Source organism: Pigmentiphaga kullae (assembly GCF_004216695.1).
Classification (GTDB): Bacteria; Pseudomonadota; Gammaproteobacteria; order Burkholderiales; family Burkholderiaceae_B; genus Pigmentiphaga; species Pigmentiphaga kullae.
This window is the reverse complement of record NZ_SGXC01000001.1, coordinates 392,649-501,681: the sequence shown is the minus strand read 5'-3', so window position 1 is coordinate 501,681 and position 109,033 is coordinate 392,649. Positions and strand designations below refer to the sequence as shown.

At 68.1% G+C, this 109,033-nt stretch carries 113 protein-coding genes and 1 riboswitch (2 of these 114 only partly in view); of the genes, 55 read left to right on the top strand and 58 right to left on the bottom strand.

The window, feature by feature from the left end; all coding sequences use genetic code 11:
• The 3 genes in view from EV675_RS02480 to EV675_RS02470 are tightly spaced (at most 14 nt apart) and all read left to right on the top strand, a layout consistent with a single transcriptional unit that may run on beyond the window.
• Window positions 1–1,334, top strand: partial view of an acetate--CoA ligase family protein gene (locus EV675_RS02480; RefSeq protein ID WP_165404395.1) — the 3' portion only. Its footprint begins 814 nt before the window's first position; 1,334 of the gene's 2,148 nt are visible here — the last part of the coding sequence; the start codon falls outside the window, past its left edge; it ends in the stop codon at window positions 1,332–1,334.
• Window positions 1,331–1,921: a 2-hydroxychromene-2-carboxylate isomerase gene (locus tag EV675_RS02475; RefSeq protein WP_130355834.1), complete on the top strand. Its 591-nt coding sequence runs from the start codon at window positions 1,331–1,333 to the stop codon at window positions 1,919–1,921. Before EV675_RS02480 ends, EV675_RS02475 begins: the two co-directional genes overlap by 4 nt.
• A 14-nt stretch (window positions 1,922–1,935) precedes the next feature.
• Window positions 1,936–2,913, top strand: a complete 978-nt coding sequence (locus EV675_RS02470) for a Bug family tripartite tricarboxylate transporter substrate binding protein (RefSeq protein WP_130355833.1) — start codon at window positions 1,936–1,938, stop codon at window positions 2,911–2,913.
• Here the strand turns inward: EV675_RS02470 and EV675_RS02465 are convergent.
• From EV675_RS02465 to EV675_RS02425, 9 genes are all read right to left on the bottom strand, one after another.
• Window positions 2,910–3,806: a LysR substrate-binding domain-containing protein gene (locus EV675_RS02465; protein WP_130355832.1), complete on the bottom strand. Its 897-nt coding sequence runs from the start codon at window positions 3,804–3,806 to the stop codon at window positions 2,910–2,912. The two genes, EV675_RS02470 and EV675_RS02465, sit on opposite strands and share 4 nt — an antisense overlap.
• 29 nt (window positions 3,807–3,835) lie before the next feature.
• A complete protein-coding gene (locus EV675_RS02460; RefSeq protein ID WP_207221905.1) occupies window positions 3,836–4,828 on the bottom strand; it encodes an ABC transporter substrate-binding protein in 993 nt (330 codons plus the stop codon).
• A 5-nt stretch (window positions 4,829–4,833) separates the two neighbouring features.
• Entirely contained in the window at window positions 4,834–5,121 is a 288-nt protein-coding gene (locus EV675_RS02455) for a type II toxin-antitoxin system RelE/ParE family toxin (RefSeq protein ID WP_202865569.1), read from the bottom strand.
• Window positions 5,118–5,405 (bottom strand): CopG family ribbon-helix-helix protein, encoded by a 288-nt coding sequence (locus EV675_RS02450; RefSeq protein ID WP_124691626.1) that lies wholly within the window; start codon window positions 5,403–5,405, stop codon window positions 5,118–5,120. Before EV675_RS02450 ends, EV675_RS02455 begins: the two co-directional genes overlap by 4 nt.
• Before the next feature lie 85 nt (window positions 5,406–5,490).
• A complete protein-coding gene (locus EV675_RS02445) occupies window positions 5,491–6,258 on the bottom strand; it encodes an ABC transporter permease (protein WP_130355831.1) in 768 nt (255 codons plus the stop codon).
• On the bottom strand, window positions 6,255–7,010 hold the full coding sequence (locus EV675_RS02440) for an ABC transporter ATP-binding protein (RefSeq protein WP_242621312.1): 756 nt from the start codon (window positions 7,008–7,010) through the stop codon (window positions 6,255–6,257). The genes EV675_RS02445 and EV675_RS02440 overlap by 4 nt, the downstream gene beginning before the upstream one ends.
• Window positions 7,007–7,972 carry a tRNA 2-thiocytidine(32) synthetase TtcA gene (ttcA, locus tag EV675_RS02435; protein ID WP_423213214.1) on the bottom strand — a complete coding sequence of 322 codons (966 nt, stop codon included), beginning with the start codon at window positions 7,970–7,972 and terminating at the stop codon, window positions 7,007–7,009. Before ttcA ends, EV675_RS02440 begins: the two co-directional genes overlap by 4 nt.
• A gap of 10 nt (window positions 7,973–7,982) precedes the next feature.
• The gene (gene folB, locus EV675_RS02430) at window positions 7,983–8,354 is read right to left on the bottom strand and encodes a dihydroneopterin aldolase (RefSeq protein WP_130355828.1); all 372 of its coding nucleotides are present in this window, start codon (window positions 8,352–8,354) and stop codon (window positions 7,983–7,985) included.
• Between the two features lie 8 nt (window positions 8,355–8,362).
• On the bottom strand, window positions 8,363–9,175 hold the full coding sequence (locus EV675_RS02425) for an SDR family oxidoreductase (RefSeq protein ID WP_130355827.1): 813 nt from the start codon (window positions 9,173–9,175) through the stop codon (window positions 8,363–8,365).
• 81 nt (window positions 9,176–9,256) lie between these two features.
• Here EV675_RS02425 and EV675_RS02420 point away from each other — a divergent pair, with 81 nt between their 5' ends.
• Window positions 9,257–10,414 carry a class I SAM-dependent methyltransferase gene (locus EV675_RS02420; RefSeq protein WP_130355826.1) on the top strand — a complete coding sequence of 386 codons (1,158 nt, stop codon included), beginning with the start codon at window positions 9,257–9,259 and terminating at the stop codon, window positions 10,412–10,414.
• Window positions 10,415–10,443: 29 nt separating this feature from the next.
• On the opposite strand, the gene EV675_RS02415 is transcribed toward EV675_RS02420, so the two are convergent.
• The 3 genes from EV675_RS02415 to EV675_RS02405 are packed head-to-tail and all read right to left on the bottom strand — an operon-like array spanning window position 10,444 to window position 13,581.
• Window positions 10,444–11,307 (bottom strand): HpcH/HpaI aldolase/citrate lyase family protein, encoded by an 864-nt coding sequence (locus tag EV675_RS02415; RefSeq protein ID WP_130355825.1) that lies wholly within the window; start codon window positions 11,305–11,307, stop codon window positions 10,444–10,446.
• Window positions 11,308–11,332: 25 nt separating this feature from the next.
• Window positions 11,333–12,571, bottom strand: coding sequence for a CaiB/BaiF CoA transferase family protein (locus tag EV675_RS02410; RefSeq protein ID WP_242621311.1), 1,239 nt, complete (start codon window positions 12,569–12,571; stop codon window positions 11,333–11,335).
• The gene (locus EV675_RS02405) at window positions 12,571–13,581 is read right to left on the bottom strand and encodes a tripartite tricarboxylate transporter substrate binding protein (RefSeq protein WP_130355823.1); all 1,011 of its coding nucleotides are present in this window, start codon (window positions 13,579–13,581) and stop codon (window positions 12,571–12,573) included. Before EV675_RS02405 ends, EV675_RS02410 begins: the two co-directional genes overlap by 1 nt.
• A gap of 92 nt (window positions 13,582–13,673) precedes the next feature.
• Here EV675_RS02405 and EV675_RS02400 point away from each other — a divergent pair, with 92 nt between their 5' ends.
• Window positions 13,674–14,570: a LysR family transcriptional regulator gene (locus EV675_RS02400; protein WP_130355822.1), complete on the top strand. Its 897-nt coding sequence runs from the start codon at window positions 13,674–13,676 to the stop codon at window positions 14,568–14,570.
• Window positions 14,571–14,576: 6 nt separating this feature from the next.
• On the opposite strand, the gene EV675_RS02395 is transcribed toward EV675_RS02400, so the two are convergent.
• The 4 genes from EV675_RS02395 to EV675_RS02380 form a co-directional block, all read right to left on the bottom strand.
• Window positions 14,577–16,403 carry an ABC transporter ATP-binding protein/permease gene (locus EV675_RS02395; protein WP_242621417.1) on the bottom strand — a complete coding sequence of 609 codons (1,827 nt, stop codon included), beginning with the start codon at window positions 16,401–16,403 and terminating at the stop codon, window positions 14,577–14,579.
• A 67-nt stretch (window positions 16,404–16,470) separates the two neighbouring features.
• Entirely contained in the window at window positions 16,471–17,592 is a 1,122-nt protein-coding gene (locus EV675_RS02390; RefSeq protein WP_130355820.1) for a tRNA nucleotidyltransferase/poly(A) polymerase-related protein, read from the bottom strand.
• On the bottom strand, window positions 17,579–18,556 hold the full coding sequence (locus tag EV675_RS02385; protein WP_242621310.1) for a complex I NDUFA9 subunit family protein: 978 nt from the start codon (window positions 18,554–18,556) through the stop codon (window positions 17,579–17,581). The genes EV675_RS02390 and EV675_RS02385 overlap by 14 nt, the downstream gene beginning before the upstream one ends.
• A gap of 13 nt (window positions 18,557–18,569) precedes the next feature.
• Window positions 18,570–20,486 carry a lytic transglycosylase domain-containing protein gene (locus EV675_RS02380; protein ID WP_242621309.1) on the bottom strand — a complete coding sequence of 639 codons (1,917 nt, stop codon included), beginning with the start codon at window positions 20,484–20,486 and terminating at the stop codon, window positions 18,570–18,572.
• Window positions 20,487–20,535: 49 nt separating this feature from the next.
• Between EV675_RS02380 and EV675_RS02375 the strand changes: the two genes are divergently transcribed.
• Window positions 20,536–21,213, top strand: coding sequence for a 5-formyltetrahydrofolate cyclo-ligase (locus EV675_RS02375; RefSeq protein WP_130355819.1), 678 nt, complete (start codon window positions 20,536–20,538; stop codon window positions 21,211–21,213).
• A gap of 49 nt (window positions 21,214–21,262) precedes the next feature.
• On the opposite strand, the gene metF is transcribed toward EV675_RS02375, so the two are convergent.
• From metF to EV675_RS02355, 4 genes are all read right to left on the bottom strand, one after another.
• Complete coding sequence (metF, locus tag EV675_RS02370) at window positions 21,263–22,126, bottom strand: methylenetetrahydrofolate reductase [NAD(P)H] (protein ID WP_130355818.1); 864 nt, start codon at window positions 22,124–22,126, stop codon at window positions 21,263–21,265.
• Window positions 22,127–22,151: 25 nt separating this feature from the next.
• Entirely contained in the window at window positions 22,152–22,490 is a 339-nt protein-coding gene (locus EV675_RS02365) for a phage holin family protein (protein WP_130355817.1), read from the bottom strand.
• Window positions 22,491–22,556: 66 nt separating this feature from the next.
• Window positions 22,557–23,975 (bottom strand): adenosylhomocysteinase, encoded by a 1,419-nt coding sequence (ahcY, locus tag EV675_RS02360; RefSeq protein WP_130355816.1) that lies wholly within the window; start codon window positions 23,973–23,975, stop codon window positions 22,557–22,559.
• A 79-nt stretch (window positions 23,976–24,054) separates the two neighbouring features.
• Window positions 24,055–24,169: riboswitch (S-adenosyl-L-homocysteine riboswitch) on the bottom strand.
• A gap of 68 nt (window positions 24,170–24,237) precedes the next feature.
• Entirely contained in the window at window positions 24,238–25,155 is a 918-nt protein-coding gene (locus EV675_RS02355) for a LysR family transcriptional regulator (protein WP_165404394.1), read from the bottom strand.
• Between the two features lie 105 nt (window positions 25,156–25,260).
• Between EV675_RS02355 and EV675_RS02350 the strand changes: the two genes are divergently transcribed.
• Together EV675_RS02350 and EV675_RS02345 are read left to right on the top strand one after the other, a co-directional pair.
• Entirely contained in the window at window positions 25,261–26,286 is a 1,026-nt protein-coding gene (locus EV675_RS02350; RefSeq protein WP_242621308.1) for a Bug family tripartite tricarboxylate transporter substrate binding protein, read from the top strand.
• Window positions 26,287–26,289: 3 nt separating this feature from the next.
• Window positions 26,290–27,894 (top strand): sulfatase family protein, encoded by a 1,605-nt coding sequence (locus EV675_RS02345; RefSeq protein WP_130355814.1) that lies wholly within the window; start codon window positions 26,290–26,292, stop codon window positions 27,892–27,894.
• 4 nt (window positions 27,895–27,898) lie between these two features.
• On the opposite strand, the gene EV675_RS02340 is transcribed toward EV675_RS02345, so the two are convergent.
• The 4 genes from EV675_RS02340 to EV675_RS02325 form a co-directional block, all read right to left on the bottom strand.
• Window positions 27,899–28,681 (bottom strand): hypothetical protein, encoded by a 783-nt coding sequence (locus EV675_RS02340; RefSeq protein WP_130355813.1) that lies wholly within the window; start codon window positions 28,679–28,681, stop codon window positions 27,899–27,901.
• The gene (locus EV675_RS02335; protein WP_087838709.1) at window positions 28,678–29,169 is read right to left on the bottom strand and encodes a response regulator; all 492 of its coding nucleotides are present in this window, start codon (window positions 29,167–29,169) and stop codon (window positions 28,678–28,680) included. Before EV675_RS02335 ends, EV675_RS02340 begins: the two co-directional genes overlap by 4 nt.
• A 13-nt stretch (window positions 29,170–29,182) precedes the next feature.
• On the bottom strand, window positions 29,183–29,887 hold the full coding sequence (locus EV675_RS02330; RefSeq protein WP_165404393.1) for an EAL domain-containing protein: 705 nt from the start codon (window positions 29,885–29,887) through the stop codon (window positions 29,183–29,185).
• Between the two features lie 212 nt (window positions 29,888–30,099).
• A complete protein-coding gene (locus tag EV675_RS02325) occupies window positions 30,100–30,984 on the bottom strand; it encodes a LysR family transcriptional regulator (protein ID WP_130355812.1) in 885 nt (294 codons plus the stop codon).
• A 100-nt stretch (window positions 30,985–31,084) separates the two neighbouring features.
• Here EV675_RS02325 and EV675_RS02320 point away from each other — a divergent pair, with 100 nt between their 5' ends.
• The 4 genes from EV675_RS02320 to EV675_RS02305 are packed head-to-tail and all read left to right on the top strand — an operon-like array spanning window position 31,085 to window position 33,937.
• Window positions 31,085–32,104, top strand: coding sequence for a membrane dipeptidase (locus EV675_RS02320; protein ID WP_130355811.1), 1,020 nt, complete (start codon window positions 31,085–31,087; stop codon window positions 32,102–32,104).
• Window positions 32,104–32,454, top strand: coding sequence for a RidA family protein (locus EV675_RS02315; protein WP_130355810.1), 351 nt, complete (start codon window positions 32,104–32,106; stop codon window positions 32,452–32,454). Before EV675_RS02320 ends, EV675_RS02315 begins: the two co-directional genes overlap by 1 nt.
• Window positions 32,455–32,476: 22 nt before the next feature.
• Complete coding sequence (locus tag EV675_RS02310; protein ID WP_130355809.1) at window positions 32,477–33,442, top strand: Bug family tripartite tricarboxylate transporter substrate binding protein; 966 nt, start codon at window positions 32,477–32,479, stop codon at window positions 33,440–33,442.
• Between the two features lie 9 nt (window positions 33,443–33,451).
• Complete coding sequence (locus tag EV675_RS02305) at window positions 33,452–33,937, top strand: RidA family protein (protein ID WP_130355808.1); 486 nt, start codon at window positions 33,452–33,454, stop codon at window positions 33,935–33,937.
• Between the two features lie 12 nt (window positions 33,938–33,949).
• Here the strand turns inward: EV675_RS02305 and EV675_RS02300 are convergent, their stop codons facing one another.
• On the bottom strand, window positions 33,950–34,996 hold the full coding sequence (locus EV675_RS02300; RefSeq protein ID WP_130355807.1) for a glycosyltransferase family 4 protein: 1,047 nt from the start codon (window positions 34,994–34,996) through the stop codon (window positions 33,950–33,952).
• 97 nt (window positions 34,997–35,093) lie between these two features.
• Complete coding sequence (locus EV675_RS02295; protein WP_130355806.1) at window positions 35,094–35,309, bottom strand: DUF1289 domain-containing protein; 216 nt, start codon at window positions 35,307–35,309, stop codon at window positions 35,094–35,096.
• Window positions 35,310–35,458: 149 nt separating this feature from the next.
• Here EV675_RS02295 and EV675_RS02290 point away from each other — a divergent pair, with 149 nt between their 5' ends.
• On the top strand, window positions 35,459–36,463 hold the full coding sequence (locus tag EV675_RS02290) for an aldo/keto reductase (RefSeq protein WP_130355805.1): 1,005 nt from the start codon (window positions 35,459–35,461) through the stop codon (window positions 36,461–36,463).
• Here the strand turns inward: EV675_RS02290 and EV675_RS02285 are convergent.
• Window positions 36,426–37,418, bottom strand: coding sequence for a LysR family transcriptional regulator (locus EV675_RS02285; RefSeq protein WP_165404392.1), 993 nt, complete (start codon window positions 37,416–37,418; stop codon window positions 36,426–36,428). The two genes, EV675_RS02290 and EV675_RS02285, sit on opposite strands and share 38 nt — an antisense overlap.
• A 134-nt stretch (window positions 37,419–37,552) precedes the next feature.
• On the opposite strand from EV675_RS02285, the gene EV675_RS02280 reads away from it, so the two are divergent.
• The 5 genes from EV675_RS02280 (at window position 37,553) to EV675_RS02260 (ending at window position 42,529) form a co-directional block, all read left to right on the top strand.
• Window positions 37,553–38,080 (top strand): carboxymuconolactone decarboxylase family protein, encoded by a 528-nt coding sequence (locus EV675_RS02280; RefSeq protein WP_130355803.1) that lies wholly within the window; start codon window positions 37,553–37,555, stop codon window positions 38,078–38,080.
• Between the two features lie 41 nt (window positions 38,081–38,121).
• The gene (locus tag EV675_RS02275) at window positions 38,122–39,204 is read left to right on the top strand and encodes a 2-hydroxyacid dehydrogenase (protein ID WP_130355802.1); all 1,083 of its coding nucleotides are present in this window, start codon (window positions 38,122–38,124) and stop codon (window positions 39,202–39,204) included.
• Between the two features lie 58 nt (window positions 39,205–39,262).
• Window positions 39,263–40,237, top strand: a complete 975-nt coding sequence (locus EV675_RS02270; RefSeq protein ID WP_165404391.1) for a Bug family tripartite tricarboxylate transporter substrate binding protein — start codon at window positions 39,263–39,265, stop codon at window positions 40,235–40,237.
• A 239-nt stretch (window positions 40,238–40,476) separates the two neighbouring features.
• Window positions 40,477–41,454: a Bug family tripartite tricarboxylate transporter substrate binding protein gene (locus tag EV675_RS02265; protein WP_130355800.1), complete on the top strand. Its 978-nt coding sequence runs from the start codon at window positions 40,477–40,479 to the stop codon at window positions 41,452–41,454.
• Between the two features lie 82 nt (window positions 41,455–41,536).
• A complete protein-coding gene (locus EV675_RS02260; RefSeq protein WP_130355799.1) occupies window positions 41,537–42,529 on the top strand; it encodes a substrate-binding domain-containing protein in 993 nt (330 codons plus the stop codon).
• 16 nt (window positions 42,530–42,545) lie between these two features.
• On the opposite strand, the gene EV675_RS02255 is transcribed toward EV675_RS02260, so the two are convergent.
• The 3 genes from EV675_RS02255 to EV675_RS02245 form a co-directional block, all read right to left on the bottom strand.
• Window positions 42,546–43,358 carry an amidohydrolase family protein gene (locus EV675_RS02255; RefSeq protein WP_242621307.1) on the bottom strand — a complete coding sequence of 271 codons (813 nt, stop codon included), beginning with the start codon at window positions 43,356–43,358 and terminating at the stop codon, window positions 42,546–42,548.
• 12 nt (window positions 43,359–43,370) lie between these two features.
• Entirely contained in the window at window positions 43,371–44,342 is a 972-nt protein-coding gene (locus EV675_RS02250) for a Bug family tripartite tricarboxylate transporter substrate binding protein (protein ID WP_165404390.1), read from the bottom strand.
• A 114-nt stretch (window positions 44,343–44,456) separates the two neighbouring features.
• Window positions 44,457–45,371 (bottom strand): LysR family transcriptional regulator, encoded by a 915-nt coding sequence (locus EV675_RS02245; protein WP_130355797.1) that lies wholly within the window; start codon window positions 45,369–45,371, stop codon window positions 44,457–44,459.
• A 152-nt stretch (window positions 45,372–45,523) separates the two neighbouring features.
• Between EV675_RS02245 and EV675_RS02240 the strand changes: the two genes are divergently transcribed.
• Window positions 45,524–46,513: a Bug family tripartite tricarboxylate transporter substrate binding protein gene (locus EV675_RS02240; protein ID WP_130355796.1), complete on the top strand. Its 990-nt coding sequence runs from the start codon at window positions 45,524–45,526 to the stop codon at window positions 46,511–46,513.
• Window positions 46,471–47,415: an amidohydrolase family protein gene (locus EV675_RS02235; RefSeq protein ID WP_242621306.1), complete on the top strand. Its 945-nt coding sequence runs from the start codon at window positions 46,471–46,473 to the stop codon at window positions 47,413–47,415. The genes EV675_RS02240 and EV675_RS02235 overlap by 43 nt, the downstream gene beginning before the upstream one ends.
• A gap of 7 nt (window positions 47,416–47,422) precedes the next feature.
• On the opposite strand, the gene metK is transcribed toward EV675_RS02235, so the two are convergent.
• Entirely contained in the window at window positions 47,423–48,583 is a 1,161-nt protein-coding gene (gene metK, locus EV675_RS02230; RefSeq protein ID WP_130355795.1) for a methionine adenosyltransferase, read from the bottom strand.
• Between the two features lie 266 nt (window positions 48,584–48,849).
• On the opposite strand from metK, the gene EV675_RS02225 reads away from it, so the two are divergent.
• Window positions 48,850–49,695 carry a lysophospholipid acyltransferase family protein gene (locus tag EV675_RS02225; RefSeq protein WP_130357872.1) on the top strand — a complete coding sequence of 282 codons (846 nt, stop codon included), beginning with the start codon at window positions 48,850–48,852 and terminating at the stop codon, window positions 49,693–49,695.
• Between the two features lie 8 nt (window positions 49,696–49,703).
• Here the strand turns inward: EV675_RS02225 and EV675_RS02220 are convergent, their stop codons facing one another.
• From EV675_RS02220 to EV675_RS02210, 3 genes are read right to left on the bottom strand one after another with little or no spacing between them, the layout of a single operon-like run.
• Window positions 49,704–50,105 carry a cupin domain-containing protein gene (locus tag EV675_RS02220; protein WP_130355794.1) on the bottom strand — a complete coding sequence of 134 codons (402 nt, stop codon included), beginning with the start codon at window positions 50,103–50,105 and terminating at the stop codon, window positions 49,704–49,706.
• Complete coding sequence (locus EV675_RS02215; protein ID WP_130355793.1) at window positions 50,089–50,970, bottom strand: carbon-nitrogen hydrolase family protein; 882 nt, start codon at window positions 50,968–50,970, stop codon at window positions 50,089–50,091. The genes EV675_RS02220 and EV675_RS02215 overlap by 17 nt, the downstream gene beginning before the upstream one ends.
• Window positions 50,967–51,845 carry a beta-keto acid cleavage family enzyme gene (locus tag EV675_RS02210; RefSeq protein WP_423213206.1) on the bottom strand — a complete coding sequence of 293 codons (879 nt, stop codon included), beginning with the start codon at window positions 51,843–51,845 and terminating at the stop codon, window positions 50,967–50,969. Before EV675_RS02210 ends, EV675_RS02215 begins: the two co-directional genes overlap by 4 nt.
• 111 nt (window positions 51,846–51,956) lie before the next feature.
• On the opposite strand from EV675_RS02210, the gene EV675_RS02205 reads away from it, so the two are divergent.
• From EV675_RS02205 to EV675_RS02175, 7 genes are all read left to right on the top strand, one after another.
• Window positions 51,957–52,673 carry a TetR/AcrR family transcriptional regulator gene (locus tag EV675_RS02205; RefSeq protein ID WP_130355791.1) on the top strand — a complete coding sequence of 239 codons (717 nt, stop codon included), beginning with the start codon at window positions 51,957–51,959 and terminating at the stop codon, window positions 52,671–52,673.
• A gap of 205 nt (window positions 52,674–52,878) precedes the next feature.
• Window positions 52,879–53,844: a tripartite tricarboxylate transporter substrate binding protein gene (locus EV675_RS02200; protein ID WP_130355790.1), complete on the top strand. Its 966-nt coding sequence runs from the start codon at window positions 52,879–52,881 to the stop codon at window positions 53,842–53,844.
• A gap of 4 nt (window positions 53,845–53,848) precedes the next feature.
• Complete coding sequence (locus EV675_RS02195; RefSeq protein WP_130355789.1) at window positions 53,849–55,198, top strand: CapA family protein; 1,350 nt, start codon at window positions 53,849–53,851, stop codon at window positions 55,196–55,198.
• Window positions 55,198–55,992 carry an aspartate/glutamate racemase family protein gene (locus tag EV675_RS02190; protein WP_130355788.1) on the top strand — a complete coding sequence of 265 codons (795 nt, stop codon included), beginning with the start codon at window positions 55,198–55,200 and terminating at the stop codon, window positions 55,990–55,992. The genes EV675_RS02195 and EV675_RS02190 overlap by 1 nt, the downstream gene beginning before the upstream one ends.
• A gap of 28 nt (window positions 55,993–56,020) precedes the next feature.
• Complete coding sequence (locus tag EV675_RS02185; protein ID WP_130355787.1) at window positions 56,021–56,839, top strand: sugar phosphate isomerase/epimerase family protein; 819 nt, start codon at window positions 56,021–56,023, stop codon at window positions 56,837–56,839.
• A gap of 14 nt (window positions 56,840–56,853) precedes the next feature.
• On the top strand, window positions 56,854–57,150 hold the full coding sequence (locus tag EV675_RS02180) for a putative quinol monooxygenase (RefSeq protein ID WP_165404389.1): 297 nt from the start codon (window positions 56,854–56,856) through the stop codon (window positions 57,148–57,150).
• Window positions 57,151–57,188: 38 nt separating this feature from the next.
• On the top strand, window positions 57,189–58,160 hold the full coding sequence (locus EV675_RS02175) for a Bug family tripartite tricarboxylate transporter substrate binding protein (protein ID WP_130355785.1): 972 nt from the start codon (window positions 57,189–57,191) through the stop codon (window positions 58,158–58,160).
• Between the two features lie 22 nt (window positions 58,161–58,182).
• Here the strand turns inward: EV675_RS02175 and EV675_RS02170 are convergent, their stop codons facing one another.
• Window positions 58,183–59,829 carry a DEAD/DEAH box helicase gene (locus EV675_RS02170; protein ID WP_130355784.1) on the bottom strand — a complete coding sequence of 549 codons (1,647 nt, stop codon included), beginning with the start codon at window positions 59,827–59,829 and terminating at the stop codon, window positions 58,183–58,185.
• 88 nt (window positions 59,830–59,917) lie between these two features.
• On the opposite strand from EV675_RS02170, the gene dapF reads away from it, so the two are divergent.
• The 3 genes from dapF (at window position 59,918) to xerC (ending at window position 62,552) form a co-directional block, all read left to right on the top strand.
• A complete protein-coding gene (gene dapF / locus EV675_RS02165; protein WP_130355783.1) occupies window positions 59,918–60,793 on the top strand; it encodes a diaminopimelate epimerase in 876 nt (291 codons plus the stop codon).
• 65 nt (window positions 60,794–60,858) lie between these two features.
• The gene (locus EV675_RS02160; RefSeq protein WP_242621305.1) at window positions 60,859–61,527 is read left to right on the top strand and encodes a DUF484 family protein; all 669 of its coding nucleotides are present in this window, start codon (window positions 60,859–60,861) and stop codon (window positions 61,525–61,527) included.
• 65 nt (window positions 61,528–61,592) lie between these two features.
• The gene (xerC, locus tag EV675_RS02155; protein WP_130357871.1) at window positions 61,593–62,552 is read left to right on the top strand and encodes a tyrosine recombinase XerC; all 960 of its coding nucleotides are present in this window, start codon (window positions 61,593–61,595) and stop codon (window positions 62,550–62,552) included.
• A gap of 6 nt (window positions 62,553–62,558) precedes the next feature.
• On the opposite strand, the gene EV675_RS02150 is transcribed toward xerC, so the two are convergent.
• Window positions 62,559–63,509 carry a LysR family transcriptional regulator gene (locus tag EV675_RS02150; RefSeq protein ID WP_165404388.1) on the bottom strand — a complete coding sequence of 317 codons (951 nt, stop codon included), beginning with the start codon at window positions 63,507–63,509 and terminating at the stop codon, window positions 62,559–62,561.
• A 147-nt stretch (window positions 63,510–63,656) separates the two neighbouring features.
• On the opposite strand from EV675_RS02150, the gene EV675_RS02145 reads away from it, so the two are divergent.
• Both EV675_RS02145 and EV675_RS02140 read left to right on the top strand, forming a co-directional pair.
• Window positions 63,657–64,598: a Bug family tripartite tricarboxylate transporter substrate binding protein gene (locus tag EV675_RS02145; protein ID WP_165404387.1), complete on the top strand. Its 942-nt coding sequence runs from the start codon at window positions 63,657–63,659 to the stop codon at window positions 64,596–64,598.
• A 14-nt stretch (window positions 64,599–64,612) separates the two neighbouring features.
• Window positions 64,613–66,130: a sulfatase-like hydrolase/transferase gene (locus EV675_RS02140; RefSeq protein ID WP_242621304.1), complete on the top strand. Its 1,518-nt coding sequence runs from the start codon at window positions 64,613–64,615 to the stop codon at window positions 66,128–66,130.
• 16 nt (window positions 66,131–66,146) lie between these two features.
• On the opposite strand, the gene EV675_RS02135 is transcribed toward EV675_RS02140, so the two are convergent.
• Window positions 66,147–67,124, bottom strand: coding sequence for a Bug family tripartite tricarboxylate transporter substrate binding protein (locus tag EV675_RS02135; RefSeq protein ID WP_130355778.1), 978 nt, complete (start codon window positions 67,122–67,124; stop codon window positions 66,147–66,149).
• A gap of 58 nt (window positions 67,125–67,182) precedes the next feature.
• A complete protein-coding gene (locus tag EV675_RS02130) occupies window positions 67,183–68,298 on the bottom strand; it encodes an aromatic ring-hydroxylating dioxygenase subunit alpha (protein ID WP_130355777.1) in 1,116 nt (371 codons plus the stop codon).
• Between the two features lie 186 nt (window positions 68,299–68,484).
• On the opposite strand from EV675_RS02130, the gene EV675_RS02125 reads away from it, so the two are divergent.
• Window positions 68,485–69,255 carry an SDR family NAD(P)-dependent oxidoreductase gene (locus EV675_RS02125; protein ID WP_130355776.1) on the top strand — a complete coding sequence of 257 codons (771 nt, stop codon included), beginning with the start codon at window positions 68,485–68,487 and terminating at the stop codon, window positions 69,253–69,255.
• Between the two features lie 24 nt (window positions 69,256–69,279).
• On the opposite strand, the gene EV675_RS02120 is transcribed toward EV675_RS02125, so the two are convergent.
• Genes EV675_RS02120 through EV675_RS02100 form a run of 5 tightly spaced genes read right to left on the bottom strand, consistent with a single transcriptional unit; the run spans window position 69,280 to window position 73,576 of the window.
• A complete protein-coding gene (locus EV675_RS02120) occupies window positions 69,280–70,101 on the bottom strand; it encodes an IclR family transcriptional regulator domain-containing protein (protein ID WP_130355775.1) in 822 nt (273 codons plus the stop codon).
• Between the two features lie 56 nt (window positions 70,102–70,157).
• Window positions 70,158–71,666 carry a tripartite tricarboxylate transporter permease gene (locus EV675_RS02115; protein ID WP_130357870.1) on the bottom strand — a complete coding sequence of 503 codons (1,509 nt, stop codon included), beginning with the start codon at window positions 71,664–71,666 and terminating at the stop codon, window positions 70,158–70,160.
• Between the two features lie 2 nt (window positions 71,667–71,668).
• A complete protein-coding gene (locus tag EV675_RS02110; protein ID WP_130355774.1) occupies window positions 71,669–72,130 on the bottom strand; it encodes a tripartite tricarboxylate transporter TctB family protein in 462 nt (153 codons plus the stop codon).
• Between the two features lie 2 nt (window positions 72,131–72,132).
• Window positions 72,133–72,603: a Zn-ribbon domain-containing OB-fold protein gene (locus tag EV675_RS02105; RefSeq protein WP_130355773.1), complete on the bottom strand. Its 471-nt coding sequence runs from the start codon at window positions 72,601–72,603 to the stop codon at window positions 72,133–72,135.
• 19 nt (window positions 72,604–72,622) lie between these two features.
• Entirely contained in the window at window positions 72,623–73,576 is a 954-nt protein-coding gene (locus tag EV675_RS02100; protein ID WP_130355772.1) for a Bug family tripartite tricarboxylate transporter substrate binding protein, read from the bottom strand.
• Between the two features lie 390 nt (window positions 73,577–73,966).
• Here EV675_RS02100 and EV675_RS02095 point away from each other — a divergent pair, with 390 nt between their 5' ends.
• Window positions 73,967–74,464 (top strand): carboxymuconolactone decarboxylase family protein, encoded by a 498-nt coding sequence (locus tag EV675_RS02095; RefSeq protein ID WP_130355771.1) that lies wholly within the window; start codon window positions 73,967–73,969, stop codon window positions 74,462–74,464.
• Window positions 74,457–76,181: an FAD-binding protein gene (locus EV675_RS02090; protein WP_130355770.1), complete on the top strand. Its 1,725-nt coding sequence runs from the start codon at window positions 74,457–74,459 to the stop codon at window positions 76,179–76,181. The genes EV675_RS02095 and EV675_RS02090 overlap by 8 nt, the downstream gene beginning before the upstream one ends.
• A 53-nt stretch (window positions 76,182–76,234) precedes the next feature.
• Here EV675_RS02090 and EV675_RS02085 read toward each other — a convergent pair whose 3' ends face one another.
• Genes EV675_RS02085 through EV675_RS02075 form a run of 3 tightly spaced genes read right to left on the bottom strand, consistent with a single transcriptional unit; the run spans window position 76,235 to window position 80,330 of the window.
• Window positions 76,235–77,248 (bottom strand): aromatic ring-hydroxylating oxygenase subunit alpha, encoded by a 1,014-nt coding sequence (locus EV675_RS02085; protein WP_207221904.1) that lies wholly within the window; start codon window positions 77,246–77,248, stop codon window positions 76,235–76,237.
• A gap of 41 nt (window positions 77,249–77,289) precedes the next feature.
• A complete protein-coding gene (locus EV675_RS02080) occupies window positions 77,290–78,882 on the bottom strand; it encodes a GMC family oxidoreductase (RefSeq protein ID WP_130355768.1) in 1,593 nt (530 codons plus the stop codon).
• 26 nt (window positions 78,883–78,908) lie between these two features.
• On the bottom strand, window positions 78,909–80,330 hold the full coding sequence (locus EV675_RS02075; RefSeq protein ID WP_130355767.1) for an aldehyde dehydrogenase family protein: 1,422 nt from the start codon (window positions 80,328–80,330) through the stop codon (window positions 78,909–78,911).
• 161 nt (window positions 80,331–80,491) lie between these two features.
• Here EV675_RS02075 and EV675_RS02070 point away from each other — a divergent pair, with 161 nt between their 5' ends.
• The 5 genes from EV675_RS02070 (at window position 80,492) to EV675_RS02050 (ending at window position 85,601) form a co-directional block, all read left to right on the top strand.
• Complete coding sequence (locus EV675_RS02070; RefSeq protein WP_130355766.1) at window positions 80,492–81,250, top strand: SDR family NAD(P)-dependent oxidoreductase; 759 nt, start codon at window positions 80,492–80,494, stop codon at window positions 81,248–81,250.
• 57 nt (window positions 81,251–81,307) lie between these two features.
• Window positions 81,308–82,339, top strand: coding sequence for an aromatic ring-hydroxylating dioxygenase subunit alpha (locus EV675_RS02065; protein ID WP_130355765.1), 1,032 nt, complete (start codon window positions 81,308–81,310; stop codon window positions 82,337–82,339).
• Window positions 82,340–82,517: 178 nt separating this feature from the next.
• Entirely contained in the window at window positions 82,518–83,567 is a 1,050-nt protein-coding gene (locus EV675_RS02060) for a porin (RefSeq protein WP_165404386.1), read from the top strand.
• A 57-nt stretch (window positions 83,568–83,624) separates the two neighbouring features.
• Window positions 83,625–84,602 carry a Bug family tripartite tricarboxylate transporter substrate binding protein gene (locus tag EV675_RS02055; protein ID WP_130355763.1) on the top strand — a complete coding sequence of 326 codons (978 nt, stop codon included), beginning with the start codon at window positions 83,625–83,627 and terminating at the stop codon, window positions 84,600–84,602.
• A 30-nt stretch (window positions 84,603–84,632) separates the two neighbouring features.
• Window positions 84,633–85,601 (top strand): Bug family tripartite tricarboxylate transporter substrate binding protein, encoded by a 969-nt coding sequence (locus EV675_RS02050; RefSeq protein ID WP_165404385.1) that lies wholly within the window; start codon window positions 84,633–84,635, stop codon window positions 85,599–85,601.
• Window positions 85,602–85,625: 24 nt separating this feature from the next.
• Here the strand turns inward: EV675_RS02050 and EV675_RS02045 are convergent, their stop codons facing one another.
• From EV675_RS02045 to EV675_RS02010, 8 genes are all read right to left on the bottom strand, one after another.
• Window positions 85,626–86,600 carry a LysR family transcriptional regulator gene (locus tag EV675_RS02045; RefSeq protein ID WP_165404384.1) on the bottom strand — a complete coding sequence of 325 codons (975 nt, stop codon included), beginning with the start codon at window positions 86,598–86,600 and terminating at the stop codon, window positions 85,626–85,628.
• Window positions 86,601–86,632: 32 nt separating this feature from the next.
• A complete protein-coding gene (locus tag EV675_RS02040) occupies window positions 86,633–87,415 on the bottom strand; it encodes an SDR family NAD(P)-dependent oxidoreductase (protein ID WP_165404383.1) in 783 nt (260 codons plus the stop codon).
• Window positions 87,416–87,447: 32 nt separating this feature from the next.
• On the bottom strand, window positions 87,448–88,395 hold the full coding sequence (locus tag EV675_RS02035) for a fumarylacetoacetate hydrolase family protein (RefSeq protein WP_130355759.1): 948 nt from the start codon (window positions 88,393–88,395) through the stop codon (window positions 87,448–87,450).
• An 11-nt stretch (window positions 88,396–88,406) separates the two neighbouring features.
• Window positions 88,407–89,627, bottom strand: coding sequence for a VOC family protein (locus tag EV675_RS02030; protein WP_130355758.1), 1,221 nt, complete (start codon window positions 89,625–89,627; stop codon window positions 88,407–88,409).
• A 21-nt stretch (window positions 89,628–89,648) separates the two neighbouring features.
• Window positions 89,649–90,863: a CaiB/BaiF CoA transferase family protein gene (locus tag EV675_RS02025; RefSeq protein WP_130355757.1), complete on the bottom strand. Its 1,215-nt coding sequence runs from the start codon at window positions 90,861–90,863 to the stop codon at window positions 89,649–89,651.
• Complete coding sequence (locus EV675_RS02020) at window positions 90,860–92,131, bottom strand: CaiB/BaiF CoA transferase family protein (protein ID WP_165404382.1); 1,272 nt, start codon at window positions 92,129–92,131, stop codon at window positions 90,860–90,862. Before EV675_RS02020 ends, EV675_RS02025 begins: the two co-directional genes overlap by 4 nt.
• Window positions 92,128–93,390 carry a Rieske 2Fe-2S domain-containing protein gene (locus EV675_RS02015; RefSeq protein WP_242621303.1) on the bottom strand — a complete coding sequence of 421 codons (1,263 nt, stop codon included), beginning with the start codon at window positions 93,388–93,390 and terminating at the stop codon, window positions 92,128–92,130. Before EV675_RS02015 ends, EV675_RS02020 begins: the two co-directional genes overlap by 4 nt.
• An 82-nt stretch (window positions 93,391–93,472) precedes the next feature.
• Window positions 93,473–94,594 carry a thiolase family protein gene (locus tag EV675_RS02010; protein WP_130355754.1) on the bottom strand — a complete coding sequence of 374 codons (1,122 nt, stop codon included), beginning with the start codon at window positions 94,592–94,594 and terminating at the stop codon, window positions 93,473–93,475.
• A gap of 235 nt (window positions 94,595–94,829) precedes the next feature.
• On the opposite strand from EV675_RS02010, the gene EV675_RS02005 reads away from it, so the two are divergent.
• The 11 genes from EV675_RS02005 to hslU all read left to right on the top strand — a co-directional run bounded on the left by EV675_RS02005 (window position 94,830) and on the right by hslU (window position 105,017).
• Window positions 94,830–96,470: an FAD-dependent monooxygenase gene (locus EV675_RS02005; protein WP_130355753.1), complete on the top strand. Its 1,641-nt coding sequence runs from the start codon at window positions 94,830–94,832 to the stop codon at window positions 96,468–96,470.
• A gap of 15 nt (window positions 96,471–96,485) precedes the next feature.
• Window positions 96,486–97,598 carry a CaiB/BaiF CoA transferase family protein gene (locus EV675_RS02000; RefSeq protein ID WP_207221903.1) on the top strand — a complete coding sequence of 371 codons (1,113 nt, stop codon included), beginning with the start codon at window positions 96,486–96,488 and terminating at the stop codon, window positions 97,596–97,598.
• Window positions 97,599–97,625: 27 nt separating this feature from the next.
• Window positions 97,626–98,471: a fumarylacetoacetate hydrolase family protein gene (locus EV675_RS01995; RefSeq protein ID WP_130355751.1), complete on the top strand. Its 846-nt coding sequence runs from the start codon at window positions 97,626–97,628 to the stop codon at window positions 98,469–98,471.
• A gap of 83 nt (window positions 98,472–98,554) precedes the next feature.
• The gene (locus EV675_RS01990) at window positions 98,555–99,748 is read left to right on the top strand and encodes a class I SAM-dependent rRNA methyltransferase (protein WP_130355750.1); all 1,194 of its coding nucleotides are present in this window, start codon (window positions 98,555–98,557) and stop codon (window positions 99,746–99,748) included.
• 262 nt (window positions 99,749–100,010) lie between these two features.
• On the top strand, window positions 100,011–100,499 hold the full coding sequence (locus tag EV675_RS01985) for a Fur family transcriptional regulator (protein ID WP_130355749.1): 489 nt from the start codon (window positions 100,011–100,013) through the stop codon (window positions 100,497–100,499).
• 35 nt (window positions 100,500–100,534) lie between these two features.
• A complete protein-coding gene (locus EV675_RS01980) occupies window positions 100,535–101,659 on the top strand; it encodes a CobW family GTP-binding protein (RefSeq protein ID WP_130355748.1) in 1,125 nt (374 codons plus the stop codon).
• A gap of 230 nt (window positions 101,660–101,889) precedes the next feature.
• Window positions 101,890–102,315, top strand: a complete 426-nt coding sequence (dksA, locus tag EV675_RS01975; RefSeq protein ID WP_370282629.1) for an RNA polymerase-binding protein DksA — start codon at window positions 101,890–101,892, stop codon at window positions 102,313–102,315.
• Window positions 102,316–102,422: 107 nt separating this feature from the next.
• Window positions 102,423–102,653: a hypothetical protein gene (locus EV675_RS01970; protein ID WP_087838667.1), complete on the top strand. Its 231-nt coding sequence runs from the start codon at window positions 102,423–102,425 to the stop codon at window positions 102,651–102,653.
• A 3-nt stretch (window positions 102,654–102,656) separates the two neighbouring features.
• Complete coding sequence (locus EV675_RS01965) at window positions 102,657–103,037, top strand: type II toxin-antitoxin system death-on-curing family toxin (protein ID WP_130355747.1); 381 nt, start codon at window positions 102,657–102,659, stop codon at window positions 103,035–103,037.
• 121 nt (window positions 103,038–103,158) lie between these two features.
• Window positions 103,159–103,695, top strand: a complete 537-nt coding sequence (hslV, locus tag EV675_RS01960; protein ID WP_130355746.1) for an ATP-dependent protease subunit HslV — start codon at window positions 103,159–103,161, stop codon at window positions 103,693–103,695.
• Window positions 103,696–103,700: 5 nt separating this feature from the next.
• On the top strand, window positions 103,701–105,017 hold the full coding sequence (hslU, locus tag EV675_RS01955; RefSeq protein WP_130357869.1) for an ATP-dependent protease ATPase subunit HslU: 1,317 nt from the start codon (window positions 103,701–103,703) through the stop codon (window positions 105,015–105,017).
• Window positions 105,018–105,020: 3 nt separating this feature from the next.
• On the opposite strand, the gene EV675_RS01950 is transcribed toward hslU, so the two are convergent.
• Both EV675_RS01950 and cueR read right to left on the bottom strand, forming a co-directional pair.
• Window positions 105,021–105,314 carry a copper-binding protein gene (locus EV675_RS01950; RefSeq protein ID WP_124691566.1) on the bottom strand — a complete coding sequence of 98 codons (294 nt, stop codon included), beginning with the start codon at window positions 105,312–105,314 and terminating at the stop codon, window positions 105,021–105,023.
• 97 nt (window positions 105,315–105,411) lie between these two features.
• Complete coding sequence (gene cueR / locus EV675_RS01945; protein WP_130357868.1) at window positions 105,412–105,843, bottom strand: Cu(I)-responsive transcriptional regulator; 432 nt, start codon at window positions 105,841–105,843, stop codon at window positions 105,412–105,414.
• Window positions 105,844–106,260: 417 nt separating this feature from the next.
• Here cueR and argB point away from each other — a divergent pair, with 417 nt between their 5' ends.
• Window positions 106,261–107,190: an acetylglutamate kinase gene (gene argB, locus EV675_RS01940; protein WP_124691565.1), complete on the top strand. Its 930-nt coding sequence runs from the start codon at window positions 106,261–106,263 to the stop codon at window positions 107,188–107,190.
• 245 nt (window positions 107,191–107,435) lie between these two features.
• Here the strand turns inward: argB and EV675_RS29910 are convergent, their stop codons facing one another.
• Window positions 107,436–107,657, bottom strand: coding sequence for a hypothetical protein (locus EV675_RS29910; protein ID WP_242621446.1), 222 nt, complete (start codon window positions 107,655–107,657; stop codon window positions 107,436–107,438).
• Here EV675_RS29910 and EV675_RS01935 point away from each other — a divergent pair.
• Both EV675_RS01935 and slmA read left to right on the top strand, forming a co-directional pair.
• Window positions 107,551–108,237: a pyrimidine 5'-nucleotidase gene (locus tag EV675_RS01935; protein ID WP_242621416.1), complete on the top strand. Its 687-nt coding sequence runs from the start codon at window positions 107,551–107,553 to the stop codon at window positions 108,235–108,237. The two genes, EV675_RS29910 and EV675_RS01935, sit on opposite strands and share 107 nt — an antisense overlap.
• A 69-nt stretch (window positions 108,238–108,306) precedes the next feature.
• Entirely contained in the window at window positions 108,307–108,885 is a 579-nt protein-coding gene (slmA, locus tag EV675_RS01930) for a nucleoid occlusion factor SlmA (RefSeq protein ID WP_130355744.1), read from the top strand.
• Window positions 108,886–108,903: 18 nt separating this feature from the next.
• Here the strand turns inward: slmA and EV675_RS01925 are convergent, their stop codons facing one another.
• On the bottom strand, window positions 108,904–109,033 hold the end of the coding sequence (locus tag EV675_RS01925; RefSeq protein ID WP_165404381.1) for a VOC family protein. It continues 266 nt past the right edge of the window; the window shows 130 of its 396 coding nt (coding positions 267–396); its start codon lies off the right edge, out of view; it ends in the stop codon at window positions 108,904–108,906.

The following is a 109,033-nucleotide window of genomic DNA, read 5'->3' as shown; positions in this document are numbered from 1 at the left end:
ACACGGGCGCGCTGGCCGGCAACGACCGCGTGTTCGACAGCCTGTTCCGCCAGTATGGCGTGCATCGCGCCGATTCCATCGAATCCTTCTTCGATGCCGCCTACGCGGCGGGCAGCGGCAAGCGCATCACCGAAGGCCGGGTGGGAGTGTTCACCGTGTCGGGCGGTGTGGGCGTGCTGATGGCCGACGTCGCCGAGCAGGAAAAGCTCGACATGGCGCCACTGCCGCAGCCGGCGCAGGACGAGCTGCGCGCCATGCTGCCGCTGGCCGCCGTGCGCAATCCGGTGGACGGCACGGCGCAGATCTGGAGCGACATGGAACTGTTCCGGCGTTTCCTGCGCACGATGCTGCGCGAGGGGCGCTACGAGGCGGTGGTGTTCTTCCTGACGGCGATGCCGTATTCGCCGCCGCTGCAGCAGCCGCTGGCCGAGATCTTCGCCGACCTGCGCCGCGAATTTCCCGATCCGGCCCTGGTGCTGTCCATGCTGGCGCCGCAGGCGCTGCAGGACGAACTGGCCGACCACGGGTACCTGCTGATCGAGGATGCCTCGCGCGCGATCCGGGCGCTGTCCGCCCTGCGCGCGCTGTCGCAGCCCAGCCCGGGGCCGGCCGATCTGGCCAGCCTGCCGCACGTGCCGCATTTCCCGGCGCTGGAGGCGGCCAACGAGCACGCGGCCAAGGACGTCCTGGCCCGCGTGGGCATACCCGTGCCGCCCGAGCGGGCGGTGGCGGGCATCGACGACGCCTGCGCAGCCGCGTCGGAGCTGGGCTATCCCGTGGCGCTCAAGGTGTTGTCGCAGGACATCGTGCACAAGAGCGAGGCGGGCGGCGTGGCGCTGGACATCGCCGACGAGGCGGGGCTGCGCCAGGCCTGGGCCGCCATGCGCGAAAGCGTCGCACGGGCCGCGCCGCGGGCGCGCATCGAGGGCATGCTGGTCGCGCCCATGGCGCCCGCCGGCGTGGAAATGATCCTGGGCGTGCAGCGCGATCCGGTGTTCGGTCCGGTGGTGATGGTCGGGATGGGCGGCATCTACGCCGAACTGCTGGACGACGTATCGTTGCGCATCGCGCCGGTCGACGCCGAGGGGGCGATGAGCATGGTGCGCGGACTCAAGGCTTTCGCGCTGCTGGACGGCGCGCGCGGCCGGCCCCGCGCCGACCTGGACGCGCTGGTCCGCGCCATCGTACGCCTGTCGGTGTTCGCGCACCGGCACGCCGACCGCATCGAGTCCATCGACATCAATCCTTTCCGGGTGTTCGAGGCCGGCCGCGGCGCCGCCGCGCTCGATGCCGTGCTGCTGACCCGCGATCCGGAAGACGGAGGCCACGCGTGAAGACCCTGACCTTCTATTTCTCGCTGCTGTCGCCCTGGGTCTACATGGCCGGACCCAGGCTGCACGAATTGGCCGCCGAGACGGGCACCCGCATCGTCTACCGCCCCATCGATCTCTTGCGCGTGTTCCGGGAAACCGGCGGCGCGCCGCTGGCGGGCCTGCATCCCTCGCGCCGGGCCTACCGCGGCGTGGAGCGCACGCGCTGGGCCCGGCACCTGGGCATGCCCATCAATGACCAGCCGCGCCATCATCCGGTGGACGAGTCGCTGGCGGCGTGTTCCGTCCTGGCCGCCGAGCGCGCGGGGCTGCCCGTCTGGCCGCTGGCCCAGGCCATCCTGGCCGGGGTGTGGGTGCGCGATCTGGACATCTCCGACCCGGAGACGCTGGTCCGGATCGCCGACGAGGCCGGCTATCCCGGCCGCGAGCTGGTGGCCGGGGGGGACGCTCCGTCCTGCCGCGGCCTGTTCGAGGACCATACCCGGGAGGCGCTGGCCAACGGGATATTCGGCGTACCGAGCTTCGTCATCGACGGTGAACTGTTCTTCGGACAGGATCGCCTGGATTTCGTGCGGCGGGCGCTTGTCTGACCAAGGAACCCATCATGAATCCTGCAAGGAAACTATCCGCTTTCATCCTGCTCGCGGCGGGCCTGCTGGGCTGGCAAGGCGCCAGCGCCCAGGCCTACCCGGCCAAGCCCATCCAGTGGATATCGCCGTGGACGGCGGGCGGCGGCAACGACATCCTGTCGCGCGCGCTGGCCGAGCAACTGGCCAGCCGCCTGGGGCAGCCCGTGGTGGTGGAGAACCGGCCCGGCGCCACGGGCACCATCGGCACGTCCCAGGTCGCGCGGGCCGCGCCCGACGGCTATACGCTGACGCTGGCCAGCGCCGCCACGCATGCCACGGCCCCGGCCATCTACAGCAAGCTGACCTACGATCCGGTCAAGGATTTCACGCCCATCACGCTGGTGGCGACCGTGGCCAACGTGCTGGTCATCCATCCCTCGGTGCCGGCGCATAACCTGAAGGAACTGATCGCCTACGCCAAGGCCAACCCGAACAAGCTGAATTTCTCGTCGGTGGGCGCCGGTTCGATCCAGCACCTGTCGGGCGTGATGTTCAACCAGCTGGCCGGCGTGCAGACCGCCCACGTGCCGTACAAGGGCACGGCACCCGCGGTGGTGGACCTGCTGGCGGGCCGGGTGCAGATGGCTTTCGAGAGCCTGCCCACCATGCTGCCCCACATCCGCAGCGGCGCGCTGCGCGCCATCGGCGTGACCACGCCCAAGCGCTCGGCGGTGCTGCCCGAGCTGCCCACGCTGGCCGAGGCGGGACTGCCGGGCTTCGATGCTTCGCTGTGGTACGCAGTGATGGGGCCGGCCGGCATTCCCCAGCCGGTGGTCAAGGTCCTGCACGACACCGTGGTCGCCAGCCTGCAATCGCCGGAAGTCATGCGCCGCCTGTCCGAGCAGGGCGCGGAACTGGCGACCAGCTCGCCGCAGGAACTGGCCGAGTTCGTCCGCAAGGATACCGAGAAGTGGAGCGGCTTCATCAAGCGCGCCGGCGTGACGCTGGACTAGGACCTGCCTTCGACGTGGGCGCGCAGGTGGCGCAAGTAGGCGTTGACCGCCGGCGTCAGCCGGCGCCTGCCCAGCAGGCAGATTTCGAGCGCGGTCCGGCCCAGCAGCGGGTCGGACAGGGGCACGCCCACTACCTGGCCGCCTGTGCCCTGCTGGTGCAGGGACACCCCCAGCAGGATGGCGACGCCGCCCTGGTCGCGCACGAAGGCCTGCATCGCCGCGATGGAACTGGTGACCAGGGCCGGCGCCAGTTCCAGCTTGTCGACGCGGGCCACCGCGTCCAGCAGATGCCGGATGCCGGTGTCCGGCGGCGGCAGCGCCAGCGGATAGGCCAGCAGCTCGGCCATCGATACCGTCGATCGCCCGGCCAGCGGATGGCCGGGCCAGACCACCGCGCATAGCGGCGCCGGCAGGCGGACGGCGCATTCGATAGCGCTGGCCGCGCGCGGCGACAGCGCGATGCCGATGTCCGCCCGCCCCGCCTCGATGGCCGCCATGATCTGGTCGCTGCCGTCCATGGCGAGTTCGAAGGTAATGCCGGGGTACTGCCGCCGGAAGGTCGCGATGGTGGAGGCCGCCAGTTCGGCGGCGTAGCCTTCTATCGTGCGCAGCTTCACATGGCCCGTGCGCAGCCCTTTGAGCGCGTCGAGTTCCTCCAGGACCAGCTTGCGGTTCTGGCGCAGGCTCTCGACGTAGTTCAGGTAGACCTGGCCCGCGGGCGTCAGCGTCATGTTGCGGCTGTTGCGGTCGAACAGCTTGATCTGCAGCTCCGATTCCAGGCGGCCGACCTGACGGCTCACGACCGAGGGCGCGAGGTCCAGCCGCTCGGAGGCCTTGCGTATGCCGCCGCACAGTGCGACCTGGTAGAAGCAGTCGAGTTCGTCGCTATGCATGGCCGGTCCGCGCCGGAACGCCGCGCGGCTCAGGGCAGCACACGGACCTGGTCGACGATGTCGGTGGTGAACGCCGACCGGTAATCGACCTTGGGACTCAAGAGCTTCTCGCGCACCATGAAGTCGTAGGTCTTCTTCCAGCGCGCATCGGTCATGGTCAGCAGGCCCTGCGTCCGGGCATCGCCGCCGTCCACCAGCCGCGCGTCGCGCAGCGCCTTGACGCCGTAGTCCAGCAGGGCCTGCGTCATCTGCGGGTTGTCCTTCAGGATCAGCGCGTTGCCGGGGGCGGGGTTCTTCAGGTAGCTCTTCCAGCCCTCGGCGCTGGCCTCGACGAAGCGGCGGATCGCGTCTTTCTTCGCGTCCAGCCCCGTCTTGGTGGCGACGATGGTCTGCGCATAGGGAGGGTAGCCGTAGGCGCCCAGCAGGAACACGGTGGGCTTGAAGCGGCCCTGGGTCTCGATGGTGTAGGGCTCGGACGCCAGGTAGCCCTGCACGGCGGAGTTCTTGTCCACCAGGAAGGGCTGGACCGAGAAGGTGTAGGGCTTCTTCTGGGCCTCGGTGAAGCCGTACTTGGTCTTGAGCCAGGGCCAGTAGGTGGTCTCGCTGGCCTGGCCGATGTACAGGGTCTTGCCCTTGAGGTCGCCCAGGGTCTTGGGACCGGGGTGGGACACCAGGACGGTGGGCGACTGCTGGAAGGTGGTAGCCACGGTGACCAGCGGCAGGCCCTGTTCCACGGCCTTGTAGGTCTGCAGGTCGTCGCCCATGGCGACGTCGTACTGGCCGGCCAGCAGCAGTTGCAGCACGTTGATCTGCGGGCCGCCCATCTTGATGGCGACGTCCAGCCCGTGCTTCTTGTAGGTGCCTTCGGCCAGGGCCTGGTAGAAGCCGCCGTGCTCGGCCTGGGCGTACCAGTTCGAGCCGAAGACGAGCTTGTCGGCGGGCGCGGGGGACTGGGCGTGGGCCTGGAAGGCCAGGGCAAGGGGCAGGGCGGCCAGGAGGCTCGCCATGGGGGTATTTTTCATATGCCTCACTCCTTGGATGGTGGCCACTGCCGGGCTGCGTGCAGTACACGCAGTACACGTATTTTCTCGCCGGTCATGTCATAAACCAGCACATAGTGCCTGTGTACGACGAGTTCCCGGGTACCGGCGACACGGCCAGGCCGGCCCATGTCCGGGTGGTCGATCAGGCGGCCGGATTTTTCTTCAAACAGTTCGTCGAGGGCGAGTGCGGCGACAGGGTTGTCGGTCTCGATGTAGTCATAGATCGATTCACGGTCGCCAATGGCCTCGAATGTCCAATACAGTTGGATCATTCTGACTGTTCAAGCCGGCGGCGCGTGGCAGCCCGACGGGCTGCGAATCGGGTTTCGACCTCGGCGGCCGGTGCCAGACGGCCGCCATTCGCGGAGTCCTGCCCGGCTTTCACTTCGCGGCGGAACCAGGTGTCATGTTCGGCCGCTTCATGTTGTTGCTGCACGAATTCGCGCATGAAGTCGCGTAGAAGTTGGGCGCCGGTCCGGTCGCGAGCCTTGGCCGCGGTGGCGAAAGCGGTCTTCAGCGACTCATCGACCCTGAATGTAAAGGTTGCCTCGCTCATGGCGTTGCTCCCCGATGTGTTACATGATAAGTACAGGGTAGCACATGAGGCGTGGTGAAAACAGGACAGGCAGGTCCTGGATGGCTTACCGCATCTCGTGCCAGCCCCGCAGCACGACGCGCGACAACAGCGTCATCGCCGCGAACAGCACCACGCCGGCCAGGGTGATCAGCAGCAGCGCGGCGAACAGGCGGGGGATGTTGATCTGGTAGCCGGCTTGCAGGATCTGGTAGGCCAGGCCGGTTTGCGAGCCGCCGGTGCCGGCGACGAATTCGGCCACGACAGCGCCGATCAGGGCCAGGCCGCAGGCGATGCGCAGGCCGCCGAAGAAGGCTGGCAGGGCCGATGGCAGGCGCAGCCGCCACAGGATCTGCCAGCGGCTGGCCCGCTTGAGGCGGAAGAAGTCGAGCAGGCCGGGGTCGATGCTGCGCAGTCCCAGTACCGTGTTGCTGATGATGGGGAAGATCGCGACGATGGTGGCGCACAGGGTCAGCGCCACCACGGTGTGCTTGACCCAGATGATGATGAGCGGCGCGACCGCCACGATGGGGGTGACCTGGAGCAGCACCGCGTAGGGGAAGAGGCTCGCCTCGATGACGCGGCTCTGCACGAACAGGAAGGCCAGCAGCACGCCCAGCACGGTGGCCGCCAGCAGCGCGAGACCGGTGATCTCCAGCGTGACCCACAGCGAGCCGGACAGGAGGTCCCAGTCCCGCACCAGGGCCTGGGCCACGTCCACCGGCGCGGGTACCAGGTAGATGGGGACGTCGAACGCGCGCACCAGGGCCTGCCACAGACCGATCACGACCAGCGCGACCGCGACGGGGGCGCCCAGGCGCAGCCAGGCGTTCATTGCTGTCCCTCCAGCAGCGCCGCCTGCAAGCGGGCGGCCTGCATGGCGAAGGCCGGCGAGACACGGAAGGCGGCGTCGCGCTCGGGAGCCTCGATGGGAATGTCGGCCACGATGCGGCCGGGCCGGCGCGACAGGACGACGACGCGGCTCGACAGGTAGACGGCCTCGAAGATGCTGTGGGTCACGAACACCACGGTCAGGTTCTGGCGCGCGGCCAGGCCCAGCAGTTCATCGTCCAGGTGCTGGCGGGTGATGTCGTCCAGCGCGCCGAAGGGTTCGTCCATCAGCAGCAGGCTGGGCTGGGTCGCCAGCGCGCGGGCGATGGACACGCGCATGCGCATGCCGCCGGACAGCTCGCTGGGGCGCGCCGCGTCGAAGTCGGCCAGTCCCACCCGTTCCAGCGCTTCGCGCACCCGGCCGCGCCGGGCCTCCATGGGCAGCCGGCGCGGGCCGCGTTCGAGGTCCAGGGGCAGCCGCACGTTGGTGGCCACCGAGGCCCAGGGCATCAGGGTGGCGTCCTGGAACACGTAGGACAGGTCGTCGACCTGGCCGTTGCGGCGCAGGGTGCCGGCGGTGGGGGTGTCCAGTCCGGCGAAGATGCGCAGCAGGGTCGTCTTGCCGCACCCGGAGGGGCCCAGCAGCGTGACGAATTCGCCCGCGCGCACGGTCAGGTCGATCGGCGACAGCGCGTCCACGCCGTTGGGAAAGCGGCGGGCGACGCCTCGGGCCTCCAGGACCGGCGTGGCGTTCAATGCGCGGGGCCGTCGCGGAAGAAGCGCACGGTGCGTTCGGCCAGGGGTTCGTCGGCTTCGTCCCCGCATGGGCTGGCCGGGGAGGGCTGCGGATCGACGTGGTCGAAGGCCGTGTCGCCATCCGGGTCGGGCACGCCGGTGGGCCGCAGGTTGACGAAGTCGAACAGGCCGCGGTCGAGCAGGTGCGAGGGCGTCACGCGCGACAGCGCGTTGAAGATGTTCTCGATACGCCCGGGAAAGGCGCGTTCCCATTCGTCGATCAGGCGCCCGGCTTCCTTGCGCTTCAGGTTCTCCTGCGAGCCGCACAGGTTGCAGGGAATGATGGGGAAGCCCTTCCATTGCGCATAGGCGATCAGGTCGTCTTCCTTGATATAGGCCAGCGGCCGGATCACCGTGTGGCGGCCGTCGTCCGACACCAGCTTGGGCGGCATGCTCTTCAACTGCCCGCCGTAGAACATGTTCATGAAGAACGTGGCGAGGATGTCGTCGCGGTGGTGGCCCAGCGCGATCTTGGTCGCCTTCAGCTCGTCGGCGACACGGTACAGGATGCCGCGCCGCAGCCGCGAACACAGCGAGCACATCGTCTTGCCCTCGGGAATGACGCGGGTGACGATGGAATAGGTGTCCTGGGTCTCGATGTGGAAGGGCACGCCCAGTTCGGTCAGGTAACGCGGCAGCACGTCGTCGGGGAAGCCGGGCTGCTTCTGGTCGAGGTTGACGGCGACGATGTCGAAGTCGATGGGCGCCCGCTCGCGCAGCTTGAGCAGGATGTCGAGCATGCCGTAGGAATCCTTGCCCCCCGACAGGCACACCATCACGCGGTCGCCCGCCTCGATCATGTTGAAGTCGCCGATCGCGCGACCGGCTTCGCGCATCAGGCGCTTTTCCAGCTTGTTGCGCTCGCGTTCCAGCTTGAGCCGCGCGCGGCCCGCGTCGGCGGCCGGGGCGGCGGGGATGACGATGGAGTCCATCTCAGTTCCCCTGGCCGCGGCTGGCGGTGACCTCGATGCCCACGGCGGCACAATCGGCGAAGGCCTGCGGCTTGGCCACGCGCAGGCGGACGTTGCCGATCTCCGGGAACTGCTCCAGCAGGCGCTGGGCGAGCCGGTCGCACAGCGTCTCGATCAGGTTCACATGGGTGCGCGTGCACTCGTCGATGATGCATTCGCGCAGCCGCCGGTAGTCCAGCACTTCCTGGATGCCGTCGTGGGTGGGCTTGTCCACGTCGCGCAGGTCGATCTCGGCATCGACGTGCAGGGGCTGGGTGGCGCCGCGTTCGTGATCCAGTATGCCGATCTGCGCATCGATGGCCAGGCGGTTGAAGAAAATGCGGCGTGTGCCCATGGTTTTACTCAAGTCTGGCCGGCGGCGCCCGCCGGCGGGTTCATCATGCTGAAGTCGCGGTCGAAGCCGACCAGGTGCTGTCCGCCGTCGACCAGCAGCGTCGTGCCGGTGATGGAGCGGTTCTGCGCCGCGAACAGGACCGCCTGGGCGATGTCCTCGGGGCGGCTGGCATGGCCCAGCGGCGACATCGCATGGGTCTGCGCGAACTGCTGGGGCGTCTGCATATGGCTGATCATGGTCAGCCCGGGCGCCACGCCCACCACCCGCACCGCCGGCGCCAGCGCCTGGGCCAGCATGGTCGTGGCGGCTTCCAGGGCGGCCTTGCTCAGCGTGTAGGAGAAGAAGTCCGGGTTGTAGTTCCAGAGCTTCTGGTCCAGCAGGTTGACCACCGCCCCGCGGGCGTCCGGCCCGCGCCGCGCCACGTCCGCCGCCAGCGCGCGCGCCAGTACCACGGGCGCGACCAGGTTGGGCAGCAGGTGGGTCTGCAGCATCCGGGCGTCGAACGAGGCGACGTCGTCGTATTCGAAGGTGGAGGCATTGTTGACCAGCGCATCCACGCGGCCGAATCCGGCCTGGACGGCGGGGACCAGCGTTTCGGCGGCGGCCGGGTCGGCCAGGTCGCAGGCATGGGCCTCGGCGCGGGCGCCCAGGGCCCGCAGGGCGTCGCAGGTTTCCAGCGCGGCGTCGCGCGAGGTCGCATAGTGCACGGCCACGTCCCAGCCCGCGCGGGCGAAGGCCAGCGCGATTTCCCGGCCGATGCGGCGGGCGGCGCCGGTGACCAGGACGACGGGACGGGGGGAGGAAGGGCGCGCTTCGCGCATGGCGAGTCGGGTCCGGATGACGGCAAGACAGGGATTTTAGCAAGGAGGGGGCGCGGCACGCAGTCATGGGAAAATGGCGGCATGAGCAAGCTTCCCGATCTCGATCCCGCCGCCGGCGCCCATTCCCGCCTCGTCGCCCGCCATCTTCAGACGAAGATCCGCGCCGCAGGCGGCTGGCTGCCGTTCGACCGATGGATGGACGAGGCCCTGTACGCGCCCGGCCTGGGCTACTACGCCGCCGGCAGCGCCAAGCTGGCCGAGGGCGGGCGGCATCCGTCCGGGGACTTCGTGACCGCGCCCGAGCTCACGCCCCTGTTTGCGCAGACCCTGGCGCGGCAGGTGGCCGAAGTACTGGCGGCCTGCGGCGGCATGGAGGTGCTGGAGTTCGGCGCCGGCACCGGGGCGCTGGCGGCCGGGTTGCTGGCGGCGCTGGACGAGCTGGGCGTGCCGGCGCGCTATCGCATCGTCGAGGTCTCGGCCGACCTGCGCGAGCGCCAGCGGACGCGGCTGGCGGTCCATGGCGGCCGGGTCGAGTGGCTCGATGCCCTGCCGGCGTCCTTCGTGGGCTGCGTGGTGGCCAACGAAGTGCTCGATGCCATGCCCGTGCGCCTGTTCCACTGGACCGATGCCGGCCTGCTGGAGCGCGGCGTCGCCCTTCAGGGCGACGAAGGCTTCGCCTGGCAGGACCGCGCGGCGCCGGCCGACCTCGTCCAGGCGGTCGAAGCAAGAATGCCGCCGCTGCCGGGCTACGTGTCCGAGATCAACCCGCAGGGCGAGGCCTTCGTGCGCGGCATGGGGGCATGGCTGCAAGCGGGCGCCGCCCTGCTGATCGACTACGGTTTCTCGCGCGCCGAGTACTACCACCCGCAGCGCATGGAAGGCACGCTGATGTGCCATCTGCGGCACGTGGCGCATGCCGATCCGCTGGTCGCCGTGGGCGTGCAGGACATCACCGCCCACGTCGATTTCACGGCCATGGCCGAGGCGGCGGTTGCGGGCGGGCTGGAGGTGCTGGGCTATGCCTCGCAGGCCGGCTTCCTGATGAATGCGGGGCTGATGGAACTGTTGTCCCGCGTGGATCCGGCCGATGTGGCCGCCTATGCGCAGGCGGTGGCGCCGGTGCAGAAGCTGCTGTCGCCGGCCGAGATGGGCGAACTGTTCAAGGTGCTGGCGGTGGGCCGCGGCCTGGACCGGCCGTTGTCGGGCTTCGGCCGGGGCGACCGCAGCCACACGCTGTAGCCCGCGTGGCCGCCCCGGGGGCGGGGAGCCTAGCCGGCCAGCCCCAGGCGGCGCGCCGTTTCCATGATGGCGCGGGCCCGGCGGATGAAGGGCGCGTCCACCATGCGGCCGTCCACGGTGAAGGCGCCCAGGCCGTCGCGCGCCGCTTCCTGCTCGGCTTGCAGCACCCGCGCCGCGTGCCGGATTTCCTCGTCGGTGGGCCGGAAGGCCTCGTTGGCCGCCGCCACCTGGCTGGGATGGATGCAGCTCTTGCCCACGTAGCCCAGCCGCCGCGCCATGTGCGCCTCGGCCAGGTAGCCCGCGCGGTCGGCGATGTCGGCATAGGCGCCGTCGCAGGCCCAGACGCCCGCGCGGCCGGCGGCCAGCCGTATGGCCAGCAGGACGTGATGTACGGCGGCGGTGTCGCGCCGGTCCACGCCCAGGTCTTCGAACAGGTCGCCCAGCCCGACTTGCAGCCCCGCCACGCGCGGATGGGCGCCCGCCAGTTCCGCGGCCCGCGCCAGGGCCTCAGGCGTCTCGATGTTTACCAGGATGCCGATCGGCCGGACGATGCTCCGCGCCCGCTCGATCTCGTCCAGTCGCAGCGCCGTGGCCTGGATGGCGCGCGGGGATTCGGCCTTGGGCAGGTTGACCAGGTCCAGCGCCGGCAGCGCCACCGCGTCCAGGTCGGCGCGGAAATGCGGCGAGTCCCAGGCGTTGATCCGCACGACCATGCGCTTGCCGGCGCCGGCGGTCCGCTGCGCGAGGAAGGCTGCGACGGCGGCGCGCGCCTCGTCCTTGCGATCGGGTTGCACCGAGTCCTCCAGGTCGAAGGACAGCGCGTCGGCGTCGCCGGCCAGGGCCTTGGCGAAGAGTTCGGGGCGGGAGCCGGGAACGAAGAGTTTGCTGCGCATGGAGGTCTCTTGGCGGTGGGGACCTTCAGCGGTCCGCGTGTTCCTGGTGCACGGCGCCGTCCTGCGCCAGTTCGCGGTAGCGTCCGTCGTCCACGCCCAGCGCCGCCAGTATCTCGCGGTTGTGCTGGCCGATGGCCGGCGCCGGGGTGCGGATCGCGCCGGGCGTGCCGCTCATGCGGGGCACGACGTGATGCATGGGGAAGGCGCCCATGTCGGGGTCGGGGTAGTCGGCCAGGATCTCGCGGTCGACGAAGTGCGGGTCGTCCACGATCTGCGAGATGTCGTAGATGGGACCGATGGTGACCTGGGCCTGCTCGAAGAAGCGGACGTTTTCGGCCTGTGTGCGCCGCGCGATGAAGGCGCCGATGATGGCGTCGAGTTCCTCGGCATGGCGCACGCGGTCGGCGTTGGTGCGGTAGCGGGGATCGGCGACCAGGTCGGGCCGGCCGATGGAAACGAACAGGCGCTCGGCCATTTTCTGGGTCGAGGCCGACAGGCCCACGTACAGGCCGTCCTTGCACAGATAGGCGTTGCGCGGACCGGAGTTGGTCGAGCGGCTGCCGGTGCGTGGCTTGATGCGTCCGGTCAGGCGGTAGTTGGCGGCTTGCGGGCCGAGCACCGCGAACAGCGGGTCGAGCAGGGGCAGGTCGATCACCTGTCCCTGTCCGCCGTTGACCTCGACCTCGCGCAGCGCGATCAGCAGGCCCGCCACGCCGTACAGCCCGGCCACCGTGTCGGCCAGGTACATGGGCGGCAGCACGGGTTCGCGGTCGGCGAAACCGTTCATGGCGGCGAAGCCCGAGATGCCCTCGACCAGCGTGCCGAAACCGGGCCGGCCGCGATAGGGTCCGGTCTGGCCCCAGCCCGAGATGCGCACCACGACCAGGCGCGGATTGCGCGCCAGCAGTACGTCGGGCGCGAGGCCCATGGCCTCCAGCACGCCCGGCTTGAAGCTCTCGACCAGCACCGCCGCCGAGGCAGCCAGTTCCAGCAGCAGCTCGCGCGCCGCGGGCTGGCGCAGGTCCAGGCCCAGGCTTTTCTTGTTGCGCGCGTACAGCTTCCAGTTGGTGTCCACGTCCTGGGTGCGCCAGGCGCGCAGGGTGTCGCCGTCCGGACTTTCCACCTTGACCACGTCGGCGCCGAAGTCGGCCAGCACCTGGGTGAGCGTGTTGCCCGCCACCAGCCGCGACAGGTCCAGGATGCGTACGTTCGACAGCGGACCGCCCGCGCCGGGTTCATAACCGCGTTGCTTCAACGATGCCATCACTCCGCCTTGATGTTCGCCTGCTGGGCGATACGGCGCCATTGCTCGATGTCGCCCCGCAACTGGGCGCCGAACGCGTCCGGCGTCTTGGGGTCGGGCTCGGCGCCTTCGCGCAGCAGCAGGTCCTTGATCTCGTCCTGGCCCAGGATACGATTGATCTCGGTGTTCAGGCGAGCCACGACCGGGGCCGGCGTGCCAGCGGGCGCCAGGATGCCCCACCACAGCCCCGATTCGTAGCCCGGCGCGCCGTTGGCGGCCAGCGGCGCCAGCCCGGGCGCCACCGCCGAGGGCGTGGCGCTGGTCACGCCCAGCGCGCGCACCTTGCCCGCCTTCACGGAGGGCAGGATGGACGGGCCGCTGGCGATCAGCACCTGGATATGTCCGCCGATCAGGTCGTTGATGGCCGGCGCCATGCCCTTGTACGGGACGTGCGTCATCTGCACGCCCGCGACCTGGGCGTACTGGTGCGTGGCGAAGTGGTTGATGCTGCCTACCCCCGAGCTGGCGTAGTTCAGCTTGCCCGGCTGGCTTTTCGCCTGCGCGAGCAGCTCCTGCGGCGTCTTGACGGGCAGCTCGTTGTTCACCGTCAGGATCATCGGTCCTTTGGCCACCATGGCGACCGGCGTGAAGGCGTGCACCGGATCGAACGGCAGATTGGTCTGGATGGCGGCATTGGTGGTGTAGGTGGACGACACGAACAGCAGCGTGTAGCCGTCCGCCTGCGCGCGCGCCGCCAGCCCCGCGCCCACGCTGCCGCCCGCGCCGGCCTTGTTGTCCACCACCACCGGCTGGCCCAGCGCGTCGCCCAGGCGCTTGCCGATCGCGCGGGCGAACACGTCGTTGGAGCCGCCGGGCGGATTGGGCACGATCAGCGTGATCGGCCGGGCGGGAAAGGCTTCCAGGGCCAGCACCTGCGCCGGCCCGGCGCAGGCCAGTATCGCGGCCAGGCAGGCCGCGCGGCGGCCGGGACGGAAAAGGGGCTGGGCAGCGGCGGGCGGGACGGTCTTCACGGGTGTCTCCTGTCATGGTTATCCGACGGATTCTAGACACTCGATAAACTACGAAAAGCGATTTTTCGTGATGCGTCTGTTTAGGAAATCTAATGAAACTGGAATTCCTGCAAACCCTTTGCGCCGTCCTGCGCCGGGGCACCTTCGCGGCCGCCGCCGAGGAAGTGAACCTGACCCCGGGCGCGGTCAGCCAGCACATCAAGTACCTGGAGCAGCATTTCGGGCAGCCCTTGTTCGACCGCGCGGCGCGCCAGGCCCGTCCCACGCCGTTCGCGCACGAACTCGCGGCGCTGGTCCAGGGCACGCTGGAATCGCTGGAGGCCCTGCGCGCGCGGCGCCAGACGCGGGTGTCCGGCAAGGTCGCGCTGGGCACCATCGATTCCATCCAGGCCACGCTGCTGCCCATGGCGATGAAGGTGCTGCAATCGGACTATCCCGAACTGGACGTGCACCTGGCCCGGGGCCGCTCGGAGCGGCTGCTGGGCGAACTGCGGGACGGCGCCATCGACGCCGCGGTGCTGGTGCGGCCGCAGTCGGGCGGATCGAGCCGGTTGCACTGGCAGACGTTGATGCACGAGACCATGGTGCTGGTGGCCCCGCCCGACGCGCGGGGCGACACGGTCGAGCAATTGCTGCGCGGCTACGACTGGATACGCTTCGACAAGACTTCCACGGGTGGCCGCATTGCCGCGCAATACGTGCACCGCCTGCATCCGCGCATGAAAAGCCGTATCGATCTCCTGTCCAGCCATGCCATCATCGCGATGGTCTCGGCGGGGCTGGGAGTGTCCATCATTCCGCAGCCCTACGACCCGCTGCGCAAGGCCTACCGCTTCCGCGAGCTGTCGCTGGGGCGGGGCGGACCACGGCGGCAGATCGCCTTCGTGTGCCGCCGGGCGGATGTCGACAAGCCGGCGCTGGGCGTGCTCAGGGCGGCGTTCGAGCGGGTGGCGGCCCAGGCCAGGGACGCGGGCGCGGATGCGGCGTGAGCGGGCCTAGGCTGGGCGCGGCAGCGCCTCGTCGGCCGGCAGGTAGCGAGGCCCATCTCCCGCCGCATGGACGGGACGGTAGCGCAGGTGGCGGCCGTGCCAGCGGGCGACCGTGCTGCGGTGGGCGATGCTGACGATGGCCGCGCGCGGCAGCCGCTCGACCAGCAGGGCATACATGGCGGCCTCGGTTTCCTCGTCCAGCGCCGAGGTCGCCTCGTCCAGGAACAGGAAGTCGGGCCGCTGCAGGATGGCGCGGGCGAAGGCCAGGCGCTGCTGTTCGCCCGGCGACAGCCGCATCCCCCAGTTGTCGCGTCGTTGCAGCAGGCCGGCCAGGCGCTCCAGCCGGCAATCGCGCAGCAGCGCGGCCAGGGTGGCGTCGTCGTGGGTGCCGGGCGGCGAGGGATAGTCCAGCGCGGCGGCCAGCGTGCCGGCGGGAACGTAGCTGCGCTGCGGCAGGAACAGGATGCGCGCGGCGGCGGGGCGTTCGATGGTGCCCCGGCCGTAGGGCCAGATGCCGGCCATGGCGCGGAACAGGACGCTCTTGCCCGCGCCCGAGGGGCCTGTCACCAGCACCCGTTCGCCCGGCCGCAACGTCATCGAGAAAGGCTCGGTCAGCGTCCGCCCCCCGCCCTGGCCGGGCAGGGCCAGCACCAATGCGCTGGCGGCGATGGCGCCCGGCGCGCGGGTATCTTCGCGGTCGAACAGCGCGATGCCGCGCAGGCCATCGCGCGCCGCGTGCTCGGCTTCGGCCGCCCCCAGCGCGGACTGGAAGTCCAGCAGGCGGTTGGCGGCGGCCTGCCAGCCCACCAGCGAGGCATAGCCGTCCACGAACCACGACAGCGCGCCCTGGACCTGGCCGAAGGCCGAGGCGATCTGCATCAGTACGCCCAGCGTGATGGCGCCGGAGAAATAATGCGGGGCGGCCACGATCAGCGGAAAGACGATCGCCACCTGCCCATAGCCGGAGTTCACGAACACCAGCCGGCGCGTGTAGACCATCAGCCAGCGCCAGTTCTCGCGGATGTGGCCGAAAGACCCATGCAGCCCCGCACGCTCGGCGGGTTCGCCGCCGTACAGCGCGATGCCCTCGGCGTTCAGCCGCATCAGCGCGTAGCGAAAATCCGCCTCGGTCTGCTCCTGGCGGAAGCTCAGGCCGATCAGCGGCTTGCCTATCCTGTGGGTCAGCCAGGATCCGGCGGCGGCATACAGCACGGCGAACCACACCATGTAGCCAGGTATGGCGATGGTCCGGCCGCTTAGCGCGAAGACCAGCGGCCCCGATATGGTCCACAGCAGCGTGACGAAAGACAGCAGCGTCACCACCGAGTTCAGCAGCCCCAGCGACAGCGTCAGGCTGGTGCTGGCCAGGGTGCGCAGGTCCTCGGCCAGGCGCTGGTCGGGGTTGTCGGCGCCGTGCGACTGCTCCACCCGGTAGTACGCCTGCCCCGAGGTCCAGCGCCGCAGCCATTCCCCGGTCAGCCAGGTGCGCCAGCGCATCTCCAGCATCATGGTGTAGAACTGCTTCATGACGGCGATGACGATGAACGCCGCCGCGATTGCGCAGAAGTGCGCCAGTTGCAGTTTGAACGCCGCGAAGTCGCGCGCTTCCAGGGCGTTGTAGAAGACGCGGTTCCAGTTGGTCAGCCAGACGTTGGCGGCCACCAGGGCCAGGTTCAGGCCGACGACCAGGGCCAGCAGGCCGAGCGCCGCCTTGCGGTCGCCGGATATCCAGTAGGGCTTGAGCAGCCGCCATGTGGCGCCCAGGCGCAGTTGTCCGCGGATGTCGCGGGGGGCCGGGCCGGTGTCTGCGGCCGGGTCGTCGGGGCGGAGCATGGCAAGAGACATGGCGGGCATCCACGTGGCAACGCTGCCACGTTAGCCGCGCTGTCTTAAGTGCCGCTTAAGTGCCGCCCAATGCCGCCAGCCGGGCGGCCCGCACGGCCTCGCGGATGCCGCCGGGCCGGTCGGCGTGCCGGGCGGCGATGGCGCCGGCGTCGACCGCCCTGACCGTATCCCGCCACGCCGTCCACTGCGCCGCGTCCACCGGCATCCGCTGTTGCGCGGCGGCCAGCAATTGTTCGAAACGCTCGGGCTTGCGCAGGGCGTCCGCGCGTTCCAGCAGGGCCAGCACGCGTTCGGGGTCCCGGCCCGCGCGCGGCAGTTCGGCCAGGGCCAGTTGCAGCAGGCGCGCCATGTCGTTGCAGTCGTTCGAGGCGCGCAGCCGCCTGCCCAATCCGGCCGGGTCGGCGCTGTCCGAGCACAGCAGGGCGTAGCGCGAGGCCAGCGGCAGCCCCGCGTCGGCGGCCTGGTCCAGGACGGCCAGTAATTGCCCATCCACCGCCAGGCCGGGCGCGACACGCGGCAGCGCATCGGTGTCGGCCAGCACCTGCAGCATGCGCGCAGGCCGCTCCTGCATCAGGCCGCGCGACAGCTCGCGCCAGACGCGTTCGGGCACCAGGGCGTCGACCTCGCCCTCGGCGGCCATGCGGCGGCACAGCGCCAGGGTCTCGGGCACCACCTCGAAGTCGTGGAAGCGGGCCGCGAAGCGCGCCAGCCGCAGGATGCGCACCGGGTCTTCGGCGAAGGCCGGGCCGACGTGGCGAAAGCGCCGGGCGCGCAGGTCGTCCTGGCCGCCGTAGGGGTCGATCAGGCGGCCGTCGGGCGTCTGGGCGATGGCGTTGACGGTCAGGTCGCGCCGGCCCAGGTCGTCCTCCAGCGTGACCTCGGGGCCGGTGTGGAAGGTGAAGCCCTTGTAGCCGCGCCCCGACTTGCGTTCGGTGCGGGCCAGCGCGTATTCCTCGCGCGTGGCCGGATGCAGGAAGACCGGGAAGTCGCCGCCCACGGGCACGAAGCCGCGGGCCGACATCTGTTCCGGCGTGGCGCCCACGACCACCCAGTCGCGGTCGCCTGCGGGCAGGCCCAGCAGAGCGTCGCGCACGGCGCCGCCCACGACGAAGACCTCGAGTCCGTCGGTGGCCGGGTCGGGACCCGGCGCCGGCCGGGCGAGGTCAGCGTCGGCCATGGCGCATGCGGAACATGTCGAAGCGCGTGTGTTCGCCCTGACCGAGGTAATCGGGCGCCAGCGCTTCCAGCGAACTGGGGTGGATGCCCAGTTCCGGTGCCAGCGGCCCGTCCAGGACCGCATCCCGCGTCAGGGTATCGAGGTTGTCGCGCGTGATCAGCGGCGTGCCGGGCAGCATCTCCATGGCGGCGGCCTGGAGTTTGCCCAGGCCCATGGGTAGCGGCAGCACGCGGCGGGGATGGCCGCTCCAGGCGGCGGCCTTCTCGACCAGATCCCGCAGCGTATACGCCTGCGGCCCGGCCACGGCATAGGTCTTGCCGTAGGTGCGATGGTCGCCCAGCGCGTTGACCATGGCTTCGGTCAGGTCACCCACGTAGATGGGCTGCAGGCGCGCCGACCCGCCCGCCACCGGCAGCACCGGGAAGCAGCGGGCCAGTGCGGCGAAGGTATTGAGGAAGCGATCGTCGGGGCCGAATACCACCGACGGCCGGAAGATGGTCAGCGCGCCCTGGGGCCAGGCATCGAACACGCCGCGCACGGCGGTCTCGCCGTCGCCCTTGGAGCGCTGGTACATGCTGGCGCCGTGGGAATCCGCGCCCAGCGCGCTCATGTGCAGCATGCGGGTCACGCCATGCGCCACGCAGGCCCGGGCCAGGCGTTCCGGCAGCTCGACGTGCAGCTTGCGGAAAGTCTTGCCGTAGGGCGTGCCGCGCTCGCCATGCAGCGTGCCGATCAGGTTGATGACCGCGTCACACCCCTGGACCAGGCGGTTCAGGGTGGCGTCGTCGGACAGGTCGGCCTGGGCGATGTCCACCGTGGGCAGCGGCAGCAGGTGGCGGGCGCTCATGTAGCGGCGGGTCGGGACCAGCAGCTTGCGGCCCTGGGCCGCCAGGCGGGCGACCAGGTGGCTGCCGATGAAGCCCGAACCGCCCAGCACGAGTATGCGTGGATAGATCATGGTCATGGCGTGCGCTTCCTCAGGGTATCGCGGTGGTCTCCACCGTCTGCGGGGCGACCGTTCCCAGCCGGGCCTTGAGCGATTGCGGCTGTCCCGTGAACAGGGCCGCGTAGTAGGTGGCGTTGGACAGCACCTTCTTGACGTAGTCGCGGGTCTCGGTGAAGGGAATGGTCTCGGCGAATATCGCGCCTTCCACCGGCCCCGGCAGGGTCGAGCGCCAGGTATGGGGCCGTCGGGGGCCGGCGTTGTAGCCGGCCGAGGCCAGCAGGGGCGACCCGCCCAGGTCGTCCAGTACGATGCGCAGATAGCTGGTGCCCAGGGTCAGGTTGGTGTCCATGTCGTTGACGCGGTGCTGCGCGTAGTCGCTCATGCCGATGCGGCGCGCCACCCACTTGGCGGTGGCCGGCATCAGCTGCATCAGGCCGGAGGCGCCGACGCTGGAGCGGGCATCCATGACGAAGCGCGACTCCTGGCGGATCAGGCCATATACCCAGGTCGCGTCCACGCCGATCTCGCGCGACTTGTCCACCAGTTGGTCGCGGAAGGGCGTGAGGAAACGCAGGTTGAAATCGTGCTGGTCGCGCGTGCGCTCGGCGGTGTTGACCGCGCGGTCGTACAGGTTCTCGCGGTGGGCGAGCTGGGCGGCGGCCAGCAACTGCCGGTCGTTCATGCCGCGCAGCGCGTAGTTCCATTCGCGCACCCCTTCCGTGCGCCAGCCCAGCCGGAACAGCGCGACCGCGCGTTGCAGGCCCGGGTTGTACTGCGCCTTGGCCAGTTCGTCCGGCGTGATCGGGGCGGAAGACGTCGGAATGGTGGTGGCGATGCCCAGTTCCTCGGCGGCCAGCTGGCCGTAGAAGTTGAACTGCCCGGCGATGCTGCGGTAGAGCGCCTGGCCTTCCTGCACGGCGCCTTGCGCGACCAGGCCGCGCGCATGCCAGTAGACCCAGGTGGGGTCCTCGCGCATGGCCGCGGGCATCTGCTCGATGTAGCGGTTCAGCGTGCGCCAGTCCACGGGCTGCTGGCGCAGCACCATGCGGGCGCGCCAGCCCTGGTTGTATTCGGTCAGCCTGCCGCCTTCGCCGGCGCGATACCAGGCGACGGCGATCGGATCGAGCTTGAACGAGGCCTGCAGCGCGAACTGGTTGCGCACCCAGCTGGCATCGTCGGCCGGCAACTGCCGTGCCCAGCTGCGTTCGAAATAGTCGTAGCCCACCTGCAGGTCGTTGCGCGCCAGGCGGCTCAGCGCGGTCACCACCAGCTCGCGGCCGGCGCGGTCGCGCGGCAGCGTGTTCTGCCGCACCAGCCAGATCATGGGCTGGTCCAGCACGCCGTTCAGCGTCTTCAATTGCGCGGGGTCGAACACGTAGCGCGCCATGCGCCGGGCATTGGCCAGCGAGTTGGTCTCGAGCAGGTTGCGCATCTGCGCGGCGAAGTCGTCCCATTGCATGACGCCGTCGGCCTGGAGCCGGTCGTACAGCGACCAGCAACTGTCGCCCGGCTCGAACTTGGACATGGCCAGTTGGGCCGTGATCCGCTCGCCGCGCGCATGCATGGCCAGCAGCACCGCACAGTCCACTTGCGGCGTATTCACCGTGGTGTCGGCCAGCGTGCGCACCGTGGCGTAGTCGGCCTGCTTGGCGGCGGCCAGCAGCCATTCGCCGCGCAGCCGTTCCGCCAGGTAGGTGCCGCGGTGGGCGTTGACGAACTCGTTCAGCTCGGACTCGGGCAGCGGCTTGCGCGGATCGTTCAACTGCTGCCGCAGCACCCAGTACTGCGGATAGGCCGCCAGCACATGGCCTTCCAGCCGCGGGATCAGCGACCGGACGATGTCCCAGTTGCCCGTCTGCACCGCGGTCCGCGCCGCCAGCAGGGCGTCGTCGGACCCGGGCGCCGAGACCTGCGCGCAGGCCGAGCCCATGGCGGCGCTTGCCAGCACGGCGGCAAGTGCTGTAATGCGGATTCTGTTGAAGAGAGCTGAATAGGCCATGGCAGCAAGAATAGCATCGGGTAAACCCACAAAGCCCAGAGAGGCCACCGCCGCCGCGCTGCGCCCACGCCTGCGCGCCCTGCGCGCGGCCATGAGCGCCACCGAGCGCGCCGCGGCCGACGCCCGCATCGCCGGCCTCCTGCAAGGCAGGATACACGACTACCTGGCCGCGGCCCCGCGGGGCGGCAGGCGCGTGGTGCTGTCGGCATTCTGGCCCATCGGCGACGAACCCGACCTGCGCCCCGCCTTGCGGGCCTGGGCCCGCGACGACCGGCTGGAACTGGCCCTACCCGTGATCTTGACCAAGGCCGCCCCCCTGGAGTTCCGCGCCTGGACGCCCGACACCCCCATGGCCCCCGGCGCCTACGGCATCCCCGAACCCCAGTCCACCGGTCCCCGTACCCCCGACATCGTCCTGGTCCCCACCCTGGGCTACACCGTCGACGGCGACCGCATCGGCTACGGCGGCGGCTACTACGACCGCACCCTGGCCGCCCTGCGCCAGGGCGGCCACGAAACCCTGGCCCTGGGCATCGCCTACGCCTGCGGCCGCCTGGCCCCCGACGTGCACGTACCCGAGCCGCACGACATGCGGCTCGACGCCATCATCACCGAAGAAGGTTGTATTCCCGGCCCCCACACCACCGACCAGGGCGCTAGACCCGCTACACCATAAGACGCCCCAAGGCCGGAAACAACCGTCTAAAGAAGAACTCGAACGACCGTCACCGCTCCAACTCTTTCCAAACCGCCTGCGTAGCATCCGCCTGGTTCATCGTATAGAAATGCAACCCCGGCGCTCCCCCATCCAGCAATGTCTGGCACAACTCCGTCACCACATCGTGCCCGAACGCCCGGATCGAAGCCCGGTCATCCCCGTACGACGCCAGCCGCAACCGTATCCACCGCGGAATCTCCGCCCCGCACATGTCCGAGAACCGCGCCAGCTGCGTGTAATTCGTGATCGGCATGATTCCCGGCACGATGGGCGCCAACACCCCCTTCGCCGTCGCCCGGTCCACGAAATCGAAATACGCATCCGCGTTGAAGAAATACTGCGTGATCGCACTGTCCGCGCCCGCCTGCATCTTCTCCACGAACCGGTCCAGGTCCGCCTCCGGCCCCTGGGCCTGCGGATGCATCTCCGGATACGCCGCCACCTCGATATGGAACCAGTCGCCCGTTTCCCGGCGGATGAACTCCACCAGGTCCCGCGCATAGCGCAGCTCGCCCATGTCGCCCATGCCCGACGGCATGTCCCCGCGCAGGGCCACCAGCCGCCGGATCCCGGCCTGCCGGTAGGCATAGAGAATGTCGCGCAGGCTCTCGGGCGTCGAACCTATGCACGACAGGTGCGGCGCGGCCTCGTAGCCCAGCTTCTGCAACATCGATACCGCCAGCATCGTGCCGTCGCGGGTCGAACCGCCCGCGCCGAACGTCACGCTGGCGAAATGGGGATGCAGGCCCTGCAGCTGCTTGGCCGTGCGCACCAGCCGTTCCTGCGCCGCGATGTCGCGCGGCGGGAAGAACTCCAGGCTGTAGACCGGCGCGGCGTCAGCCGCCGCGTCGGGAGATAAGGATGAACTCACTTGCGGGCAACCTGTAGGAAAAGGGTCAGTTCGGCACGATGGCCGACAACAGGCCCGAGATCAGACTGTAGAGCACCGCCCCGATCACGGCCCACCAGAAACCGTTGACCTGGAAGCCCTTCAGGATCGAACCGGCGAACCAGAACAGCAGCGCGTTCAGCACGATCAGGAACAGGCCCAGCGTGACCACGGTGATCGGCAGCGTCAGCAGCACCAGCACCGGCTTGACCAGCGAATTGAGCAGGCCCAGCACCAGCGCCGCGATCAGCGCCGAACCGAAGCTCGCCACGGTGATGCCGGGCAGCAGATAGGCCACGACCAGCAGTGCCACGGCGTTGAGCAACCAGACGAGTAACAGGGTCATCGCGAACTCCTTGCCAGAGGGAAAAGGGTGGGGCGTTCCGGGGCGGGGAGCCCCGGAAGGGAACGATCAATAGCGGTAGTGCTCGGGCTTGTAGGGGCCCTCGACCGGCACGTTGATGTAGGCGGCCTGGTCCGCGCGCAACTGCGTCAGTTGGACGCCCAGCTTCTTCAGGTGCAGGCGCGCGACCTTCTCGTCGAGTTGCTTGGGCAGCACGTAGACCTCGCCCTTGGCGTAGTTCTCGTTGCGGGTCCACAGCTCGATCTGCGCGATGGTCTGGTTGGCGAACGAGGACGACATCACGAACGACGGGTGGCCGGTGGCGCAGCCCAGGTTCACCAGCCGGCCCTGCGCCAGCAGGATGATGCGCTTGCCCGAGGGCAGGACGATGTGGTCGACCTGGGGCTTGATCTCTTCCCACTTGTACTGCTTGAGCGAGGCGACGTCGATCTCGTTGTCGAAGTGGCCGATGTTGCAGACGATGGCCTCGTCCTTCATCGCGACCAGGTGCTCGTGCGTGATGACGTGGTAGTTGCCGGTGGCGGTGACGAAGATGTCGGCCTTGTCGGCCGCGTAGTCCATGGTCACGACCTTGTAGCCTTCCATCGCGGCCTGCAGCGCGCAGATGGGATCGACTTCCGTCACCCACACCTGGGCGCGCAGCGCGGCCAGCGCCTGGGCGCAGCCCTTGCCCACGTCGCCGTAGCCGCACACCACGGCGACCTTGCCCGCGACCATGACGTCGGTGGCGCGCTTGATGCCGTCCACCAGCGATTCGCGGCAGCCGTACAGGTTGTCGAACTTGGACTTGGTGACCGAGTCGTTGACGTTGATCGCGGCGAAGGCCAGCTCGCCCTTCTTGGACATCTGGTAGAGGCGGTGCACGCCGGTCGTGGTTTCCTCGGTCACGCCCCTGATCTGGGCGAGGCGGGTGGAGTACCACTTCGGATCGCGCGCGAGGGTCTTGCGGATCGAGTCGAACAGCGCGACTTCCTCTTCGCTGCCGGGCTTGGCCAGCACGGTGGCGTCCTGCTCGGCGCGGGTGCCCAGGTGCAGCAGCAGCGTGGCGTCGCCGCCGTCGTCCAGGATCATGTTGGCGTGGGCGCCGGCCGGCCATTCGAAGATCTGGTGGGTATATTCCCAGTAGTCGGCCAGCGTTTCGCCCTTGACCGCGAACACCGGCGTGCCCGAGGCGGCGATGGCCGCGGCGGCGTGGTCCTGGGTCGAGAAGATGTTGCACGAGGCCCAGCGCACGTCGGCGCCCAGGGCCTTGAGCGTCTCGATCAGCACGGCGGTCTGGATGGTCATGTGCAGGCTGCCGGCGATGCGGGCGCCCTTGAGCGGCTGGGTGGCGGCGAATTCCTCGCGGATCGCCATCAGGCCGGGCATCTCGGTTTCGGCGATGCTGATCTCGCGGCGGCCCCAGTTGGCCAGGGCGATGTCGGCGATGCGGTAGTCGGGGGTCTGGGCGTTGGGTACAGCGTTCATGAGGACTCCAAAGTGCTTGCCCTTTGACGCCGCGGCGTGAGCCGGGAAGGCTCGCCGCATGGCCTGCAAGGGGCAGGATGTGGGGCGAGCGCCGTTGCCGTGGACCGGTGCCGCCCTGGCGGGCCGCGGCCGATCCGTTACCTGAGCCTGGCGGCCTGGCGGGGATGCCGGTCGTCGCAACGCTCCTCAGGTGGCTGGCATTGTAGCGGGTTCCCGCGTCGCCGGCATGACAGGCGAGGGCGCGCGGCGCGGGATTCGGGCATCAGAATGTTGCCGGAACCAGGTCCGGATTGCGCTTGAGTCCGGCCAGCAGATAGTCAGCCAGCGCCCGGCAGCGCAGGGGGATGTGGTCGCGCTGGGGCAGGTAGAGATGGACGTCGACCTGGCGCGAGACGTAGCCGATGGACACCGGACGCAGCCTGCCCGCGCGGATGTGCGGCGCCGCGTAGTAGCTGGCGATCTGGCCAATGCCCGCGCCGTGCAGCACCGCGCGGTGCTGGCTTTCGGCGTCCTGCACCGACAGCGCGCCCTCGGGATTGAGCGTGACGATGTCGCCGCCCGACTGGAAGGTCCAGGGCCAGAGCCTGCCAGTGCGGGGATGGCGCAGCAGCACGCAGCGATGGCCGCGCAACGCGTCCACGTGGTCCGGCACGCCCCATTCGTCCAGGTAGGCCGGCGAGGCGCACAGCACGTGGTTGAAGGCCCCGGCCTTGCGGGCGACCAGCGAGCTGCTGGGAAGCTCGCCGCCTATGATGCCCACGTCCACGCCGTGCTCGACCACGTCCGGCAATTGGTTCAGGGTCAGCATGTCGACCCGGATCTGGGGATAGCGGTCCAGGAAGCGGCCCATCAACGGCGCGACGAGTTCATAGCTGATGGCATAGGGCAGCGCCAGCCTGACCGTACCCACCATCTGTTCGGTGCGGTCGCGCAGGACATCGAGCCCGCCCTGGATGGTTTCCATGCCGACCCGGCAGCGTTCGTGGAAGGCCCGGCCTTCCTCGGTCAGGTTGATGCTGCGGGTGGTGCGGTAGAACAGGCGCACGCCCACCTGTTGTTCGAGCTGTCTGATCTGGGCGCTGACGGCCTGCGGCGTGACGCCCAGCGTGCGGGCCGCCTTGCTGAAGCTGCCCGCTTCCGCCGCCCGGGCGAACGTGACGATGAGCCGCAGGTGGTCCATATTTGCAAATGCAGCTTGAAAGTGATTCAAGCGATTATCCACTACACGATAAATATCGACCACCCTAGACTGCGCTTGCATCGAACGCCTTTGGGGAGATCAAGCATGGATGGCAAGCGCAGGGACGGCATGCGGCCCGGCCGGCGGGCGGGGCTGCGCGCGGGAGCCGGGCTGACGGCCTGCTGGCTGGCGGGCGGGGGGCTGCCGCCCCGGCCCGCGATGGCCCAGGGGTTTCCCGCCAGGGCGGTGACGCTCGTCGTGCCCTTCCCGCCCGGGGGCGGTGTGGATCCCATCGCCCGGCTGCTGAGCGAGAAGCTGGGCAAGGCCTGGGGCCAGCCGGTGGTGGTCAGCAACCGTCCCGGCGGAGGCAGCAGCATAGGCACCGGCATCGTGGCGCGCGCCGAGCCCGACGGCTACACCCTGCTGGTCACGGCCAACACTTTCGCCATGGCTCCACACGTTTTGCCCCGGAACCTGGGCTACACCTTCGACGTGCAGCGGGACTTCACGCCCATCGCGATGATTTCCTCCACGCCCATGCTGCTGCTGGCGCATCCCGGCCTGGGCGTGAAGAACGCCCGCGAACTGGCCGAGCTTGCCCGGAGCGGGCCGCCGCTGGCCTACGCGACCTCCGGCAACGGCTCGCCCATGCACATCGCCGGCGAACTGTTCAACCGCGCCGCCGGGCTGTCGCTGCTGCATTCTCCGTACCGTGGCGTGGGGCCGGCGCTGAACGACGCGCTGGGCGGGCAGGTCAAGCTGATCTATCTGGGCTATGGCGGCGCCAAGCCCTACATCGAGAGCGGACGGCTGGTGCCGCTCGCAGTCGTGGACGAGCGCCGCAGCCCGCTGATCCCCGACCTGCCCACGATGGCGGAGCAGGGCTTCCCGGGCGTGTTCGTGAACATCTGGTTCGGCGTCTACGGTCCGGCAGGCATGGCGCCCGCGCTGGCCGACCGGCTGAACGCGCAGATCAACGCGGCCCTGCGCGAACCGGATGCCGTGGAGCACTTCAGGCAGCGCGGCGAACTGGTGGCGGGCGGACCCCGCGAGGTGCTGGCCAAGGCCACGCGCGAAGACTACGAGCGCTACGGCGAGATCGTGAAACGCTTCAAGATCCAGGCGGACTGAGCCATGTCCGTCCCCAACATCCTGATCTTCATCACCGACCAGCACCGGGCCGACCACCTGGGCTGCTACGGCAACCCCGTGCTGCGCACGCCCCACATCGACGCGCTGGCGTCTGCGGGCGTGCGCGCCGAGCGCTTCTACGCCGCCAGCACGACCTGCATGTCCAACCGCGCGACGTTGATGACGGGGCGCCTGCCGTCGGTGCACGGGGTGGTCCACAACGGCATCAACCTGTCGCTGGACCAGACCACCTTCGTGGAGCTGCTGCGCGACGCGGGCTATGCCACAGCGTTGATCGGCAAGTCGCACCTGCAATGCTTCGGCTACGACCATCCCGACAAGCGCGACTGGCGGCCCGTGGAGGGGCGCCGGTCGCCCGCCGAAGGCCTGCGCGACGCCACCAAGCGGCCGCGCATGGGCGAAGGCTACGGCAACGAATGGACGCCGGACTGGAAGGCGGGGCGCCGGCAGCGGGTGGATACGCCGTACTACGGCTTCGATCACGTCGAACTGTGCACGCTGCACGGCGACCAGGTGCAGGGTGACTACGCCCGCTGGCTGGCCGAGCGCCATCCGGATCCCGACAGCCTGCGCGGGCGGGACCACGCGCTGCCCGCCCAGGGGGGCGGGGCGCCGCAGGCCTGGCGCACGCGCGTGCCGGAGGCGCTCTATCCGTCGTCCTACATCGGCGAGCGTGCCTGCGGCTGGCTGGAGTCCCTGGCCGCGCAAGCCGGGCCGGCGGCGCCGTTCTTCCTGATGTGCTCCTTTCCCGATCCGCACCACCCCTTCACGCCGCCGGGGCGGTTCTGGGACCTGTACGATCCGGCGGACGTGCCGCTGCCGGCGTCGTTCCATGCGCCCGGCGGCTCGCCGCTGGTGCGGGGTGTGCACGACTACGGCCGCGGCGGCGGCACGCGCGAAGGCTATACGGCCTTCCCCGTTTCCGAACGCGAGTGCCGCGAGATCACGGCCCTGACCTACGGCATGATCGGCCTGATCGACGAGCAGGTCGGCCGCGTGATGGCGACGCTGGACCGCCTGGGGCTGCGCGAGAACACCCTCGTCATCTTCACCAGCGACCACGGCGACATGATGGGGGACCACGGCGTGATGCTGAAGGGGCCCATGCACTATCAGGGCGTAGTCAGGGTGCCCTTCATCTGGAGCGACCCCGCGCTGCCGGAAACCCGGCGCGGAACGGTCTGCGAGGCGCCGGCCGGGACCCTGGACATCGCCGGGACCGTGCTCGACCGGGCGGGCATCGCCGCCTACAACGGCATGCAGGGCCTGAGCCTGCGCGAGGCGCTGGAGCGCGGCGCCCCGCTGCCGCGGCCGGGCGTGCTGGTCGAGAACGAGCCGGTCATGTTCCAGTTCGGACGTCCGCGGCGCTTCCGCCTGCGCACGCTGTTGACCGGGCAGTGGCGGATCACGCAGTCGGACGACCGGGCGCTGTGCGAACTCTATGACCTGGAAAAGGATCCGCTGGAGCTGCGCAATCTTTGGGACGATCCGGGCGCGGCAAGCCGGCGCGCCGAACTGACCGATCTCCTGCTGGCTGCCATGATCGAGCATGCCGACGCATCGCCGCTGCCCGCCGGGGTTGCGTAAGGCGTCAGCGGTGGCCGTGCGGCGGATGCAGGTCCGGGTAGACCAGGGATAGCAGCGCCAGGTCCCGCAGGTCTTCGGTGGACAGGTCGGTGGGCGCCAGCGTGTTCAAGGCTCGCAAGCCCTTGCGCAGCCAGGCGCGCGATTCGCGGCTGTCGGCGAAATAGCTGCCGGCGAAGATCAGCGCCTTGGCGATGTCCGGACGAGAACCGTCGCGCCACTGGCGCGAGAAGAAGTGGCGCAGGTAGCGGACCTGGACCACGAGACTGCGGCGGGTGGTCTCGCTGGCCAGCCCGCCGCCGCGCAGGTCCCATTTGATCCAGTTGACGATGCGGGGCGCCAGGCTGGGCGCCTCCCATCCGGGGCCGCGGCCCGGACCGTTGGCGACCGCCCAGTTCAATACCAGCGCCCGGTGCCACTCCCGTCGCTGCTCGGCGTCGGCGGCGTTCAGGTCGTCGAAGCGGTGCAACTGGCCGATCCAGTCCTGGCCCCAGGGCTGATGATGCCAGCCGCGCGAATCCGGCAGGACGCGTTCGATGCCCTGGAAGGAAAAGGCCCGGGGAGCGGTCATGGAGCGGGGGCCGCTGCCGGCCGGCCAGCGCCGCGCGGCGGGCCGCAGCGACGGCGACCGGCCATGGACGGGGTCCATCAGATAGCGCTCGTGGCGCTTCATGCCATGGAGGTAGTCGCGGACAAGCCTGGACAGGAGGCGGCGCAATCCGGCCGGCGGTCGCCGGTCGCCCCGGACGTGGCCCGCCCCGCCGGTGGCGCCGGCGGCCTGCCGGGTCACAGGAAGTGGCGCAGATCCGTCAGGCACGGGGACTTGAGGTGACGGGCTAGGCATGGCGTCTTGGGCGGAACGGACAAGGTGAAGGGGACGCCGGGCTCGAGCAGGAGGACGATCTGGAAGTCCCGCGGCAAGTGGGGGTATAGCGGCGTCAGTTCTCCCAGATCGAGGTTCGGTAGGGAGACGTTCAGGAACAGCGTCGTCGGCTGCCATTCGGCCAGGACCTGGACGAGGTGCCGCCGGTCGTGCACGGCGCGCGCATGGCAGCCCTGCTGGCTGAGGAAGTCGCAGACATCGGCGCAGAACCGCTTGCCCATGTCGGCCACCAGCACGCGCTTGTTGGTGCGCGCGGGCGGGGGGGAGGGCGAGGCGACGGCCAGGGCGAAGTCATTGCGGGGGATGCGCTTGGCGCTGCGGCGCGGCGTCTTGCGCGCGGGGCGGGCCTTGGCCGCGGGGGCGGCCGGTTCGTTCCGGGCGGGGGCGGCGGTCATGGTGGCGGTCCGGTCAGTGACGTTCGCCCGCGCAGGCCGCCAGGCGCCACGGGCTGGGCCGCAGCCAGGGAGCATGCAGCGCGGGAAGGCCCGCCAGGACGCCCTGGATCCATACGCCCGCCTCGCGCGGCAGACGCAGCAGGTCGGCGGGATCGTCCACGCCCTGGATGACGACCGCCGGCGCCAGCCGGCGGCACAGGCGGATCAGGCCGGAGGTGCCGCCCACGCCGTGCAGGCGGCGCGCGCGATGCAGGTATGCCGGAGCGATCCTGACGATGTCGGGACGGGCATCGAGCAGGAAGTCCACGGTGCCGCCGGCCGCGCCGAAATCGTCGATGGCCAGCAGGCAGCCCAGTTTGCGCAGCCGGCCGGCAAGGCCGAGGGCTTGCCGCGATTCCAGCCTGTCGTCGCTCTGGGCCAGTTCGATCACCAGCCGCCGGGCGAGCCGGTTGTCGGCGCGCAGTTCGTCCAGCAGGGGGGCCCAGCCGGCTTCGTCGGCCAGCATGTCCGGCGAGACGGAGCAGCCCAGCGTGATCCAGGGGTGGTCACGCAGGACCGCCATCACGGCCTGGACAAGCGCAAGGCCGGGCGCGTCCCGCGCGTCGTCGTCGGGCGATGCCAGCAGGCGGGACGTGACGCTCTGGTAGAGGTTGCGCGTGCCATCCAGCAGCGACGAGACAGGCTGGAACGCCAGGGCCCGGGCGCCGGGTCCGGGCATGTCGACGTAAGCGGGCGGCGGGGCGGGAAAGGAGAGAGGGAGGGCCGGCTGCGCTGGCGATGGATGGGTAACCTGCATGGAATGCTGCCTTCGACGTCAGTTCTCTCGACCTGCCGTCCATGCCTATGGACCGATAGTCAAGAATGCAAGGATAAGGGGGGCATCGCATCTTTATCTGAGCAAATCTGAGCAAGCGGCCCCGATTCCGCGATTCAGATCGTGGCGGCCATGGTGCGGCTGCAGTCCAGGACCAGGTCCAGCATGGCCTGGGACGCCGGGCTCAGGCTGGCGTCGCGCAGCGTGATCAGGTCGAGGCTGCGGGTTGCGCCCTGGTCGGCCAGGGGCAGCAGGCGGACGGTCCGGCTGGCGGTGACGGCCATGGTCGGCAGCAGCGTGACGCCGAAGCCCTGGGCCACGAAGGTCAGCAGCGACGTGGTGTTGTGCAGGTTCAGCGGCGCCTGTTCCACCAGGCGCGACAGTTCGGGCGAGGAAAAGCGCGAACACAGGCCGTTGGCGATGAACTCGGCCGGATCGATGTCGCGCCAGCGGACCGGCCGTTTCAGCGCGTTCAGGCGGTGCCCGGCGGGGCAGACCAGCACGAAGGGATCCTTCAGCAGCGGTTCGGCCTTCAGGTCCGGGTCGGCATTGGAGGCGGGCGCCGTGGCGATGCCGAAGTCGACGACGCCGGCGGAAACGGCCTGGATCACTGCCGCCGAATCGATGTCCCGTAGGTCGATGCGCACGCCGGGGCGGGTCGCCCGCATGCGGGCAATGGCGGCCGGCAGCAGACGGGTGGCCGCCGACGGCACGGCGGCGATCCGGGCGATGCCCTGGCCGCCCTGCGCGTAGCCGCGCATCTGGGCCAGCGCGGCATCGAAGGCATGCAGCGCCCGCTGCGCCTGGAGATGCACGTGCCGGCCCAGCGGCGTCAGCCGGTTCTTGCGTTCGCCCTCGAACAGGGCTCCGCCCAGTTCCGATTCGATCTGCTTCAGGGTCATCGACAGCGCGGCGGGCGTGCGGCCGACCCGGTCGCCCGCCTCGACCAGCGCGCCCGTGTCCACCACCGCGACGAAAGTCCGTAGTTGATCGATCTTCATTTAAGGAAAATTTGAATTCATTGAATATATTTTAGTTTGACTGAATTCTGCCTGGATCTCTACAGTTTCGCCATCAATGACGCAGGAGCTGGAACCGGGAATGGGCAACGACAGGACGCATCCCTTTCGCATCGATGGGCTGCAATACAACAACTGGTCCGAGAAGATCTTCCGCCAATGGCGGGAGGGCGGCCTGGACGCCGTGCACGTCACCATCGCGTACCACGAGAACTTCCGCGAAATGGTGCAGGTCATCGAACGCTGGAACCGCTGGTTCGAGGCTTTTCCCGAGCTCATCGTGCTGGCCCGCAGCGCCGGCGACGTGCGCCGGGCGCGCGACGAAGGGCGCACGGCGGTCGTGTTCGGATGCCAGAATCCCTCGCCCATCGAGGACGACATCGGGCTGGTGGAAGTGCTGCACACGCTGGGCGTGCGCTTCATGCAGCTGACCTACAACAACCAGTCGCTGCTGGCCAGCGGCTGCTATGAAGCGAACGACGGCGGCGTCACGCGCATGGGGCGCGAGGTCATACGCGAGATGAACCGCGTCGGCCTGGTGATCGACATGAGCCACTCGGGCGAGCGCTCGACGCTCGAAGCGATCGAACTGTCGCAGCGCCCCATCGTCGTCAGCCACGCCAACCCGCATGCGTGGGCGCCCGCGCTGCGCAACAAGTCGGACAGGGTCATCAAGGCGCTGGCCGCGTCCGGCGGCATGCTGGGTTTTTCGCTGTATCCCCATCACCTGAAGGACAAGTCCGCCTGCAGCCTGGAAGCGTTTTGCGAAATGGTGGCCCGTACCGCCGAGCTGGCGGGGATCGAGGCGCTGGGCATAGGCTCGGACCTGTGCCAGGACCAGCCGGACTCCGTCGTGCAGTGGATGCGAATGGGGCGCTACACCAAGCGGATGGACTACGGCGAGGGGTCGGCGGCGCAGCCGGGGTTCCCGCCGCAGCCCGACTGGTTCCGCGACAGCCGTGACATGGCACGGATCGAGGCCGGACTGCGCGCCGTGGGCTTCTCGGAACGGGATACCGCGCGGGTGCTGGGCGAGAACTGGCTGCGCTTTTTCGAGGCGGGCTTCGGGCCCATGCAGGCCGACGCGCGGGAGGCGGCGTGATGGGCATCCAGAGAATCGGACCCGGCGCGCGCATGTCGGAAATCTCGGTCTTCAATGGCGTCCTGTACCTGGCGGGCCAGGTGCCCAAGGAAACCCGCGGGCGCGACATCCGCGAGCAGACGGCCGAAGTGCTGGGCATGATCGACGGGCTGCTGGAAGGCGCGGGCAGCAATCGCACCCGGCTGCTGTCCTGCCAGATATACCTGCGGGACATGGCGCTGTTCGCGCCCATGAACGAAGTCCGGGATACCTGGGTCGCCGCCGGCCAGGCCCCGGCCCGCGCCACGGTGCAGGCCGCGCTGGCTTCGCCCGGGTGCGATATAGAAATCGTCGCGGTCGCCGCGGCCTGAACAACGAAGAAGGAGACCTTTCATGTCCATGTATCGCGTAGCCGCCGCCGTCCTGGCGCTGTCATGTGCCGCGGGCGCCCAGGCGGCGTCCTTTCCCAGCAGGATGATCCATCTCGTCGTGCCCTTTCCCCCGGGCGGCGTGGCCGATCTCGTGACGCGCACGGTGGGCCAGAAGGTGGCCCAGGACATCGGCCAGCCCGTGGTGGTCGACAACAAGCCGGGCGCCAGCGGCATCATCGGCGCGGAACACGTGGCGCGGGCCGCGCCCGACGGCTACACGCTGCTGGTGGCGAACCTGCCGGTCATGTCCATCAACGAGCTGCAATACTCGGACCTGCCCTACTCCGCGAGCCGCGACTTCACGCCCGTCGTCATGCTGGCGGACCAGCCCTACATCATCGCCGCCAAGCCCGGCCTGCCGGCAGCCGACCTGGCCGCGTTCATCCGGCTGGCCAAACAGAAGCCGGGCGCGCTGACCTTCGGTTCGGCGTCCAGTTCGACCTACCTGGCGGGCGAGCTTTTCAACGCACGGGCCGGTACGCGGATGACGCACGTGCCCTACAAGGGCAGCGCGCCCGCCATCAACGACCTGCTGGGCGGACATATCGATCTGCTGCTCGATCCGGTCATCACGCTGTTGCCGCATGCCCGGGCCGGGAAGATCCAGGCCCTGGCGGTGACCTCGCCCACGCGCATCGAGATCGCGCCCGAGATCCCGACCTACAAGGAAGCCGGCCTGGAAGGCCTGGACATTACGTCCTGGCAAGGCATCGTGGCGCCCGCCGCTACCCCGCGCGAGGTGGTCGAGGCCCTGAACGCGGCGTTCAACCGCGCGCTCAAGTCGCCCGAGGTCGCGGCGCGCCTGAAAGAGCAGGGCGTGTCGGTGAAAGGCGGATCCGCCGCCCAGTTCGCGGCCTTCGTCGAGGCCGAGAACCAGCGTTGGGCCAAGCTGGCCCGGGAAGTGGGCTTCAAGCCCACGAAGCGCTAGGAGACGTCCATGCCGAATGCCGATGAGCGCCTGCGCGCGCTGGGGCTGGCGCTGCCGCCGCCCACGCCGACGCTTTTCTCGTACGCGCCGGCGATCCGGCACCGCGATACCGTCCACGTCGCCGGACAGATCCCCAAGACCGGGGCCGATACGCTCCTGGCCCAGGGGGTCGTGGGCGAGTCGGTGGGTGCCGGCATGGGGCGCGAGGCCGTCCGGCTGTGCGTGCTGCACGCCCTGGCGTGGGTGCGGCACCTGGCCGGCGGCTCGCTGGCCGGCGTCGACCGGGTGCTGCGCGTGAACTACTTCTTCCAGGTTGGCCGCGCGCGAGGGCGGTGGTCGGAGCTGGCCGACGAAGGGTCCGAGCTGCTGGTGGCGCTGTTCGGCGATAGCGGGCGCCATCCGCGTTCCGTCATCGGCGTGAGCGAGCTGCCGCGCAACGCTCCGGTGCTGGTCGACCTGGACATCGCGCTTCGGGAAGGAACGCCCGGCGCCTGACCCTCAGGGCCGCTACACCGCGCCTTGCGGATACCAGTCCAGGTCGGCCTTCTCGCGCTTCGGATCGGCCGGCACCTGCAACTCCAGCAGGCGGGCGGCGATGGCGGTCCAGCTGTGCTCCAGCGCGTGCTGGCGGATGTCGGTGCCCGACAGTTCCAGCGCCCCCATGCAGGCCGCGCGCAGGTCGTCGTGCAGGACGCCGGTGCGTCCTTCGCTTACGACCGCCATCGGTGCCTCGCTGCGATAGGCGGCCACCGGCGTGCCGCAGGCGATCGCCTCCAGCATGACCAGGCCGAAGGTATCGGTCTGGCTGGGAAAGACGAACACGTCGGCGCCGGCGTAGTAGCGCGCCAGCTCGCCGTGCGGCTTCATGCCCAGGAACACCGCGCCGGGGAACTTGCGCCGCAGCCTGGCCTCGTCCGGGCCGCCGCCCACGACCACCTTGGTTCCCGGCAGGTCCAGGGACAGGAAGGCATCCAGGTTCTTTTCCCTGGCCAGGCGGCCCACGCTCAGGAAGATGGGGCCGGGGTAGGGCAGCGCGTTGCCCGCTTCGGGCCGGAAGCGCTCGGTGTCCACGCCGCGCGCCCAGATGTGGAGATTGCCCAGGCCCTTGGCCGCCAGCGTGTCGCGCACGGTGGGAGTCGGAACCAGCACGCGCTGCGAGGGCCGGTGGAACCAGCGCATGAAGCGCCAGGTCCAGTTCGCCGGGATGCCCATCCGCGCCTGGAGATAGTCCGGGAACATGGTGTGGAAGGAAGTGGTGTAGCGCCATCCCCGCTGCCGCGCCAGCCGCCGCGCCGCCAGGCCCAGCGGCCCTTCGGTGGCGATGTGCAGGGTATCGGGCGCGCGGCCCGCCAGCGTGCGCAGCAGGTGCCGGCGCGGTTCCACGCACAGCCGCACGTCGGGTTCGGTGGGGGTGGGGATGGTGCGGCTGCCGACGGGGCTGACGATGATGAGTTCGTGGCCCCAGGACGTCAGCGTCTTCTGCATGTACGTCCAGGTGTGGACGACGCCGTTGATTTGCGGATGCCAGGCATCCGTGACGAGGACGATGCGCATGGGCGGTGGAAGTCGGTGCGATGGCGCCTATTTAGCCTGCGGCATGTGACAGGCCGAAGACTGTCATGACGCGGGGGCCGTGACAAGGCGCAGCCGGTCAGCCCTTGCGCCGGGGATAGCCTTGCGCCCGGATCCGCTGCCAGACCACCTGCTTCTCCTCGGGGCTCATCTGCACCCAGTTGGCCACTTCCATGGCGGTGCGGCCGCATCCGCGGCAGATGTCGTCGAACAGGGTGGAGCACACCGCCACGCAGGGCGAGTCGGGGGTGGAAGAGAGGCTGGGGGAGTCGGAAGCAGGCAACTTGGCGGTCATATGAAGGCAGTGTAACGCCAACGGATGGGCCTTCCGGCCGAGGGCGAGACGCCGACACGACATATCCTTACTTCCAGGGATTGGTTCCAGGAAGCGCCGGGGTGTTCTAGCATAGTCGGTTCCTTCCATTCTCCACCGACGCATCCACCATGACCTTGGCCACCACCCGCCTGGGCCGCACCGGCCTGACCGTCAGCCGCCTCGCGCTCGGCACCATGACCTTCGGCCTGCAGACCGAGGAATCCGTCGCCCGCCAGATACTGGACAAGGCCGCCCAGGGCGGCATCAACTTCCTGGACACCGCCGACGTCTATCCGCTGGGCGGCGGCTTGAACACGATAGGCGCCACCGAAGAAATCCTGGGCCGCTGGCTGCGCGACGCGCCGGGCCGGCGCGCCGGCTTCGTCGTGGCGACCAAGGCCTTCGGCCGGACCGGTCCGCATCCGTGGGACCAGGGTTCGTCGCGCAAACATCTGCTGGATGCGATCGACGCCTCGCTGGCACGGCTGCAGACGGACTACGTCGACCTCTATCAACTGCACGGCGACGACACGCGCACCCCGCTGGACGAGACCCTGGAAGCCCTGGATACCATCGTGCGTTCCGGCCGCGCCCGCTACGTGGGCGTGTCGAATTTCCTGGCGTACCGCCTGGCCCGTGCGCTGGGGAAATCCGAGCTGCATGGCCTCGTGCGCTTCGTCTCGGTGCAGCCCCGCTACAGCCTGCTGTTCCGCGAGATCGAGCGCGAACTGCTGCCGCTGGCGCAGGAAGAGGGCCTGGGCGTGATCCCGTACAACCCGCTGGCCGGCGGGCTGCTGACCGGCAAGCATCGCCGCGGCGCGCCCACCGAAGGCACCCGCTTCACGCTGGGCACCGCGGCCGAGCGCTATCAGGAACGCTATTGGGCCGACCGGTATTTCGACACGGTGGACGCGTTGCAGGCGCTGGCGAAGGAGGCCGGCGTGCCGCTGACGACGCTGTCGGTGGCCTGGGTGCTGGCCAACCCGCTGGTTACCGCCCCGCTGCTGGGCGCAAGCCGGCCCGACCAACTGGACGATACGCTGGCGGCGGCCGACTACGTGCTGGACGCGGGGCTGAAGCAGCGGCTGGACGAGCTCACGCAGGTCTACCGGTGGGGCGACTCGGCGCGTTAGCGCCGGCACGTTCGCTCAGGGGCGCTCGCACCGCCTGGGCGATCGTCTGTATCGATTGCCGGAACCAGATATGGGCTGGGTCCCGGTGGTTCAATTCGTGCCAGTACATGCTGATGTCCGGATTGGCGAGCTTGAAGGGCGGCTGGACGGCCTGGATGTCCAGCCGCTCGGCGGCTTCGCGGGCGATGCGCAGAGGGACGGTGGCGATCATGTCCGTGGCCGCCACCACCGCAGGCACGATAAGGATGTTCGGCACCCGGATGGCGTGCTTGAGCGGATGCCTGGCGTTGCCCAGGGCGCGTGCCACCGAAGTCTCGATGGATCGATAAGAGGTTTCGTCGGCGCCCCAGACCACGTGGGGATACTTGAGGAATTGCCGCAAGGTGATGCGTCCGTCGATCTCGGGATGCCGGCCGCTGACGATGCAGCACGCCGCCTGGGGATAGATGAGCTTCTTCCTGAGGTCCGATGGCGGATGCAGGATGTGGCCGATGGTCAGGTCGCATGCCTGGTCCCGCAGCGCTTCAACCGTGCCGCGCATGTCCGAAGGCTGGATCGTGAGGCGGATGCGGGGCGCATGCTGCCGCAAATGATTGGCGATCGGGGGCGCGAGCAACAGTGCCAGGCCTTCCGTGGTGAGGATGCGGAAGTGCCGCTCGGATTCCTGCGCGCGGAACGTGCGTTCATGCAGGCGGTCCGGTTCGAGCAATTCCAGTGCGACCCGGACGCGTTTGGCCAGTTCCAGGGCCTTGGCCGTGGGTACCATGCCCTTGGCCGTCCTGATCAGCAGCGGATCGTCGAACTGCCGGCGCAGCCTGGCCAGCGCCGCGCTCATCGTGGACTGGCTGATGCCCATGCGCTCGGCGGCGCGGGTGACGTGGCGCTCCTGTATCAGCGCTTCGAACTGCACGAGCAACTGCAGGGTGACGGGAGAAACCGGAGAGCGGCCGGGCATGCGGGGCCTCCTGCCAAGGTCGGCATCATGGAATGGAATGAATAATGCCATCGATTCGACGCTATCGATCATGACGCTTCCGGCTGCTTAAATCTGCTCCATGAAAAGACCATGAAACGGGACGGAGATAGACGATGGCCAGGGTTTCCTATGTGGATGAGCGTTCTCATCCCGAACTGGCGGCGTTGATCGGACAGATAAGGCAGGAGCGCCGGGGCAAGTTGATTCCCGTCTATGGACTGCTGTTGCACAGCCCTGACGTGGCGCGCGCCTGGATGGCGCTGATCAACGCGGTGCGCTGGAGTACGCGACTCGACGCCCGCGTGCGCGAGCTGGTGATTCTCCGCGTTGCCGCCTTGAACGGCGCTTCTTACGTGATCGACGTGCATCGCCGCCATTTCACCAGCGGGGACGGCCTGGCCGCCGCCGAATGCGACGCCCTATGCGCGCCGAGCGTGCCGCATGGCGTGTTCGGCGCGGCGGATGCGGCGGTCATTGCCTACGTGGATGAATCGACCCGCCGCGCGAAAGTGTCGGCGCAGGTGTTCCGCCAGGCGCGGGAGTTTCTGGACGAGCGCCAGATGGTCGAGCTGTCGGTGTTGGTCGGCGCCTACAACATGCACACCCGCGTCATCAACGCGCTGGAAATCGATCCCGAATAGCCGCATGCCGGCACCTATCCACGTTCATCATCGGAAGTGACATGTCCAGTCTCCGCATCGTCGTCGAAGAAGACGTATTCACCCGCGTCCTCGGCGTCATTCTCGACCCCTGCACCGAGGCAGCCCGTGTCGCGGCCTTCGAAGATTTCTTCGTCCACGACGTTCCCGATTTCCGCGGTTGGCTCGACACCGTGCGCGCGCGCTGCCAGCGGATTTTTCCCGCAACGGTGGTGTTCGTGGCCTCGTCTTCGGAACTGCAAAGGGCGCTGCCGCAGGCCGACGCGGTGTTGGTCGAATCGCTGACGGTGGGGCGCCGGGAACTGGAACTCGCGCCGCGGCTGCGCGCCGTCCAGAAGTACGGCGTGGTGATCCGCAACATCGACGTGCAAGCGTGCGGGCGACAGGGGGTCGAGGTGCTGACCTTGCGCAGGCGCGCCAACATCGCCTGTGCGGAGCAGGCCATGATGATGGTGCTGGCATTGGCCAAACGGCTGGCGGAATTGAACGGGCGCACGACGGTTCGCCGCCTGCGCGAAGCAGGCTTCAGGCCCGCGCCGTTCGACCGGACGCACACGCCGAGCTCCAACTGGGCCCGTGTATCGGGTATTTCCATGCTCAACGGCGCGACCATGGGCATCATCGGCATGGGCGAGATCGGGCGCGAAATCGCCCAGCGCGCGCGGGCCTTCGATATGCGCATCGTCTACACCCAGCGCACCCGGCTGGCGGCCGGGGACGAAGCCGCGCTGGGGGTCGAGTATCTGGAGATGGATGAATTGCTGGGCCGAAGCGACTGGCTCGTGCCGCAATTGCCGGCCACGCCTTCCACGGAAAGGCTGCTGGATGCCGCCAGGTTCGCCAAGCTCAAGAAAGGCGCGCGCGTGGTGAACGTGTCGCGTGCCCAGGTCATGGACCGCGAGGCGACGCTGGCGGCGCTACGCGACGGAACGCTCGCGGGTCTGGGCCTGGACACGCTCTGGAGCGAGCCGGGCGAGGACGACGACGAATTGCTGAGGTATCCCCAGGTCGTGCTGACTCCCCACATGGCGGGCAGCCCTCGTTTGAATGCCACCGCCGATTTCGAGGAACTGGTCGCCGGTCTTGACCGGGCGTTGGCGCGCTGAGGCGGTCAAGAGGCGGTTGGAACAAACAGGCGCCCACTGCGCCAGAGGAGGACATTCCATGAGTCGATACACAGAGGGTTGGGCCACGGCGGCGGCATTGGCGGCCGTTTGCACGCCGGTCCTGGCCCAGGATGCGTGGCCGGAGCGGCCCGTGCGGATGATCGTGCCGTTCCAGGCGGGTAGCGCGACCGACTCGGCGGCGAGGGTGGTGGGCCTGCGCATGGGGGCATTGCTCAAGCAGCCCGTCATCGTCGAGAACCGGGTCGGAGCAAGCGGCCTGATCGGGGCCGAGGCGGTCGTGCGCGCAGCTCCCGATGGCTACACGATCCTGCTCGGCACGGTCAGCACGCAATCCGTGTCGGTCGGCTTGAACAGCAAGATGTCCTTCGATCCGGCCCGAGACCTGGCGCCTGTGGGCCTGATAGGCGCCTCGCCCTATGTGCTGGTCAGCGCCTCACGCATCGCGGCCAAGGACTTGGCCGCTTTTGTCGCCGAGGCGCGGACCCAGCCCGGCAAGCTCACCTACGCCTCGGCGGGCAACGCCAGCATGGCCAATCTTGCCGCTCAATTGCTGGCCTATCAGGCGGGCATCCAGTTGGCGCACATTCCCTACAAGAGCTCGGCGCAATCGGTCACCGACACGATCAACGGCACCATTGCGTTGCAGTTCGGGTCGGTCATGCCCGTTCTGCCCTACGTCAAGAACGGCGTGCTCAAGGCCTTGGCGGTAACCGGCGCTCAGCGGCTGCCGCTGCTGCCCGACGTGCCGACGGTGGCCGAATCCGGATTGCCCGGTTATCGCGCCGAATTGTGGATGGGACTCTTCGCGCCCAAGGATACGCCCGCGGATGTGCTGGACAGGTTGTCCCGCACGTTGAACGCCGCGCTGGCCGACAGGGAGGTGGCCGAGAGCCTGCTCGGCCAGGGAATACAGGCAACTCCCCTGGACCGCCGGGCCTTTGCCGGCTTCGTCCAGGCCGAGACGGCGAAGTGGAGCAAGGTGGTCAAGGATGCCGGCATCACCGGCGAATGACCTGCGGCCGGTTTTCGTGGCGCGGTCGCGCGGGCGGATAGATGGCCCGCAACTTGCTTGGATAACCCTCGGGGGATGACGCTCCGGCTGGTCCCTCGCAGATGCACCACATTGGAATCGCTGTGCCTATGGCGTCGTCAGGGTTGCGCCGACATGGGGCGTTTTTTTGGCACGTTCGGTCTCAAAAAAGAGATTTGTGAAGATTTTCTTTAACACAGCCTTTTGGGGATTCAGACATCATGAACCGCGTCTTTCGCTTTTTCTATACGGCCCTGGCCGCGTCGCTCCTGCCCTGCCTGGCCAGCGCGCAGACCTATCCCAATCGTCCCGTCAAGATCGTGGTGACGTTCACACCCGGAGGCGCGGCCGATGTCACGGCCCGTGTGTTCTCCGAGAAATTGGCGGAACTTTGGAAGCAGGGCGTGGTGGTCGAGAACCGCCCGGGGGCGGGCGGCTCGATCGGCGCCGAAGCGGTGCTGCGTTCGCCGGCGGACGGCTACACCTTGCTGCTCGCGACCAATACGCACATCATCAATCAGGTCGTCTATCCCAATCTGGCGTTCGATTTCACCAAGGACTTCGCGCCGTTGGGGCTACTGACTTCGTCGCCGATGATGCTGGTGATCAACCCTTCCCTGCCGGTCCGGAACATGAAAGCGTTCACGGCACTGCTGAAGGCCAATCCCGGCAAGTACGAGATCGCCAGTTGCAATGTCGCCAGTCCCCATCATTTCGGCCTGGAAATGTACAAGCACGAGATGAACATCAAGGCGCTGCATGTTCCGTATCGTGGCTGCACGCCCGCCGTCGCCGACGTGCTCGCAGACCATGTCCACGCGGCGGCGGTCTCGGCCCCGGCCGCCATCGCCTTCACCAAGAACGGCAGGCTGAACGCGCTGGCGCTGTTTTCCGCCGAGCGCAGCGAGTCGGCCGCCGGCGTGCCGACGATACGCGAGTCGGGCATTCCCGAACTGAAGGACTTTTCGCTGGACAATTACTATGGACTGATGGCGCCTCGCGGCACGCCGGCTCCCGTGCTCAAGAAGATAGAGGAAGACATGCGCCGCGTGGCTGCGATGCCGGACGTGCAGAAGCGGCTGAGGGACGCGGGGCTGGACATGCTCGTGATGAATCCCGAGGAGATGATGAAGCTGGTGCGCTCGGATTACGAGAAGTACGCGCGCGTCGCCAAGGATGCGAATATCCAGCCCGAGTGACCAGCCCCTGTTGCCGCCATCAGCGACCGGGCCGGGGCGGCCCGGTCTTTTCCCCACTGGGTTCCGAAACCGAGGAGACCACATGTCCACCTTGCAGCTCAGCCTAGGCTGCTGCGACTACGACCGCACGCGCGCATTGTTCGATGGCCGGGTTGCCATCGAAGGATGCGCGCTCGTACCGCTCGCCCTGCATCCCGAAGAGATCTTCCATCGCGCCTTCAACGGCCAAGAGTTCGATATTTCCGAACTTTCCCTGAGCAGCCATACGGTCATGACGGCGCGCGGGCAAACCGACTACGTCGCCATTCCTGCGTTCGTCTCGCGTGTATTCCGCCATTCCGGCATCTACATCCGGACCGATCGGGGAATTGACAGTCCCGCGGCGCTCAAGGGCCGGAAAATCGGCGTGCCCGAATACCAGATCACCGCCAACGTCTGGATCCGGGGCATGTTGCAGGACGAGTTCGGGCTTCATCCGCGCGACGTGCATTGGCGGCGGGGCGGGGTGGAGCAGCCTGGCCGCGAAGAGCGCGCGCCGATCGATCTGCCGCCCGACATCGACGTGCGCCAGATCGGCAACGACGAGACTTTGTCGGGTCTGCTGGAGTCGGGCGAGCTCGATGCGGTGTTCAGCGCCAAGGCGCCGTCCTGCTTCCAGCGCGGAGTGCCTGGCGTGGGCTTGATGTTTCCCGATTTCCGCTCGGTCGAGCGGGATTATTTCTCCCGCACGCGCCTGTTTCCCATCATGCACGTGGTGGGTATCCGCCGCGCGCTGGTGGACAAGCACCCCTGGCTGCCGGTCAGCGTCTACAAAGCGTTCGTCCAGGCCAAGCGCCTGGCCATGGAAGAGCTTGCCCAGATCGGGCATCTCTATGCCTCGCTGCCGTGGGGCGTGGCCGAGTACCATGCCTCGCGCGAGTTGATGGGGGACGATTTCTGGAGCTACGGACTCGAACCGAACCGGCACGTCCTCGAGACTTTCACCCGCTATCATCACGAGCAAGGGCTCTCGCCACGCCGCGTGGCCCCGGAAGAGCTGTTCCACCCTGGCGTGCTGAATCTCTCGAAGAACTGACGGACCGGATGCCGGGTCAGGAGAAATAGAACCGCAGCGCGGTATCGCCGAATATGCGGCGCCGGATGACGGGATCGGCAATGGTGTCGACCAGCCACTCGACAGCCGCCGGGTAGCTCATGGTGGATTCGGCGCCGACGAAGGGGCAGTCGCTGGCCCACATCAGGCGCTCGTGGCCCGCTTCGCGGCACAGTGCCTGTGCGCACTCGCGGGCGTTGGCGCCCAACCTGTAGGCGCCCGACAGCTTGACCCAGGTCCGCCCTTTCTCGACCGCGCGCAGCATGGCCTGGAAGCCTTCGCTATCGACGCCGGCGACCGGATCCGGCCGCCCGATGTGGTCGATGACGATCTTGACGCCCGAGCGCTGCAACGCAGGCAGCACTTCAGGCAGGCGCGGTCCTTCGATATGGACGTGTACGTGCCAGTCCAGATCGACCAGGCGGCGCAGGAATTTGCGGTAATCCCAGGAGTCCAGGTCGGGCAGGCGGTCCAGGCTGATGAAAGGCAGGCGTACGCCACGTATGCCCGCCGCATGCATGGGCTCCAGCACCTGTCTTTCGATAGAGGGTTGTACGATGACCGTACCGCGCAGCCGCGCCGACTTGCCCAAGGACTCGATGACGTAGTCGTTGTAGTCCCCCCAGGGACTGGCGGCGGCGATCACGGCGTAGTGCACGCCATGCCGGTCCATGGTGCCGAGCAACTGCTCGACCGTGAAGCTGTAGTCCGGACTGTGGCGCGGATTGGGCACGAGCGGCATGTCGCGCGTGAAGACGTGGACGTGGGCATCGACCAGCACCGCGTCGGCCGGGGAAGTCGCGAAAGTCACGAAATGCTCCTGCTAGTTCTGTTGCATGGGAATGCCCGCCTTGCGGATGACGTCCGCCCACTTGGCGATGTCGCGCCTGAACACGTCCGCCAGTTCCTCGCGCGTGCTGCCTTGAGCCTGCGTGCCGAGTTCCTCGAGGCGCTGGCGGATGGCGGGTTCGCGCAGCACTTTGTTCAGCGCGGCGTTCAGACGGTCCAGCCTGCGGGGCGGCGTGCCGGCCGGGGCGAACAGGGCGTTCCAGCCGGCGACCTCGTAGCCGGGCACGCCGCTCTCGGCCACGGTGGGCACCTTGGGCAGCCAGCTCGAGCGGTGGCTGCCGGTGGCCGCGATCGGCGTTGCCTGGCCCGACGTGATGGCGCCCTTGAGCGCGGCATACGACTCGAACATCACGTCGACGTCGCCGCGCAGCAGGGCGGTCAGTACCTCGGGCGTGCTCTTGAAGGGCACGACCATGGCGTCGATGCCGGCCATGGACTTGAACAGCTCGGCCGACAGGTTCTGCGTGCTGCCCGGGTTGATGGTGCCCAGCACCAGTTGGCGTTTCCTGCCCTCGGCCAGCAGCGCGGGCAGGGATTGCAGCTTGCCCTTGGCGTTGGTCAGCAGCACCAGGTCGAAGTAGGCGACGGTGGAGATGGGTGCGAAATCGGCGACGGGATCGTAGGGCAGCTTGAAGAGTGTCTTGCTGATCGCCGTGCCGTTGGCGAATACCGCGAGCGTATAGCCGTCGCGCGGCGCGCCCAGCACGGCGTTGGTGGCCACCACGCCGCCCGCTCCGGGCTTGTTCTCGACCACGACCTGCTGGCCCAGGCGTTCGGACAGGCGCTGCGTGACCAGGCGCAGGGAAATGTCGGCCAGCCCGCCGACGCCGAAGGGCACGATTACGCGTATGGGTTGCTCGGGGTAGCGGTCATCCTGCGCGTGGAGCGGGGTGATGGCGGCGAACATCAGCGCGGCGGCAATCGGCCGCGCGGCGCGGTGGAACATGGCGGTCTCCTCGTGGCGCGGTCCGGGCCCGCGCCGGGGCATGCGGGAGGACCGTCGATTCGCCGCCAGTCTAGGCACCCGGGGAGGCGTGGACAAATGAATTGTTTGGCGGATTCATGCGCGCCGTTCATGGACGGCCGCCAGGCGGTCCCGGATTTGGACCACCAGCAGGTCGCGCATGGCCTGCGCGGCCGGAGCGAGCACGGCGCCGCGGCGCGTGACCACGGCCAGATGGCGCGCCACCGCGGGACCGGCCAGCGGCCGCGTGACCACGCCGGGCGCCTTGGTGGCCGACAGCGCCGGCACCACGGTCAGCCCCAGCCCGTTGGCGACGAAGTCCAGCGCGATCGACGTGTGCTGGGCCTCGTAGGCCCAGCGGAACTGCAGGCGGCGATCGCCCAGCGCGTCGTCGATGGTGGCCGCGTTGCCGGCGGGAAGGCTGATGCGGATCAGGGGTTCGCCGCGCAGGCGTTCCCAATCCACTACCCTGGCCCGCGCCAGGCGGTGGCGGGGCGGGCAGGCCAGCACGAACGGTTCTTCGGCGAATACGTCCATGTCCAGGCCGAACCGGTTCGAACTGGCCAGCGACACGCCGAAGGCCGCGGTGCCGTTGTGCACGTGCTCGGCGATTTCGCCGATGGAGTCGTCCAGCACGCGTACCGAGATGTCCGGGTGCTGCGCCGCGAAGCGCAGCAGCGCCGGCGACAACTGTGTGGTCGCCAGGGTCGGCAGGCAGCCGAACACCAGCCAGCGCGGCGCGCTGCCCGCGTGCTGGCGTACGGTGTCGTAGGACAGCTCCAGCTCCTGCATGGCCTTGCGCACGCGCGGCAGCAGGGCGCGGCCGGCATCGGTCAGCGTGATCGCGCGCGTGGTGCGCGTCAGCAGCTTCATGCCCAGGCTGTCCTCCAGCTTGCGCAGGCGGTGGCTGACCGCCGTCTGGGACAGGTTCAGGTGGGTGGCGGCCGGCAGGAAGCCACCTTGCTCGACGATGCAGAGAAAGGCCTGCATGCCGAGGAAATCGATTTGCATGGATGCCTCGTGGGGGAAAACGGCACAGCGACATCATTATCACGAGCGGGGCGGCATGCAAGGAATTCATGGACTGGTGCAAAACAATCATTTGAGGCGGGTCGGCCACCGCCACTAAGCTCAGCGTCCCGCAAACCAGGAGGCGAGATCCGATGCCGTGCCCATACCCTGTCCGTCGCGCGTGGCTGCATGCCGCCGCCTGCCTCGCCGCCGGCGTGGCGCTGGCCGCTCCGGCGCAGGCTGCCCGCTACCCGTCCCGGCCGGTCACGCTGGTGGTGCCGTTCTCGGCCGGCGGATCGGTGGACGCCGTGGCGCGCATGCTGGCCGCGCAGCTCGGCCGGCGGCTCGATGCCCAGTTCGTGGTCGAGAACGTACCCGGCGCCGGCGGCGTGATCTCCACCCAGCGCGTCGCGCGCGCGGCGCCCGACGGCTACACGCTGCTGTTCACCACGCCCAACCACACCATCAATCCGGCGATCACGCCGCGCCTGTCCTTCGATACGGAAAAGGACTTCGCGCCCATCGGACTCGTCGCGCAGATCCCCGAGCTGCTGGTGGCCAGCGGCAACCAGCCCTTCGATGACTTCAAGGGCTTCGTCGATTTCGCCCGCAAGAACCCGGGCAAGCTGACCTACGGATCGGCGGGCAACGGCACGCTGCCCCACGTCACGACGGAACTCCTGCTGCAGCGGCTCGGCATCCAGGTCGTGCACGTGCCGTACAAGGGGGCGGCGCCGGCGCTCAACGACCTGCTGGGCGGCCAGATCGCGGTCAAGATGGACACGGTCACCACCTCGCAGCCCCATTTCGCCAGCGGGCGGATCAAGCCGCTGGCCATCGCCAGCGCGAAGCGCTCGGCGCTGCTGCCCGACGTGCCGACCATCGCCGAGTCCGGCGTGCCAGGCTACGAAGGCATCCTGTGGCTGGGCGTGCTGGCGCCCGCGGGCACGCCGCGCGAGGTGATCGACGCGCTGCACCGGACGATGGCCGAGATCGGCAAGGATCCCGCCTGGAACAGCCAGTTGCAGGCGGCAGGCGTGGAGCCCAGGACCAGCACGCCCGAGGATTTCGCCGCCATGATCTCGGCCGAGATCCGGCAATGGAAGGACGTGGTGCGGCGTGCCCGCATCACGGCGAACTGATGGAGAACCCCATGCCCGGCCAGGACGGGCTCCCGCTGACGCCGCCGCCCGATCCGCATCCGCGCAAGCCCCGGCTGGCGGCGCCGGCGGGCGCCATCGATTGCCACGTCCACTTGTTCGGGCCCGCCAGCCGCTATCCGTTCCACCCGGGCAGCAAGTACCGCTCGGCGGACGCGCTGCCCGAGACCAACATCGCCTTGCAGGACACCTTGGGATTGTCCGGCGCGGTGGTGGTCAGCGGCGCCGGTTACGGCCAGAATCCGGACCACCTGGCCGAGGTGCTGGAGCGCTTCCCGGATCGCTTTCGCGGCGTGGCGCTGCTGCCCGACGACGTGGATCGCGCGCGGGTGGCCGAACTCGACGCGCTGGGCGTGCGCGGCGCCCGCTTCGTCAGCCATGGCCACCGCGGCGCCTTGCCCCGATTGTCGTCGCCGCGCATTCCCGAGCTGATCGCGGAGTTCGGCTGGCACGTGCAGTTCTATCCGCACGGCACCGACCTGGTCGAGCATGCCGATGCGCTGCTGCGCCTGCCCAACCGCATCGTGCTGGACCATTTCGCCTGCATTCCCGCCGCGGGCGGGTCGGACCAGCCGGCCTTCCGGCGGCTGCTGGAACTGCTGGATACCGGGCGCGTGTGGGTGAAGATTTCCGGCCCCATGCGTTGCACGGCGCAGGACTACCCCTATTCGGAGGTCACGCCCTTGGTACGCGCGCTGGTGCGCCATGCGCCCGAGCGCCTGCTGTGGGGCAGCGACTGGCCGCACACGAACATGCAGGGCAGGGGTATGCCCAACGACGGCGATCTGTTCGACCTGCTGGCCGAGTGGGTGGAGGACCGCCCGGTGCTCGAGCGGATCCTGGTTCGCAACCCGCGCGAAGTCTACGGCGACTTCGGCGGGTAGCGGGGCGTTACCGAGCGGACCGCAGCGCCGCCGCCTTGTCGGTGGCTTCCCAGCTGAACTCCGGCTCCGAGCGGCCGAAGTGGCCGTAGGCGGCCGACTTCTGGTAGATCGGGCGCAGCAGGTCCAGCATGTTGACGATGCCCTTCGGACGCAGGTCGAAGTGCTCGCGCACCAGCTTGGCGATCTGGTCGTCGGGGATGACGCCGGTGCCGTAGGTGTCGACCGTGATGTTGATGGGCTCGGCCACGCCGATGGCGTAGCTGACCTGGATCTGCGCGCGCGTGGCCAGGCCGGCGGCGACGATGTTCTTGGCCACGTAGCGGGCGGCATAGGCGGCCGAGCGGTCGACCTTGGACGGATCCTTGCCCGAGAAGGCGCCGCCGCCGTGCGGGCACGCGCCGCCATAGGTGTCGACGATGATCTTGCGCCCGGTCAGGCCGCAGTCGCCCTGCGGGCCGCCGATGACGAAGCGGCCGGTCGGGTTGACCAGGTAGCGCGTCTTGTCGGTGATCAGGCCGTCGGCGAAGGTCTTCTTGATGATTTCCTCGATGACGGCCTCGCGGATGGTCTCCTGGCTGACGTCGGGCGAGTGCTGCGTGGACAGCACCACGGTGTCGACCTCGACCGGCTTGCCGTCGACGTAGCGGAAGGTGACCTGCGACTTGGCGTCGGGGCGCAGCCACGGCAGGCGGCCGTCCTTGCGCAGCTCGCTCTGGCGCTGCACCAGGCGGTGCGCATACCAGATCGGCGCGGGCATCAGGTCGGGCGTTTCGCTGCACGCGTAGCCGAACATCAGGCCCTGGTCGCCGGCGCCCTGATTCAGGTAGTCGTCCGAGGCGCGGTCCACGCCCTGGGCGATGTCGGGCGACTGCTTGTCGTAGGCGACCAGCACCGCGCAGCCCTTGTAGTCGATGCCGTAGTCGGTGTTGTCGTAGCCGATGCGCTTGATGGTGTCGCGCGCGACCTGGATGTAGTCGACGTTGGCGCGCGTGGTGATCTCGCCCGCCAGCACGACCAGGCCGGTGTTGCACAGCGTTTCCGCGGCCACGCGCGAGGTCGGGTCCTGCGCGAGGATGGCGTCCAGGATGGCGTCCGAGACCTGGTCGGCGACTTTGTCGGGGTGTCCTTCGGAGACGGATTCCGAAGTGAAGAGGTAGGAATTGGCCACTCGATAGTCCTTTGAAAGCTGACCGGCGCGCACGCCGGCTATCGGTTCCGCGGCGTGTTGCACGTTGCTGGGTCTTGGACCTGTGGCGAGCAGCGACGCTTTAGCGGCATTTATGCGCGCACCGGACGGGCCGGCGCCGCGATCGCCCCGCAAGTTGTCTGTTAACTCGGCGATCTCTTCCATTTTAGGGGAAAATCCCGATGGAGCCCACCCCCCTTGCCGGCAACGTGGCGGCGGGGCTTGTCATTCGAGGTTCGGATCGTTCGATGCTGCTGACTTTCTATCGTTTGCTCGCGCGGCTGCCGCTGGGCTGGCTGCACCGCCTGGGGCGCTGTCTGGGACTGCTGGTGTATCGCGGTTCCGCCGACTATGCCGCGCGCCTGCGCGCCAACGCCGCCCTGGGCGGCTATGAAGGCGAGGATTTCGCGCGCCGCTCGGCCGCCGCCGCGGGCGAGGGCGCGCTGGAGATCCCGCGCGTCTGGTTCCGGCCCGACCGGGCGCTGGCCGAGTGCCGCACCGACGACTGGGACGCCGTGCAGGGTGCGCTGGACGAGGGCAAGGGCATTCTGTTCCTGACGCCGCACCTGGGCTGCTTCGAAGTCGCGGCGCGCTACTACGCGCACCGGGGCGGCCCCATCACGGTGCTCTACCGGCCGCCGCGCAAGGCCTGGGTGTCGCAACTGGTCGAAGGCGGCCGGCGCGGGCCGAACCTGGATACCGCGCCCGCCAACCTGCAGGGGGTGCGCCAACTGGTGCGGGCCCTGCGCCGCGGCGAGGCGATCGGCATCCTGCCGGACCAGGTGCCCGGCAACGGCGAAGGTGTGTGGGCGCCGTTCTTCGGCAAGCCCGCGTTCAGCATGGTGCTGCCCGGCCGGCTGGCGGCGCAGACGGGCGCCGCCGTGGTGCTGGCGGCGGGCGAGCGCCTGCCCGGCGCACAGGGCTGGAAGGTCCATTTCGTGCGGCTGCCCGGCCCGGTGCCCGAGACCGCGGAGGACCAGGCCGCCTGGGTCAACGCCGGCATGGAGGCCATGATCCGGCGTTGTCCCGAGCAGTACCTGTGGGGCTATAACCGCTACAAGGCGCCGCGCGGCGAGACCCCGCCCGCGGCATGACGCGCGCTTCAGTCGGTGAAGAACTTCGCCCCGCCGAAGAAGCGGTTGGGCTTCATGAAGACCGACAGGAAAGTCGCGCCTTCCGGTGCGCGGGCGATGTGGATGTTGCCGCCCGGCCGCCAGACGAATCCCCCCGGGCCGACCTCGCCCTCGTCGTCCACCAGGCGTCCGGACAGGATGTAGGTCTGCTCCAGCGCCGTGTGTTCGTGCAGGGGCACGACCGAGCCGGGCGCCATCCGGAACAGGATGGTCGACATGCCGCTGTCGGCGTCGGCGTAAAGGATCTTCATGTCTATGCCGGGGAAGTCGGTCGGATGCCAGGCCATGGCGGCCGCGTCGACGTAGCGCGAGCGAAGGTTCGAGGGCTGGCTCGTCCTGGCGGGCGAGCGCTGTTCATGCGGTTGTGTCATGAGGCATTCCGTCGGAGGGAACAAGTAGGGAAGGGCCGGCCAGCCGCACGCTGAACGTGCGTTCGTGGGACAGGCCGGGCAGCTCCGCGCGGACCCGGGCCACGGCGGCCAGGTCCAGCGGAACGACCAGGCAGCCGGGCTCGTCGCCCAGTTCGCCCAGCGTGTCGCCCCAGGGGTCCAGCGCCAGGCTGTGGCCGTAGCTGGCCCGGCCGCCGGGGCTGTCGCCGCAGGTGGCGGGTGCCAGCACGAAGGCGCCGTTCTCGATGGCGCGGGCGCGCAGCAACGCATGCCAGTGGGCGGCGCCGGTGGCGCGGGCGAAGGCGGCGGGGACCACCAGGATCTGCGCGCCGGCCAGTGCCAGCGCGCGATACAGCCCGGGAAAGCGCAGGTCGTAGCAGATGGAAAGTCCCACGCGCCCCCAGGGGGTATCGACCGCGACGGCTTCGTCGCCCGCGGTATAGGCGGACGATTCGCGTATCGTCCGGCCGTCGGGCAGCGTGGCGTCGAACAGGTGAAGCTTGTCGTAGCGGGCGGCCACGCGGCCGTCGGCGTCGAACAGCAGGCTGCGGTTGAACATGCGGCGCGGTCCGTCGGGCGTCACCAGCGAGCCCAGCAGCACCCACATGCCCAGGTCCCGCGCGAGGCCGCGCACGGCGGCTTCGACGTCGCCGGCGCGGTCGGCCGCGGCTCGCATGGCCTGCCGGCTGCCGTGCAGCATGGCGGCGTACTCGGGCAGCAGCAGCCACTGCGCGCCCTGGCGGCGCGCCTGCACGGCCAAGGCCGCCAGTTTGTCCAGGTTGCGGTCCAGGTCCGGGCCCGGCCGCAGCTGCGCCAGCGCGATGCGCAATGGTTCTTCCGGGGTCATCGCGGCGGCAGTCCGATCATGCGCCGCGCCTGGTCGGGCGTGGCGGGTTCCATGTCGAGCGCATGCAGAATCTCCACCGCGCGCCCGACCAGTTCCGCGTTGCTGCGGGCCTGCACGCCTTGCGACAGGTACAGGTTGTCCTCCAGGCCCACGCGCACGTGGCCGCCCAGCAGCGCGGCCTGGGCCAGCATGGGGAATTCCTGGCGGCCGATGCCGAACGCCGCCCAACGCGCGCCCGCCGGCAACTGGCCGCGCAGGTGCATCATGGTCTCGCTGTTGGCGGGTGCTCCCCACGGCACGCCCAGCACCAGTTGCCACAGCGGTTCGGGCTCGATCACGCCGCGCTCGATCAGATGCCGCGCCAGCGCGATGTGGCCGGTGTCGAAGATCTCCAGTTCGGTTTTGGAGCCGGCCTCGCGGATCACGGCGGCGATGGCCTCGATGTGGTCGGGCACGTTGATCAGCGCCCCTTTGCCGAAGTTCAGCGACCCCATGTCCAGCGTGCAGATCTCCGGCCGCAGTTCCAGGATGTGGGCGCAGCGCTCGGCCGGCGGGCGCAGGTTGGAGCCCGCCGCCGCGGTGTTCGGCGCGGACGCATCGGGCAGGAAGCGCGCGCCGGCGCCGGTGGTCAGGTTCAGGATGACGGGCGAGACGCTGTCGCGCACGCGCTCCACCACTTCCCGGTACAGCGCGCGGTCCAGCGACGGCTTGCCGGTGGCCGGGTCGCGCACGTGGATATGGGCGATGGCGGCGCCCGCGCGGCAGGCTTCGATGGCCGATTCCGCGATCTGGCGTGGCGTGACCGGGACGGCCGGGAATCGCCCGGCCGTGTCGTCCCCGCCCGTGATGGCGCAGGTCAGGATGGGGGTAGGCACTGTCTTCTCCATAAATACATACGTTTGTTTAAATTATAGGCGAGGCAAAATAAGACGGTCAACGCTTACGACGTACAATCCAGACTCGTTCTCCGTTACGGCCTTCCATCCATGACCCGCAAATCCGCTTCCGCCGTGTCCGCCCCGCCCGCCACGCGCGTCCGGCCCCGTGGCTCGCAGAACGCGGCCGGAGAAGAAACGCGCACCACCATCCTCGACGTGGCCGAGCGCATCTGCGCGGCGGAAGGGTTCGAAGCCTTGTCGGTGCGCGCCATCAGCGACGCGGCCGGGGTCAACCTGGCCGCCATCACCTACCACTTCGGCGGCAAGTCCCAGCTGTTCGAGGAAATGTTCCGGCGCCGCGTCGTGCCCCTGAACGATGAACGGCTGGCGCTGCTGGATACGGCGCTGGCCAGCGGCGCTCCCACGCTGGAAGCGGTGGTGCGGGCCTTCGTCGAGCCACCGATGAAGCTGACCGCGGCGATCAACGCCCGCAGCAGCAACTCGGCGCTGGTGGTCATGCAGTTCCTGTCGCGCGCCTTCGCCATGCCGGGCGAGAACGAATTCCTGCAGACCTACTACGAACCCGTGCGCAGCCGCTTCATCCTGGCGCTCAAGCACTTCCTGCCCAGGCTGCCGCTGGAGGAAGTGATCTGGCGCTACAACCTGATGGTGGGCGGCATCATCTACGCGATGGGCGGCTGGGAACGCATGGAACGGCCCCCGGCGGCCTTCGCGTCCGCGCCGCTGCCGCACGTCCACCACCGGCCCGACGACATGGTCGACCGGATGGTGCGCTTCTTCCTGGCCGGTCTGCTGGCCGACTAGCCTCACGGCGCGGTCCCGCGCCGTCTCCCTTCCCGCGCTTTCCCCGCGCCTCCGGCGTACCTCTCCTTGTGGCGCGTTCGCCGTGGCGGGCGCATGCTTTTCGATCGATCGATGCCAGGGTTAACCCCGGTGGCGAGGGGTCGACGACAGCCTATAATCGCCACTAATAATTCAAACGTTGGTTTAATAAATGCGGGAGACAAACATGGTTCGACATTTCCTGGCGGGCCTGGCCGCCTGGACGCTGGCGGCATCCGCGCACGCGGCGGCCGGGGCGTGGCCGACGCATCCGGTCACCATCGTCGTGCCCTATGCGCCGGGAGGCGCGACCGACGCGGTCGCGCGGCTGGTGGGGCAGCGCATGGCGGAGAAGCTGGGGCAGCCCTTCATCGTCGAGAACAAGCCCGGCGGCAGTTCCAACATCGGCATGCAGGCCGTGGCGCGCGCGGCGGCCGACGGCTACACCCTGCTGCTGGTGGCCAATTCCATCGCCACCAACAACAGCCTGTTCGCCGACCTGCCGTTCGACGGCCAGCGCGACTTCGCGCCGGTGGGCATGATCGCCTCCGCGCCGCTGGTGGTGGCGGTGCCGGCGGCCTCGCCGTTCAAGACGCTGGGCGATCTGCTGGCCCGGGCCCGCGCCAAGCCCGGGGAACTGACCTACGCGTCGCCGGGCATCGGCAGCTCGGCCCACCTGGCGGGCGAGTCGCTGAAGCAGGCGGCGGGCATCGAAGTCCTGCACGTGCCCTATAAGGGCGCCGCGCCCGCGCTGTCCGACATGCTGGGCGGACGCATCTCGTTCATGCCGCTGAACACGGTCGAATCCATGGCGCACATCAAGGGCGGCAAGCTGCGCGCGCTGGCGATCGCGCGCGCCAGCCGCATGGACCTGCTGCCCGACGTGCCGACCGCGGCCGAGTCGGGCGTGCCCGGCTACGAGGAATCGGTGTGGTACGGACTGGCCGCGCCCGCGTCCACGCCGCCGGCGGTGCTGGACAAGCTGAACGCGGTACTGCGCGAGGTGGTCGACGAGGCGGCGGTGAAGCAGCGGCTGGTGGACCTGGGCGCGACGCCGTCGCCCGGCACGCGCCAGCAGTTCGCCGACTTCATCGGCCGCGAGCGCGCGCGCGTTGCCAAGGTCGTGAAGGCCGCCAACATCCAGGCCGAGTGACGTCATGTCTTCCAACGAGCCGGCATCCGGGGCGCGGGCGGTCACGATAGGCGCCGTGGGCGACCTCTACATCGGCAAGCCGCTGCGTGGCGAGACGGATCCGGGCTTCGCCGCGGCGGTGCGGGCCCTGCGCGCGTGCGACGTGCGCTTCGCCAATCTCGAAGTCCAGTTGCTGAGCCGTCCGACGGCGGCCGCGGCCCAGGCGCCCGGCGCGTGGGCGGGCGCGCCCGCGGAACTGGCCGGAGACGTGGCCTGGCTGGGCGTCAACGTGGCGTCCACGGCCAACAATCATGCCGGCGACTACGGTGCCGACGGCCTGCGCCAGACCGAGGCCGCGCTTGGCGACCTGGGTATTCCCCATGCCGGCACCGGCCCCGATCTGGCGCAGGCCTTGCGCCCCGCCGTGGTCGACACGCCGGGCGGCCGCGTGGCCGTGCTGGCCGTCTCGTCCAGCCATCTCGATCACGCGCGGGCGGGGCGCTCGCGCGACGACACCCCGGGCCGGCCGGGCGTCGCGCCGCTGCGCTTCGGCACGCGCTACCGCGTCGATGCCGAGGCCTATGCGGCGCTCGAACGCATCCTGGAACGCCTGCCCGCGGGCAAGCATCGCGAACATCCGCTGGCGCGCGCCTACGACGACGAACGCGGCCCGGCGCTGTCGCTGTTGGGCGCACGCTTCGTAAGGGGCGAGGATTTCGGCGTGGAGTCCTGGGCCGCGCCGGACGATGCCGCCGACATCGAGGCGGCGGTCCGTGCGGCGCGCCGCGACGCCGACTGGGTGCTGCTGAGCATGCACACGCACGAATACGACAGCCGGCCCGACGCGCCGCCGGACTTCGCGGTGGAGATGGCCCGCCGCGCCATCGACGCGGGGGCCGATGCCGTCATCGGCCACGGCGCGCACGGCGTGCGGGGCGTGCAGTTGCATCGCGGCCGGCCCATTTTCCATGGCATCGGCGCCTTCGTGTTCCAGCCCTATCTGTTTCCCAGGCAGCCCGCCGATTTCTTCGAAGCCTACGCGATGCGCGACGAACCGCTGGCCGACGTCTACCGCGCCCGGCGCGAGAACGCCGGCTTCTACCGCAAGCGCTCGGCCTGGGAAGCCTTGTTCGTCCGCCTGACCTGTCGGCGCGACGGCCCGCCCGCGTTCACGATGCAGCCGCTCACCTTGTGGGCCGAGGGAGAAGGGCCCGACGGCCTGCCCAGGCTGGCGCGCAACGGCGAGGGCCTGCAACTGCTCGAGAAGGTGCGCGACCTGAGCCGCGAACTGGGAACCGACCTGCGGCTGGAGGCCGCGCAACACCTTTTGCATGGGCACGGCGCTGCCGTGTCCGCCCAACCAAGGAGGCTGTAATGCGTATCTGGTATCAGCTCGTCTCGTCCGAGACCGGCATGGCGAATTTCCTGCGTGCCACCCAGGCGCTGTGCGACGGCGCCGCGCTGCCGGGGACCCGGGTGGAAGTGCGCGGCACCCAGCAGGGCGCCCTGGGCGACCAGTTCCGCCTGTTCTGGAACTACGATGTGCGCGAGATCATCGACAACGCGCTGGCCATCCGCCAGCAGGGCGGCTACGACGCGTTCGTGCTGGCCAACTCGCTGGACCCCGCGCTGGTCGAACTGCGCGAGATCCTCGACATCCCCGTGGTGTCCTTCATGGAGGTCTGCTGCTTCCATGCCTGCACCATGGGCGAGCGCTTCGGCCTGGTGGTGCCCAACGAGAAGATGGTGCCGCGCTATCGCGAGATCCCCATCGGCTATGGGCTGCGCGACCGGCTGGCCTCGGTCGAGTACATCGAGTTCTCGAATATCCGCGGCTTCGATGCCGTGTTCACCGATACCCGCGCCGGCGACGATTGCGTGGAGCAGATCCTGGCCGCCTCGCGCAAGTCCATCGAGCGCGGTGCCGAAGTGGTGATCCCCGCCGGGCCGTCGTCCACGCTGCTGGCCCAGCGCGGCATCTTCGAGGTCGACGGCGTGCCGCTGCTGGACTGCTACCGGCTGCTGGTCAAGGCGACGGAAATGGTCGTGGCCATGAAAGAGATGACCGGCGTGCACGTCAGCCGCAAGCTGCTGTACCAGGCTCCGCCCGAGGAATATGTGCGCAAGGTGGCCGAGGTGCGCAACATCGACGCCCTGCGGTCGCGGTGATGGCGCACCGGACCGGCGGGAGACGCGCATGATGCGGGAGCGGCTGGCCATCAACCAGATCACCACGCCCACCTGGTCGCTGGAACAGGCGATTGCCGGCTACGCGCGCCACGGCGTGCGTGGCGTGGGTGTGTGGCGCGACAAGCTGGCCGAATGCGGTGTGGCGCGGGCCCGCCGGCTGCTGCGGGACGCGGATGCCTGGGTGCCGTCGCTGTGCAAGGCGGGCGACCTGGCGCTGCTGCGCGAACGCGGGCCGGGCGCCGCGCTGGCCGATTGCCGCCAGGCCATCGACGAGGCGGCCGAGATCGGCGCGGGGGCCGTGGTGTTCGTCTGTGGGGGCGGCGCGGCGGCCGGCCTGGCGCGGGCGCGCATGGAAGTGCGGGACCTGCTGCGCGAGGCCGCGCCACTGGCGGCCCAGGCGGGCGTGAAGCTGGGCATCGAGCCCTTCCACCCCATGCATGCGGCCGAGCGGGGCTGCGTGAACACGCTGGCGCAGGCGCTGCGCCTGTGCCAGGAGGCCGGCCCGGGTTGTGGCGTCGTGCTCGACGTCTTCCACACGTGGTGGGATCCCGACCTGTACGACAGCCTCGCGCCGCATTGTCTGCCCCACATCGCCACCGTGCAGCTGTGCGACTGGCGCGTGCCCACCCGCCATCCGGTCAACGACCGCGCCATGATGGGCGACGGCGCCGCCGACCTGGCGGGGCTGCTGGCCTGCCTGGCGCGCAGCGGCTACGCCGGCCCGTACGAAGTCGAGATCTTCTCCACCGATTGGTGGGAGCGCGATCCGGACGAAGTGGTACGCATCGCCGTCGATCGCTGCCGGACCCTTCTTTCAAACCCATGAAACGGAAAGACACCATGCAAGCCATATCGCTGATCGTCGAGTTCTCCATCAAGCCCGAGCACCGCGAGGAATTCCTGGCGGTCATGCGGACGCACGCCGCCAATTCGCTCAAGGAGGCGGGCTGCCTGCAATTCAAGATCGTCACGCCGTCGGCACCGATGGACGACCGGGTCTTCCTGTTCGAGGAATGGAAGGATCAGGCCGCGCTGGACTGGCACCTGGCGCATTCCGCGCTGAACGACACGCGCAAGCGCTACGACGGGTGGATCTTCAACCGCCACATCACCCACGGCCGCGTGGTCGCGCCCTAGGAAGCGGGCACCGCCATTCCGACAACGAGGAGACACCCATGCATGCCCTGCCGCGCCTGATCGTGTTCATGTCGGCCGCCCTGCTTGCCGGACCGGCGGCGGCCCAGAACGGCTATCCCTCCAAACCCGTGCGCATCGTCGTCGGCGCCGCGCCCGGCGGGCCCACCGACCTGGTCGCGCGGCTGCTGGGTGACAAGCTGTCGCAAAGCATGGGCGTGCCCTTCATCGTCGAGAACCGCGGCGGAGGTGGCGGTGTGATCGCCGCCGAAACCGTGGCGCGGGCCGAGCCCGACGGCTATACGCTGCTGATGGGCACGGTCAGCACGCACGGCATCAACCCGACGCTGTACCGCAAGCTCGGCTACGACGCGGTGAAAGACTTCACGCCGATCTCCCTGGCCGTCACCTATCCGCTCGTGCTGGCCATCAATCCCGCCACCGTCCCGGTTTCCAACATGACGGAGTTCCTGGCCTATGTCCGCCAGCATCCGGACAAGGTGAACCGCGGTTCGGCGGGCAACGGCACCTCCATGCACATCGCCGGCGAGCTGTTCAACAGCCTGGCGGGCACCCGCATGACGCACGTTCCCTATCGCGGCAGCGCCCCCGCCGTGGCCGCCCTGCTGGCCGGCCAGGTCGGCGTCGACTTCGAGAGCATTCCCGTGGTCATGCCGCATGTGGAATCAGGCAAGCTGCGGGCCCTGGCCGTTACCAGCGCCAGGCGTTTCGAATCGATGCCGGATGTTCCCACCGTGGCCGAAACGCTGCCGGGCTACGAGTTCGTCGGCTGGCTGGGGCTGGTCGCGCCGGCGGAAACACCGCAGCCCATCGTCGAGATCTTGTCCCGCAAGATCGCCCTTGCCCTGCGCGACAAGGAGGTCAAGGCCAGGCTGCTGGCCCAGGTCATGCAGCCGGTGGGCGATACGCCGGAGGAGTTCGGGCGCTTCATCCGCAGCGAGATCGCCAAGCTGGGCGCGGTGGTGCGGGAGTCGGGCGCGACGGTGGACTGATGCCGGCGCGGCCGTCCCGCGCCTAGGACGCGCTTTCGAGTATCGCGCCCAGGCCATGTTCCATCGCATGCCGCGACACCACCAGTTCCAGACGCAGCATGGCGCGCGTGGCGCCCACGAAGAGCTTGCGTGCCGTCCGTTCGTCCAGGTGGTCGAAGTCGACCTCGGTGAAGACGACGGCCGGCGCGGCCTGGCCCTTGAAGCGGTAGACCGACTCCATCAGCACCTCGCCTTCCGAGAATTCGGGCTTGCCGAACAGGTCGTAGCGGCCCGTGAAGGTGCGCATGGCATGCGGGCCCAGCTGGGTCTGGCCCAGCACGGCCGAGCTTTCGCGGCCGCGGAAGCTGACCACCGCGATGTCGGCGCGCTTGAAGCCGGCGGCCAGGCACTGCGAGATGGCTTTCTTGGTGTGCGCCAGCAGTTCCGCCTCGTTGTCGTAGACCAGCACGCCCAGCCCGCCGGCGGCGATGGGGCCGCGCGGCTCGATGTGCTGGTCGTCGGGCAACAGGCGGTCCAGCAGCTTCACGATGCTGCGCGGGCTGCGGTAGTTGCTTTGCGCGCGCAGCGTGACCCAGTCCGGCAGGTGCACGGCCGGCTTGCCGTACAGGTTCTGCATCGGGTCTTCCAGCCAGACCATGCGCGCGTGCTCGCGCGCGTGGCGCAGGATCTGGTCGCGCCATTCGTCGGAGAAGTCCTGGCCTTCGTCGATGATGATGGTGTCGAAGCGCAGGTGCTCGGGCACGGCTTCGCGCGCGGCGCGCGCCACCAGGGTGGTGAAGGCGTCGGGGCCCGAGAAGTCCACCGGCTGTCCGGCGGCGTGCAGCACCTTGTCGCACAGGGTGTGGAAGGTGCACGCCAGGCCGCCTTCGGGGGCGATGCCGTTGAAGTGGTCCGCCAGCGGCCGGTTGAAACAAACGTACAGCGGCCGGCGGCCGGCGTCGATGGCGGCGCGGAATTCGGCGTGGGCGAGCTGGGTCTTGCCCGAACCGGCGGTGCCGATCACCCTGAGCCGGAACGGCTCGAACTCCAACCGCCGCGCCCAGTGCGCCAGGCCGCCCGAAATGCGGGTGACCAGCGCCCGCGCCTGCCCCACCAGGGCGTTGGCGTCGGGTTCGAGCTGGATGATGTCGTCCAGGAAGCGGCGCACGGCCGGCGCGGCCTGGGTGGCGGGCGCCTGCGGCAGCGCGAGCTGGATGACCGCGCACAGGCGGTCGCGTTCGGCGGCATCGACGATGCGTTCGGACGACAGCCCGGCGGTTTCCGGGTGGCGCACCGAGTAGTCCGGGCAGTACAGCAGGTATTCGACGCGGATGGCGTCCAGGTGCGGGCGCCGGGCCAGCCGGCCGCGCAGCACCGCCAGCTGGCGGGCGATCTGTATCGGCACGTTGGTGCTGTGGCTGGGGTATTTCTTGCAGAGCCCGTCGGCGGTTTCCTCCAGGAACCCGCTGACCTGCTCGATCAGCAGCAGGTCGCCGGCGGCGTTGACGATGGCGAAGTCGATGTCGCCATAGACCGAGAAGCCGTGCTCGACGTTGGTCCAGTGGACGGCGTGGTAGACGGTGTAGGAATCGGGCAGGCCGCGTTCGAGCGTGGCCAGGGTTTCGATTTCCCGGCGGGCGGCGCCGGTGGCGTTGATTTCCCGCCAACCGTCGGGGACGATACGAGCCATTGCAAGTTCCAGTAGACCGGCCAATCGCCAGAATACCAAGCTCCGCCCCGGGCGGCGCGCGGTGCCTGGCGCGGACTATAATTCCGGCATGACCTGGCACTTCACCAAAATGCATGGCGCGGGCAATGATTTCGTCGTCCTGGACGGCGTGCGCCAAGATATCCGGCTCACCCCCGAGCGGGCGCGCAAGCTCGCCCACCGGCAGTTCGGGATCGGCGCCGACCAGATCCTGCTGGTCGAGCGGCCCACGCGCTCCGACGCCGACTTCCGCTACCGCATCTTCAACGCCGACGGCGGCGAGGTCGAGCATTGCGGCAACGGCGCCCGCTGCTTCGTGCGCTTCGTCCACGAGCAGGGGCTGACCGACCGCAATCCCGTGCGCGCCGAGATCTGCACCGGCATCATCGTGCTGAACGAACAGGACGATGGCGAGGTCAGCGTCGACATGGGCCGCAGCAGCTTCGATCCGGCCGCCGTGCCGTTCGATCCGGCGGGCCTGACGCCCCGGCGCGAAGGCGCGGACGACGTCTGGCCGCTGGACGTGTCGGCGCCGGGCGAGGCCGAACGCATCGTCTGGGTGTCCGCCGTGGGCATTTCCAATCCGCACGCGGTGCAGGTGGTCGACGACGTCGACGCCGCGCCGGTGGCGTCCGTCGGTCCGCGGGTCGAGAGCCATCCGCGCTTTCCCCGCCGGGTCAATGCCGGTTTCATGCAGGTGGTCGATCGCCACAACATCCGGCTGCGCGTCTACGAGCGCGGCGCGGGCGAGACGCTGGCCTGCGGCACTGGCGCCTGCGCGGCGGTGGCCGCGGGCATCCGCCGGGGGCTGCTGGAGTCGCCGGTGCGGGTGCAGACGCGCGGTGGCGTGCTGACCATCGCCTGGGACGGCGAGCAACTGCTGATGACCGGCCCGGCCGTGACCGTGTTCGAAGGCACCGTCGACGTCGACCGCCTTCTGGGATAGAAAGGGGAACCCACCCCCTACGCGCTTCGCGCGCCCTTATATCAACAATGAATTCCGGAACATACATGGACGCCAACGAAGTCGCGCAATACCTCAAGGACAACACCGATTTCTTCGAACGGCACGCGGAGCTGTTCTCCACCATGAAGGTGCCCCATCCCCACGAGGGCAAGGCCGTCTCGCTGGCCGAGCGCCAGGTGCTGGCGCTGCGCGAACGCGTGCGTGGCATGGAGCTGCGGGTGTCGGAACTGGTGCGCGCCGCCTCCGAGAACGAACACATCTCCGACCGGCTGCTGCTGTGGAGCCGAGGCCTGCTCAAGGAACGCGACCCGCAGGCGCTGCCCGCCGCCGTCGCCGGCGGCCTGGGCGAGATCTTCAGCGTGCCCGACGTGGCGCTGCGCATCTGGGCCGATACCGCCCCGGGCGATGCCGAGGCCCCCTGGCGCGGCGAAGTCTCGGCCGATGCCCGCACCTTCGCCAATGGATTGATGTCGCCGTACTGCGGCCCCAACTCGGGCTTCGAGGCCTCCGCCTGGCTCGAGCGCGAAGTGCGTTCACTGGCCCTGATCCCCCTGCGCGTGGGCATCGCGCCCGAGGCCTTCGGGCTGCTGGTGCTGGCATCGCCCGACGCCGAGCGTTTCACGCCTTCGATGGGCACCACCTTCCTGACGCGTATCGGCGAATTGGCCAGTGCCTCGCTGTCGCGCCTGTTGACCGAGGCGCCGCGCGCCTGACCCGTACCGTGGCCGACGATCCCCATTCCGGTTCCGAGGCCACGGGGCCGGCGCTGGTCCGGCCCATGCTGGAATGGCTCGAACACCTGGGTTCGGGCCGCCGCTATTCCCCCCACACCCTGGCCGCCTACCGGCGGGACCTCGCCCATCTGGTCGAGCTGGCCGATGACGTGCCGCTGGAGCGCGTGTCGCAGGGGCACGTGCGCCGCTACCTGGGGCAACTGCACGCGCAGGGCATGAGCCCGCGCAGCCTGGCCCGGCTGCTGGCCAGCTGGCGCGGCTTCTACCAGTGGTGGGCGCCGCGCGTGGGCATGCCCGGCAATCCGGCGGCGGGCGTGCGCGGCCCCAAGGCGCCGCGCGGCCTGCCCAAGGCCTTGTCGGTGGACCAGACGCAGGCCCTGCTAGACCACACCCCGCCCGTCGCCGCCGAAGTCACCGGCCAGAACGCCGAACAGCGGCATGCCGTCGAATTGCGCGACACCGCCATGTTCGAGCTGTTCTATTCCAGCGGCCTGCGCCTGTCCGAACTGGTGGGCCTGGACACGGCCTACGCGCGCGAACCGGGCTACGAATCGTCCAGCTGGCTGGACCTGGCCGAGGCCGAGGTCAGCGTGCTGGGCAAGGGCAGCAAGCGCCGCATCGTGCCGGTCGGCAGCCGGGCCTGCGAGGCCCTGCGCGCCTGGCTGGACGCGCGTCCCGTCCTGGCCGCGGGCGGCGATGCCCACGCGCTGTTCGTCGGGCTGCGCGGCCGCCGCATCTCGGCCCGCGTGGTCCAGGCGCAGTTGGCCAGGAGAGGCCAGGCCGCGGGCGTGCCTACCCACGTGCATCCGCACGTGCTGCGGCACAGCTTCGCCAGCCACGTGCTGCAATCGGCCGAGGACCTGCGCGCGGTGCAGGAAATGCTGGGCCACGCCAGCATCTCGACCACCCAGATCTATACCCGGCTGGATTTCCAGCACCTGGCCAAGGTGTACGACAAGGCGCACCCTCGGGCGGCCCGCAAGGAGCCCGGGAAGAAGGAATAGGGCGGGCTACCTCAGGTAGCTTTCGCCCAGTTGCGCCGACACGTTCTGCACGCAGTCCAGGAACAGCCTGTCGCGGGCGTGCAAGGGGCGGTCGCGCAGGTGCAGCAGCGAGATGCGGCCGAACACCGGCGGCAGCGTCACCGGCACGATGGACAACTGTCCCGAGGATGCGAACAGCGTGGCGGTGGGCAGGGCCGCCACCGCCAGGGCCCGGCTGTTCTGCATGATGACCATGTTGGCCAGCACCGAGGCGCATTCGACGCCGAAGCGCGGGGGCGCGCCGCCGGCCTCCATGAAGATCAGTTCCAGGCCCCGGCGGGTGATGCCGTCGCCGGGCGGCAGTATCCACGGCCATTGCGCGAGCTGGGCCAGCGTGACGCGCCGCCGCTTCAGGATGGGGTGGCCGTTGGCGCAGACGGCGACCATGCGGATGTTGAAGAGTCCGATGTTCTCGACGTTGTCCAGGTGCTCGGCGGAGTGGAAGCGGCCGAGCAGGAAATCGAGCCGGTTGGCGCGCAGGCCGGCCATCAGGTCCTCGAAGGCGCCATCGTGCACCCGCACCGTCACGCCGGGCAGCAGCGACTTGATACGCAGGATGATGTGCGGCAGCAGCAGGGCGGTGGCGGACGTGTTCGCCCCGATGTTGATCACGCCGTCGATACCCGTGTCGACCGCGTCCAGGTCCTCGCGCATCCGGCCCAGCGAGCCCAGCACTTCCCGCGCGCGTTCGACGATGCCCAGGCAGTGCGTCGTCGGGGCCAGGCCCTTGGGCAGGCGTTCGAACAGGTTCACGCCCAGCATTTTCTCCAGTTCGCCCAGCGCCTTGGACAGCGCGGGCTGCGTCGTGTGCAGCAGCCGGGCCGCCTGGCTCAGGTTGCGCACCGAGGCGAGCGTCACCAGGATCTGGAGATGCCGCAGCTTCAGGCGGTCGCGAAGATACCAGTCTTCTCTGAGCATGTGAGCCGTCCCCGTGTGCCCCGGTGCCATATCCGGATGAATATGGCCCGCGGCGAATTCGCGATTGGCCTGCCGCCCGGGAAGCGGCCATCATTCCTGGCAAAGGACTTCAATCAGATCCCGGGAGACACGGCGATGAAAGCGCCCATGGTATCCAAGTTGGCTGGCGCCTGGTTCCTCTGCCTGGCGTGTTCGGCGCCGCAGGCGTCGACCTATCCCTCGCGTTCGATCACGATCGTCGTGTCCTCGGCGCCGGGCGGCGCGCTGGACACGGTTTCGCGCATCGTCGGCAATCAATTGGCCAAGGGGCTCGACACGCCGGTCGTGATCGAGAACCGGCCCGGGGCGAACGCCAGCATAGGCGCCAGCGCCGTGGCGCGCGCCCGGCCGGACGGCTACACGCTGCTGGCGACCAGCGAGAACGCCCTGACCATCGTGCCCGCGCTGATGCCGGAACTGCCCTACGACGTGCGGCGGGATTTCACGCCCATCTCCCTGCTCGCGACGCTGCCCATGGTCGTGGTGGCGAGTCCGTCATCGGGCCTGCGGTCGCTGGACAGCCTGCTCGATACCGCGAAGCGCAGCCCGGGCAAGCTGCGTTTCGGTTCGGCCGGCGACGCCTCCGTCCACTATGTCGGCATGGCCTTGCTGCAGAAGGCCGCGGGCATCGGCATGATGCACGTCCCCTACCGGGCCGGTCCGCAGGCCATGAACGACGTCATGGCCGGCAACATCGACACCATGCTGCTTGCTCCTGGGCCGGCCGAGCAGCAGCGCAAGGCGGGTCGGATGCAGGCGCTGGGGGTGACCTCGGCCCGCCGGCTGGACTTCATGCCCGACGTGCCGGCCGTGGCCGAGACCTTGCCCGGCTATACGTTCGAGGCCTGGTTCGGCCTGTTGGCCCCGGCCGGCCTGCCGGCGGACGTCTTGGCCAAACTCCATGCCGAGGTCGCGCGGGTGCTGGCGCTGCCCGAGGTATCGCGGCAACTGGCGGACGCGGGAATCGTCGCGACTTCGTGCTCGCCGGCCGAGTTCGCCCGGCGCATCGCGGCCGAGCGGGACCAGGTCCTGGAAACCCTGAGGAAATGAGGGCAGGCGAGCGCATGAACATCATCTTCATCACGTCCGACCAGCACCGCGGAGACTGCTACGGCTTCGAAGGCCGCCGCGTCAGCACGCCCCATCTGGACGACATGGCGCGGCACGGCACCCGCTTCGCCCATTGCGTGACGCCCAGCGTGGTCTGCCAGCCGGCGCGCGCCTCGATCCTGACAGGCCTGCTGCCCATGACGCACGGCGTCAGCGACAACGGCATCGACCTGCCGGCGGCGATGGGGGAACGGGGATTCGCCGCGGCGCTGTCGAACGCCGGCTATCGCACCGGGTTCATCGGCAAGGCGCACTTCGCCTCGCACCTGACCTTCGCGCCCACGGGCAGCCCGGAGTGCCGCCACAGCCAGGCGAACTTCGGCGCCGACTGGAATGGTCCCTACATGGGGTTCCAGCACGTGGAGCTGATCGTGGAGGGGCACAACAACCATCCTCCCTTCGAACCGCCCGCCGGGCAGCATTACTCGCGCTGGTACTACGGCGATGGCCGGGGGGCGGAGCGCAACGCGCTGTATTCCCGGGACCTGGGGCCCTCGACCGGCGGCGCCTGGGAAACCCATTACTCCGCCTTGCCGCTGGCCTGGCACAACTCGACCTGGATCGGCGACCGGACCCTGGAGTTCATCCGGCGCAACCATGACCGCCCGTTCGTCGTCTGGGCGTCGTTCCCGGATCCCCATCATCCCTTCGACTGCCCCGAGCCCTGGTCCAGGCTGCACGCGCCGTCGGACATCGATCTGCCACGGGCGCGGACGCGCCGCCTGGACGACAAGCCCTGGTGGCACCGCGCCTACCTGGAGGGCGTGTCCACCGCGGGCGGCGACGACCTGAGAAGCCTGCGCATCCGGCCGGCGAACGAGCCGCCGTCCGACGTCCAGCTCCGGCACATCATCGCCAACTACTACGGCATGATCTCGCTCATCGACCACCAGGTGGGCCGCATCGAGGCGCTCGTCTCTGAACTGGGCCTGGCCGGCGATACCCTGGTCGTCTTCACCTCGGACCATGGCGAATGGCTGGGGGACCATGGCCTGTTACAGAAGGGGCCGATGCTGTACGACGGGTTGATGCGGGTCGGCATGATCGCCAAGGGGCCCGGCATCCCGGCGGGCAGGGTCGTGGCCGATCCGGTGTCCACGCTGGACGTGGCCGCCACGCTGCTCGACTACGGCGGGGTGCCGGCCGCCGCGCCCATGCACGGCGCGACGCTGCGCGGCCTGATCGAGGGGCGCGACAGCCGCGAGCATGCCTTGTGCGAATGGGACCTGGGCGCCGGCCGCAGGGGTGTGCCGCTGCTGCTGCGGGCGGTGCGCACGGCGGATGCCAAGCTGACGGTGGAGATGCACAGCGGCGACGGCGAGATGTACGACCTGCAAGCCGATCCGCTGGAGACGCGCAACGTCTTCCACGAACCCGGGTATGCGGATTTGCGGACGCGGCTGGAGGCCATGCTGGCGGCGCGGCCCGACGACGTGTATGCCTGCAAGCCGGCGTACGCCGGCCTGGCTTGAGCCGGCGTGCGCCGATCTACTCGGACGTGATGTTCATGTCTTTCAGCGTTCTGCGCCAAAGCGCGGACTCTTTGGCGACGGTATCGGCGAATTCCCGCTGAGTGGAGGATTTCGCCACCAGGCCGAGCCGCGCGACACTGGCTCGTACCTCGGGTTGTTGCAGCGCCTGGGCGAAAGCGAGTTGCAGGCGCTGGGTCAGGGCGGGCGGCGTGCCCTTCGCCGCCACCATGCCGAACCACACCGAATAGTCGAATCCCGGCAGTACGGTGCTCAGGGGAGGAACCCCCGGCACCACTGGCGATTCCTCGAGCGTGGTGACCGCCATGGCCTTGATCTTCCTGCTTGCAACGTACTGCATCACGGTGTCGGAAACCGTCGTGACCATGAGGTGGACATCTCCGGCCAGAAGCGCGGTCAGCTGCGGATTCTGTCCCTTGAATGGCACGTGTGTCCAATGCACGCCGGCCTGCCTTGCCATCAGTTCGGTCAGCAGGTGTCCGGGGCCGCCCACGCCGCTGCTGCCATAGAAGATGTCGCCTTGATGATTTTTCGCATGGTCGAAGAAGGATCGCAGATCCGGTTCTTGAACCGAAGGTCCCGTGAACAGCACCATTGGTCCTGATGCAACCAGGGAGATGGGATCGATGTCCTTGGACAGGTCGAGCGTGGAGCCGCTCTTCTGTACCAGCGGCGTGATGACCATGGCGTTCAAGGCCAGGCCCAGGGTGTAGCCGTCGGGCTGGGATTTCGCGACTTCCTGCAAGGACAGCATGCCGGCCGCGCCCGGCCGGTAGTCCATGATCAATGGCTGCCCGAGGATCTCGCCCGCGGCCTTGCCGACCGTGCGCATCAGCGCATCGAGCGTGCCCCCGGGCGGCGCCGGCATGACCAGTCGGATGGGACGGTCCGGATAGGCCGCCGCGACGGTTGCGGAGAAAACGGCCAGCCAGCCTGCCAGCAGGCATGGAGTCCATGTTTTGGCTTTCGTTTGCACATCGAGTCTCCGAGCGGGTGGGAGCCGCCTCTTGCGGGCGGCATGTGAACGCGTCCGGTCAGTTGGAGTGGGTTTCCGCCTGACGCAGCGAGGGAAATGCGCGTGCTTCGGCCTGTATGCGCGGTCCGGCCGGGGCAGGCGCGAGCGGCTGCGCTTTCCGTTCCGCCGACAGCAACTCTTCCGTGATGCGCCGGGCCTGGATCAACGCCTGATCGTTGCGCAGCGTGAACAAGGCGCGCGCAGGATCCTCCCGCAGGCGCGCCTGTTGCGCTTCCAGTACGATCTGGTCCTCCATGAACGTCGCGCGGGTCGAGGCGCCCATCTTCGTCGTCAACTCGGCATCGTCGATGCGGAAGTTGCGCGCGCTGCTGTAGAAATACAGCGTGCTGTCCTCGGTCTCTGGCGTGACCCCATGGAAATGGCGGATGTGCACGCCCTTTTCCCGATTGCCTTCCAGGCCGCCGATCCCTGTCTCGGTCGATCCCGAATGGAATTGCAACACGCCGGGACGCCACTCGAACTCCTGCCAGCGATCTATCCTGCCCCGGTATCCGGCGGCAAGCCGATGCAGCGGCGGCGGGTCGACATCGCGCAGCCAGCGCCTGACACGCACCGTGTTGCCCAGCCGCTCGGTGCTCAGTTCGGCCCTGCTCTCCAGCTCCGGGTCGCCGCCTATGGTGTTGCGGTGGACATATTGCAGATGGCTCAGGTCCAGCAGGTTGTCGACGATGAGTTGCGCATGCGCCTTGACCTCGAGCATGCCGCTGTTCCAGACCCATAGCGGATCGCCATGATAGGGATGAGACGGGATCAGCGAGGGATCGGCCTGGTCGTGCTCTCCCGGCCAGATCCACAGGATGGCGTCGCGTTCCTCCAGCGGATAGCTGCGGATTCGCACGCCGGCGGCCGGCCGGGGTTGGCCCGGGACCTTCGTGCACTGGCCGCTCCGGTCGAACTCCAGCCCATGGTACGGACAGCGGATGATGCCGGCCTCGCATTGCCCGCCGGCCGAGAGCGGCACGCCCCGGTGCCAGCATCGGTCTTCGAGCGCCGCGGCGCGGCCGGCGGTGTCCCGGAACATGACGACGGGCTGGTCGCAGATCCGCCGTGCCAGCGGACCTTGTCCGAGCTCCGGCGAGAAGCCGGCGACGTACCAGCAATTGCGCAGAAACATGGTTTCTCTCCTTGTGCGGCCGCGGTGCACGGCCTTACGGCCCGTCCCGCGTTTCTGCCGCAGAGGATACGTCGCAGCCTGGGCGATCCATGCATTGGCGAAGCAAATAGCCGCTATTCGCCGCCATCAATAGCCAGCGCCCGCGGGGCTGACTACGATGCGATTTCACTCATGACGGAGACCATCATGACAGGACGATTGGATGGCAAGGTTGCTATCGTTACCGGCGCCGCGCAGGGCATAGGCGAGGTCTACGCCCGCGGGCTCGCGGCGCATGGCGCCACGGTCGCCATCTGCGACGTCCGGGATCCCTCGGCCACCGCGGCATCCCTGAAGACCGCCGGACATCGCGTCGCCAGCGCCGTCGTCGACGTCACGGACCAGGCGGCGGTCGAGCGCTTCGTGCAGGGCGTGCAGGCCGAGTTCGGGAAGGTCGATATCCTGGTCAACAATGCGGCATTGTTCGGCGGCCTGCCCAAGATGCCGTTCACCGAGATCGCCGCGCGGGACTGGGACCGGGTCATGGTCGTCAACACCCGGGGCGTGCTGCATTTCACCAGCGCGGTGGTCGGCGCAATGAAGGCGCGCCGCTATGGTCGCATCGTCAATATCGCATCGACCACGCTGTATTCGGGCACGCCCATGCTGATGCACTACGTCGCCAGCAAGGGGGCGGTGCTTGCCATGACGCGGTGCATGGCGCGGGAATTGGGCGACTTCGGCATTTCGGTCAATGCCATCGCGCCGGGCTTGACCATGAGCGAAGCCGTCAAGCAGGACTATGCCGAGCGGGATGCCGGAAAGGGGACGCTGGCGGCAACGGTGCAGCGCCGCTGCTTCAAGCGCGAACAGCAACCCGAGGACCTGCTCGGGCCGCTGCTGTTCCTGGCCAGCGACGACAGCGCATTCGTCACCGGCCAGACCTACCTGGTGGATGGGGGAGCCGTGCTCCAGTAAGCGGTCCGCAGCGTAGGCGGATCCCTAGAGGCGTTTCTCTATCTGTTCGCCGACCTTCATCAACTCCGGCGCGTAGCGCTCGACGGCTTCCCGGGTCGAAACCGCGCGGCGCAGGTAGACCACGTTCAGGCTGGCCACGCAGACGCCCTTCTGCCGGATGGGCACCGCGATCGCGCCGCAGCGGTTGGTGGCGAACGCCAGGGACTTCAGCGATTCCCCTTCCTCGCTTGCCGACAGCGCGTATCCCAGGCTGCGATACCGTTCGATCAGGTTCTGCATATAGGTGTCGTCCCTGGAATGCAGGCCATCGATGCCGTCCCGCTCGCGCAGCATCTTCAGCAGCAGGCGCCGTTCGGTCGGACTGCAGAAGGCGATGTAGGCGCGGCCGCCTGCCGATCGCAGCAGCGGCACCTTCACGCCCAGCACCTTGGGGTTGAAGGACCATTGCGTGAGGGAATGCGTGGTATAGCGGACCACCAGTTCGTCGCCGTCGAGCATCATGAGATCGCTGGGCCACATCAGCTTGCGCGTCAGCGCCTGCATCATCGGGCGGATCGTATCCACGATGCTGGAGTCGTCCTGGTAGCCCTCGCTCAGGCTGTGCACGCGCCGGGTCAGGCAGTATTCGTTGCTTTCCTCCAGGAAACGCAGGTAGCCGGCACCGCGCATGGTTTCGAGCAGCCGTTTGACGGTCGTGCGATGGATGCCGGTCTTCTCGCTCAGGGTGATCGGCGAGGCCTTGCCGCCCTCGCACTCGTTCAGGCTTTCGAGCAGATCGAAACCCCTGAGCAGGCCCTGGACCTGCTTGTACTGCCCGGGCGCACAGGCTTGCGGGACGGTCTCCATGTCTTCTCCTGCTGTCGATGCCGCTGCACGCGGACCAAGCCGTTAGTATCCGTTTCTCAGCCTTCTTCGGCAAAGGCCTCCTGGCGCTTCTGCCTGAACTGCGGGAAAACGATGAGTCCGACCACGACGATGGCGGCCACGAGCAGTGCGGCGGCGATGGGGCGCTCGAAGAAGATGGCGGCGCTGCCGTCGGAGATCGTCAGCGAACGGCGCAGATTCGACTCCATGGGCGGGCCCAGCACGAAACCCAGGACCAGCGGCGCCGGCTCGCAGCCGACCTTGAGCATGACGTAGCCGAACAGCGCGAACAGGCAGGTCAGCGACATTTGCACCAGGTTGTCGTCGGTGCCGTAGACGCCGATGGCGCAGAACATCAATATCACGGGAAAGAGCAGCCGGTACGGAACCGAGAGCAGTTTCACCCAGAGCCCGATCAGCGGCAGGTTCAGCACGACCAGCATGGCGTTGCCTATCCACATCGAGGCGATCATGCCCCAGAAAAGTTCGGGGCGCTCGCTCATCACCGACGTGCCGGGCGCGATGCCGTGGATCATCATGGCGCCCATTATCAGGGCCATCAGCGCATTGGAAGGCAGCCCCAGCGTCAGCAAGGGGATGAACGAAGTCTGCGCACCCGCGTTGTTGGCCGACTCCGGGCCCGCCAGCCCCTGGACCGCGCCGTGGCCGAATCTCTCGGGGAAACGGGCGATCTTCTTTTCTACGGTATAGCTGGCGAACGACGACAGTACCGCGCCACCGCCGGGAAGCACGCCGAGAATGGCGCCTATGGCGGTTCCGCGCACCGCCGCGGGCCACGCCTCACGCATCTCCTGCCTGCTGGGATAGAGGTCCCGGATGCCGGTCTTCATCTTCATGCGTGCCTGGTCCGGCTCCTCGAGATTGCGGATGACCTCGGTCACGCCGAACAGGCCGATCACCAGGGGCAGGAAGCCCAGCCCGTCCCAGAGCGATGCCGAATCGAAGGTGTATCGCATGACGCCGGTGTTCACGTCGGTGCCCACGACGCCGAGCAGCAGCCCGAAGGCCACCATGGCGAGCGCCTTGATGGCCGATCCCCGGGCCAGGATGATGCCCATCGTCAGCCCCAGCACCAGCAAGGCGAAGAATTCCGGCGCGTTGAACTGCAGGCTGAAGGCGCCCAGCACGGGGCCGAATGCCGCGATGAACAGCGTTCCCACGCAACCGGCGAAGAACGAACCCAGCGCGGCGATAGCGAGCGCCGAGCCGGCGCGGCCGTTGCGTGCCATCTGGTGGCCGTCTATACAGGTCACGACCGAGCTCGATTCGCCCGGCATGTTGACGAGGATGGACGTGGTCGAACCGCCGTATTGCGCGCCGTAGTAGATGCCCGCGAGCATGATCAGCGAAGACAACGGTTCCAGCCCGTAGGTCGCGGGCAGCAGCAGCGCGATGGCGGGTATCGTCCCGATGCCGGGCAGCACGCCGATGACGGTGCCCAGCAGGCAGCCGAAGAATGCGAAGCCCAGGTTCTGCCAGGTGGCGGCGGCCTGGAAGCCCAGCGCGAGATTGTCGATGAAGTCCAGGCTCATTGAGCGCCCCACCAGATCTGCATGGGAAGATGCAGCGCTTCGATGAACACCAGGACCGCGAACACGGCCGCCACGACAGCCAGGACGAGCGTTTCGACCAGCCTCGCGTTGGGGCGCGCATAGGCCGCGATGAACGTCATGGCTACGACCGAGGGCACGAGACCGGCCCAGGCGATCATGACGAAGAACGCCATCAGCGAACCCAACACGCAAAGAAGCGGACGCAGCCTGACGGCGCCGATGGCGGGGCCGTCGCGGGAAACCCCGCGCACCAGCATCGCCAGCCCGCAAACGCCGATGATGCCCGAGAGCATCATCGGAAAATAGCCCGGTCCCATTTCGGCAGCCGTGCCTGTCTCCAGGTCGCGGCCGAAATGGATACCTGCAAGGCAGATGCCAAGCAGCAGTACTCCCGCTGCGGCATCCTGGGGATTTCTTACGCGTAACGGCATGGACATGCTCACTCCTGGTGTAGCGATTTCACGCTAGGCGGTTCTGCGGGGAAACCCCGTCGGCCGCGATCGATGTGGAATTCGGGATAGGCGACGGCGATGTCCGGTCCGGCATCCTCCTGGCGAAAAGCGCATGCCAAGGGCAATCCCGGACGCAGCTCGTCCGGCGCCGCGTCGACTAGCAAGGCCACCATGACCAGGCCGGCCTGCTCGGCCAGTTCGACCTCCCCGATCACGAACGGCGGCGCGATCCCGGGACAGAGATCGATATGGACGGTGGTCCAGCTCGACAGCTTCGCCTTGCCGGAAAGCCTGGTCCAGACGAGTGCGCTGTCCAGGCATTGCGGGCATCGGGGGGGCGGGGGGTAGTGGAAGCGACGGCAGGCGGCGCAGCAGGGCAGCCTGAGTTCGCCTTCCAGCAGTCCCTTCCAGAAGGGCGCCGTTTCCCGGCTGGGAACGGGGATGGGCCGTGTCGGCATGGCGTCGATCCCAGCCCGTCTATTGCCGTTCGACGCCGAATTTGTCGGCGGCGTCGACCAGGCTCTTCTGTTCCGCCATGTAGTAGGAACGGAACGCTTCAGGCGTCGTCGGATAGGGGCTGAAGCCCAGGGAACGCATGGTCTGTGCCGCCTTGTTGTCCGAAGCGAATGCCCTGACCTCGGCATTGAGCCGGTCCACGATTGCCCTGGGCGTGCCCTTGGGAGCGTACAGGCCCATCCAGATCGTCATGTCCTCGGCCGCGACGCCGGCCTCCTTCAGCGACGGCAATTCGGGCATTTCGTCGCTGCGGGTATTGGTGGTCACCGCCACCGGCCGCAGCGAACCGAGCTTCTGCCACGGCTTGAGCGTCGCCGCCGACGCCAGCAGGTAGTCCGCGTCGCCCGCGGCTACGGCCTTGGCGGCATCCTGCGAAGAAGAGAAGCGCAGCGCCCTGGCGTCGATGCCCAATGCTTCGTTCAGCAACAGGGATTGCAGGTGCAAGACCGAGCCATAGCTGGCGAAGATGAGCTTCTTCTGCCCCTTGGACGCCTTGGCGAGGTCCTGGAGCGAGCCGTACTTGGCATTGACCGCCACGATCTGGGGCGCCCTGAGCACCATAGAAATGAATTCCAGTTGCTCGGGCACGTTGATGCCGGGTTTCTTGTAGAGCGCGGGAAACGGCGTGCTGGGGGTGGTGAACAGCAGGTGGTAGCCGTCCGGCGCCGCGTTGGCGACGTATTTGTTGCCGAGCAGGGTCTGGGCGCCTGCCTTGTTCTCGACGATCACGGGCTGTCCGAGCCGCGGCTCGACGAACGCGGCGAACAGCCTGGCCACGACGTCCAGGCCGCCGCCGGGCTGGCTCGGCACCACCAGTTGAACGGGCTTGGCGGGATAGGTCTGCCCAAGGGTCGCGGGCGCCACGAAATGGGCAGCCACGGCCATGGACGCCAAAAGCAGTTTCAGCGATTTCATCGGTCTCCTCCTTGCTGTCGGACGGCGTGGGCTGTCCGCAAACGGATTCTTGTGGGGTACGCCGCACGCGCCGTCCGGCGGGGCCGGGGCATGTAGACGCAAGCCATGCTAGGGGCCTGTCATTCGCGGTGTCAAAGCACGCGGCCGCCCGGTGCACTTTGTGCACGGTCTTGACGCCGGCGTTGAACCGGGCGTTGTCGTGCCGGTATGTTGGCCTCCCGGCATGCGCACGCCCGACGGCGACGCGTGTTTTTCCACCGACCAACATCCGAGAAATCCATGAGTGACACAAACACGGCGCCCCTGCGCTTTCCACCGGTTCCCCCAGCACAGCGATCCGACGCCCAGCGGCAGGTTGTGGAGCTCTACAGACAGGGATGGCGCGCGGCCATGGAGACCGCCGACGGCAGCCTGGGCGGCCCCTTCGACGCCACTCTGCGGGCGCCGGAGCTCGCGCGTCGCCTGGCCCCCGTCAGCGACTATTTCCGGCAGGGAACGATGCTGGACGACAGGTTGAACGAATTCGCCATTCTCATCATTGCCCGCTACTGGCATTGCGCCTTCGAATGGGAGATCCACTGCCCGCGCGCCATCGCGGCAGGATTGCCGCGCGCCGTGGCACAGGCCGTCGCCGATGGCGCGCGCCCGGACGGGATGCGCGACGACGAGGCGGCGGTCTACGATCTCTTGTCCGAACTGCTGGCCCGGCACGCGATTGGCGATCCGGCCTTCGACGCGGCGCGCCGGCAACTCGGCGAGTCCAGGCTGGTCGATCTGGTCGGCGTGGCCGGCTATTACATGCTGGTGGCGATGATGCTCAAGACCGCGAACGTCGAACCGGCGGAACTGCACGGCGACTTCCCGCGGCTGGCGGTACGGCATGCCTGATCCGACGCAGGCATGCGGCCCCTCGGGCGCCGGGTGGGAGGAAGAAACCGATCTCGTGGTGATCGGCGCGGGGGCCGGCGGCATGGCAGCCGCCCTGGTCGGCGCGCTCGAGGGCCTGCAAGTGTCGTTGTGCGAGCGCAGCAGCCAGGTTGGCGGCACGGCGGCCACCTCGGCCGGCACCTTGTGGATACCCGGCAATCGGCATGGCCGCGAGGCAGGCCATCAGGATACGGCTGAGGCCGCCGCGGTCTACCTGGATGCGCTGGTCGACGACGAGCCCGGCCGCGCGCTGCGGCGGACCTACCTCGCCGAAGGGCCCGCGGTATTGGATTATCTCGAGAGCAGGAGCGAAGTGCGCTTCGTCTCGTGCGGCATGCATCCGGACTATCTCGATCTGCCGGGAGCCGGAGGTGCCGGCCGGGCGGTGATTCCGGAGAGCTTCGATGGACGCCTGCTTGGCCGCGCCTTCCGGAACGTGCGTCCGCCCATTCCGGAATTCATGGTGCTGGGCGGCATGATGGTGGGCAAGGCCGACATTCCGCCCCTGGTGGAACGTTTTCGCTCGCCGTCCAACTTCTTCCATGCCGCCCGGTTGGCAACCAGGTACGTGCTCGACCGGGTCCGCGGCTATCCGCGCGGTACGCGGCTGGTCATGGGCAACGCGTTGGTGGGGCGCCTCTATTACAGCCTGCGCCGCCGCCAGGTGCCGATATGCCTGCAAACCGGTCTGGTGGACCTGGTTCTCCGGGACGGCCAGGTCGAAGGCGCAATCGTGGAAACACGGGGCGTGCGGCGCCGGATCAAGGCGCGCCGCGGTGTCGTGCTGGCCACTGGCGGCTATGCGCACGATGCGGCGATGCGCGCGCTGTACATGCCCGATCCCGTGCCGGCGCGATCGCTGGCCAGTCCCGACAACCAGGGGGCGGGAATCTCGGCCGGCCTGCGGGCGGGAGCGAGGATAGACACGCAGCGATATGGGTCCGGCGCGTTCTGGACGCCGGTGTCCGTCACCCGGCACCAGCCGGCCGGCGGCCTGTTTCCGCACCTCTCGCTGGACCGGGCCAAGCCTGGCCTGATCGCGGTCGACCAGACCGGCAGGCGCTTCGTCAACGAGGCCGCGTCCTACCATGACTTCGGGCTGGCCATGTTCGCGGCCGACCGCACCCGCCCGGCCATCCCGGCCTACCTGGTCTGCGAGAGCCGGTTCGTGCGCAAGTACGGCCTGGGCTGCATACATCCTGGAACGACGGATCTGGCCCCGCATGTGTCAGCCGGCTACCTGACGTGCGCCGACACGCTGGACGAACTGGCTGCCGCGCTGGACATCCCCGCCGCGGACCTGCTCGCTACGGTGCGACGCTACAACGTCCAGGCCGACGCCGGCCGCGACGACGACTTCGGCAAGGGAACGACCGCCCTGAACCGATTCAACGGCGATCCCGCGCACGGCCCCAACCCGTGCCTGGCGCCGATCCAGACAGGCCCCTTCTGCGCGCTGGCTGTCTGGCCCGCCGAGATCGCCTGTAGCGCCGGGCTGGCCACCGATTCCCATGCCCGCGTGCTGGATGCGCAAGACCGGCCGATCGACGGCCTCTACGCATGCGGCAACGACATGGGTTCCATCATGGGAGGCGCGTATCCCGGCCCGGGCACGACGCTCGGTCCGGCGCTGGTGTTCGGCTATCTCGCGGCCATGCACGCGCGCACGCGGCGTTGACGGCCACGGGGCGGGGAATGCCGGCACAGGACTGGACATCCCCGCCTGGCGAGTCAGGACGCCTGGGCCACGTGGCGTTCCTCGTCGATCATCCGCTGCACGATACGGCGCATCAGCAGGCCGGCACCGTCGGACCGGATGTCCACCAGCCCCCGGTCGGGGTCGTCCGACAGGCGCTGTTGCTGCAGTTCCATGACGCGGACGTCCTCGCTGAAGACCTGGGTCGTGCCTTCGAACTGCTTTTGCGTGACGGCGGGATCGTCGATCCGGAAGTTGTGCGCCTTCGACCAGAAGTAGTGGGTGGTCGTCTCGGTTTCCGGCGTCAGGCCGTTCAGCACCCGCACCTGGAAGCCTCCTTCGCGCGGGCCTTCGCCGTCGCCCTGGCCGGCATCGACCCCGCCGGTGTAGGCCAGCAGGAAGGCGGGCGTGGCGTCGAACTCCTGCCAGCGGTCCACCTTGCCCTTGAAGTCGACCGAGGCGAGATAGTAGGGAGGCGGCGTCGAGTTCGGCATCCAGCGGCGGGTTTTCACGCCGTTGGGGGTGGGCGTCACCTTGGTGGTGGTGTTGAAGTGCAGGGCGTTGTCCCCGCCTATGGTCGTCTTGTGGACCAGGGCGAGATGGGTCAGATCGAGCAGATTGTCCTGGACGAGCTGCCAATTGCATTTGACGCGCCAACTCGTCGATTTCCATGCCCATCCGGAACCCGGCCGGTGGTAGGGATAGGAGATGATCCTGGCGGGATCGGCCTTCTCCGGGTCGCCCGGCCATATCCAGATGATGGCATCCTGCTCGACCACGCGGAACGAACGCACGCAGGCCTTGCGGGGAATGTCGTCCTGGCCGGGAATGAGCGTGCATGCGCCGGACGGGGCGAACTCCAGCCCGTGATAGGGGCAGCGCAGGATGTCGCCGTCGACCTCGCCTTCGGACAGCGGCATGGCGCGGTGACAGCACCGGTCTTCAAGCGCGACCGCCTGGCCCGCCGCTGTCCGGTAAAGCACCATGGCCTCGCCAAGGATGGTGCGCGACATGGGCCGCTGGCTCAGTTCCGAGCTCCAGCCCGCCATATACCAATGATTCCTGGGAAACATCGTGGACTCCTTGTCGTTCATTGCGAATGGATGATGAAGTCGGCTGCACGCTCGCCGATCATGACGGTGGGGGCGTTGGTATTGCCGCTCGGGATCTCCGGCATGACCGAGGCATCTCCTATCCAGAGGCCGCGCATGCCGTGCACCTGCAGCCTTGGCGTTACGACCGCGTCGCCGTCCGTACCCATGCGGCAGGTGCCGACGGGGTGGTACACGGTCCTGGCCGAACGCCGGACGTAGGCCTCCAGCCCGGCATCGTCTTCCTTGCCCGGGCCGGGTAGCAGCTCGCGGGCGCCGATGGCTTGGAACGACGGCGCCCGCAGCAGGCCGCGCGCGAAGCGCAAGGCCCGGGCTAGATCCGCCACGTCCGATGCCGCCTGGAGGTAGTTGCCCTTGAGCAGGATGGGATCCGCCGGCCGGTTGCTGCGCAGGCGGACTTCCCCCCGGGATTCGGGCCGCAGCTTCAGAGCCGAGATGGTCAGGCCGTGCACGTGCCCGGCTAGCCTGTCGGAAACCCGGTCGGTCCGGATGACGGGCAGCACGTGGATTTGGATGTCGGCGCGGCCGTCGCCGTCCAGATCGAGGAAGCCGCCGCTCTCGATGATGTTGGACGCCAGCAGGCCACGCCTGAACAGCATCCATTCGATGCCGTGCCGCAGCGCCTTCCATCCGCGATCCTGGGCGTGGAGGCTGATGGGATCGCGCACGCGCGCCACCATGGCCACCGATGCGTGGTCCTGGTAGTTGCGTCCCACGCCCGGCAGGTCATGGGCCACCGGGATTCCCAGTTCCTCCAGCTGGCGTGCCGGCCCCAGGCCCGAGAGGAGCATGAGCTTGGGGCTCGCCAGCGCGCCCGCCGCCAGCACCACGCCCCGGTGTGCCCGGGCTTCACGCGCTCCGCTGCGGGTCTGGTAGACCACGCCGCGCGCGGTGCGCCGTTCGATCTGGATGCGCGAGGCCTGCGCGTCCGTGACGATGCGCAGCCTGCCGTCGCGCCGGACGCGGCTCAGGTACGCCACCGCCGTACTGCAGCGCCGCCCCGCGCCTATCGTAGCCTGGTAGTAGCCGATGCCGAGTTGCGAATCGCCATTGAAGTCGGGATTGAACGGCACGCCGCATTCCTGCCCGGCCCGCACGAACGCCGCGCCCAGAGGATGGTGCGGAGCGATGTCGCTGACCGACAGCGGACCCGCCGTGCCGTGCAAGGGCCCGGCGTAAGTGCCGTTGGCCTCGGACTTCCGGAACCAGGGCAGCACCTCGCGCCAGGACCAGCCGGCATTGCCGAGTTCGTGCCAGCGATCGTAGTCCTGGGCCTGGCCCCGGATGTACACCATGCCGTTGATTGAACTCGAACCCCCCAGGCCGCGCCCCTGGGGTACGGCTATCCGGCGGCCGTCCGTTTCCGCCTGGGGTTCGCTCTCGTAGGGCCAGCGGTACTTTGCCGCCGTCAGCCGGGGATAGCCGGCGGGGATGTGGACGAACGGATTGCTGTCCCGCGCGCCGGCTTCCAGCAGCAGGACCCGCGCGCCGCTTTCCACCAGGCGGGTGGCGATGACGCAGCCCGCCGATCCGGCTCCCACCACGATGTAGTCGTAGATATCTTCTTTCACGCCATGCTCCGTCGCGGGCGGCCGTCTCAGGCCGCCTTGCGGATGCGCAGGACGTTCATCTCCATGTCTTCCTTGATGCCGAAGACGGAGTTGGCGCGCCCCAGGCCGGATTCCTTGCAGCCGCCGAAAGGCGTGTGGACGTCGCTGACCAGATGGCAGTTGATCCACGTGGTGCCGGCCTCCAGCCTATCGGCGATGGCGCGGGCCGTGTCGAGGTCCTTGCTCCAGACGGATGCGCCCAGGCCATAGCGGGTATCGTTGGCGCGCGCGATGGCATCGTCGATGTCCGAGAACTTCAACACCGGCAGCACCGGGCCGAAGGGCTCTTCGCGCACCAGCCGGGTGTCGTCGGCGATATCGGCCACGATGGTGGGCGGCACGAAATAGCCCGGACGATCCAGCGGCGCGCCGCCGGTGGCGATGCGCACGCCCGGCAGCCCGCGCGTATCGGCCAGCAGCGACGAGACGATGTCGAACTGCATCCTGTTCTGCAGCGGCCCGAAGTCGACACCGGGTTCGGTGCCGTCGCCCACCTTGGCGCCGCGCGCGATGGCCGCCAGTTCCTCGATCATCGGTTCGTAGATTTCCTCGTGTACGAACAGGCGCTTGATCGCCATGCAGATCTGCCCACTGTTGCGGAATGCCGTCCAGAAGATCTGGTGGGCGGTCTGCTTTAGATCCACGTCGGGCAGGACGATGGCCGGATCGTTGCCGCCCAGCTCCAGCGTGACGCGTTTCAGGCTGGCGGCAGCGCTGGCCATGACGCGCTTGCCCGTGCGCACCGAACCGGTGAACGAGATTTTGTCTATGCCCGGATGTTCTGTCATCCAGCGGCCCAGATCGTCGCCGCCCGCCACGACGTTGACCGTGCCGGCGGGGAAGATGCCGCGCGCGATCTCGCCCACTTTCAGCGTGGTCAGCGGCGTGTAGGGCGAAGGCTTGGCGACGACGGTGTTGCCCGCGTACAGGGCCTGCGCCATGCGCAGCACGGCAAGCCCGATCGGCGCGTTCCAGGGGGAGATGACGCCGACGACCCCGAGCGGGCGGTGGCGCAGCTCGACCCGTTCGGTCGGCGTGTCATTCAGGACCTCGTCTTCGACGGTCAGGCCGCACAGCCGGGGGGTCGATTCCGCGGCGCGCAGGATTTCGGCGCGCGATTGGTCGAGCGGCTTGCCCTGCTCCTGCGTCAGCATCGGCGTCAGCGTTTCGATGCTGTCGCGCAGGGCCGCCGCGAATTTCTCCAGGTAGACACGACGGCCGTCGAAACCCAGCCGCTGCCAGTTTCCGGACGACGCTCGTGCTGCCTCGACGGCACGAGCCAATTGTTCTTGCGACGCGCTGGGGCATTGCGCGAACACGCTCCCGCGGCTGGGATCGATGACGCCGATCCGTTCCGGCGAGGATTCGCCCGTGCCATTGATCGTGTGGGTATACGCCTCGGCTTTCATGAGTCTGTCTCCGTTGAAATCGTGGGCCAAGGATACGGCGCACATGTCGGAGGAATGCCATTTGCAGGGCAAATAGTGCGTATTGGACCGGGCATATGGACCACGAAATCGCCGCGATCCACTATGCGGCCAACAGAAAGAACCTACCAACGGGAGACGACATGGACAGGTTGAAAGGAAAGGTCGCCATCGTGACCGGCGCGGCGCAGGGCATAGGCGCGGTCTATGCCCGCGGCCTGGCCGCGGAAGGCGCTGCCGTCGCCGTATGCGACGTGCTCGACGCCACCGGCGTGGCATCGGACATCGTGAAGCAAGGGGGCCGCGCGATCGCCGGCAAGGTGGACGTGACCGACGGCGACAGCGTGTCCCGCTTCGTTCAACGGGTGATCGCCGAATTGGGCCCCGTGGATGTCCTGGTGAACAACGCCGCCATTTTCGGCGGACTGACCAAGAAACCTTTCTACGAGATCGCCACCGAGGAATGGGATCGTGTCATGACGGTCAATACCCGCGGCGTGCTGGAATTCTCGCGCGCCGTCGTACCCGGAATGAAAGCGCGCAACCAAGGCCGCATCATCAACATCGCCTCCGCGACGATCTACTCCGGCACCCCCTTGCTGTTGCATTACGTGGCGTCGAAGGGCGCGGTGCTGGCCATGACCCGTTCGATGGCGCGCGAACTGGGCGATTTCGGCATAGGCGTCAACGCCATCGCCCCGGGCATCACCATGAGCGAATCCGTGCGCCACGACTACGCGGACGCCCAGCAGTTGCTCGCCAGCCAGATGCAGCGGCGCTGCTTCAAGCGCGAACAGCTTCCGGAGGATCTGGTCGGCCCGCTCGTGTTCCTTGCCAGCGATGACAGCGCCTTCGTCTCGGGCCAAACCTACATCGTCGACGGCGGCTCGACGCTGCAATAGCCGGCGGGGCGCACAAGGCCCGCCGATCATCGATTCCTACAAGCGGAATGACCTGTCATGAACAATCGGGAAGTCTATGTGCGCAACGCCTGGTACGTGGCGGCGCTGAGCAGCGAGATCGGCCGCTCGTTGTCGGAGAAATGGCTGCTCGACGAGCCGCTCGTACTCTACCGTACCGAAGACGGCAAGGCGGTCGCGCTGACGAACCGCTGCAGCCATCGCCGGTTTCCCCTGTCCCGCAGCCGGCTGGAGGGCGATCGCATCGTCTGTGCCTACCACGGCTTCACCTTCGACGCCGGCGGTGCTTGTGTGGCGATTCCCGCCGTCGAAGGTCCGGTATCCGATCGTGCCTCCATCCGTGCCTATCCCATCGCGGAGCGCACGGGGTGGGTCTGGGTCTGGACCGGCAATCCGGCGCTGGCCGATGAGTCGCTGATTCCCGACACCGCCTGGCTGGGCGATGCCTCGCGCGTCAACATCACAGGCACGTTCGAGGTAAGCGCGCGGCACGAGCTGATGGTGGAGAACTTGCTGGATCTGACGCACCTGAGCTTCGTGCATCCGACCAGCATCGGCAATTCCTATTTCGCCAAGGCACCGATCACCACGGAAATCGACGGCATGGTGGTCAAGATCAAGCGGATGATGGAAGGGGTCGACTTGCCGCCCTTCCACGCTCGGACGATGGGTCTGGAGAACCCGGTGAACCGGTGGAACGAAACGGAGTTCATCGCACCCGCCTTCGTCAAGGTCCATGTGGGCGCCGCCTCGTGCGGCGCGCCCGGCGTCGCCAGGCAGAACACGGTCTTCAACGCGATCACCCCGCGCACCCGCACCACCCATACCTACTACTGGGGCGTGAGCTTCAACTATCCCATCGATCACGGCCACGCCCTGGAGTCCGTCACGCGGGTCCTGACCGAGGACGTGGAGGCCATCGAGGCGCAGGAACTGATGGTGGCTTCGGACCGGGACGGCGCATTCGAGTACAGCGCGGCCACGGACGCCGGCGTGATGCGGACTCGTCGCATACGCGAAGACCTGATACGCAAGGAGATGGATGGCGCGGTGGCGCCCGCCGCCAGATAACCCCGGACCAGGAGGCGGGAGTGCACGAAGTGCACTGAACGAACAAATATCTTTGCCTGCCTCCAATGCCCCTCATAGGATGGCCCCGCCACCAGCAATGCCGGTGGCGCCACCATCATGACATCGATAAGCGCACGCCTGCATGCCGCAGGACCTGCGCGAGAGGAGACACGGGAAAATGAGAAAGACCTTGATAGCCGCGGCGCTGCTTGCGGGCGCATCCGGCGCGGCCCACGCCCAGAGCGGCGTCACGATATACGGCAGCGCCGATGCGGGATTCCTGAGCGAGAAAGTGGACGGCAAGGGAACCACCAACGGCATAGGCAGCGGCATGTCCTCGGTCTCGACCTTCGGGCTCCGGGGCCAGGAAGACCTCGGCAACGGCCTGAAGGCGAATTTCCGCCTGGAAAGCCAGTTGAACATCGACCAGGGCACCAATACCGGCGCCTTGTTCCAGCGCTGGGCCTATGTCGGGTTGAGCGGCGGCTTCGGTGAGGTCCGCCTGGGCCGCCAGGTGAATTTCGGCGGCGACTGGACGCCGCAGGTCGTGTCGCCGTTCGGCCAGACGTGGTCGAACGCCAGCGCCAAGAGCACGTTCAACTACGCCAACGACGATACCGGCGCGGGCAGCCGCCTGAGCAACGCCATCTACTACACTACGCCGCGCTTCGGTGGATTCCAGGGCGGCATCGGATACAGCTTCGCCGAGAGCGGCGCCGAAGTGCCGGGCAGCGGCAACAACTATCGGGTGATCACGTCGGGCATCCGCTACGAGGAGGGCCCCTTGAGCGCCGTGCTGACCTATGACCAGGCCCAGGCTCCGACCGGCAAGCGGGACACCAGCAACATGATCCTCGGCGCGTCCTACGACTTCGGTGTCGCCAAGCTGCATGCCGGCTATGGGCGCGCGCGCAATCTGAACTCGGATCCCGGCGTCGGTGCGATGACGGGCGATACCCGGGCCAAGGGTTATGTCGCCACCGGCCATACCAAGGACCAGACGTATTCGATCGGCGTCTCGGTGCCTGTCGGCCCCGGTACCATCCTGGCAAGCTACCAGCGCGCCACGGAGTCCAAGATCGGCGGGGTGTCACTCGCCTATGCCTACTATCTGTCCAAGCGCACGCGCCTGTATGTGCTCTACGACGATATCGATTTCCGCAACCACACATTGAACCGGGACATAGGCGTGCGCCAGATCGCGGTGGGCATGCGCCACGCCTTCTAGTCACATCTCAACGGCGCGGCAGCCTCATGTTCCGCCGCGCCACGCAAGGAGACATCCATGGGTCTTGCCACGCTACTGAAGCTCGGACGAATGCTGGCCTGCTGTGCATTGGCCGGCATGCTCTCGTTGCCGGCCGCGCAGGCAGCCGATTATCCCAACCGCCGCGTCCGCATCATCGTTCCCTATCCGCCGGGCGGCACCATGGACAACGTCGGCCGTCTCCTTGCCGACTATCTCTCGCAATCGCTCAAGCAACCGGTGATCGTCGAGAACAAGGCCGGCGCGGGCGGCGTCATCGGCGCGCTGTCGGTGGCTCGCGCCAAGCCGGACGGCCATACGCTGCTGCTCGGCTCGCCGGGCCTGACCACGTTCCAGATCGACCAGAAAGATTCCGAACTGGACCTGATGCGGGACCTGGCGCCGATTTCGCAGCTCATGACGGCGCCGTACTGGGTGGCCGTCAGCGCGGCCCTGCCGGTCAAGACGCTGCCCGAGTTCGTCGCCTATACGCGTGAACACCGCGGCAAGATCAACTATGGCAGCCTGTCCGGGGGGCAGGGGCTGGCGATCGAACTGTTCAAGCTGAGCGCCAAGGCAGATCTGTTCCCCATTCCCTTCAACGGTGAATCGCCGACGCTGGCGGCGCTGGCCGCCAATGAAGTTCAGATGACCTTCAGTTCGATTAATCCCCTGACGCCCTTCGTGGACACGGGACGCGTGCGGGTACTGGGCATTACGTCCCGCGCCCGGCTCGCCACCCACCCGGACATTCCCACGGTATCCGAAACCGTGGCGCCGGGCTTCGACGTCACGGCGTGGGCCGGTCTGCTCGGCCCCAAGGGAATGCCGGACGACGTCCGCGACCTGCTGGCGCGCGAGGCGGCCCGGTTCGCCGGCACCGAAACGTTCGCGCAGCGGATACGCACCCTGGGCTACCAGCCCACCGCGTCCACGCCGGCGGAGTTCGGCCAGTTGCTGGCCAGCGAGATCAACCGCTGGAGCGACGTCGCGCGGAAGGCGGGGCGTGGCAACTAGGATCGCAGGACACCCATACGGAGAGACATGATGAGATACGGCACCCTGGCCAGGACGCTCGCTGGCGCGCTGTTGTGCGCCGTCGCCCACACCGCCGCCGCGGCCTACCCGGAGCGGCCGATACGCCTGGTCATGCCGGTGGCGCCGTCTGGTGCGCTGGACGCCACTATCCGCCTGCTCGAGAATTCGCTGCGCAAGACGCTGGGCCAGCCCGTCATCGTGGACTACAAACCCGGCGCGGCGGGCATGATCACCGCGCAGGCCGTACAGAACGCGCCCGCCGACGGCTATACGATCGGCCTGCTGATCAGCAGCATGGTGCCGACGCCATTGATACAGAAGACCAGCCGCATCGACCTCATCAAGGACCTGGCGCCGGTCTGCCGCGTGGCCATCGGCCCGATGGTGATCTTCACCCGCCCCGATCCGGAGTTGCGCACGCTGGATGGCCTGCTGGCCGCGGCCCGGAAACATCCGGACCGGCTCACCTATGCCAGCAACGGCATAGGCAGCCAGGGCCACCTGCTGACGGAACGGCTGGCCCAGCAGGCGGGCGTCAAGTTCACGCACGTGCCCTACAAGACCAATGCCCAGTCGTTGTCGGCGCTGCTGGCCGGGGACATCCACTTCACGTTCACGAGTTTCTCCGAACCAGCGATCCAGGCGGTCGCAGCGGGCAAGCTCCACGCCATCGCGGTGTCCACCAAGGACCCGTCGCCGGCCCTGCCCGGCGTTCCGCCTGTCGCCTCGCTCATCCCGGGTTTCGATCTGCCCGTCTGGTACGGCATCGTCGCGCCCAGGGAAACACCGCCCGCCATCGTCTCGCGCCTGAGCGACGCGTTCCGGACGGCGTTGTCGGATCCCGAGATCGGCCGGCGCTACCTGGCCTACGGCTATGTGCCCGCCCATGTCGGTCCGGCCGAACTGGGTGTGGTCATGGGCGAGGAAATGTCGATCTGGGAACCGATGATCAAGGCCGGAGGATTTTCGGCCGAGTAACAGCGCAACCTGCCGCCGCGCCCGCTAGTGGATGACGATGGCGGGCTCGGGCGGATGCGTGTCGCATTCGCCGGGACAGGTCCGGCCGTTGATAATGGCTTTCCTGACGAAGGTGCGCAGCCACTGGTGCGAAGGCTCGTTGTGGGTATGCGGGTGCCACACCAGAGAAAGCTGCAAGGGCGGCATGTCGAAGGGCAGAGGCGAATACTGCAGCATGTCGGCGCCGGCGTACCGGCGCAACAGGCTTTCGGGAGCGATGGCGATCATGTTGCTGGAAGCGACCACCTCCGGCACTAGCAGGAACTCGGAGACCAGGGTGCCCACCCGCATGCCGTGGCCCGTGGTCGCCAGCACGCGTTCCACGGTCTGCGTCATGCGCAAGGCATGCGGCTTGTCCACCTTGACCGAGGGGATAGCACAGAAGGACTCCAGGTCGATCGGCTTCTGGAAGCCGGGGTGGCCGCGCCGGGCGATGCAGACCAGCCTGTCCTCGAAGACCGTGCGGCGATGCAGGGAGCCCGGCAATGAGTCCTGTGCGTACGAGGCCCCCAGGTCGACAGCCGAGTTCTCGAACCATTCCTTGACTCGGTAGGGCGGCGCCTGCTGGATCGACAGCAGGGCATTGGGCGCGGCTTCGGCGAAGTGGGCGGCCAGCGGGGCCAGGAACAGCGAGGCGACAAAATTGGACGCCATCAGGACGAAGGTCTGGGTCGTCTTCGCACTGTCGAATTCCTGCTGGGGGGCGACCAGCCGCTCGGTCTGGTGCAGGACATCCTGCACCTGGCCGAGCAGCCGCTGCGCCCGCAGGGTGGGTCGCATGCCCTGCGCCGTCTGGACCAGGATGGGATCGCTGAACATGGTCCGCAGCCGCTTGAGCGCCAGGCTCATGGCGGGCTGGCTCAGGTTGACGCGCTGCGCGGCGCGGGATACGTGGCTTTCCTCGATCAGGGCCTCGAGGTAGGCCAGCAGATTCAGATCGAAGGAACTTTGCTTCTTCATGGCCTTGACTCCCGCAGGGGAGCGGCCGCGATTCATGCGGCGCTCAACCCGCCATTGATGCTGATGATCTGTCCGGTGATTTTCGAGGCCGCATTGCCGGCCAGGAAAACGGCCAGGGGCGCGATGTCGTCCGGTGCCGGCAATCCCAGCCCGGCGCGCTGCGCGGCCTTCTCGATGCGCCGCGCGATACCCTCGTTGCTCATCAGGCGGTCGAACAACGGCGTATCGCGCACATAGGTTGGCGACAGGCCGTTGACGCGGATCCTGTCCCGCGCCAGTTCCAGCGCCAGCGAGCGAACCAGCGCCATGATACCGCTCTGCACCGTGGCCACGAGCGCGTTGCGCGGCGATGCGATGCGCCCGGCGTCCGAGGCGAAGACGAGCATGCTGCCGCCGCCGCGCGCGCGCAGCAGGTCCGAAGCCTCCTGGCAGCACCCCGCCAGGCCGCCGAGCCCGGCCAGCAGGCTGGTCCGGAACCGATCCAGGCCGGCGTCGGCCAATGCACCGCTTACCGCGCCCGGGGGTACGCAATGCACGTAGCTGTCCAGGCCGCCGAACTGCTCGCCTATTCGTCCGAACATCGCGTGCCGGCTCGCATCGTCGGCAATGTCGACGGCGATGAACTCGAAGCGCGCCCGGGGCAGGCTGCGCGCCAGTTCGTCCACGCAGGTCCGGCCCTGGGCCTCGTTGCGGCCGGCGATGGCGATGCGGCCCGCACCGCGGGCGGCGAACTCGCGCGCGATGCCCAGGCCGATCGGCGATCGGCCCCCGACCACTAGCGCGACGTGCGAGGAAGGAAAAGTGCGCTCATGCATGGATAGCTCCGTCATATCCGGCTCCGTCCCCATCAGACGATGCGCGTCCTCAGTTGGCCCAACCCGTCTATCTCGACGCGAACCAGGTCGCCGGGCTGCAGGAATTCGCCGCGTGCGCTTCCCACGCCCGCGGGCGTCCCGGTCAGGATCACATCGCCGGGATAGAGCGTGCGCAGCCGGGAAAGGTGCGCGATCTGCTCGGCGGCCGAGTAGATCATCTGGCTGGTGTCCGAATCCTGCTTGAGCGCGTCGTTGACCCATAGCCGGATACCCAGCTTCTGCGGATCTCCGGCGAACCGCGCCGGCGTGAGCCAGGGTCCCAGGGGCAGCGAGCCCTCGAAGCCCTTGTGCGCCAGCCAGTCGGCCCGGAAGGGAGATTTCTCGTTTTGCTGGGGCCGTACGCTCAGGTCGCGCGCGGACAGGTCGTTGGCGATGGCGTAGCCGGCCACGGCCGATAGTGCCTCGTCCGGCGTTACGTGGCGGACCTGGCGGCCGATGACCAGGGCCAGTTCGGCCTCCCAGTCCAGTTTCTCGCATCCCGCCGGGCGCTCGACGATGGCGTCGGGGCCCGCCAGACTTGCCCGCGGAGGCACGAGGAAATGCCAGGGCTCGAAGCCGGATTCACGCAGGTCCGGTTCCGGCGGCCGGTTGTGCACCCTGGCCATTTCTTCCCGATGGCATCGGTAGTTGACTCCCGCGCAATAAATGGCCCCGGGTGCGGGAACCGGCGCCAGCAGCGCGACGGATTCGAGCGGCCACGAGGCGGTCGTCGGCAGCGCCGACGAATTGACCGCCGCCAGGACCCGCTCGTCCATGCCGGGCCAGTCATCGAGCAGTCCCGCCATCGTCGCGGGCGCATCCGGCAGCCCCGACGACTGCAGCAGGTCCGCCGCGTCGTAGACCTGCCCACCTACCACCACGCCGGCGCGGGCGGCGCCGCCCCGGTCGACGAAACTCACCAGCCTGTAGTCGTAATCCATGTCGTTTCCCGTCAATTCATCGGACCCAGGAATGTTTCGCCCTGGTAAACGTCGCTCGTGGCAGGCACGGCCTCGGGCCAATCGGCGATGTCGGGCATGGGCCCGGCAGCACCGCGGGGCTGCGGCCGGCCGTCCCAGCCGATCTGGTCCATCCGGTAATAAAGCTGGATGGCGTTGCCGGCCGGATCCCGTGCGAAGGCGCAGTAGTCCATGCCGGGAAACAATGCCGGCGGCAGCGTGAAGACCTCCACGCCCTGGCCGCGCAGGAAGGCCATGGCGTTCCTGAGCTGGGCGTAGCTGCCGAGTTGCATGCCGAAGGACATCAGGGTGCTGCCTGCCGCGAGGCCCAGTTCCGACCGCAGCGCCAAGGGGTAGAGCGCCAGCGAGTGGTGTTCGGTATTGGCGCGCAGGAACACGCATCGGTGGCCGAGATAGTCGATCTCCTCGGTGACCGCCAGTCCCAGGTCGTCGCGATAGAAGCGCAGCGACCGTTCCATGTCCTGTACGAAGATGCGTATGGGGCCGATGCGAATGACCTTGAACGGCCGGCCCAGCAGGATGCCGTCCACGTCGTGCACCTCGGCGGCGGCGTCCACGCCCCGTTGTCCGGCATCCAGCGGCAGGGAATCGGCCAGCGCCGCATCGACTTCGGCCTGCTCGGAGCGGAAAGGCAGTTGCGGCGGTTTTTCATGCCGAAGCCGGTGTACCTGCGAAGGCTTGGCATGCCCGCTCCAGCCGATCTGCTCGATGCCATAGAAAAGCTCGTTCACATGGCCGTCCGGATCCGGCGCGTAGAAGTGCCAATTGGAGCCCGGCACGTCGCGGCCGGAACGCACGATCTTCTTGTCGTGCGCCTCGAACCATTGGAGTCCGTCCACCACTTCCTTGAGGCTGCCCACCTGCCAGGTGAACTGATTGGTCGTGAGTTCCGGATGATGTTGATAGTGAGGGTTGGTCGCATGCAGGAAGCGGCTGGGAAATATCACGAAGGAGTGATGTTCGGTGCCATGCCGGAGGAAATAGCCGACAGTGGAACCATGCCGGTCGCGCTCCTGCGGGGGCAGCCGCGACGAGAAATCGATCGGGTCGGAGATCTTGTAGCCGAGCAGGCGGCGGTAGAAATCGAGCGCGGCATCGACATCCGGAACATTGATGCCGAAATGCCCGAGCCGCCTGACCTTGAATGGCCGGGGCATGAGCACGCCGCCGACGCTGAAAAGCCCTTCATCCATGAATCTATCTCCGGTCCATCTTCATGCCAGCACGCCGCAGTCGCGCAATTCGCCGATCTTGGCCGAGGCGAAACCCAGCACCTGGCCCAGCACGTCGTCGGTGTCGGCGCCCAGGCACGGCGCGGCGCGGGTAAGGTGCGATGGAGTGTGCTCGAACCGATAGGCCGGACCGTTGTAATCCAGCGTCCCCATCTCGGGATGCGCAAGCGGCCAGAAATGGCCGCGTTCCCGCAGCACGGGATCCGCCAGCAGGTCGCCGCCGCGCAGGCATGCCCCGGCCGGCACGCCGGCGCGGCGCAGGGCGCCCATGAGTTCGAAGGCATCCCAATGCGCGGTCAGCTCGCCGACCGCGCGTTCGACGGCCTCGGGCGCGTGCCTGGCCGCCGCCGGGTCCGCCAGTACGGCGGAGGGCTTTCCGCGGGACGCCAGCATGTCCATGCAGGCATGCCACTGCTCATGCGTCCAGACTTCGACGGCGATCCAGCGGTCCTCGCCCTGGCACGGCAGCACCGCATGCAGCAACGCACGCGGGTCGGCATTGCCGGCTCGAACCGTCTCGCCTCCGCCCGCCTGCAGCTTGACGATTTCCGCGGACAGGAACATGACGCCGGTATCGACCTGCGCGAGTTCGATATGCTGGCCCTGTCCCGTGCGCTCCCGGTGGATGAGCGCGGCCGCCAGCGCGGTCATGCCGAAGCGGGGCGAGACGGAATCCGTATAGGCCCCCTTGGGGACCGCGGGCGGGCGGTCGGGCCAGCCCGTCAGCCCGTGGAAGCCGGCGATGGCCTGTCCCTGCGCGCCGAAACCGGGGTGAGTGCTCCACGGCCCCGTGTCGCCGTATAGCGACGAGCTGACCATGATGACGCTGGGATTGACCTCGCTCAGCCGCCGGTAGCCGAATCCCCATTTGTCCATGACCCGGGGCCGGAAGCTGTCGGCGACCACGTCCGCCCACTTGACCAGGGGCAGGACGACTTCCGCGGCGCGCGCATGGTTCATGTCGATGGCGATGCCGAGCTTCGAACTGTTGAAGTCGGCGAAGAAACCGCTGCGGTTGATGCCGCGCACCCCGTCCTTGAACGGCCCGCCCAGGCGCACGCTGTCGGGATGGCGAGTCGATTCGATCTTGATCACGGTCGCGCCGTTGTCGGCGAGCTGCTTGGTGATGATCGGACCCGCCGCAGCCCAGGTGAAGTCGGCGACCTTGATGCCGTCGAAGATGGAACCGCGGCTCATGCTTGCTCCTTGATGGTTGCCCCTCGGGCGCCGTCGGCATCGATATCGGCCAGGGCGAATTCGCCCGGGCCGGGGGCGGGCCGCAACGGAACCAGCGGGGTGGCGCGCAGGTTGGCCCACGTCGCCGGGTAGTCCAGCGTCGTGCCGCGCGTGTCGTCCCGCAGCGACGCGTACAACCCCCGTTCGCGCAGGTGGGCGTTGTCGAGCACGTCTTTCACGCCGTTGATGGGCGCCAGCAGGATCTGGTTTCCGACTGCCCTGTCCATCAACTGCCGCTTGGTCTTGGTGCGGATGAAATCGCCGATGATCACCGCCACCCGGTCGTAGTCCTCCTGGCTGATGGACGCCGCGTCCCTGCCGTTCCAGTCCCGCGAAGTGAGGAGTTCATCGGCCACGCCTTCCTCGGCCATCCAGGCCACCAGCGCCGCATAGGACCGTTCTCGCACCACGCCGAAGCCGCCGCCGACCGGCGCGATGGTGATGTAGCCGTCGGCGCATTCCCAGACGAGGCGGGTGTAGAAATTGTTGGCCCTTTCCTTGCGCACCGCGCCGCCGCGGGTTTCATTGATGCCCAGCAACTGCCAGATCATGGTGGTGTTGAGCAGCGTCCACGTGATGCACTCCTGCATGGAGATGTCCACGCGTTGGCCGACGCCGGTGCGCAGGCGATGGTAATAGGCCATCAGCGCCGCGCCCGCCGCCTCCGATCCGCCATGCAGCACGGACACCGGCAGGCCGATGCGGACCGGCGGCCGGTCGAGGTCGCCGTTGAGGCAAAGGTGTCCGCCCAGGGCCTGGATCACCAGGTCGCCGGCCGGATGGTTCTCGTAGGCACCGCCTCGGCCGAACGGCCAGATCTCCGTCCAGACCAGGCCGGGGTTCGCGGCCCGGGCCAGCGTTGCCAGCGCATCGTTCTCGGCCATGGACAGGCGCTGGTGGTCGGTGACCACGATGTCGGCCGTCCGCGCCACCCGTATCCAGTCTTCGCGCCCCGCCTCCGTATCGAGATCGAGGCACAGGCTGCGCTTGTTCACGTTGAATGCGAGCCAGAACGGGTTGATGCGTTCGCCGTTGGGCAAGCTGACCAGCGGTTCGGCGGTGCGCGCGGCCTCGCCTCCCGGCGGTTCGACCTTGATGAGCTCCGCCCCCAGGTCCGCCAGCATGCGGCCCGTGACCGCCGCCGCGCCGGCGCTCAGCTCCAGCACCCGGACGCCCGCCAGGGCACCGCCGTCGGCGCTTCCCTTGTATTCGTTGACGTCGCTGCTCATGGCTTGTACCCGAACCCCTTGCCCAGCCGGGCGGTCATGGGTTCCTTGCCTGCCTCCGCCCATTCGAGTTGCGGATCGATCGTCAGCGAGACGGCCCGCATCATGAGCAGATCCGGATTCGCCACGGTGGCGGGCGCGTGCCCCTCGTCCCGGTACCGTTTGGCCAGGTCCAGCAGGTGGCGGCGCGCGGCCACGATGCCGGCATCGCTCGCCCCCAGTTTTTCCGCGGACCGGTCGGCGATCGGCCCCAGCCCGGCCTGGCAGCCGGTGTCCTGCACCCACAGCCCCGGCAGCCCCGAGAACCAGGTACGGACCTGGTCTTCGTGCTTGAAGAGAAAATCGGATTCGCGATTGAACCGGGTCCAGTATCCGAAATAGGGATCGGCGGGATTGTCGTGCCGGAAGGCATCGCGGCTGGGGTGGCCCGTCTCGCGGCCGTTGTAGCCTTCCTCGAACAGTTTCCTGGTTTTCTCGTACAGCGGCTCGTCGGGGTGGTAGCTGAACATCAGCACGAGCGTATGCTCGTCATCGATGGGGACCCAGGCGTGGCCGGTCAGCTCGGGAAAGACGGGCTGCGGCGGCGTCAGGGTATAGAAGGGTTCGAGCAACTGGGTCACGCGCCAGTACGCCTTGTCTTCCAGGCCGCGGCGCGCGGCGATGCTGATACCGTAATCCTGCCTGACGACCTCGAACTTGGGACGGCGGTCCCGCACGTAGAGCAGGCGCTTCATGCGGCCTTCCGCATCGACCCGGCCGTGCAGGAAGCTGGCGTGCGCGGAATCGATGTCGCCTTCCAGTCCTTGCAGCCAGTTGCACTCCTGCACCCGCAGCGAAAGGTGGACCTGTTCGGGGGCGACGAGATTCCACTCGACGTTCGGCAGCGGGGGCGGATTCTGCTGCTCGGGGCCCATGTAGGCCCACACCACCCCGTTGCGCTCCCGGCAGGTGTAGGACTTGATCCGCACCCGCTCCTTGTAGCGGCTTTCTTCCGGTTCGGCGGGCATGTCCGTGCATTGCCCGGTGCGATCGAACTTCCAGCCGTGGTACACGCAACGCAGGCCGCCATCCTCGTTGCGCGCATAGGCCAACGGCGCGCGGCGGTGCGCACACGCGACGTCGACCAGGCCGATCTGCCCGTCGGAGTCGCGGAATGCGACCAGGTCCTCGCCCATGAGCCGGACGCGCTTGGGCGCGCCGTCGGCCGCGAGATCCTTCGACAGGAAGAACGGCAGCCAGTACAACCGCATGAGATTGCCCATGGCGGTTCCGGCACCGACCCGTACGAGCAACTCGTTATCTGCATGTGACAACATCAAACCACCTCATCAGGAAACATCGTATTCACGCCGGGTCATTGCTGAGCACCAGCAAGGAGGAGTAATCGAACGGTCCGACCTGGACCAGGCAGTCGGCCGCGCCGGGGACCTGGCGGTCACCGGCCTGGCCCCGCAGTTGCAGCACCGCTTCGCGGACGTGGCCGGCGCCGTGCAGCCGGCCTTCGCCCAGCGCGCCGCCGAAGGTGTTCACGGGCAGCTCGCCGCCGATCTCGCACTCGCCGTCGCGCACGTAGCGCCAGGCCGCATGCGGCGGACACCACCCGAGCCGCTCCAGCCATTCGTAGACCAGGAAGGAGAAGCCGTCGTAGATCTGGCATAGATCGATGTCGGTCCGGTCACGGCCCGAGCGCTCGAAGATCTCGTCGGCGGTCAGCCAGTTCGCCGAGCCGGCCACATAGACGGGCGGCTGCCTGGAAGCCGCGGCCAGCTCCGGCCGCGTCATGACGAAGGCGACCGCGCCGCTGACCGGCATGTCGCAATCGAGCATGCAGAGCGGTTCGGCGATCAGCGGCGACCGCAGGTAATCGTCCAGCGCGATCTCGCTCTTGTCGCGCCAGATGGCATGGGGATTGCGCGAGGCGTTGCGTCGCATCAGCGCGACCAGTTCGTACAGGTCGCGCCGCGTGGCGCCCGAGGCGCTGAAGTACGCCTGGAGCCGCGTGGCGAACCTGGCGCCGCCGGTGTGGTAGCCGAAGGGGGCGGTGAACTGCTCCTCGCCATGGGCCTCGCGCGACTTGACCTCGCCGTATCGGACGCCCGGCAGGTTGCACAGGGCCCGCACGGCAAGCAGGTAGTCGCATGCCCCGCTGTGCAGAAGATGTCCGGCGGTCGTCACCATCTCGGTGGGAAACGCGCTGTTCAGGTCGATGGCGACGGACAGGTTCTCGAGTCCCAGCCTGCCGGCCAGCAGCCGGGCGGAGATCTCGTCGGCGCCGTCCACGTGCAGGGCGGCGGCATGGGAGGCCTTGGGCGATCCGATGTAGCCGTCGATCTGTTCGCGGTCGATGCCGGCGTCGGCCAGGGCCGCCATGGCGGCATCGAGCGCGAACGCCACGATGCTCCGGTCCGAGCGCCGCTCGATGCTCGAACCGCCCACGCCGATGATCGCCGCCTTTGCTCTTCCCACGTCTCTCCCCATCTTTGAACCGTTGGTCCGACCGCCCCGAAACCCGCATGGAATCGGCGTTTGGGCGCATATCGTTTTTTCATACTATTGGCGCGCCAACGGCGAAGTCAAAGCGCTTCTGCGGCGCGTGCACAAAGTGCACCGCGGGGAAAATGAGTTTGTGCGGGAGCTCCCGCAAGCATTAATAAAGGAGGTGATGCAACGGCATTAAGTCACTCGTAAACAAGGAGGTCTCATGAGGTCCGTGGATGTGGTGATTGTCGGCGGGGGTCCGGTCGGCATGCACCTGGCGATGAATCTGGAAGCGTCGGGCGTGCGATCGATGATCGTGGACAGGAGCGGCGGGTCGCGCGACTATCCGCGGGGCAACACGCACAACTGCCGGACGATGGAGCACTTCCGGCGGCTGGGCATATCGAAGCAGGTGCGGCAGCTCCGCGGCTTGCCGGCCGACCACCCCACCGACGTGGTGTACAAGACCGCCCTCAACGGGCTGGAGATATGCCGGCTGCCCATGCCCTCCGAAGCGGAAAAGCAGGAGGGCCTGCGCCATGTCGCGGTCACCGACCAGGTGCCGGAGCCCATTCTTCGCTGCAACCAGATGTACGTCGAGAAGTTCGTCTTCGACCACGTCCATGCGTTGCCGGCCATCGATTGCCGATGGAGACACGAGTTCGAAGACTTCGAGGAACGTCCGGACGGCGTAACGGTATCCATCGTCGATGGCCAGGGGCGGCGCGAAACCGTCGACTGCCGCTACCTGGTCGGTTGCGACGGCGGCGCGAGCCTCGTGCGCCGCAAGCTCGGGATCGGGTACTCGGGCAAACGCCCGGAGGAGCGGGCCTACGCCAGCGGCGCGATGGCATCCACCTACATCAAGGCGCCCGGGATATACCAGAGGTTCATCCGCCGCAAGGCATGGCAATACTGGGTGATCAACGAGAACGTGCGCGCCAATGTCGTCTCGCTGGACGGCGGCACGCACTTCCTGATGAACACCAAGCTGCGCAGCGAGGACGCGAATCCGGACGTCGAGGCCATCTCGCGATACTTCATGCAGGCCGTGGGCGAACGCATCGACGCGCAGTTCATCTCCCACACCCCGTGGACCGCGGGCCAGGCGCTGGTGGCCGACAGCTATGGCCGGCAGCGGGTGCTGCTGGCGGGGGACGCGGTCCACCTGTTCACGCCCACGGGCGGATTCGGCATGAATACGGGCGTGGACGACGTGGCCAATCTCGGATGGAAGCTGGCCGCCACCGTTCAGGGCTGGGGCGGGCCGCAACTGCTGGCGTCCTACGAGCAGGAGCGCCGGCCGATCGCTTTCCGCAATACCGCGGCGGCCAAGCGCATGTCCCTGACCAACGGCGAAGTGCCGGTGGGCGCGCACATCTCGGAGGACTCCAGCGCCGGCGAACGCGACCGGGCCGCCGCCGCGGCAATGCTGTCCGGCTTCGGCGACCAGTTCGCCTCGCTCGGCGTGCAGCTTGGCGCGCACTATTCGGATTCGCCCATCGTCCGCCATGGCGGCGGCCGCGTCGCCGACGACCCGAACGAATACGTGCCCACCTCGGAGCCGGGCGGCCGGGCGCCGCATGCGTTCCTGGGCCATGGCGTATCGCTCTACGACCTGTTCGGCAAGGGCTTCACGCTGCTGTGCCTGAAGCCGGGCGCCGACGTGTCCGCCTTCAGGCAGGCCGCGGCGGCCCGCGGCATACCGCTGGATATCGCCAACGTCGACCTGCGCGAGGTGCGCGACCTCTACGCCTGCGATCTGGTGTTGATCCGCCCCGACCACCACGTGGCATGGCGCGGCGACGACGCGGCCGGCGACGCCGACGCCGTCCTGGCGCAAGCGACCGGCTGGCAGGGCTAGATCATGACGGCAACCATGCATGAAACCGAAGCGGCCGCGGCGCCGGATCTTGCCCGCGGGCCGCTGCGGGGCGTCCGGGTGCTGGAGTTCGCCGGCCTCGGGCCGGCGCCTTTCGCCGCCATGATGTTGGCGGACATGGGGGCGGACGTCGTCCGGCTGGAGCGGCCGGGCGCGAAGCGCCGCGCCAGGGACATCATCCTGCGCGGCCGCCGCTCGTTCGCACTCGATCTTAAGCAGCCGGACGACGCGGCCTGCGCCCGGGAACTGGCCTTGCGCGCCGACGTGCTCATCGAAGGGTTTCGTCCGGGAGTCATGGAGCGCCTGGGACTGGGGCCGCAACCCTTGCTCGAGGCGAATCCGGCGCTGGTCTATGCCCGCATGACGGGCTGGGGGCAGACCGGACCGCTGGCTCTCCATGGCGGGCACGACATCAACTACATCGCCCTGGCGGGCGCGCTGGGCGCGATCGGTCCGGCCGGCCAGCCGCCGGCCGTACCCTTGAACCTTATCGGCGACTACGGCGGCGGTTCGCTATTCCTGGTGGTGGGCATACTCGCCGCCATCCTGGAAAGCCGCCGTTCCGGTGCGGGGCAGGTCGTCGATTGCGCCATCTGCGACAACGTCCTGTCCATGATGTCGCTGTTCCACGCGATGGCGGCATCGGGAACGTGGCACCCGGAACGCGGGGCAAATCAGCTGGACGGCGGTTCGCACTTCTACTCCAGCTACGAATGCAAGGACGGCCGCTATATCGCCGTGGGGGCCGGCGAACCGCAGTTCTACGAAGCCTTTCGCCGGGTCGCCGGCCTTTCCGATCCGCTGTTCGACCGGCAGCGCGACCCCGCCGCATGGCCCGAACTGCGTTCGCGGGTCGCCGCCGTATTCCGTACCAGGACGCGCGCCGAATGGGTGGCGGCATTCGACGGCGTGGATGCGTGCGTCACGCCGGTCCTGACATTGGACGAGTCGCTGGCGCATCCCCATTTCAACGACCGGCAGCGCGTGGCCGAGATCGACGGCATCAGGCAGGCGGCTCCCGCCCCGGCATTTTCCCGCACCCGGTCCGCCATCCGTCCGGGCTCCGTCTTTCCTTCCAGGGAAGCTCTGGCCTCCTGCTGGTCCACCTGACCGCTGTTTTCACAAGGAATACCCTCCATGAAATTCGTCAGCTTCATCGTCGACAACGAATCCTCCTACGGCCTGGCCGTGGAAGAGGGCATCATCGATCTTCGGCCCGCCTTCGGAAACCGCGCCGCCGATCTCAAGGCCCTGATCGCCGGGGGCTTGCTCCAGGAAGCCGCCCGAGCCCGCGCGGCGGGGGTGCTGCGGCAACCGGGAGAGGTCCGGCTACTGCCGGTCATCCCCAATCCCGGCAAGATTGTGTGCGCCGGGTTGAACTACGCTGACCACGTCCGCGAGACCGGCCGCCAGGTCACCGAGGATCCGGTCCTGTTCCTGCGCGTGCCCGAGTCCCAGGCCGCCCATGGCGAAGACATCGTCCTGCCGCCCGAGTCCGGCAAACTCGACTACGAAGGGGAGATCGCGGTCATCCTGGGCCAGGGTGGACGGCGCATCGCGGAAGTGGCTGCGTGGGACCACATCGCCGGCTATGCCTGCTACAACGACGGCAGCCTGCGGGACTGGCAGACGAGCACCTCGCAATGGACGGCGGGCAAGAACTTCTGGCGGACCGGCGCCTTCGGCCCCTGGATGGTCACCGCCGACGAAATTCCGCCGGATCGCAAAATGACGCTGACCACGCGCCTGAATGGCGTGGAAATGCAGCGCGCGACGTCCGACATGCTCATACACAGTATTCCGCGGCTGATCGCCTACATTTCGACGTTCATGCCGCTCGCGCCCGGCGATGTGATCGTGACCGGCACTCCCGGCGGCGTCGGCATGAAACGGATGCCTCCGGTCTTCATGAAAGAGGGCGACATCGTGGAAGTGGAGGTCGACGCGATCGGCGTGCTGCGCAACCGCATCGGCAGGGAATAGGCGCCGATTTGGGCCTCGGGCCCGGCGGCGGTACCATGGCGGCCTGCCGTCAGGCCCCATCCCTCCGCTTTGAAGAAGTCCCGATGAACGACGTCGTTCTCAAGCCCGGCAAGGAAAAGTCCCTGCTGCGGCGCCATCCCTGGGTCTATGCCACCGCCGTGGCGCAGGCCGCCGGCCGGCCGCAGGCCGGCGACACCGTGCGCGTGGTCGACAGCCGCGGCAATTTCCTGGCCTGGGGCGCCTACAGCCCCGATTCGCAGATACGCGTGCGCTGCTGGACCTTCCGCGAGGACGAGCCGGTCGACGCCGCCTGGATGGCCGCCCGGGTCGCCGACGCCGTGGCCCGCCGCGCCGCGCTGGCCGGCCGCACCGACGCGGTGCGGCTGGTGTTCGGCGAGGCCGATGCCCTGCCGGGTTTCGTGGCCGACCGCTATGCCGGCCAACTGGTGGTCCAGTTCCTGGCCGCCGGGGTCGAGCGCTGGCGCGAGGCCCTGGTCGACGCGCTGGTGGCCGCCACCGGCTGCGCCGACGTGTACGAGCGCTCCGACGCCGCGGCGCGCGAGCGCGAGGGCCTGGCGCCCCGTACCGGCGTGCTCCGGGGGGCGCAACCGCCCGCCGAGGTGGAAATCGTCGAGGACGGCGTGCGCTACGGCGTGGACGTGGTCCACGGCCACAAGACCGGTTTCTACCTGGACCAGCGCGAGAGCCGGCGCCGGGTGGCGGAACTGGCCGCGCTGGCCGGGCCCGGCGCCACGGTGCTGAACTGCTTCTCGTACACGGGCGGTTTTTCGCTGGCGGCCATGCGCGCCGGGGCGGCCCGTGCCGTGTCGGTGGATTCGTCGGCCGACGCGCTGGCGATGGCCGCCCGCAACGCGGCCCGCAACGGCCTGACCGAAGCCGCCTTCGAGTGCCGGGTGTCCAAGGTGGCCGAGGCGCAGAAGGCGCTGGCCGCCGAAGGGCAGTTGTTCGACATCGTGGTACTGGACCCGCCCAAGTTCGCCCCCTCGGTGCACCACGTGGACAAGGCGGCGCGCGCCTACAAGGACGTCAACCTGAAGGGCATGAAGCTGGTCAAGCCGGGCGGCTATCTGCTGACCTTTTCGTGTTCGGGCGCCATCAGCGTGGACCTGTTCCAGAAGATCGTGGCCGGCGCCGCGGTGGACGCGCGCCAGGACTTCGTGCTGCTGGAGAGGCTGGCGGCGGGGATCGACCATCCCATGCGCATGACGCACCCCGAAGGCGAGTACCTGAAGGGGCTGTTGCTGCAGCGAGTCTAGGGCGTATGCGCCCGCTTTCGTCGCAAACGGTTACCAAAATCGGCCGGAAGGCTTGAATTCCCCCAAAGCGGCCCCATATCTCGCGTTTGCCGGTGGCGATTCGTGGTACACCGTCCGCTGCTTTTTACCTGGGGTCCGCCTCCAGGGGGAAAAAGCGGTTTGTGCCGCGGGGCGGACCGGGGGTTAGTCCGGGTTTGCCCTGGCAAAGCGGCTTGTGCTGTAATCCGGCCCCGCTTGGCGGGCCGAACGGAAGGAGCGACGCGTGGAGGATCTGGCCCGCGAGGCGATACGTGCCCAAGGCGCACGAGTCACCGCAACCCGGGTGCATGTCTTGGCGACCCTGATGGAGGCGGCAAGCGCGCTGTCGCACCAGGAGCTGTTCGACCGCATCGGGTCGTCGGTGTCGGTCGACCGGGTCACCGTGTACCGTGTGCTGGAGTGGCTGGTGCAGACCGGCCTCGCGCACCGCATCGCCGGGGAAGACCGAGTCTGGCGCTTCAGCGTCGCCCGGCCCGGCGACGATGCGGGAACGCCCCACGCGCATCACCATCACGGCGAGCTGCATGGGCACTTTCAATGCGATGTCTGCCGGCGCATGTTCTGTATCGATGCGCCGGTGGGTATCCAGCAGAATCTCGATCGCCTGCCCGACGGTTTCGAAGGGCGCGATGTGGAAATGGTCGTGCGCGGGCGCTGTCCCGCCTGCGTCCAGGCCGGCCGCGAAGCCGGCGACGAACGCAAAACGCATTGACGCGTCCCTGGACGCATGTGCAAGGAGCTGTATAGATGAAGGCTGCGGACAAAACACCGAAGCAGATTCCGGTCACTGTCCTGACGGGGTTCCTGGGCGCGGGCAAGACCACGCTGCTCAACCGGATTCTGACTGAGCACCATGGCCGCCGGATCGCCGTGATCGAGAACGAGTTCGGGCCCGAAGGCGTGGACAACGATCTCCTGATCCAGGACCGCGACGAACAGATCATCGAGATGAACAACGGCTGCGTGTGCTGCACGGTGCGCGGCGACCTGGTGCGCATCCTGATCGACCTGAAGGACAAGCAGCGCGCCGGCGCGCTGAACTACGAGCGGGTCATCATCGAGACCACCGGCATGGCCAACCCCGGCCCGGTGTGCCAGACCTTCTTCATGGAAGACGAGGTGGCCAGCTACTTCAGGCTGGATGCCGTCATCACCGTGGTGGACGCCAAGCACGGCATGCAGACGCTGGACGAGCAGCCCGAGGCGCTCAACCAGGTGGGTTTCGCCGACCGCCTGCTGGTTTCCAAGGTGGACCTGGTCGACGACGCCGACTACCAGGCCCTGCGTTCGCGCCTGGTGCACATCAACCCGCGCGCCACGATCACGCCGGTCAATTTCGGCGAAGTCGACCTGAAGGAAATCCTGGACATCAATGGCTTCAACCTGAACGCCATCCTGGACATCGACCCGGAGTTCCTGGCCGAGGAACATCCCGACGCCGCGGAGCACGGCCATGATCACGGGCACGATCATGGCCACGACCACGCTCACGAACATGGCGAGCAGTGCGCGGTCGACGGCTGCAGCGACCCCAGCCACCACCATGCGCACGGCCATCACCACCACCATCACGACGACGCCATCGGCGCCTTCGTGTTCAAGTCGGACAAGCCGTTCGACCCCATGCGCCTGGAGGAATTCCTGGGCGGCGTGGTGCAGGTGTACGGAACCGATTTATTGAGGTACAAGGGTATTCTGTACATGAGTGGCGTGAACCGCCGGATGCTGTTCCAGGGCGTGCACATGCTGATGGGAGCCGACGCCGGCCGGGCCTGGGCGCCGGGCGAGAAACGCGGCAGCAAGCTGGTCTTCATCGGCCGCAACCTGCCTCGCGATGTCTTCATGCACGGCCTGGAGCAATGTCTGGTGTAGGTCCCCCCCTACGCGCTGACGCGCGCCCCCCAGGGGGCGGCGCTGGCGGACCGGCGGAGCCGGATCCGCGGCGCCCACGGTGGGATACCCGGCTTGCCGGGAGCGATTGGAATATGCGGTGCTGTGTGGGAATTGGAAAGCCTTATTGATTCGCGCGGAGCATTTTCATGGCAACGAAAGCGTCGAGCAAAACCTTAAAAGTCACTCAGGAGGACGCGTTGGAAAACGTGATGACCAAGCCGGCTGAGGCCGTGCTCTCTGAAAAAGAGTTGTTGGCCATGCCCGAGGCCGACTATATGAACGAAGCGCAGCTTGCCTTTTTCAAGAGCCGGCTCCAGGAAATCGAACGCGAACTGCTGCAGAACGCCGGTGAAACCACCGAGCACCTGCGCGAGACGCCCTTCGTGCCGGATCCGGCCGACCGTGCCACGATCGAGGAAGAGCACGCCCTGGAACTGCGCACGCGCGACCGCGAGCGCAAGCTGCTGAAGAAGGTCCAGCAGGCCCTGGGCCGCATCGAGTCGGGCGAGTACGGCTGGTGCGAGGAAACCGGCGAGCCCATCGGCGTCGCCCGGTTGCTGGCGCGGCCCACGGCCACGCTGTCGCTGGAGGCGCAGCAACGCCGCGAACTGCGGCAGAAGCTGTACGGCGACTGACGCGATCGTCCGCGCGATCCGTATGAACGGCGCCTCTGGCGCCGTTTTTTTTTTCGCGAAAACTTGCTTTATCATGAAATATCAAGATAAATCATGATGGAATGGTCATGACCACAACCGTTCGGGAGAAATTCTCCTCTCAAGCCGCCCCTGAAGTGCTCGCCGCCTTGCGCCAGATCGCGGAAACCCAGGGACGCCAATTCCAGGCAGTGCTGGATGACGCATTGCGCGATTACATCGACAGGCAGCAAAAAGAACGTCCCCGCCGGCACGTCATGGCTGCGTTCGCGTCGAGTGTGGACGAATTCGACAGTCTGTATCGCGAACTGGCCAAGTAGACCGTGTCGCACGATTATCTGACCGTGGCGGACGTGCTGGGCATGCATGCGCTATTGATGCAGCGCTACGGTGGCGCGCCGGGCGTACGTGATCCGGGTGCGATCGAGGCGGCACTGTTTCGGCCGCAAACCGGCTATTACGAGGATATCGTGGCCGAAGCAGCCGCCCTGATGGAAAGCATGGCGATCCATCATCCGTTCGTGGATGGCAACAAGCGTATCGCTTTCGCCGCGGTCGACGTGTTCCTGCGCATCAATGGCTGGCGCCTGCAACGGCGGCCGGCGCGTATCCACAAGGAGATGATGCAGATGTTCGAGGCCGGAACGTTCGATATTGCCCATATCGATCCGTGGCTGCGCGGGTTTGCGATTTCCGGGGAATAAGGCTCAGGGCGGGAGACCCACCTCTTGAATCGGGCCCCCGTCGCCCCCACTATCCAGAAGTCGTTTTCGCTCGTCGGCCCGGCGCGCCAGCGCGGGGCCGCGGGCCCATCAGGAAGAGCAAATGGAACAATTCCACGGCACCACCATCATCAGCGTGCGCCGCGGCAACCGCGTTGCCCTGGGCGGCGACGGGCAGGTCACCCTGGGAAACATCGTCATGAAGGGCAGCGCCCGCAAGGTGCGCCGCCTGTACAAGGATTCGGTGCTGGCGGGCTTCGCCGGCGCCACGGCCGACGCCTTCACGCTGATCGAGCGTTTCGAGGGCAAGCTGGAAAAACACCAGGGGCACCTGCTGCGCGCGGCGGTGGACCTTACGCGTGACTGGCGCACCGACCGCGTGCTGCGCCGGCTGGAAGCCATGCTGATCGTGGCCGACCGGGACTCGACGCTGGTGCTGACCGGCAACGGCGACGTGCTGGAGCCCGAGCACGGCCTGGCGGCCATCGGTTCGGGCGGCGCCTATGCGCAGTCGGCCGGCCTGGCGCTGCTGCAGAACACCGACATGGCCCCCGAGGACATCGTCAAGAAGTCGTTGTCGATCGCGGGCGACCTTTGCATCTACACCAACCAGCATCACACCGTCGAGGTACTGGAATGAACATGATGACCCCCGGTGAGATCGTCTCCGAACTGGACAAGTACATCGTCGGCCAGGACCGCGCCAAGCGTTCCGTGGCCATTGCGCTGCGCAACCGCTGGCGCCGCCAGCAGGTGGCCGAGCCGCTGCGCCACGAGATCCACCCCAAGAACATCCTGATGATAGGCCCGACGGGCGTGGGCAAGACCGAGATCGCGCGCCGCCTGGCCAAGCTGGCCGACGCGCCCTTCGTGAAGGTCGAGGCGACCAAGTTCACCGAGGTGGGCTACGTGGGCCGCGACGTCGATACCATCATCCGCGACCTGGCCGAGGTGGCCGTCAAGCAGGTGCGCGAGGCGGAAATGCGCCGCGTGCGCACGCAGGCCGAGGACGCCGCCGAGGACCGCATCCTGGACGTGCTGGTCCCGCCCGCGCGCGACGCGATGGGCAATCCCCAGCGTGACGACAATGCCGCGCGCCAGACTTTCCGCAAGCGCCTGCGCGAAGGCCAGCTGGACGACAAGGAGATCGAGATCGAGGTGGCCCAGGCCGTGCCGCAGATGGAGATCATGTCGCCGCCGGGCATGGAGGAAATGACCGAGCAGATCCGCGGCATGTTCGCCGGCATGGCCCAGGGCAAGAAGAAGGTCCGCAAGCTGCGCATCAAGGAAGCCTTCAAGCTGCTGGTGGACGAGGAAGCCGGCCGCCGCGTGAACGAGGAAGAACTGCGCACCAAGGCGCTGGCCAGCGTCGAGCAGAACGGCATCGTGTTCCTGGACGAGGTCGACAAGATCGCCACCCGCCAGGAAACCAGCGGCTCGGACGTCTCGCGCCAGGGCGTGCAGCGCGACCTGTTGCCGCTGGTCGAGGGCACGACCGTCAACACCAAGTACGGCATGGTGCGCACGGACCATATCCTGTTCATCGCGTCGGGGGCTTTCCACCTGTCGCGGCCGTCGGACCTGATTCCCGAACTGCAAGGGCGCTTCCCGATCCGGGTCGAGCTCGATTCGCTGTCGGCCAAGGATTTCGTGCGCATCCTGTCCGAAACCGATGCCTCGCTGGTCAAGCAATACACGGCGCTGCTCGAGACCGAGGGCGTCCGGCTGGAGTTCACCGACGATGGCATCGAGCGCCTGGCCGAGCTGGCCTTCGCGGTGAACGAGAAGACCGAGAACATCGGCGCGCGCCGGCTGTACACGGTGATGGAAAAGCTGCTGGAGGAGCTGTCGTTCGACGCGACCCGCAAGAGCGGGGAAGTGGTGCGCATCGATACCGACTACGTCAACCGGCAGCTGGAAGAGGCCGCGGCGCACCAGGACCTGGCGCGCTACGTGTTGTAGGCCTTATTTCGGCTGGATGGCCGTGATCGTGTATTGGCCGTTGATCTTGTCGGCCGCGAAGCGCACGTTGTCGCCGGCCTTGATCTGGTTCAGCATCGAGGGGTCCGCCACCTTGAAGACCAGCGTCATGGCCGGCAGCTGAAGGTTGGAGATGGGGCCGTGCTTGAGGGTGACCTTGCCGTTCGCCGCGTCGATGCGGCGCACCTCGCCTTCGGCATTGAGCGCCTGCGCAAGCGCGGCGCCCGCGGTCAGCGCGAGGGCGGCGACCGTGGCGATCAGGGCGAGTAGACGTTTCACTGCGTTCTCCTTCTGGCGATAGGGCGGCAGGCAGGCCGCCGATACCCGGAATGCTAACAGGCTGCGCCGGCGGGCCGCCCCGGTACGGGGATTGGTTTCATCCGTTGCAGGTGTGCTCGGCCAGGCCGCGCGTGCCCATGCCGGGGGTCGCCAGGCCGCTCAGGATGGGGCAGTCCGGACGGTGGTCGCCGTGGCAGTGGGAGGCGAGCTGCTCCAGCGTGGCCTTCATGGCCTGTAGACCACGGATCTTCTCGTCCAGTTCATCGATGTGCGCGCAGGCCAGGCGCTTGACCTCGGCGCTGGGCCGGCCGCGGTCGTTCCACAGTTCCAGCAGCGTCCCGATCTGGGGAATGGAAAAGCCCAGGTCGCGCGCGTTGCGGATGAACTGCAGCATATGGACATCGCTTTCGCCATAGAGCCGGTAGCCGGACTCGGTGCGGTGGGCGGGCGGTATCAGTCCTATGGATTCGTAATGCCGGATCATCTTGGCCGAAACGCCCGAGGCGTCGGAAGCCTGTCCTATGTTCAGCGCCTGCATGTCGATCTCCTTACCAGGGTGGAGAAGATTCTAGACCTTGCCATCATGTCAAGGTAAATACGGCCGTTCCCCCGTATTTCAAGCCTGGCGGGCGTCTGTGGAAAAGCCTGGGGGCAAGGCTGTGGAAAGCCTTTGGAAATCCCTGTGGACAACTTGTGGGAAACGGTGTGGAAAGGCTGTGGGCAAGCTGTGGGTTTCCTGGGGAAAGCAGGTGGAAAACCGGGGTGTTTCATGTGGAAAAGCTGTGTGGAACCTTGTGGGAAAGCCGTGGACAGCCCTGCGGACAAGCCTGGGGAAAAGGCCGGGACAAGTCCGGTATAACGGCGGGATATCCTGTGGACGGAATCCGGCGGGCGCAGTGGCTACAATTGAGCCTGTTTGTCCATTCCTTCCCTCAGGCGCGCCGCCATGACCGACACCAACCAAGCAGATTCCTCGTCTTCCGAACACGGGCCGCTGGCTACGCTCACGCCCCGGATCAAGGCCGGCGTATTGGCAGAAGCCTTGCCGTACATCCGCCGTTTCCATGGCAAGACGATCGTGGTCAAGTACGGCGGCAACGCCATGACGGAAGAGCGGCTGCAGCGCAGCTTCGCGCACGACGTGGTGCTGCTCAAGCTGGTGGGCCTCAATCCCATCGTCGTGCACGGCGGCGGCCCGCAGATCGACGACGCGCTCAAGCGCGTCGGCAAGCAGGGCACCTTCGTGCAGGGCATGCGCGTGACCGACGCCGAGACCATGGAAGTGGTGGAGTGGGTGCTGGGCGGCCAGGTCCAGCAGGACATCGTGATGATGATCAACGAGTTCGGCGGCAAGGCCGTGGGCCTGACCGGCAAGGACGGCGGCCTGATCCGCGCCCGCAAGATGCTGATGCCCGACAAGAACAACCCCGGCGCGCAGCTGGACCTGGGCTTCGTGGGCGAGATCGCGTCGGTCGACCCGTCGGTGGTGAAGGCGCTGCAGGACGACCAGTTCATCCCCGTCATCTCGCCCATCGGCTTCGGCGAGGATGGCATGGCCTACAACATCAATGCCGACCTGGTGGCCGGCAAGATCGCCGAGGTGCTGCACGCCGAGAAGCTGATCATGATGACCAACACCCCGGGCGTGCTGGACAAGAACGGCAACCTGCTGACCGGCCTGACCGCCAGCAAGATCGATGAATTGTTTGCCGACGGCACCATCTCGGGCGGCATGCTGCCCAAGATCTCGTCGGCCCTGGAAGCCGCCAAGAGCGGCGTCAATTCCGTCCACATCGTCGACGGCCGCGTCGAGCACTGCCTGCTGCTGGAAATCCTGACCGCGCAAGGCGTGGGCACGATGATCAAAAGCCACTAGTAGAAGGCCCCCCCGTACGCGCTTACGCGCGCCCCCCAGGGGGCGGCACTGGCGGACCGGCGGAGCCGGATCCGCTGTGCCCTGGCAAGTCATCGGTTGGTCGAGGGTGTTTTTCTTTTTATGAGTCAGGATATTTCTACGCAAGGCCCCCCATCTTCTTCCGACCCAGGATGCGGCGGATCCGGCTCCGCCGGTCCGCCCGCATCGCCCCCTGGAGGGCGCGCGCAGCGCGTAGGGGGGGACCTCTACGTCAGCGAGATAGCCGCGGCGGTTACCGGGGTGCCTTCGGTGGCGTCGGCGCCGCGGCGGCAGGTGCGGCGGCCGTTGAGCCGGGTACGGGTGACGCGGCGGCCGGCGGCGGTGGGAAAGGGGGAGCCGGTCTGGTTCTTCGACCTGGACAACACGCTGCACGATGCCTCGCACGCCATCTTCTCGCACATCGACCTGTCGATGACGCAGGCGGTCATGGAGACGCTGAACGTGTCGGAAGAGGAAGCCCATGTGCTGCGCAAGCGGTATTGGCAGCGCTACGGCGCGACGCTGATCGGCATGGTCCGGCACCACGGCGTGTCGCCGGCGGAGTTCCTGCACCGCAGCCACAGCTTCGACATCCGGCCGCTGGTGCGCGCCGACAAGGATTTGCGTAACCGGTTGTCACGGCTGCCCGGACGCAAGATCCTGTTGACGAACGCGCCACACAATTACGCCCGCACCATCCTGCGCCACCTCGGCATCCTGCACTGCTTCGACAGCCTCTGGGCGGTCGAGGACATGCGCTTCCATGGCGAATTCCGGGTCAAGCCTTCACCGGCCCTGATGCGCCACGTCATGGCGATGGAAGGAGTAAGCGCTAACAATTCTGTGCTGGTCGAAGACACGTCGGCCAATCTTCGCGGCGCCCGCAAGGCCGGCATGCGCACGGTCCACGTCCGCCATCCGGGCACGCCGTTCGCCAAGACGCATCGAGGACGCCCGCTTTTCATCGACCTTCAAGTAAACTCCGTCAGTCACTTGTTGTTACAGCGTCGCGCCCTGCGCCGTAGTTAGCCGTTTCCGCTGGAGGCGGCCCTGCGAAGCGGGCGATTTTTCCTCCTTTGCACGGAAACCCACCGCGACATGGCCTCTAGCAAGACGGGCGAGCGCAAGACCCAGATCCTTCAGATGCTGGCCGAGATGCTCGAGCACCCCAAGGGCGAACGCATCACCACCGCGGCGCTGGCCGCGCGTCTCCAGGTTTCCGAAGCCGCGCTGTACCGGCATTTCGCCAGCAAGGCGCAAATGTTCGAGGGCTTGATCGATTTCATCGAAAGCTCGGTGTTCGGCCTGTTCAACGTGATTTCCGAATCCGAGACCAGCGGCCTCGCGCAGGCGCGCAAGGCCATCCTGATGCTGCTGACCTTCGCCGAGCGCAACAAGGGCATGACGCGGGTGCTGATCGGCGACGCGCTGGTGTCCGAGGACGAGCGGCTGCAGGAACGCATGAACCAGTTCCTGGACCGCATCGAGGCCTCGCTGCGGCAGTGCCTGCGCAACGCGCTGGCCTTGAACGAACTGCCTCCCACCGACGACATCCACGCCCGCGCCAGTCTGATCCTGCACTTCATCCTGGGGCGCTGGCAGCGCTACGCCAAGAGCGGCTGGAAGAAGTCGCCGTCGGAGTTCCTGGACGTGCAGATCCAGATCATGCTGGCCTGATCGCCGCGGTCCGGGCGGTCAATCGCGGCTGGTGCCTTCCCAGCCGCTTTTCGAGATGTCGAACACCACGCCGAAGGGATCCTTGAACTTCTTCTCGAAGTTCTTCTTCTCCGGATCGTTGCCGAGCGAGAAGAAGAACTTGCCGCCC

What these genes read in the sequence shown, in the direction of transcription:
- hslV (WP_130355746.1), top strand. Translation starts at nt 103,159, where the DNA reads ATGGAACAATTCCACGGCACCACCATCATCAGCGTGCGCCGCGGCAAC.
- EV675_RS02375 (WP_130355819.1), top strand. Translation starts at nt 20,536, where the DNA reads ATGGCAGCAAGAATAGCATCGGGTAAACCCACAAAGCCCAGAGAGGCC.
- EV675_RS02030 (WP_130355758.1), bottom strand. Translation starts at nt 89,627, where the DNA reads ATGGATGAAGGGCTTTTCAGCGTCGGCGGCGTGCTCATGCCCCGGCCA.
- EV675_RS02180 (WP_165404389.1), top strand. Translation starts at nt 56,854, where the DNA reads ATGCAAGCCATATCGCTGATCGTCGAGTTCTCCATCAAGCCCGAGCAC.
- EV675_RS02015 (WP_242621303.1), bottom strand. Translation starts at nt 93,390, where the DNA reads ATGGGCAATCTCATGCGGTTGTACTGGCTGCCGTTCTTCCTGTCGAAG.
- EV675_RS02240 (WP_130355796.1), top strand. Translation starts at nt 45,524, where the DNA reads ATGCCGTGCCCATACCCTGTCCGTCGCGCGTGGCTGCATGCCGCCGCC.
- EV675_RS02420 (WP_130355826.1), top strand. Translation starts at nt 9,257, where the DNA reads ATGAGCAAGCTTCCCGATCTCGATCCCGCCGCCGGCGCCCATTCCCGC.
- EV675_RS02190 (WP_130355788.1), top strand. Translation starts at nt 55,198, where the DNA reads ATGCGTATCTGGTATCAGCTCGTCTCGTCCGAGACCGGCATGGCGAAT.
- EV675_RS02065 (WP_130355765.1), top strand. Translation starts at nt 81,308, where the DNA reads ATGAACAATCGGGAAGTCTATGTGCGCAACGCCTGGTACGTGGCGGCG.
- EV675_RS02325 (WP_130355812.1), bottom strand. Translation starts at nt 30,984, where the DNA reads ATGAAGATCGATCAACTACGGACTTTCGTCGCGGTGGTGGACACGGGC.
- EV675_RS02350 (WP_242621308.1), top strand. Translation starts at nt 25,261, where the DNA reads ATGGATGGCAAGCGCAGGGACGGCATGCGGCCCGGCCGGCGGGCGGGG.
- argB (WP_124691565.1), top strand. Translation starts at nt 106,261, where the DNA reads ATGACCGACACCAACCAAGCAGATTCCTCGTCTTCCGAACACGGGCCG.
- EV675_RS02355 (WP_165404394.1), bottom strand. Translation starts at nt 25,155, where the DNA reads ATGGACCACCTGCGGCTCATCGTCACGTTCGCCCGGGCGGCGGAAGCG.
- EV675_RS02185 (WP_130355787.1), top strand. Translation starts at nt 56,021, where the DNA reads ATGATGCGGGAGCGGCTGGCCATCAACCAGATCACCACGCCCACCTGG.
- EV675_RS02145 (WP_165404387.1), top strand. Translation starts at nt 63,657, where the DNA reads ATGGTATCCAAGTTGGCTGGCGCCTGGTTCCTCTGCCTGGCGTGTTCG.
- EV675_RS02280 (WP_130355803.1), top strand. Translation starts at nt 37,553, where the DNA reads ATGGCCAGGGTTTCCTATGTGGATGAGCGTTCTCATCCCGAACTGGCG.
- EV675_RS02215 (WP_130355793.1), bottom strand. Translation starts at nt 50,970, where the DNA reads ATGACCCCGGAAGAACCATTGCGCATCGCGCTGGCGCAGCTGCGGCCG.
- folB (WP_130355828.1), bottom strand. Translation starts at nt 8,354, where the DNA reads ATGGGCACACGCCGCATTTTCTTCAACCGCCTGGCCATCGATGCGCAG.
- EV675_RS01970 (WP_087838667.1), top strand. Translation starts at nt 102,423, where the DNA reads ATGACCACAACCGTTCGGGAGAAATTCTCCTCTCAAGCCGCCCCTGAA.
- EV675_RS02025 (WP_130355757.1), bottom strand. Translation starts at nt 90,863, where the DNA reads ATGAGCCGCGGTTCCATCTTCGACGGCATCAAGGTCGCCGACTTCACC.
- EV675_RS02320 (WP_130355811.1), top strand. Translation starts at nt 31,085, where the DNA reads ATGGGCAACGACAGGACGCATCCCTTTCGCATCGATGGGCTGCAATAC.
- xerC (WP_130357871.1), top strand. Translation starts at nt 61,593, where the DNA reads ATGCTGGAATGGCTCGAACACCTGGGTTCGGGCCGCCGCTATTCCCCC.
- dksA (WP_370282629.1), top strand. Translation starts at nt 101,890, where the DNA reads ATGACCAAGCCGGCTGAGGCCGTGCTCTCTGAAAAAGAGTTGTTGGCC.
- EV675_RS02260 (WP_130355799.1), top strand. Translation starts at nt 41,537, where the DNA reads ATGTCCACCTTGCAGCTCAGCCTAGGCTGCTGCGACTACGACCGCACG.
- EV675_RS02285 (WP_165404392.1), bottom strand. Translation starts at nt 37,418, where the DNA reads ATGCCCGGCCGCTCTCCGGTTTCTCCCGTCACCCTGCAGTTGCTCGTG.
- EV675_RS02130 (WP_130355777.1), bottom strand. Translation starts at nt 68,298, where the DNA reads ATGTTTCTGCGCAATTGCTGGTACGTCGCCGGCTTCTCGCCGGAGCTC.
- EV675_RS02050 (WP_165404385.1), top strand. Translation starts at nt 84,633, where the DNA reads ATGAGATACGGCACCCTGGCCAGGACGCTCGCTGGCGCGCTGTTGTGC.
- EV675_RS02290 (WP_130355805.1), top strand. Translation starts at nt 35,459, where the DNA reads ATGACCTTGGCCACCACCCGCCTGGGCCGCACCGGCCTGACCGTCAGC.
- EV675_RS02045 (WP_165404384.1), bottom strand. Translation starts at nt 86,600, where the DNA reads ATGAAGAAGCAAAGTTCCTTCGATCTGAATCTGCTGGCCTACCTCGAG.
- slmA (WP_130355744.1), top strand. Translation starts at nt 108,307, where the DNA reads ATGGCCTCTAGCAAGACGGGCGAGCGCAAGACCCAGATCCTTCAGATG.
- EV675_RS02200 (WP_130355790.1), top strand. Translation starts at nt 52,879, where the DNA reads ATGGTTCGACATTTCCTGGCGGGCCTGGCCGCCTGGACGCTGGCGGCA.
- EV675_RS02310 (WP_130355809.1), top strand. Translation starts at nt 32,477, where the DNA reads ATGTCCATGTATCGCGTAGCCGCCGCCGTCCTGGCGCTGTCATGTGCC.
- EV675_RS02275 (WP_130355802.1), top strand. Translation starts at nt 38,122, where the DNA reads ATGTCCAGTCTCCGCATCGTCGTCGAAGAAGACGTATTCACCCGCGTC.
- EV675_RS02040 (WP_165404383.1), bottom strand. Translation starts at nt 87,415, where the DNA reads ATGCATGAGCGCACTTTTCCTTCCTCGCACGTCGCGCTAGTGGTCGGG.
- EV675_RS02415 (WP_130355825.1), bottom strand. Translation starts at nt 11,307, where the DNA reads ATGCGCAGCAAACTCTTCGTTCCCGGCTCCCGCCCCGAACTCTTCGCC.
- EV675_RS02205 (WP_130355791.1), top strand. Translation starts at nt 51,957, where the DNA reads ATGACCCGCAAATCCGCTTCCGCCGTGTCCGCCCCGCCCGCCACGCGC.
- EV675_RS02330 (WP_165404393.1), bottom strand. Translation starts at nt 29,887, where the DNA reads ATGCCCGGACCCGGCGCCCGGGCCCTGGCGTTCCAGCCTGTCTCGTCG.
- EV675_RS02075 (WP_130355767.1), bottom strand. Translation starts at nt 80,330, where the DNA reads ATGAAAGCCGAGGCGTATACCCACACGATCAATGGCACGGGCGAATCC.
- EV675_RS02150 (WP_165404388.1), bottom strand. Translation starts at nt 63,509, where the DNA reads ATGCTCAGAGAAGACTGGTATCTTCGCGACCGCCTGAAGCTGCGGCAT.
- EV675_RS02005 (WP_130355753.1), top strand. Translation starts at nt 94,830, where the DNA reads ATGAGGTCCGTGGATGTGGTGATTGTCGGCGGGGGTCCGGTCGGCATG.
- EV675_RS02225 (WP_130357872.1), top strand. Translation starts at nt 48,850, where the DNA reads ATGCTGCTGACTTTCTATCGTTTGCTCGCGCGGCTGCCGCTGGGCTGG.
- EV675_RS02455 (WP_202865569.1), bottom strand. Translation starts at nt 5,121, where the DNA reads ATGATCCAACTGTATTGGACATTCGAGGCCATTGGCGACCGTGAATCG.
- dapF (WP_130355783.1), top strand. Translation starts at nt 59,918, where the DNA reads ATGACCTGGCACTTCACCAAAATGCATGGCGCGGGCAATGATTTCGTC.
- EV675_RS02070 (WP_130355766.1), top strand. Translation starts at nt 80,492, where the DNA reads ATGGACAGGTTGAAAGGAAAGGTCGCCATCGTGACCGGCGCGGCGCAG.
- EV675_RS02345 (WP_130355814.1), top strand. Translation starts at nt 26,290, where the DNA reads ATGTCCGTCCCCAACATCCTGATCTTCATCACCGACCAGCACCGGGCC.
- EV675_RS02060 (WP_165404386.1), top strand. Translation starts at nt 82,518, where the DNA reads ATGAGAAAGACCTTGATAGCCGCGGCGCTGCTTGCGGGCGCATCCGGC.
- EV675_RS02000 (WP_207221903.1), top strand. Translation starts at nt 96,486, where the DNA reads ATGCATGAAACCGAAGCGGCCGCGGCGCCGGATCTTGCCCGCGGGCCG.
- EV675_RS02300 (WP_130355807.1), bottom strand. Translation starts at nt 34,996, where the DNA reads ATGCGCATCGTCCTCGTCACGGATGCCTGGCATCCGCAAATCAACGGC.
- EV675_RS02385 (WP_242621310.1), bottom strand. Translation starts at nt 18,556, where the DNA reads ATGACCATGATCTATCCACGCATACTCGTGCTGGGCGGTTCGGGCTTC.
- EV675_RS02170 (WP_130355784.1), bottom strand. Translation starts at nt 59,829, where the DNA reads ATGGCTCGTATCGTCCCCGACGGTTGGCGGGAAATCAACGCCACCGGC.
- EV675_RS02105 (WP_130355773.1), bottom strand. Translation starts at nt 72,603, where the DNA reads ATGCCGACACGGCCCATCCCCGTTCCCAGCCGGGAAACGGCGCCCTTC.
- EV675_RS02425 (WP_130355827.1), bottom strand. Translation starts at nt 9,175, where the DNA reads ATGCGCGAAGCGCGCCCTTCCTCCCCCCGTCCCGTCGTCCTGGTCACC.
- EV675_RS02445 (WP_130355831.1), bottom strand. Translation starts at nt 6,258, where the DNA reads ATGAACGCCTGGCTGCGCCTGGGCGCCCCCGTCGCGGTCGCGCTGGTC.
- EV675_RS02335 (WP_087838709.1), bottom strand. Translation starts at nt 29,169, where the DNA reads ATGACCGCCGCCCCCGCCCGGAACGAACCGGCCGCCCCCGCGGCCAAG.
- EV675_RS02035 (WP_130355759.1), bottom strand. Translation starts at nt 88,395, where the DNA reads ATGGATTACGACTACAGGCTGGTGAGTTTCGTCGACCGGGGCGGCGCC.
- EV675_RS02295 (WP_130355806.1), bottom strand. Translation starts at nt 35,309, where the DNA reads ATGACCGCCAAGTTGCCTGCTTCCGACTCCCCCAGCCTCTCTTCCACC.
- EV675_RS02085 (WP_207221904.1), bottom strand. Translation starts at nt 77,248, where the DNA reads ATGGCGGGCTGGAGCTCGGAACTGAGCCAGCGGCCCATGTCGCGCACC.
- EV675_RS02470 (WP_130355833.1), top strand. Translation starts at nt 1,936, where the DNA reads ATGAATCCTGCAAGGAAACTATCCGCTTTCATCCTGCTCGCGGCGGGC.
- EV675_RS02095 (WP_130355771.1), top strand. Translation starts at nt 73,967, where the DNA reads ATGGAGACCGCCGACGGCAGCCTGGGCGGCCCCTTCGACGCCACTCTG.
- EV675_RS02160 (WP_242621305.1), top strand. Translation starts at nt 60,859, where the DNA reads ATGGACGCCAACGAAGTCGCGCAATACCTCAAGGACAACACCGATTTC.
- EV675_RS01990 (WP_130355750.1), top strand. Translation starts at nt 98,555, where the DNA reads ATGAACGACGTCGTTCTCAAGCCCGGCAAGGAAAAGTCCCTGCTGCGG.
- EV675_RS02195 (WP_130355789.1), top strand. Translation starts at nt 53,849, where the DNA reads ATGTCTTCCAACGAGCCGGCATCCGGGGCGCGGGCGGTCACGATAGGC.
- EV675_RS01995 (WP_130355751.1), top strand. Translation starts at nt 97,626, where the DNA reads ATGAAATTCGTCAGCTTCATCGTCGACAACGAATCCTCCTACGGCCTG.
- EV675_RS02250 (WP_165404390.1), bottom strand. Translation starts at nt 44,342, where the DNA reads ATGTTCCACCGCGCCGCGCGGCCGATTGCCGCCGCGCTGATGTTCGCC.
- EV675_RS02265 (WP_130355800.1), top strand. Translation starts at nt 40,477, where the DNA reads ATGAACCGCGTCTTTCGCTTTTTCTATACGGCCCTGGCCGCGTCGCTC.
- EV675_RS02090 (WP_130355770.1), top strand. Translation starts at nt 74,457, where the DNA reads ATGCCTGATCCGACGCAGGCATGCGGCCCCTCGGGCGCCGGGTGGGAG.
- EV675_RS02365 (WP_130355817.1), bottom strand. Translation starts at nt 22,490, where the DNA reads ATGACCCTGTTACTCGTCTGGTTGCTCAACGCCGTGGCACTGCTGGTC.
- EV675_RS02460 (WP_207221905.1), bottom strand. Translation starts at nt 4,828, where the DNA reads ATGAAAAATACCCCCATGGCGAGCCTCCTGGCCGCCCTGCCCCTTGCC.
- ahcY (WP_130355816.1), bottom strand. Translation starts at nt 23,975, where the DNA reads ATGAACGCTGTACCCAACGCCCAGACCCCCGACTACCGCATCGCCGAC.
- EV675_RS02305 (WP_130355808.1), top strand. Translation starts at nt 33,452, where the DNA reads ATGCCGAATGCCGATGAGCGCCTGCGCGCGCTGGGGCTGGCGCTGCCG.
- EV675_RS02395 (WP_242621417.1), bottom strand. Translation starts at nt 16,403, where the DNA reads ATGCTCCGCCCCGACGACCCGGCCGCAGACACCGGCCCGGCCCCCCGC.
- EV675_RS02140 (WP_242621304.1), top strand. Translation starts at nt 64,613, where the DNA reads ATGAACATCATCTTCATCACGTCCGACCAGCACCGCGGAGACTGCTAC.
- hslU (WP_130357869.1), top strand. Translation starts at nt 103,701, where the DNA reads ATGACCCCCGGTGAGATCGTCTCCGAACTGGACAAGTACATCGTCGGC.
- EV675_RS02235 (WP_242621306.1), top strand. Translation starts at nt 46,471, where the DNA reads ATGGAAGGACGTGGTGCGGCGTGCCCGCATCACGGCGAACTGATGGAG.
- EV675_RS02400 (WP_130355822.1), top strand. Translation starts at nt 13,674, where the DNA reads ATGAAACTGGAATTCCTGCAAACCCTTTGCGCCGTCCTGCGCCGGGGC.
- EV675_RS01980 (WP_130355748.1), top strand. Translation starts at nt 100,535, where the DNA reads ATGAAGGCTGCGGACAAAACACCGAAGCAGATTCCGGTCACTGTCCTG.
- EV675_RS02100 (WP_130355772.1), bottom strand. Translation starts at nt 73,576, where the DNA reads ATGAAATCGCTGAAACTGCTTTTGGCGTCCATGGCCGTGGCTGCCCAT.
- EV675_RS02125 (WP_130355776.1), top strand. Translation starts at nt 68,485, where the DNA reads ATGACAGGACGATTGGATGGCAAGGTTGCTATCGTTACCGGCGCCGCG.
- EV675_RS02220 (WP_130355794.1), bottom strand. Translation starts at nt 50,105, where the DNA reads ATGACACAACCGCATGAACAGCGCTCGCCCGCCAGGACGAGCCAGCCC.
- EV675_RS02270 (WP_165404391.1), top strand. Translation starts at nt 39,263, where the DNA reads ATGAGTCGATACACAGAGGGTTGGGCCACGGCGGCGGCATTGGCGGCC.
- EV675_RS02110 (WP_130355774.1), bottom strand. Translation starts at nt 72,130, where the DNA reads ATGTCCATGCCGTTACGCGTAAGAAATCCCCAGGATGCCGCAGCGGGA.
- EV675_RS02120 (WP_130355775.1), bottom strand. Translation starts at nt 70,101, where the DNA reads ATGGAGACCGTCCCGCAAGCCTGTGCGCCCGGGCAGTACAAGCAGGTC.
- EV675_RS02410 (WP_242621311.1), bottom strand. Translation starts at nt 12,571, where the DNA reads ATGGCATCGTTGAAGCAACGCGGTTATGAACCCGGCGCGGGCGGTCCG.
- EV675_RS02020 (WP_165404382.1), bottom strand. Translation starts at nt 92,131, where the DNA reads ATGAGCAGCGACGTCAACGAATACAAGGGAAGCGCCGACGGCGGTGCC.
- EV675_RS02465 (WP_130355832.1), bottom strand. Translation starts at nt 3,806, where the DNA reads ATGCATAGCGACGAACTCGACTGCTTCTACCAGGTCGCACTGTGCGGC.
- EV675_RS02055 (WP_130355763.1), top strand. Translation starts at nt 83,625, where the DNA reads ATGGGTCTTGCCACGCTACTGAAGCTCGGACGAATGCTGGCCTGCTGT.
- EV675_RS02245 (WP_130355797.1), bottom strand. Translation starts at nt 45,371, where the DNA reads ATGCAAATCGATTTCCTCGGCATGCAGGCCTTTCTCTGCATCGTCGAG.
- EV675_RS02450 (WP_124691626.1), bottom strand. Translation starts at nt 5,405, where the DNA reads ATGAGCGAGGCAACCTTTACATTCAGGGTCGATGAGTCGCTGAAGACC.
- EV675_RS02390 (WP_130355820.1), bottom strand. Translation starts at nt 17,592, where the DNA reads ATGGCCGACGCTGACCTCGCCCGGCCGGCGCCGGGTCCCGACCCGGCC.
- EV675_RS29910 (WP_242621446.1), bottom strand. Translation starts at nt 107,657, where the DNA reads ATGACCGCCTGCGTCATCGACAGGTCGATGTGCGAGAAGATGGCGTGC.
- EV675_RS02315 (WP_130355810.1), top strand. Translation starts at nt 32,104, where the DNA reads ATGGGCATCCAGAGAATCGGACCCGGCGCGCGCATGTCGGAAATCTCG.
- EV675_RS02175 (WP_130355785.1), top strand. Translation starts at nt 57,189, where the DNA reads ATGCATGCCCTGCCGCGCCTGATCGTGTTCATGTCGGCCGCCCTGCTT.